The sequence below is a fragment of the Streptomyces sp. NPDC005303 genome (assembly GCF_040607335.1).
Classification (GTDB): Bacteria; Actinomycetota; Actinomycetes; order Streptomycetales; family Streptomycetaceae; genus Streptomyces.
In genome coordinates this window covers 1-115,343 of record NZ_JBEXGM010000025.1, presented here as the reverse complement: position 1 = coordinate 115,343, position 115,343 = coordinate 1, and the positions used below count along the sequence as shown (strand labels likewise).

Below are 115,343 nucleotides of genomic sequence, written 5' to 3'. Positions count from 1 at the left end.
CGGCACCGACCGCAGGACGCAGCGGGGGGATCTGGCCGGAGAAGGTGAGCTTGAGGACGTAGGCGCCCGCGCTGTACGGCGCCGAGGAGGGCAGCGTCACGGTCAGCCCGGAGAAGTCCTGGCTCGGTGCGGTCAGGTTGATGTAGGTGCCGGCCGTCGAGCCGAGCAGCTTCACCGAGGCGAGCGAGGAGAGGCTGATGCGGTCCGAGCTCAGGGTCTTGATCTTCAGTGAACTGCCGGGCCAGCCGAGGACGGTGGCGTACAGAACGGTGTTGTCCTTGCTGCGGGTGAAGCGGATGTCCTGGGCGGTACCGACGAGCGGGGCGGTGAACGAGCCGCCTCCCATCCGGGTGGGGCCCTCGCCGTACTGGGTCCAGGCCCGGGTCCCGTACACCGACTCCCCGAAGCGCTTCAGGTAGTCGCCGAGGCCCAGCAGGATGTCCTTCTGGGCCTGGGGAATGGTGCCGTCGGCCATCGGCGCGATGTTCAGCAGCATGTTGCCGTTCTTGCTGACCCGGTCGATCAGGGAGTGCAGCATCTGCTGGATGCTGTAGTAGCCGATCCCCTGGGTGTAGCACCAACTGGAGCTGGAGATGCTGTCGTCGGTCAGCCAGTACGGGGCGGTCAGGTCCGCGGGTCCGCCGCGCTCGTAGTCGAAGACCTCGCCGTGGCCGTTGAAGCCGTCCTTGTAGGTGGCGACGACCTCCTTGCCCCAGGAGTTGGCCTGGTTGTAGTAGTACGACAGGAAGTTCAGGCGCTGCGTCTCGTCGACGGCGTCGAGCTTGAAGTCCTGCCAGAGGATGTCCGGTTGGGCGCGGTCGACGACCTCCTTGAGCTTGTCGTACCAGAGCTGGTTCTCCGTGGTGGAACCCAGTTGTCCGTAGAGCTTCTTCAGGCTGGGGTCGCTCTGGGCGGGCACGTGGTCGTAGAAGCCGTTGAAGTGGAAGGCGTGGTGCATCGCCACGAGCAGCTTGAGGTTCTTGGCGCGGATCGCCGTGGTGAACAGCTTCAGCAGATCGAGCTTGGGGCCCTTGGCGACCGAGTTCCACTCGTTGGCCTGGGAGTCCCACATGGAGTACCCGTCGTGGTGCTCCGCGACGGGTCCGGCGAACTTCGCTCCGGCGTCGACGAAGAGCTGGGCCCACTCGTCGGGATCGAACTTCCCACCGGAGGACTTGAGTTTGGGCGCGAACTGGCTGAAGTTGCCCGCCTTGTCGTTCGCTCCGTTGATGAAGTTGTGGTACGGCCACACCGAGGGGTCGCCGTAGGTCGCGATGTGATGTGTGTTGGCGTTGCTCCCGCCGATGTACATGTTGCGCGGGTACCACTCGTTGTCGTAGGCGGGGACGCTGAAGACACCCCAGTGGAAGTAGATGCCGAACTTGGCGTCCCGGAACCACTCAGGGGCGGGCGGGTGTTGGTTCACCGAACTCCACGTGGGTGTGTAGGTGCCGGGAGCGGCTTGCGCACTGCCGGCGCCGAGCACTCCCCCCGCGACGGCTGCCGCGGCCACGCAGGTGGCACCGGCCAGGAACTGACGTCTGTTGATCGAACTGGGCATGGGGCATCCCTGTGACGGACGGAGACAGACGGAAAGGTGGGACCGGCGCGACGGCCACCACCCATCGCGTCGGTTGTTACGGAAGAAGGTCCGCCATGCGTCCTAGCCATGTCAACGGGTGTGCAGGGATGAAAGAAGCTCCTCACCTGCGGTTTTGCGCCGTAATGGTGCTTTTGAAAGCTTTTGTTCACCGGCAAACATAGAATGTCTTGAGGTTCTGGAGCGACGCCACCGACGGCCGCGACCCCGCCCCGGTGGAGCCCCACGCCGGCGAGGGGCCCAGCACGCCTCCCGGTATCATCGGCGCCACACTTGACGTGCCGTCCCGGCCATCCGCGCACTGGACGGCACGGCACCCTCACGGAAGGAGCTCACGTTGTCCCTGACAGACAGGGCCATCGGGCAGATCCGTGAGCTCATCCGCTCCGGCGCGCTGCCGCCGGGCGCGAAGCTGCCCCCGGAGCCGGAACTCGCCGCACAGCTCGGCCTCTCCCGCAATCTCGCTCGGGAGGCGGTCAAGGCGCTGGCCGTGGCCCGGATACTCGAGGTACGCCGAGGCGACGGCACGTATGTGACAAGCCTCCAGCCCAGCCTGCTGCTGGACGGACTGGGCGGGGCGGTGGAGCTCCTCCAGAGCGACACGGGTGCCCTGCTGGATCTGATGGAGGTCCGTCGGCTGCTCGAACCACTCGCCACCGGACTCGCCGCCACGAGGATCACCGACGACCAACTGGCGGAGGTCAAGGGCCACTTGGACGCGATGCGGGATGCGAGCGACGACGTCGAGCGGCTCAACGTCCACGACGCCGCCTTCCACCGCTCCGTCGTGGCAGCCACCGGCAACGAGAGCCTGCTCGCCCTGCTCGAGGGCATCTCGGGCCGCACCCTGCGCGCCCGGATCTGGCGGGGCAAGCTGGACGACCAGTCCTCCGGCCGGACCCTCGCCGAACACGAGGCGATCTACAACGCCCTCCTCACCCGCGACTCCGCAGTGAGTCAGGCCGCGGCTCTGCTGCACGTCAGCAACACCGAGCACTGGCTGCGGGAACACCTGCGATCGAACGCCGATCCGGCGTAGCGAACGGTCGGACGCTTCAGACCCTGGCCAGACGGCCCGGGAGACACTTCAGCTCTCGGGGCCGAACATGTAGGCGTTGGCGACGTCGATGAGGGCTGCTCCCTGATAGGCGGGGTAGCCCGCGGTGATGGCCTTCTTGTAGGCGTCGCCGTCGTCGCCGAGCAGCTCCCGGCCGGCGTTGACGTAGTCGGTGAGCTCGGCCCAGATGGCCGGGGTGGTCGGCTCGCCGTGGCCGGGCAGGATGGTGTCGTACTCGGTCTCGGCGGCGAAGCGGTCGATGTTTTCCTGCCAGCCTTCGAAGTCCTTGTCCAGGAACCACAGGTGGGTTCGGTTGTAGACGATGTCCTGGGCGACTAGTACGTCCTGCTCGGGCAGCTTGATCACGAGGGTGGTGTGGATCTCGCCGCCGGTGACCTTCTCGAACACGAACGGGATACCGTCGATGACCTCGGTGCCCGGGGTGATCTCCACGGTGGGAGTCATGTCGGCGAGCGGGATCGCAGTGCCGGTGGGCAGGTCGGTCTTGGGACCCACGGCGACGATCTCCGCGATGGTCTCCGGCAGCGCGTGCACGGGGACCCCGAAGCGGGCCGTGCCCTGGTAGTAGTCCGGATGCGCATGGCTGACGACGAGCCTGTCGAGAGGCTTGCCCAGGCTCTGGGCGTAGGCGACGACCTCGTCGGCGTAGGCCAGGACGAACTGCGCGTCGACGGCGATGATCCGCGACGGCGTCTCGATCAGCTGGGTGTTGACGTGCTGTGAGGGAGGTGAGGCGACAAGTACGGCAGAAGCCTGACCAGGCCGAGGCCGTCCTGGTCTTCTTCCAGGAGGACTTCGTCGGCCCCGGGACCGCGGAACTGACCGGTCTCGGCACCAGCACTGCCCCGATGCCCTTGTACCGCCCCGGCCCTTCGGAGGCCCTCGTACTCGCAGCTGCCGGCGAGCAACTGGCCGCGGAGTTCTCCCAGGCGGACCGCCATCCGCTGCCGGTGCACACCGCCCTTCTGCGCCGCCTGCTCGACGTCGTACTGCTGCGCCTCGCCCACCTGCACCAGCACGGCCAGGCCGCGGAGTCCGCCCCCGAGCCCTTCCTGCGCTTTCGTGACGCTGTCGAGCGAGGCTTCTCCCGCACCCACCGCATCGACGACCACGCCCGCGAACTCGGCTACTCCACCCGCACCCTCACCCGCGCCACCCAGGCCGCGGCCGGCCTCAGCGCCAAGGACTACCTCGACCAGCGCCTCACCCTGGAAGCCAAGCGCCTCCTCGCCCACAGCACCGAACCCGCCGCGGCCATCGCAGCCCACCTCGGCTTCGCCGGCGCCACCCACTTCGGCAAGTTCTTCCAACGCCGCACCGACCGCACCCCCCTGGCCTTCCGTGCCTCCCAACGTGCGTTGCCGCCCGTGCAGAGCTCGTGACAAGGTCTTGTCGAGGTGTCCTGGTCGTTCACGAACTGCCGCAGGTTCCGCGTACCGATCAGCGCAGCGTGGCGCTCAGCCGATACCGGCCGGACGGCAATCCGTAGGACGCCACGCCGTCCGAGTGACCGAGGAAGCGCACACCCTGCACACGGGCGAGCGGAGTTCTGCCCTCGCGGACGGCATCGCCCGACGCCGCCGGAAGACGCAGGGTCGCCTCGCTGTTGGCGGGCACGACGGCCTCGTACTCCAGGGTCCTGCCTCCGTCGCCCACCGTCCAGGCACTCTTGATCTCGCCGTACGGCGACCGGTGCGAGCCCGACACGTGGGTGATCCTGCCAGTGGGGTCGAGGTGCGGTTGCAGGACGAAGCGCTTGAAGCCGGGGCTGTCCGGGTCGCGCGCGATGCCGGCCATGTGGGTGTACATCCATTCCATGATCGCGCCGTACGCGTAGTGGTTGAAGGAGTTCATGCTGACCGGGCCGAAGCCCACGTCCTCGGAGTACGAGTTCCAGCGCTCCCAGACCGTGGTGGCGCCGTTGTTCACCGAGAACAGCCAGGACGGCAGCGCGTCCTGGTGCAACAGCCTGTACGCCAGGTCGGCGCGGCCCTCGTCGGTGAGGACGGGAGCAAGGACGTTGACGCCGAGGAAGCCGACGGACAGCGTGTTCTCGGCGTACCTGACCCGGCTGCTGTTCGGGTGTGCCGCTTTGTAGGCCGCGTCGTTGCCGATGTTGTCCGCCAAGTGCCCGACCAGGGCACGGCGTTGGGCGCCGGTGTCGTAGAAGCCGAGTTTCAGCACCCACAGCAGGGCCGTCTGGCTGTTGTCCTCCGTCTTCTCATCGGGGTCCGCTCCCGGTTCGATGGGAGAGGCGTCGCCGAGGCTGGACCGCACCGTGACCGTGCCGCCCTCGGTGCTGAGGTACTTCTCGATGAACGCCCTCTTGATGTCGCCGAAGAGCTGTTCGTACGTGGTGGCCTCCGCCGGGCGGCCGATGGCGCGGGCCATCTGTGCCATCAGGCGGGCGACATAGCCGTAGTAGACGTCGCTCATGAGCTGGGCGCTGGTCTTCTGCGGCGCGAGCCAGTCCCCGGTGAGGGAGCCCTGCCCGGCGTGGGTGTCGCCGGTCTGCGTCCTGATCCAGTCGAGATAGCGGGTCATCGCGGGCCAGTTGCGGTCGATGACGGTCGGGTCTGCGGTCATCTGCCACAGGGTCCAGGGCAGGATGACGCCGCAGTCGGCCCAACCGCTGCCGCCGCCGGGGAAGTTGTAGCGCCCGCCGGGAGCGACCCCGGTGAACTGCGCCTTGTCCATGCCGTAGACGGTCTGGGAGTCGACGACGGTGTCCTGGAAGTGGCTGAGAAAGGCGGTCGCGTCCCCGTTGTACAGGCCGGTGGTGGCGAAGACCTGCGTGTCGCCGGTCCAGCCCAGACGTTCGTCGCGCTGCGGGCAGTCGGTGGGCACCCACAGGTAGTTGCCGCGCTGGCCCCAACGGACGTTGCTGATCAGCTGGTTGATGGCGGGGTCGTTGGTGGTGACGGTACCGATGTCGTGGATCGCGGACGTGGCGACCTTTCCGGTCAGGGAGGTGATCGTGACGGTGTCGGTCGCCGTGACGGACACGTACCGGAAGCCGTAGAAGGTGAGGGAGTCCTGGTGGGTCTCCCCTTCGTGATCGCCTTTGAGGATGTACGTGCTGGTGGCCTTGGCGCTGCGCAGGTTGGCTCGGTAAAGCGAGCCCTCGGGGCCGTCGGCGCCGGGGCTGTCGTCGTTGAGCATCTCGCCGAACTTGAACTCGACCCGCGCTCCGGCCGGTCCGCGCAGGCTGTAGCGGGCCACGCCGACCATGTTCTGGCCGAGGTCGAAGACGGCGGTGTCACCGGCGCCGATGGTGACCTGGGCGGTGGCGGCCTTGCCCGGGTCGACGACCGACCGGCCGTGGTCCACGACGATACGGCCCTTGCCGTTCGGGCTGCTGTCCTGTCCGGTCACCCCGGTGGCGACGGTGATGGACCGCGGCCGGCGGTCCCAGCGATGCATGAAGCGCGCGGTCTCACCGGGGTAGGCGAGCAGGCGCACGTGCGGGTACCTGTCCTCGAAGGGGACTCGTTCCGTGTCCGACCAGGCCCGGTCGTCGAATCCGGGCGAGGTCCAGCCCGGCAGCTCCATGCGGGCGTCGTAGGTCTGCCCGTCGTAGATGTCGTCGGCCCGGTAGGGACCGGTGTCCGTGGCCTTCCAGCTCCCGTCCGGCTCGGTGACGACCGTCTGCGACGTCCCGTCGGCATACCGGATCAGCAGCTTGGCCTTGACCGCCAGGGCGTTGCCGTCCTTCGAGTAGTACGTACTGCCCTCGGAGGCACGGCCGTTGTACCAGCCGTTGCCCAGCACGAAGGCGAGGGTGACCGCCCGTTCCCGTGTCACGAGGTCCGTGACGTCGTAGGTCATGTAGTTGACGCGTACGTCGTAGTTCGTCCAGCCCGGAGGCAGCAGCTCGGTCGTGGTGCCGCCGTCCTGCGGAACGGTCACCCGCTCTCCGTTGACGTAGGCGTCGTAGACGCCTACGGCGGATACGTACAACCGTGCCCCGCGCACCTGGTGGCGGCTGTCTGCCCGGACGGTTTCCTGCGTTCGCAGCATGGGGGCGCCGGCCGAATTAGGGGCTTTCCCCTTCATTCCGATCCACTGCGCGCCGTCCCAGCCGGTCACGCCGTCGGTGCTCAGGAGGCCCGTCTCGAACGTGGCGGGGAACGAGACGCCGACCGGCCGACCCTCCGTGTCCCACACGGTGACGGTCCAGTGATATCGCGTCGAGGCGCTGAGCGGCTCGCCGGCGTAATGGACGGCCACCGAATCGGAAGACTGCACGCGCCCGCTGTTCCAGAGGTCCGCGCGGGCGGTGGACAGTTTGTCGGGAGAGCTCGCCACGAGGATCTGGTACGACCCCTGGCTCCGGCCGCGGCTCGCCGACCGCATGCGCCAGCCGAAGCGTGGCCTGCTCGCGTCCACGCCCAGGGGATCGGCACGGTGTTCGACGGTCAGTCCCCACACCGCGGCGCCCTCCGAACCCCCGGCCGCCTCTGCCGCCGCGCTCGTTCCACCTCCCATGACGCCGGCCCCTGCCGACATGGCGCCGGCCGTCGCGGCGAGCACGGCCCGACGAGGCACCACCGGGCCGTGTCCGTGCGAAGGCGTCCCCTCGCTGACGTCGTGGTCGGCGCCGTCCGCACTGCGCTCTTCATGGGTCACGCCTTCGTCCTTTCGGTGCTGCGGGATTCATGCAAGGGATCGCGGCTGGTGAACGTGTGTTTCCCCGAGCCGACGAGGTGGGGGGCGCGGTCACCCGCGGGCATCAGGACCCGCGCCGTGGTGTTCGGCGGGAGTTCCACGTCGAGCCGGAATCCGCCGTTCTTACGGATCCACCGCACGGACACCTCGCCGTACGGTGTGCGGTAGTCGCCTTCGGCATGGGTGAGTGCGCCGACGGGCCGGGGGTCGATCACCAGCTCGCGGTAGCCGGCCGTGCCGCGGGCCTGGCGGATGCCCACCAGGCCGCTGTGGAACCACTCCTCGATCTGCAGAAGGATCATGTGGTTCTTGGAGTTGCCCATGTCCCACTGTTCGGGAACGGTCGTCAGGCCGTGGGGATTGGCGGTGGTGGGTGCCATGAAGTAGCCGTAGCTCGGGCGGGTGTCCTCCTGGAGGACGTCCCACAGGACGTCGTCGCGGCCTCCTTCGTGCAGGGCCCTGACGATCGGGGCGAGACCGATGGTGCCGCCGCTGAGATGCGGCCCTCCCCCGAACGGCCGGTACGCGTGGACCAGTTCGACCAGCGCGTCGAGGACCTTCGCGCGTTCGCCCTCCGGTACCAGACCCTCGTCCAGCGCGAGCGCCTGAGCGGCCTGTGTCGCCCCGGCGGCCCCCTCGTTGCCCTCGGCGGTGTAGCGGCCCAGGCCCACGTTGTAGAAGGCGTCGTTGAAGGCGTCCTTGATGTTGGCCGCGAGATTGCGGTACTCGGACGCGTCGGCATCCCGCCCGATCAGCGCCGCCATCCGGGCCATGCGGTCGGCGACCTGGTGGTAGCCCCAGGTGCCGGTGATGCGGCCCGAGGTGTTCTCGCCGGCGATCCAGTCGGCCAGGGCCGCGTTCACGATGTGGGCGTCCGCCCCGGTGCCGGCCTTCCGGGCCCTGATGTAGTGGAGAAAGGCCTGCATCTGTGTGTAGTAGCGGCTCATCGTCGAGGTGTCGCCGTACGTCTCGTACAGCAGCCAGGGCACCAGGATGATGCCGTTGCCCCAGTTGATCTCGTCGCCGAACCGGCCGGTGTAACCCCAGTCGTACACCGGGGCCTTGAGCGCCACGTTGCCGATGCCGTCGCCGGCCCTGGACTGCCCCTCCACCAGGTGACGCTGCATGGTGCGCAGGTAGGCGGCATAACCGAATGTGCGGTGCAGGGATCCGAAGGGCTGGACGTAGTCGGCGGGGTAGGCGAGCTTTTCGCGGCCGGGGCAGTCCGTGAAGGTGGACATGGTGTTGCTCATGATCGAGTAACGGGCCATGCGGTGAACGCGGTTGATCCGGTCGTCGGAGGTCCGCACGGAGCCGGCGGACGGGACGTCGGCGTGGATCTGCAGGCCGGTCACCGTGTCCCGGGTCGGTGTCCAGCCCTCGGGCAGGCCGGTCACCTGCAGCCACTGCATGCCGAAGTAGTGGAACTGCGGGTGCCAGCGCTCGCCTCGCCTGTCGCCGTGCGTCGTGTAGGTGGCGAACACGTGGGTACCGCGGGCGGGGCCGCCGCCCATGATCGACGCCTGGTTGACGGTGCCGTCGGCGTTCAGCGACTCGGCGGGGTAGAGCGTGACCGTGGTGCCGGCCGGGAGCGGGCCGTCGAGGTCGAGCAGCGGCCATCCTGCGAAGTTCTGCCCGAAGTCGAAGACCCACATGCCGGGTTGTGGCTGTGTGACGCCGACCGGGCGGAGACGGTCGACGATCTTGAGTGGCTCGGCCGTCCGCCAGACCAGGTCGGTGGTCAGGTTGGGCGGCGGGGCGATCCCGGCGTCGGTCCAGCCCATGGCCGTACCGTCGCGGCGCCTCGCCGACTCGCCGAGGTCCGCGCCGGGGGCCGTCCAGGCCGGCTGTTCGCGCCGGGAGTCGTAGTCGGAGCCGGAGTACCAGTTGGCCGTGACGGTCGGGCCGAGGGCCGTCCGCCACGAGCGGTCGCTGACGACGGTCTCCACCGTGCCGTCGGCCTTCGTGAGTTCCAGGCGGGCGATCAGCCGTGGGGTGACTGCGGCGCCCGCGCTCGGGTCGGTGTCCGCCAGGGAGTTGCCGGAGCCCGTGACGGCGGCAGAGCTGTCGTGGTCGGAGGTGAGGGCGGGCTCGAACGTGATGCCGGTGCCCTCGGCGCCCGCGGTGCCGATCGCGGTGATGGTGCGGGACTCCAGGCGCTCGCCGCCGTCGCCGGTGTCGATGTTGACGGTGCCGCCGACGTGGTAGCCCGCCACACTGCTCACCTTGACGGTGGTGGCGCCCCGGGTGGCCGGAGCGACCAGGGTGCCGCTGCCCTTGAACTGACTCTGCCACCAGCTGTACGGGGCGGTGCGGCCGGCCGCGGGATTCGTGACCGAGCGGGTCACGAGCGCCGTGCCGTGACCCAGTTCGACGCCGAGGGTGTTGTCACCGGGATGGACGAGGCGAGTGACGTCGTACACCCGGTATTCGGCGGAGAGCTGGTAGTTGGAATTGCCCGGCGCGAGCACCTCGTCGGTGATGGGCCTGTCGTTGAGCCAGGCCACCTGCAGTCCGACGCCGGACAGGTACAGCCTCGCCCCGACCACCCTCCCCCGGCCCGCGTCCACCCGAAGGGCGCGGGCGAACACGGGCAGGGGCTGGTCGACGGCACGGCCCGGGTGTTCGATCCAGCGGGCCTCGCCCCAGTCGGAGCGCTTGAGGAGTCCCGTCTCCCAAGAGGCGGGCCTGCTCCACGGCGTCGCCTCACCGTCGGTGCTCCACGCCCGCACCTGCCAGACCACGCGGTCGCGCGAGGCCAGGGCGGGACCGTGCCATGCGATGTCGGTCTGCGCCGGGGAACGGACCTGGCCGCTGTCCCACAGCAGACGGCCTGCACCGAGGTCCGCGTCCGTGCGCGCCGCACGGATCCGGTAGGCGGCCTGGATCCATCCCGCGCCGGCCCCCCTCACCCGCCAGCTCAGCCGCGGGGCGGGATCGTCGACGCCTAGCGGGTTGTCCTCGCGACCGTCGACCGCGAGACCGGTCACCCTCGCTCCCTGGCTGTCGCCCTCCTGTTCGCTGTGGGCGGCCTGCGCGGGCAGCCCGGGTACGCCTGACACCGCCAGCCCGGCCGCGGGGACGGCCATGGCGCCCACCACCTGTCTACGGCTCAACGCTCCGCTCGGAACATCGGGCATGCCAAACCTCCGTTCATGCGATTTCGGTACCGGGATGCCGTGCCGGACCAGCGGCCGACGGCTGCGATGTCAGCTCCCGGCCTTGTAGTCGGCGTCCATCTCGGCGAGGAGCTTGTCGGGTGTGGACTGTCCGCTGAAGATCTCCTGGAGGCCGCTGAGCATGGTCTGCTGGACCTTGGGGTTGGGCCAGAGCTGGTCCATGAACGGCACGGTGCGGTTCGACTGGATGAACTGCGACAGCTCGGTGAGCGACGGGTCGACCGCGAAGCCCGTGTCCGGGAGGGAGGGCAGGCCGCCCTGCTTCTTGACGAACAGGGTCATGCCCTTTGGCGACATCACGAAGTTCACGAACTTCAGGGCCAGTTCGGGGTTCTTCGCCTTGGCGTTGACGCCGTAACCGGCGCCGGCGGCGGCCGGGATGAGGGTCTGGGAGGGCTGGTCGGTGGCGGGCAGGGCCTTGAGGGTGAAGGTGCCCTGCGGGTTCTTCTGCTTGAGGAGGGCGATGACCCAGTTGCCCTGGATGATGCCGAGGGTCTTGCCGTTGGCGGCGAGTTGCTGGCTGGCCTCGTAGTTGGTGCCCAGGGGGTTCTTCTGGAAGCAGCCGGTCTTCTCCATCGTCAGGTACTTGTCCAGGGCGGTCGCCCACGGCGACTTGGCGAAGGTGGCCTGTCCGGCCTGCATCTTCTTGTCGAAGCCGCGATCCGGGCCGTAGACGCTGGTGGCGACCAGCGAGTACAGCGCGAGCTGGGTCACCCAGTTGTCCTGGTTGCCCAGTGCGAAGGCGGGGGTCCCCTTGGCCTTGGCGGCCCGGCAGAAGTCCAGCAGCTTCGTCCAGGTGTCCGGAGGGGTGAGCCCCGCCTTGTCCATGGCCTGCTGGTTGTAGACCGCGCCGATGCCGTTCTGCCCGAAGATCGCGTTGTACGTCTTCCCGTCGTACTGGGCGACGCTCTTGATGGCGGGGGGCATCTTGGCTGCCCAGGGCTGGTCGGACAGGTCACGCAGATAGCTCGGCTTGGCCAGGACATAGGTGGCGGCGGGGTTTCCGTTGCCCGGCCAGACCGACATCACGTCGGGTGCGGTGCCGGAGGAGAGTTGGGTGCGGATCTGCTGCTGGTACTGGTCGGCGCCGCTGGTGGTGTAGCGGACCTTGACGCCCGGGTTGGCCTTCTCGAACGCCTTGACGACGTCCTCGACCGAGCCCTGGTCGACCGAGGCGAGCGTCAGGGTCTTCGAACCCCCGCCGCCGGAGCCGGCCTTGGTGCCACCGCTGCAAGCGGTCAGAAGGGCGGCAGCCGTGACCGCCGCGGCCAGCGCCATGGGTATGCGCGTGTTCATGATGACTCCTTCGAGGAGAAGGCCGGGCTCGGTGATCTGCGGGGCTGCGGGCGGGGGTGGGGGTCGGGTGTCATCCCTTCAGCCCTCCCGCGAAACCGCTGATGATGCTGCGTTGCAGCAGGAAGTAGACGAGCAGGACGGGCAGGATGCTGATCACCAGCGCGGCGAAGATGAGGTTCCAGTCGGTGACGTACTGACCGACGAAGCCGGCGATCGCGACCGGCATGGTCTGCTGGGCACTGCCGCTGAGGTACAGCAGCGGGGTGAAGAAGTCGTTCCACACGGCCACCGCGTTGAGCACCAGGGCCGTGACGGTGATCGGTTTGAGCATCGGCAGCACGATGTACCGGAAGCCCTGCAACGGCGTGCAGCCGTCGATCAGCGCCGCGTCCTCGAAGTCCCGGGGCAGGGCGCGCAGGAAGCCGACGTAGAGGAAGACGGTGAACGGCACCTGCAGACCGGAATAGAACAGGACCAGCCCCCAGGGACTGCCGAGCAGGCCCAGATCGCGCATGGTCTGGTACAGCGGCAGCGAGGCGAGCTGGAAGGGCAGGACCAGGCCGAGGAGGACGAGCAGATACGTCGCCCGGGACCAGCGGGCCGTGATGCGGGCCAGCGGATAGGCCGCCAGGGACGAGATGGCCAGCACGATGACGACACTGCACACCGTCACCAGCACGCTGTTGGCCAACGCCCCGCCGAGCGAGCCCTGCTGCCAGGCGTGGGTGAAGTTGTCCAGGGTCGGCGAGCGGGTCGGGCTGATGGGCGAAGAGGTGTCGGAAGCCGGGCGCACGGCGAGGTTGACCAGGACGTACACCGGGAAGCCGACGAACAGGGCGACGGCGATCATCGCCAGTTCCAGCGCGAGGGTGCGGGGGCGGTAACGGGTCATGACGCGGCCCTCTCGTTCCGGGACAGGAAGAAGTACTGACCGGTGGAGGCGACCGCCACGATGATCGTGAGGACCACGGCGAGGGCGATGCTGTAGCCGAACTCGCCCAGCGTGAAAGCGTCCTTGTAGATCAAGGTCGAGATGGTGTCGGTGGCGTGCCCCGGTCCACCGCCCGTCAGCGCGTACACCTGGTCGAAGAGTTTGATCCCGCCGATGATCGACAGCATCAGGTTGATGGTGAACGCCGGGGCCAGCAGTGGCCGGGTGACCGACCAGAAGCGGCGCACGGGACCGGCGCCGTCGATCGCCGCGGCCTCGTGGACCTCCTTGGGCACCGACTGCAGTCCGGCCAGGAAGATGACCATGGAGTAGCCCGCGTACTGCCACACGATCACCCCGACGATGGCCCACAGGGCGAGGTCGGGACTCCCCAGCCAGTCCTGCCGGAGGCCGTCCAGCCCGACGGCGCTCAGCAGGCTGTTGACGGCGCCGTCCGGGCCGAGCAGGTTGCGCCACAGATAGGCGGTCACGATCGGGGTGATCAGGGCCGGGGCGAAGAGGAGGACCCTGAGCAGGTTGCGGGACTTGATGGCCGTGTTGACGCCGAGGGCCAGGACCAGCCCCACGGCGTTCTGGATGACGGTGATCGACACGGCGATCAGCAGGGTGTGCCAGACGGCCTGCCTCGCATCGGCGTCGCGGAGCATGTCGGCGAAGTTGTCCAGGCCGACGAACGAGAAGTCGGGGCTCAGGCCGTCCCAGTCGGTGAACGCGTAGTACACCCCGCGCCCGCTCGGCACCAGAACCACGAAGGCGAACAGCAGCAGTGCCGGTGCCATGAACCACCACGGCGGGGTGGTGCGCCCCCGGCGAGCGCGGGCGACCGGGACCGGATCCCGGAGCCGGCGATGGTGGTCCTCCGGAAGCCGGTCGTTCGGAGCGAGAGTCACGGGCGGACCTACTTCCTTGAAACGATTCAATACATCAGCCGATGAGGGCGCGGCCGACACGGTCCGGTGAGACGTCTGCCGGCTTCTGCTTCTCTGGAGGTGTGGTGGCCCGAGTGGGCGAGGTCGTGGGTAACGTTTCCCAACGGGTGTTGCCAGACCCTAGAGAGCGTCCCGGGTGACGTCAAGATGCCGTGCACGATGCGCGAGTGTTACGGCGAATCAGCCCGTGAGACTTGACCTGGACGCCTACTGAACTGCACATTCGCCCCTAGACACTGTGTGCAACGTTTCCCACAGGATCGGAGGGATGTCGGATGGCGACGTCAGAACCGTCTCGCCGCGTCACCATCGTCGACGTCGCGCGTCACGCCCAGGTGTCCACGACCGCGGTGTCCAAGGTGCTGCGCAACGCCTACGGAGCCAGTCCCGAGATGCGGGCGAAGGTCCGTCGATCGATCGACGAACTGGGATACCGGCCCCTCGCGGCAGCGCGTGGCCTGCGCGGGCAGACGTACACCCTCGGCGTGATGCTGCCCGACATCCGCAACCCCTTCTTCCCCGAGATCCTCGACGGGATCACCAGCCGCCTCGAAGAAACCGACTACCAGGTGTTCCTGGGGCCGGGGTGCAACGGGGAGAAGGAGGAAGCCCGGGTCACCGAAGCCATGATCGACCGGGGGATGGACGGCCTCATCCTGGTCGCGCCCGTCTCACCGCGCTCCCACCTGGAGCATCTGGCCTCCGTCGTACCGGTGGTGATCGTCGGCCGTCACGGGCACTCCGCCGCGTACGACACCGTGAACGACGACGACATGGCAGGTGCGGCCCTGGTCGTCGGTCACCTCGCCGGCCTCGGGCACCGTCGCATCGCCCACGTCGAGCACCGCGAAACCGATCCGACGCGGCTCGAGGAGATGCCCAACGCGCAGCGCGCCGAAGGGTACCGGCGTGCCATGCGGTCCCACGGGCTCTCCGAGGAGATCGACGTCGTCTCGACCAGCTACACACCGCAGGGCGGTCTCCAAGGAGCCAAGGAACTGCTCACGCGCCCCCGCAGGCCCACAGCCGTGTTCGCCGGAGCGGACATCGTCGCCATGGGAATGCTGGAGGCGTTCACCGAGGCCGGGGTCTCCGTGCCCGGTGACATCTCGGTGGCCGGTTACGACAACACGACCTTCGCCGCGCTCGGCCCGATCTCACTGACCAGCGTCGACCAGGCCGGCCGCGAGATCGGTGACAACGCCGCCCGTCTCCTCCTCGAGCGGATCGCCGACCGCGACAAGCCGTCGGTCCAGGTCAAACTCTCGCCCACCCTGGTGCCGCGCCGGACCACCGCACCCTTCCGCGAAGAGCGGGACTCCACGGGAACAAGTGGAGAAGTCCAACCGAAGGGTTGAGCACGGTCCGCCGCGTACCGGGCGAGGTCACCCGGGCATGGCTCCGTCGCTGGAGGCCGGCACCTGGAGGGCAGCTGCGGGCGAGCCTCGTGCGGCTGCTCGCAGGAGACGTCCGGCCTCCGCATCCGCAAACGGTCGGCGCCTTGGGCCATGTCTCCCAGCAGACACTGTCCGCCGACGCCGCACGAGGTCCCCTCCCCCGGTCACTCGCCCAGCAGTCGGCGCAACCACCGGAGCCGGGCCGCGCGGGCCTCCGCGGAGAGGGCGGCCTGAGGCACCAGGTCGTCGAACCCGTGGAAGCCTCCCGGCCACACATGCAGCTCGGCGATGCCGCCCGCCTGCCAGATGCGGCTCGCGTAGGCGATGTCCTCGTCGCGGAAGGTCTCCGCCGAGCCCACGTCGATGAACGCCGGAGGCAGACCGGACAGATCGTCCGCGCGGGCAGGGGCGGCGTACGACGAGACGTCGGCGGTGCCGCGCGCCTCACCCAGCACGGCACTCCAGCCGGTCTCGTTGGAGGTGCGGTCCCACACGCCCAGGCCCGCCATCTGACGGGCGGACGGGGTGTCGTTGCGGTCGTCGAGCATCGGGCACATGAGTACCTGGCCGATCGCGCGCGGGCCCTTGCGATCGCGGGCGAGCAGCGCCAGCGCCGCGGTGAGCCCGCCGCCCGCGCTGCCGCCCGCCAGGATGATGCGGTCCGGGTCACCGCCCATCTCCTCGGCGTGCTCGGCCGTCCACAGAAGGCCCGCGTAACAGTCCTCCACCGGGGCCGGGTGCGGGTGCTCGGGGGCGAGCCGGTACTCGACGGACACCACGACCAGGCCCAGTTCCTCGGCCCAGTCGAGAGGGATCCCCAGCCGGTGGGTTCCCGTCACCATGCCGCCGCCGTGGATGTTGTAGAGGATCGGGCGTGGATCGGTCGCGCCGGTGGGCCGGCAGATCAGCAGCGGCACTTCCGGCGCGCCCGGCGGCCCTGGTACGGCCCGCTCCTCGACCTCGAAGAGACCGTCACGAGCCAGCTCCTCGTTCGTCGGAGGCGCGAACGAGCCGGTCTGTGGCTCCCGCCCGGCCGGGATCATGTCCGCGGTGATCGTCGGCGGCAGCCAGTCATTGATCGCTGCAAGGTGTGCGGCAAGTTCAGGGTCGAAGGGCGGGGGAATCATGGCCGTTGGTTCTCCTGTATCTGACGCGTGGGCATGGGATTCACCGGATGTGGTGCGGGGAGTCGCAACGGGGAGTTGTGATCCACGGAGCCCGGAACGTGCGGTCCTGCCACAGCGGGACCCTTGCCGGGCTCTGGCCGCGACTACGATCCGTCGCCCGATGTCGGCGGCACCTGGTCGCCGCGTCCTCACCTCCGGGTCAGGGTGTGCCTGCAGATCGAGAGAGGCCGGATGCCGTCGGCTCCCGGCCATGACCACTCACGCGGCTGCTTCTGCGGTCGTCTCGGATCCGGGCATGTCCGGTGTGCTCGCTCCGGGCCGGAGAGCCGTGGGCAGGCGGGGCACCCATGCCAGGCCGATGAACGCCGCGGCCAGCGTCAGGCCGAACAGCGTGCCGAACATCAGGCGGGCATGGCCCAGGGCGAAGGCGGGAGTGCCCAGCGCGGCCAGACCGGCCACGGCCCGGGTGAAGGCCATCGTGACCCCTTGGGCGGTGGCCCGTAGCAGGGTCGGGAAGAGCTCCTGCGACCAGACCTTGTAGACGGACTCACCGGCGAAGGAGTTGCCGAGACCCGATATGAGCATGACGGCGACCAGGGTGACCTTGCCCGGTCCCAGCAGCGCGGGCAGCGCCCAGGCCAGGGCGATCAGCGCCGACCCGGCCGCGAACCACAGGTGCCGGGCCGGCTTGTCGACCACCCGCATGAACAACAGGCCGGCGACGAAGCCGAGCGGCAGTCCGATCAGGGTCAGCCGGGAGTACTGCGCGACCTCTCCGTCGGCCAGAGCGGTCCACAGGAAGGTGCCGAACTGGCCGAGGGTGTTCGCGCCGAGGTTCCAGGTGGCGTAGTACAGGCCCGTCGCGAGCAGGGCGTACACCGTCGGCGTCCGGAAGAGATCGCGGACGCGGCTGAACTCGACGGTCTCGCTGCGGGCGGTCGTGTGCGTGTCGGCGGCCCGGCGCGCGGCTGTCCACTCGGCCGACTCGCCGAGGGTGAGGCGCAGCAGCAGTACGGCGACCGCCACGACCAGCAGATGGGCGAACAGGATCCGGCCCCCGAGCATGCCCTGAACTCCCATGAAGGAGCTCAGGCCCAGCACGGCCACGATGCCGGCGAGCCAGAGCATGCCGGAGAGGACCACCATGGTGCCCTTCTTTCCGGGCGGTGCCTCCTCGTTGACGAGGGCGAGCGAGACGGGCAGATCCGCGCCAATGGCCAGACCGGTGGCCACGACACCGGCGTAGAGCAGGGCGGGTCCCGCCGCCACGAGGAGCAGCAGGACGCCGGCCGCGTAGATCACGAGCGAGCTGGTGAAGATCATCCGGCGGCCGAAGCGGTCGCCCAGCCGGCCGCCGAACAGCGCACCGGCCGCGAATGCCAGGGTCTGCAGTCCCAGCAGGGAACCGATGGTCCCGGTACCGAGCTGGAGCGGAGAGGCGTAGTAACCGCCGATCGCCATGCCCGACGTCACCAGAGCCCCGGCGTCCAGATACGAGGCCATGCCGGCCAGGACCGCGGTCTTCCAGGGGCTTCGCGGTGTGTCCTTGATGCCGGACATTCGTCCTCCTCGTCGAGCATCGGCGCTGGGGGTGGGGAGGGTTGACGGGCCTGGCTGCGACGGACGTCCGACCGGCTGTGATCAGGGCGGCGACGACCTACTCGTTTCACTTACGCGTGCCAGTTGAGTGATCTGGCGGGTAAGCTAACCGCGGCCGTGGGCTTTGACAAGAGGTGCGACTGAGGGCAGTGGGGGCCGGGGTGTCCGAGGGCAGGCGGGTGACCAGCGCGGATGTGGCGCGGGAGGCCGGTGTCTCGCGAGCCACGGTGAGTTATGTCCTCAATGGTGTGACACATCAGAAGATTGCCGAGGCCACGCGGCAGCGGGTGTGGGACGCGGCCGGCCGGCTCGGTTACGCGCCCTCGGCCGCGGCGCGGGCCCTGCGCACGGGGCGCTCGGAGATCGTCCTCGGTCTGTTGCCCGACTGGCCCATCGAGCATGTCCTCGGGCGGCTCATCCAGCAGTTGACCAACGCCTTCGCCGAGCACGGACTGACCTTCGTGGTGCACTCGTCGGCTCATCCCGCTCGCCCCCTGCGGGACATCTGGAAGGCCATGACGCCGGCGGCGGTGCTGGCCCTGCAGGAGTTCGCCGAACCGGAGGCCGAGGCGATGCGGGCGGCCGGCATCGAAGTGGTCATGGGGATGCACGGGTCGCTGGGGGGTGAGCCCGGACCCTCTCTGGTGTCCGAACAGCCGATCGGCGCGCTGCAGGCTCGGCATCTCGCGGCACCCCACCGCCGGCTCGGCTACGCCTACCCCGACCTGCCGGGACTCGACGTCCTGGCCCAGCCCCGACTGGACGGTGTCCGCAAGGTCTGCGCCGAATGGGACCTCCCGGAGCCGGACGTCCGGACGGTACCCCTCGATGCGCCCGGCGCCGCCGAAGTGGTGAAGGCGTGGCTCGCCGCCGACCCTCCGGTGACGGGAATCTGTGCGTTCAACGACAATGTCGCCCTGGCCGTGCTGGCAGGCATGACCCACCTGGGACTGCGTGCTCCGCAGGACCTGGCCGTGATCGGCGTCGACGACATCCCTGGCGCTTCGCTGGCGCATCCACCGCTCACCACGGTCGTGCGCGACACCGACGCCATCGCACGGGGCCTCGCTCGCCGGGTCGTCGACACGCTCGGGGGAAAGGAGATCCCCACCGAGCCCCTCCGCGACGAGCTCCTGATCCGAGTCCGCGAATCCGCCTGAGCGATACGGGGGCCTTCGGGGATGGCTGGGGCTGACTCGATCCGCGCCGAAGCAACGTCAGTTCGCGCAACTGGGAGCTCTGCCCGTGGTGAGGTTTGCTGCCGGGTCCGCTCCGAAGAGGGCCGGTGGCCATGACTCCTGGCCGGAAGAAGCTGAGCACGGCGTCGCAGAGGAGGTGCCCGACCTGCGGCGCAACGGGGCTGCCTGTCGCCGGCCTGGGTGATACGAGCGCTTGCCTGTTCGGCGAACGGCCAGCACGTCGTCGCATGGCACGCCACCCTTCTGAGCCGTACCGCGACTGCACGAAGAACGTCTCGAGCATCCTGCCCTGGGCCGAAGCAGCGCGGTTACTCTGACGAGGAATCGCGCCGAATCGGATTTCCGACCGAACGGCCGTGGGCCCGAATCGTCCCGGCCGACGGCTGGAGCGCTTCGTCGGCCTCCTGCCACGACCGGTGCGGATCCGCACGGCAGGGCGGTGGCTCAGCCTGTCGGCCGTTCGGCACGCCTCGCCATTCTTCGTGGGCTGCCAACTCCGCGGACATCACCATAGGCCTCGCACCGGAGCCCGTAGCGCTTGATCCCCTCCATGACGCGGTGGCACACGACCGGAGGCTGCTCCTCCCGACAGCGCCGGCAGCCGGGGGGCCGGCCGACTCGTCAAGCGGTTGCTTCCACCTCCGTGCGCTGCTGACGGCGGCGACGCTGCAGGACCGGGTCCGGGACGGGCGCGGCCGCCACCAGTCGCCGGGTGTACTCGTGCTGCGGCTTGTCGCAGACGTCGGCGCTCGCTCCCTCCTCGACGATGCGTCCGTGCTGCAACACCAGCGTCCGTGCCGCGAACTGCTTGACGACGGCGAGGTCGTGGGTGATGAACAGGTACGCGCAGCCGAGGGTGGCCTGGAGCTCGGCCAGGAGATCCAGGGCGGCGGCCTGGGTGGTGACGTCGAGGGCGCTGGTCGGCTCGTCGCAGATGATGATCCTGGGCTCCCGGGCCACCGCTCTGGCTATGGCGATGCGCTGGCGCTGGCCTCCACTGAACTGGGCCGGGTAGCGGTCGCCCGCGTCCTCGGGCAGGCCGACGCGGCGCAGCAGACCGGCGATGTGCGTGCGGACCTCGCGAGGTGAGCGTGCAGAGCCGGCGAGCAGGGGCTCGGCCAGTGTCCGGCCCACGGGCAGCGCTGGGTTCAGCGATCCGTAGGGGTTCTGGAAGATCGCCTGGAGATCGGTGGACAGGGCTCGGCGGGCACGGCCGGTGAGACGGGTGATGTCCCGCCCGCCGAGCAGCACGCGCCCGGCGCTGACCGGGGTCAGTCCCAGCACGGCCCTGCCGATGGTGGTCTTCCCCGAGCCGGACTCGCCCACCAGCGCCACCGTCTCGGCCCGGCCGACCTCGAACGACACGTTCTCGATGACCGTGGTCGGGGGCTTGCGGAAGCCATGGGACGGGTAGCGAACCGCAAGCCCGTCGATCTGAAGTACGGGAGTTCCGGTCACGCGATCCTGCCCTCGGTCCGAGCGATGTTGGGGGTGCTTTCGATGAGTTTCCTGGTGTACGGGTGCTCGGGCCGGTAGAAGATGTCCTCGACCGAGCCCTCCTCCACGATCCGGCCCTTCTCCATCACGATCGCGCGATCACAGCTGTCGGCCACCACTCCGAGGTCGTGTGTGATCAGGACGATCGCCATGCCGCGTTCGTCGCGCAGAGTCCTGAGCAGGTCCAGGACGCCCGCCTGCACCGTGACGTCCAGGGCCGTGGTGGGCTCGTCGGCGATCAGCACCTTCGGAGACCCGGCCAGCGCCATGGCGATGGCGACCCGCTGGAGCATTCCGCCGGACAGCTCATGCGGGTGCCGACGTGCGACGTCGTCCGGATCGCGCAGGTGGACACTGGTCAGCAGTTCGCGGATCCGCTGCTGCACAGCCGCCTTCCCGCCCGACACCGTGCCGGTGCGGCGGATGACCTCGCCCAACTGGGAGCCGACGGTGAAGTAGGGGTCGAGCGCCACCATGGGTTCCTGTGACACCAGGGCGATCTCGCTGCCACGGATGCGCTGGAGTTCCCGCTCCGGCAGACCGGTGATCCGGGCCCCGGCCAGCCAGGCCGAGCCGCTGGTCACCGTGCCGCCCGGGGCGAGCAGCCCGAGCAGCGACAGGCCCGTCACGGTCTTACCGCTTCCGGATTCGCCCACGAGACCGAAGATCTCGCCGGCGTTCACCGTGAAGCTGATGGAGTCGACGACGGTGCGCGGGCCCTGCGCGGTGGCGAAGGCGATGGAGTAGTCGCGGACGGCGAGCACACCTTCGTCCGGCGGTGTGTCCGACACCTCGGCGGTGTGCCTGGCGATCGTCACGGGCACCGGCCGCCGCGACCGGCCGCCGCCCGTCCCCCGCTTCCGGTCCTGGTCGAGGTCGCGCAGTCCGTCGCCGAGCAGGCCGAAGGCGACGGACATCAGGCCGATGAGGCCGCCGGAGACGAACAGCAGGTACGGGGTCTGCTGCATGACCTGCGAGGCCTCTCCGACCATGCCGCCCCAGCTGGGAGCGGGCGGAGGCGTGGCCAGGCCGAGGAACCCGAGGCCGGTCTGCACCATGAGGGCGATGCCCGAGAAGAGGCACACCTGGACCAGCAGCAATCCCACCAGGCCGGGGAAGATATGCCGTGCCATGATCCGTGCGGAGCTGAGCCCGGAGACTTTGGCGGCGTCCACGAAGAGTTCCTCCCGCAGCGCGATGCACGAGCTGCGGATGACCCGTGCGAGGCCGGCGGAGGAGAGGACTCCGAGCGTGATCATGGCGGCGACGTTGCTCTGACTGAAGATCGCCAGGACGGCCAGCATGAGGATGACCACGGGGACGGAGAGCATGACGTCCATCAGGGCCACGATGACCCGGTCGGTCCAGCCACGCAGATAGCCGGCCAGGACGCCGAGGCACATCCCGAGGAACATGTAGACGATCACGGCGATCGCCACCCCCAGCAGGGCCGGCCTGCCGCCGTAGAGCAACCGGCTCAGCACGTCACGGCCGAGGTCGTCGGTGCCCAGCGGGTGGCCGGCCGACGGTCCGCCGCGCGCGTGGAGCAGGTCCTGGGCCAGTGGCGGGTGCGGTGCCAGGAGCGGGGCGAGGATCACGGCGACGGTGACCGTCAGGACCACGACGAGTGCCGCCGCGGTGAGAGGTCGGCGCCAGATCCCGGCGAAGGGTCCGGCCCACTTCCGTGACGGCCCGTTCAGGGGCGGATCTGCAGCGGTCATGCCACACGCACCTTCGGGTTCAGGAGGCTGTAGAGAACGTCGACGAGAAGGTTGATCGCGATCACCAGCACCGTGAACGTGATGGCGACGCCCTGCACGACCGGCAGATCGTGCTGGTTGGTCGCGTCCACGACCGTCGTGCCCAGCCCGGGCAGGGTGAAGACGTTCTCGACGAGAATCGTGCCGGGGATGTACGCGATCATGGTGAGGCCGATCGCGGTGGCCACCGGCAGCCCGCAACTGCGCAGCGCGTGCTTCCAGACGATGGACGCGGGCCGGAGGCCGGAGGCGCGCAGCGTTCTGATGTGGTCGAGCGCCAGCGTGGACAGCATCGCGTCGCGGGTGATCTTGGAGATCAGGGCGACACCGCCGATCGAGAGGGCGATCACGGGCAGTACGAGTCCGGCCGCCCACTGCCCCGGTGACTGGGCGAACGGGGTGTACCCGGTGGCCGGGAAGACGGCGAACTTGACCGCGAACAGGGATACGAGCATCAGCGCGAGCCAGAAGTTGGGCAGGGCGCTGCCCAGCAGGGACACCACGTCGATCAGGCGGCGGGCGAACCGGCCCCGCGTCGCGCTGTACACCCCGAGCAGGACGCCCACCAGGGTCGAGACCACGGTCGCCCCGATCACCAGCGTCAGTGTGACCGGCAGGCGTTGCCCGATCGTCCCCGTCACTGACTCGCCGCTGAACAGCGAGCTGCCGAAGTCACCGTGCAGGACGTCGCGCAGGTACAGCCAGTACTGCTCGGCGAACGGCTTGTCCAGGTGGAGCGCCGACCTCAGCGCCTCGTACTGCTCCTTCGTGGCGTTGACGCCCAGGACCGTTCGTGCCGGGTCACCCGGCACGAACGACTCCAGGAGGGAGGTGATCGCCGAGACCACCACCAGGAGCGGGAGGGACAGCGCCAGCCTGCGGAGAATGATGGGAAGCATCTGTCCTCGTCAGCGAGAGGTCCAAGTGACGTTCGAGGTCAACTGGGCGGTGCCCACCCCGAACTTCACTCCGCGCAGCTTGTTGTTGTACATCGCGATCGTGTCGGTCGCGGACACCGGCAGCGCGAGTGCCTTGCGCACGATCACATCGGTGAGCTCCTTGGCCGCCGCGCCACTGGACTGGGGGTCCGACTTGGCGAGCCGGGTGAACGCGGCATCCACGTCGTTGTCGCCCACGCCGAAGACGTTCATGATGCCCGTCTTGGTGAACCCCGACTGCTGCGCGTAGAAGTTCTCACCACCACCCTGGCCGGGCGAGAGCACGGTCGCCGCGTACTTCTTCGACAGCAGGTCGTTGATCCAGCCGCCGAAGTTGGCGGCGGCCTTCAGCTTCAGGGTCACGCCCACCTTGGCGAGCTGGTCCTGCACCGCCTGGAGCATCTTGGTCGTCAATGGGTCGAACGATCCGTAGTTCACCGGGATGGTGAGCTTCTCGTATCCCGCGGCCTTCAGCAGTTGTTCGGCCTTGGCGGGGTCGTACGCGTACGTCTTCTCGGCGTCGGGGCTGTAGCCGTCGTAGCCGGGCATCGCCGGCTGGGAGAGCGGCTTGCCGTAGTCGCCGTAGACGGCCTTGGTGATCGCGGCCCGGTCGATGGCCAGGTTCAGGGCCTGGCGGACACGCACATCGCGCAGTCCCTTGACGACGGTGCCCTCGCGATCCAGGAGATACAGGCCTGCCCACGTGGTGGGGGTCTGGATGGTGGTCAGCGACTTGTCGCCGGTGACGGTCGGCGCCACGTCCGGGGTGCCGTACATGAGGTCGATCTGCCCGGACTTCAGGGCCTGGGCCTGCGAGTTGACGTTGGGCATCACGCGGACGGTGATCTTCTTGAAGTGGATGGCGGCCTGGTCGTAGAAGTTCTTGTTCGGCAGGTAGACGTAGTGGTCGCCGGAGACCGACTGCTGGGGGCTGAGGACGTACGGCCCGGCGCCGAAGGTCGTGGAGGCCAGCTTCTTCGGGTCCTTCAGTCCCGCCGGGCTGATGATCGCGCCGCCCATGAACTCAGGGGAGAACAGCGCGCCCATGTCGGGGTTGGGCGTTGGGCTGCTGACCACCACGGTGGAACTGTCCGGAGCGGCGAAGGTCAGGGGACGGTAGTAGGCCCCGCCGGGTCCGCTGCCCTTCTGGAAGTAGGTGAGGGAGTCGATGACGTCCTTGGCGGTGACCGGCGTGCCGTCGGCGAACTTCGCCCCCTTGCGCAGGCTGAGCTGGAACTTGGTGTTCCCGCTGCCCACATAACCCCACTTGTCGGCCAGCCCGGCCCCAAGGGTGCCGTCGGCCTTGCGGCTCAGCAGTGACGCATAGGCCGGGTCCATGTAGTTCAGGAAGGGCCCGACGGCGACCTGCGCGGGGTCCAGGCTGTTGGGCGCCGAGTTCAGAGCGATCGTCAGGTTCGCGGAGCCGGAACCACCGCTGCCTCCGGTGTTGCCGGCGCCGGCGCTGCAGGCGGCGAGCGCGAGTGTGGTCACGACGCCGATCGAGGCTTGGAGGACGGTTCTTCTCTTCATCGAGATCTCCGTTGGTCAAGGAGGGCGGGAAGGGCGGGGAGGACGGGGAGGACGGGAAGGGGCGGGTGACTCGGTCGGCGGCGGATTCGGCGCGGTGCGGCCTGGTCGGCCGGTGCGCATGCGGGGAGTTCCGGCAGTTCCGCCGTGTCGGGGCGGCGGCTGACCGATTCATGGGCGGTACGAGCCGCCCCTGGACCACTCCGCCCCGAGTCGGGCGAAGGACGTTCGTGGCCTGCTAGTGGCTTACACGTTTAAGTGTGATGGCCGGTAAATTAACCGTGTCGGCCGCGTTGCGCAAGGGGTCCGCGAGAGGTCGTGCCGGCGGACCCGGTCAGGCGGACACCCGGACCTGCACCCTGAGCAGGTCCTGGACGGGATCAGCGGGGACCTGCTCGCCGTCGAGGGCGTCGACGATGCGGCGGGCCAGCCTTCGTGCGACGGTGTCGGTGTCACGTACGACCGTGGTCAACGGCGGTTGTGCCAGTGCCGCGCCCGGAATGTCGTCGACGCCGATCACGGACAGGTTCTGCGGGGCCCGCAGCCCGAGATACCGCAGGGCGAGCAGCACGGACAGGGCGACCTCGTCATTGAACGCGCAGATCCCCGTCACCGGCGGATCGGCGCCCAGCCATGCCCGCACCGCTTCCACGGCACCGTCCGGCTCCAAGGGGACAGCGCGCACATCCGGCTCCGGAATGCCGAGTTCGGCACACACCTTGCGCACGCCGTCCAGCCGCGACCGGGCCAGGTTGCCGAGCCTGCCCAGATCAGGGCAGGCGTAGCCGAGCCGGTGGTGAGAGGCGACCAGGTGCCTGGCCTGCGCCGCGCCGATCGGTTCCTCCGCCATCAGAGCAGGCCGGTGCGGGTGCCGTGCCGAGCCGTGCACCGCCGCGACGACCTGGACTCCCGCCGCCCGCATGGCGCCGGCCTCGGCCTCGGGGAACTCGCCCAGCGCCAGAACGGCCGCGGGTGTCACGGTCTTCCAGATCTCCCGCAGGGGCCGGGTGGAGTGCGCCGAGGAGTGGACGAGAAACGTCAGCCCGTGTTCGGCGAAGGCGTTGGTCAGCTGCTGGACGAGCCGCCCGAGGACATGTCCGATCGGCCAGTCCGGCAACAGCCCGAGCACGATGTTCGAGCGTCCCGTGCGCAATGAACGCGCCGCGGCGGAGGGGGCGTAGCCGAGCCGGTCCGCCGCGGCCCACACCCGCCCCCGCGTCACCTCGGGGATCTTCTGATGCGGGGTGGCGTTGAGGACGTAGCTCACCGTCGCCCGGGAGACCCCGGCCTCCCTCGCGACATCCGCACTGGTCACGCGTCTTCGGCCGGATCCGCCTGCCATGGGTCCCCCCTTCCGCAGACCTCTTGTCAAAGCCCGCGACTGCGGATAGCTTGCCCGCTCAGAATACCTACACGTTTAAGTGATGCGAACGAGCAACGTGGTTCCGGCTCAACGTGGCTCTGACTCAATGTGGTTCCGGCTCAACATGGCTCCGGCTCCGGGGGCGGGCCCGCCTGGTCAACGACCCCACCGCCGCGGTGCTGATCGCGGCGGTGCGCCGCAGTCGTACGCCGGCCTCTTAACTTCCCCCGCACCCGACCCGACCCGAAAGGCAGTCGCGTGATCCGCCATCACGACTTCCCCCACAACGGCCTGACGCTGCGCTCCACGCTGCACATCCCCGAGGGGCCCGCCCAAACCCGTTGGCCCACCGCGGTGTTCGTCCACGGCTTCACCTCCAACCGGCTCGAACTGCCCGACTTCGTCGCGATGTCCCGGCTGCTGGAGGCCAACGGCATCGCCTCGGTCCGCTTCGACCTCTCGGGCCACGGCGAGAGCGACGGCGACTTCTTCGACGTGACCATCAGCGGCGAGATCGCCGAGACCCGGGCGATCCTCGAAGCGACCCGCGCCCTCGACTTCGTCGCCCCCGAGCGCATCGGCCTGGTCGGTATGAGCATGGGAGGTGTGGTCGCCGGCATCGTCGCCGCCGAGACACCGGACATCCGCGCGCTGTGCCTGTGGTCCCCGGCCGCGGTCGCCCCGTTCGAGATCGGCAGGGGCTACCTGAAGGGGCGCAGTCTCGCGGCGGAGATCGAGGAGAAGGGCTACTTCGATGCCGATGGACACCGGATGAGTTCCGCGCTCGTCGACGACATCGCCGGACTCGACGTCTACGGACGGTCCGGCGCCTACACCGGCCCGGTCCACATCCTGCACGGCGACAAGGACGACATCGCTCCCCTCGAGTACGCGCGCCGCTATCTGGACCACTACGACGGCAATGCGGAGCTCCAGATCGTGGAAGGCGCGGACCACGGGTGGGGGTCCGTCCCGCACCGCTCCACCCTGCACCGGTCCACGCTGCGATTCCTGCGGAAGCACCTCCAGTCATGACCACGTCACCCTTCGAGCCGCCCCGGACGACGGACGCCGCCACAACGGACGCGAGCACGACGGACACGAGCACGAGGGTCACCGGCCTGTGCACCGCGGACGACTCCGGTCTCGTGGCCACCCCGCATCCCGCACCCCGCCTGTCCTGGTCGCTGACCAGCGACCGGCCGGGCGTCCTGCAGCACGCCTACGAGATCCAGGTGGCCGCCGACCGGTCCTTCAGCGACGCGACCTCCAGCGGGGAGATCGCGGCCGACGTGGTGACCGACCACCCCTGGCCTGCCGCACCGCTGCGCAGCCGGGCGGTACGGCACTGGCGCGTCCGTGTCCGCACCGACCTCGGGTGGACGCAATGGAGCGAACCGGCCCGTCTGGAAGCCGCGTTGCTCCACGACACGGACTGGACGGCCCGCCCCGTCCACGTCCCCAGTGACCGGGGCCGCACCTCCCCCGGCCCCGTGCCGTTGCTCCGCCGGGAGTTCGATCTCCCGGCGGAGCCGGCATCCGCGCGGCTCTACGTGACCGCGCTGGGCGTCCACCGCACCGCGGTCAACGGCCGCCTCGTCGCCGACGACCTGCTCGAACCGGGCTGGACCAGCTACCCCAACCGGCTCCTGTACGCCACGTACGACGTCACCGGCCTCCTCGCACCCGGCCGGAACGTGCTGTCCGCCACGGTCGGCGACGGCTGGTACCGGGGCCATCTCACCTGGCACAAGAACCGCGACGTCTACGGCGACACCTCCACCCTGCTGGCACAGCTCGAAGTCACCCTGGCCGACGGCGACACGGTCACCGTCGGCACCGACGAGCGGTGGCGGGGCGGTTACGGCGACCTGCGGGCGGCGGACCTGTACGACGGCTGCGAACGCGACCTGCGCCGGGAACCGCACGGCTGGCGGCTACCGGGCTTCGACGACCGCGGCTGGGAACGGGCCGCCGCACTCCCGCTGCCCACCGGACTGATCCAGCGGGCCCACCCGCCCGTGCGCGTGGTGCGGGTCATCCAACCCGAGCGGCACAGCCTGCCCGACGGCACGATCAGCGTCGACGCGGGCGAGAACATCACCGGCTGGCTCCGGCTCCGCGCAGACGGACCGGCCGGGAGCACCATCACCGTCCGGCATGCGGAAGTCCTCGACGGTGACGGACGCCTGCTGACCAGCATCCTGCGCGGCGCACGCGCCACCGACCAGTACACCCTGGCCGGCGGCACGACCGAACTGGAGCCGGAGTTCACCTTCCACGGCTTCCGCCACGCCGAGATCGACGCCTCCCCCGGCGTCACGATCAGGCAGGTCGAGGTGGCAGTCGTAGCCAGCGACCTGCGCCGCATCGGCGAGTTCCACTGCTCCGACGAACGCGTCGACGCCCTGTACGCCAACGTGGTCCGCTCCCAGCGCGGCAACTTCCTCGCCGTGCCCACGGACTGCCCGCAGCGCGACGAACGGCTCGGCTGGACCGGTGACATCATGGCCTTCGCCCCCACCGCGTGCGCCACCTTCGACAGCCGGGCCTTCCTCGAAAGCTGGCTCACCGACCTCGCCGTCGAACAGCGCCCCGACGGCGCGGTCCCGATGGTGATCCCCGACGTGGACCTGGGCGAACTCCCGCCGAGCGAGCTGCCGTTCGCCGGCACCGCCGCGGGCTGGGGCGACGCCGCGACCGTAGTGCCCACCGCGCTCTTCGACGCCTACGGCCGACTCAGCCTCCTCGGCCGCCATTACCCGGCGATGCGTGCCTGGGTCGACTTCACCGCCGGCCGGCTGGACGACGACGGGACCTGGAGCGGCAACGCGCAACTCGGCGACTGGCTCGACCCGGCCGCCCCACCGCAGGACCCGGCACGCGCCACCACCGACTCCGCCTACGGCGCCACCGCCTTCGTCGCCCACAGCGCCCGCCTGCTCGCCGACGCGGCCCGCGAACTCGGCCACGTCGGCGACGCCGAACGGTATGCGGCCCTGCACCGACGTACCGCCGAGGCCGCCTGGCGCAAGTGGGGCGACCATGCCCGCACCACCCAGACCGGCTGCGCGCTCGCCCTCGCATTCCGTATCGCCCCGCCCGCCGAGCGCGCCGCGGTGGGCGAGGCCCTTGCCGCGCTGGTGCGCGCGGCCGGCGGGCGCATCGCCACCGGCTTCCTCGGTACGCCCTTCGTCCTGCCCGCCCTCACCGGAACAGGCCACACGGCCGAGGCGTACCAACTCCTGCTCAACACCGAGTGTCCGGGCTGGCTCTACCAGGTCGCGCGGGGCGCCACCACCATGTGGGAGCGGTGGGACGCCATCCTCCCCGACGGAACCATCGACATCGAGAAGGCCGGCACGATGCTGTCCTTCAATCACTATGCCTACGGCGCCGTCGCCGCCTGGCTCTACCAGTCCGTCGCCGGACTACGACCCGCCGCCCCCGGCTACCGCACCATCGAGATCGCCCCGCGCCCCGGCGGCGGCCTCACCTCCGCCGCCGCGTCCATCGCCACTCCCTACGGCCCGGCATCCGTCGCCTGGTCGATCAGCGGCACGACTCTGGCGGTGGATGTCTCGCTGCCGCCCGGCACGACCGGACGGTTCAGTCCGCCGGAGGGCTGGCCCTGCGCCGGCGAAACCGGCCGACTCGGATCCGGGGATCACCGGTGGCTCCTCCACTACGAGTCGTAGTCCCGTGCGAGCAAGGAGCGCGCGACGGTCCATGCCTTGCCGGCTCTTGTTCCGGGTGCCAGGACTGGTCGCCCGACGGTAGCTGCGCGAGGTGCGGGAGGCGCAACCTCATCCCGGGCGTGGAACGTTCCAGGCGGAGTTGGAAGAAGAGCGCCGCACCCACGGCCACACCGACCATGCCGCGTGCCCGCAGGGCCCGGAGACCTGAGACGCATCCGACCACCCCGTCGGCACGGAAGTGTCCGACAGGAAGGCATGTCCGACGGAAGGTAGGTCAGCCCGTGCGCAGCAGCCCGCTCGCCGGCCGGACGGTCGCCGTCACCGGAGCGGCCCGCGGTCTGGGCGCGGCAATGGCCCGAGAGATCGCGCACCGCGGCGCCCGGGTCGCCCTGCTCGGCCACGAGAAGGGCGCCCTGGACACGGTGGTCGCGTCCCTGCCGGGCCCGGCGCTGGCCATCGAGGTAGACGTGACGGACCCGGAGGCGCTGGCGGCTGCGGCTGCCGCCGTGCGGGCCGGTCTCGGCACGCCCTCGGCCGTGGTGGCGAACGCGGGCATCGCGGAAGGGGGCCCGTTCCTCGCCTCGGATCCGGTTGCCTGGAGTCGCGTCATCGACGTCAATCTCACCGGCAGCGCCCACACGGCTTGGGCGTTCCTGCCGGACCTCCTCGACTCGGCGGGCTATTTCCTCCAGGTCGCCTCGCTGGCATCGCTTGGCGCCGCTCCGCTGATAATCGCCTACTGCGCATCCAAGGCGGGGGTCGAAGCCTTCGCGCACGCCCTGCGGGCGGAGGTGGCGCAGCGGGGCGTCGCCGTGGGCATCGGCTATCCCAACTGGACCGACACCGACATGATCCGCGACGCCGACCGGTATGCGGTGCTGCTCGAACTGCGGGCCCACATGCCCCCGCCGGCCCGGCGCGTACACCCGGTGGAAAACGGTCGCGGCGCGCCTGGTGACGGGGCTGGAGCGGCGTCGTACGACCGTGTACGCGCCGGCCTGGCTGCGGCTGGCCCAACCGGTGCGCGCGGCTCTGCCGTCCGTGGTGCTGCGGGCGTCACGCCGGGCGCTGCCCCGGCTGGAGGCCGCGGAGCCCATCGAATACACCGGTCCCCTCGGTGTCGGTGGCCTCGCCGACCGCACGGCCCGCGCGCCCGCAAGAAGTGAGCAGGTGAGCCATGCAGACCTTCCTGCCCTACCCCGACTTCCGGGAGACGGCCCTGCTGCTGGACCGGCGACGGCTGGGCAAACAGCGGGTCGAGGCCCTGCAGGTGCTGCGCGGCCTGACCGTTCCCGGCTACGGCTGGCGCAGACACCCGGCCGTACGGATGTGGACGGGGTACGAGGAGGCAGTCGTACGGTACGGCCTGGAGATCTGCCGGGTCTGGCGCGCACAGGGACACCAGGACAGCTGTGCCGCCTCGCTCATCGCCGGCCTGGCCGCACACCGGCGCGGCACCGCGGTGCGCGAGCAGGCGCAACTGGCCGCCGCCGGCGAACTGCCGCCCTGGCTCGGAGACGAGGCCTTCCACGAAAGCCACCGCTCGGCACTCGTCCGCAAGGAACCCGAGGTGTACGCCGCTCTGTTTCCCGACACACCGGCTGATCTGCCCTATGTGTGGCCAACGTCGGACCGTGAGCCGCAGCGGGCGCCCGTCGGCCCGTGACCCACGACGCCGGGATCCTTGGGGGCTCGGTCGGCGAGCGCGGTGCAGAAGGTCATGTACCGCACGTTCCTCCGGGACATCTACGCGAACAAGGACCTCTCCGAGAAGGCGATCCGCTCCAGCGGCCTGGACTGGACGCTGGCCTATCCGACCTTGCTGGCCAAGGGCCCCGCCAAGGGCACCTACCGCACCGGCGGCCGACTCCCCATGAAGGGCAACCCGAAGATCAGCCGCGCGGACGTCGCCGACTTCCTGCACAAGGCGGCCCACAGCACCGAGTGGACCAAGCGCGACGCCGTCATCACGGACTGACCAGACCACGTCACCCCACACCGACCGCGACTTCTTGCCGGTGCTTCTGGCGGCGTGCATCGTGGCGGACGGGCACGGCATGACCGGTATCCCAGTCATCGGCGCCGCCCTCGAAGGACTTGGTGACACCGGCGATCGGTCGCGACCGCCGAGGTGGCGGCCACGATGAATGCGTGGGGCATGTGCGGGGCTTCCGCGCCCTGGAGCCGCTCCGCAAGGCGAACGGCCGTCCGCCCACCCCATAGTGGGGCGGTTGGCACCGGGTGGACGATACATGCGACAGGTACGCGATCGAGGCGGCGCATACGAGGTCGTCGGGGAACGATGTGTTCAGGTTCCGGGCCGTAGCCAGGGCTGCTGGAAGGCGTGACGCGCCTGGCCTGGCTGCCGCGAGGTCTGCCCGTCGAGCTGGCCGGCGGGAAGAGTACGGCACCCATGCGGTGCGGCGTGACCGCTCAGCCGAGGCGTCGGGAGGCCCGCTGAAGCAAGGCCCTCAGCAGGGCCGTCTCCTCCGCACCGAGAACGGACACGATGCTCTCCTGTTCCTGTTCGACCGCCGCAGTCCAGCGGGCCAGCGCCTCGTTGCCCCGCTCGGACGCGAAGACCAGCACGCGCCGCCGATCCTGCTCGTCGACCCGGCGCAGGACGAGGTTCAGGGAGACCATGCGGTCGACGACCTTGGTCAGTGTGGGCGCGGACAGCAGCGCGAACTCGGCGATGTCGGTCATGGCACGACCTTCGCCGTCGCCCAGGAACGACAGCACCCGCCACTCCTCGAGCGTGCCGCCCTCGGCCTTCAGCGCCTCACCGAGCCGTAGGACCACGCTGCGCTCGACGAGGGTGAGCGCTCGCGCGAGGTCGAGATCGGCTACGGCCGCCGGGGTGGTCGTGGTCATCGCCCTGCCAGAGTCGTCGTGATGTACGGATGGAGTGATCCCACGATACAGTCCTTTCCTTATCGCCGTGAAATATTCTCGTAGCAAGCAATGGCTAGGGTGAGCGCCTATGATCGAGAAGGCGTCTGTCCGGCTCGGCGCCCCGGCGAACCGGGCCCGTGACGCACTGGATGTCGCCCTGGTGATACCGCTCCAGGGCCCGGCCGGCATCTTCGGCCCCTCCTGCGAGTGCTGCGCCCAGCTGGCGGCCGAGGAGGTCAACGCCGCATCGGGCGTGCTGGGCAGGGAGGTCCGCCTGGTACTCGTCGACGGCGGCGCGCCTCCCGAGCAGGTGGCCGCGGAGGTCGACGCACTGATCTCCGGAGGCGTCGTCGACGCGGTGGCCGGCTGGCACATCTCCGCCGTCCGCGAGGTCGTCGCCCCGCGCATCGACGGCCGGGTGCCCTACGTCTACACGGCGCTGTACGAGGGCGGTGAGCGCTCCCCCGGCGTGTTCCTCACCGGTGAGACCCCGAACCGTCAACTGCGGCCCGCACTGCGGTGGTTCGCGAGCGAACTGGACATCCGCCGTTGGACGATCGTGGGCGACGACTACGTCTGGCCCCGCTCGTCGGCCCGTGCCGCCCACCGCTATCTGCGCGAACTGGGCGGCGAGGTCTGTGACGAGATGTATGTGCCGCTGGGCACCCAGGACTTCGGGCCGGTCCTCGCGCGAGTCGCGGCAAGCGGCTGCGAGGCCGTGCTGATGCTGCTGATCGGGCAGGACGCCGTCCTCTTCAACCGCGCCTTCACCGCGGCCGGGCTGGACCGCGACCTCATCCGGTTCAGTTCCCTGATCGAGGAGAACGTCCTGCTGGCCACCGGCCCGGAGAACACCCGGGGCCTGATGACCTCGGCCGGATACTTCGAGGACCTGCCGACCGCGTCCGGGCTCGACTTCGCCGCCGCCTACTTCCGCCGGTTCGGCCCCGGAGCACCGGTGCTCAACAGCCTGGGCGAGTCCTGCTACGAGGGCGTGCGCATGCTCACCGAACTGCTGCGCCGCGCGGGCGACACGGATGTGCGGCGCATCCAGGCGAACGCTGAGGGTCTCGAGTACGAGAGCCCGCGAGGCACGGTCCAGATCCGTGACCGCCATCTCGAACAGCGGGTCTTCCTCGCTGCGGCCGACGGGCTGCGGTGGGACGTGCTGCAGCAACTTCCCTGACCCGCGGGGAGTTCTTTTTTACCTGCGCGCAACACCCGACCCTTGTCCAATTGCTTCGGCTAGAAATACTTTTTTCTCGAAGCTTTTGGAGGTTGATAGCCCATGGCCACGTATCAGTACCGCTGTGCGGGCTGCGGCCCCTTCGACGTGATCCGGCCGATCGGCCGGGCTCTCGCCGAGGAGCCGTGCGGGAACTGCGCGGGCCCGGCCCGCCGGGTCTTCACCGCCCCGCTGCTCGCCCGCACCTCCGCTCCCCTGACCCGTGCCCTGCACGCCCAGGAGGCCAGCGCCCATGAGCCGCGGGTCGTCACCGACGTACCCCCGGCCCGCCGTCGGCCGACCCCGCCGGCCGATCCCCGACAGGCAGCACTCCCCAAGCCCTGACCCCCACAAGCACCGCGAAGCACCGGATACGGAGGCAGTCCATGCCCGAAGTCGTCTTCAGTGTCGACCAGGCCCTGTCCATGCGTGACCAGAAGGTGCCCGGCCACAACCGCTGGCACCCCGACATCCCGCCCGCCGTCACCGTGCGGCCCGGCTCGGAGTTCCGTATCGAGTGCCGGGACTGGACCGACAACCAGATCGGGAACAACGACTCCGCGAACGACGTCCGTGACGTCGACCTCACCCACGCGCACATGCTCAGCGGCCCCATCGCCGTGGAAGGCGCCGAACCGGGCGACCTGCTCGTCGTGGACATCCTCGACCTGGGCCCCGTGCCGCAGGCGGAGGGCGACGGATCGGGTCAAGGTTGGGGCTACACCGGCGTCTTCGCCCGCGACAACGGCGGCGGATTCCTCACCGACCACTTCCCCGACTCCTACAAGGCCGTCTGGGACTTCCACGGCCAGCAGGCCACCTCACGCCACATTCCCGGCGTCCGCTACACCGGCATCACCCACCCCGGCCTCTTCGGCACCGCACCCTCGGCCGAACTGCTGGCCCGCTGGAACGCCCGTGAGCAGGCCCTCATCGACACCGACCCGCACCGGGTACCGGCCCTCGCCCTCCCACCCCTCGCCGACAACGCCCTGGCCGGTACGGCGAGCGGCGACGTCGGCACTCGGATCGCCGCCGAGGGCGCCCGTACCGTCCCGGCCCGGGAGAACGGCGGCAACCACGACATCAAGAACTTCACCCGCGGCTCCCGCGTCTTCTACCCCGTCCTCGTCCCCGGCGCCCTGCTCTCCGGCGGCGACCTGCACTTCAGCCAGGGCGACGGGGAGATCACCTTCTGCGGCGCCATCGAGATGGGCGGCTTCATCGACCTGCACGTCGACCTCATCAAGGGCGGCATGGAGAAGTACGGCGTCACCACCAACCCGATCTTCATGCCCGGCAACGTCGCCCCGCAATACACCGAGTTCATCTCGTTCGTCGGCATCTCCGTCGACCACGAGACCGACACCAACCACTACCTCGACGCGACGATGGCGTACCGGAACGCCTGCCTCAACGCCGTCGAGTACCTGAAGACCTTCGGTTACAGCGGCGAACAGGCCTACCTGCTGCTCGGCTCCGCCCCGATCGAGGGCCGTCTCAGCGGCGTCGTGGACATCCCCAACGCCTGCAGCACCCTCTACCTCCCCACGGCGATCTTCGACTTCGACATCCGGCCGACAGCCGAGGGGCCGAGGAAGGCCGACCGCGGCCAGTGCGCCGTCACCTCCTGAAAGCTCCGTACGTTCCGAAAGGCAGCCCCATGAGCGACCATCTCACCTTCCAGCTGGGCGACTTCACCACCCAGCACGGTGCCACCCTGCGCGGCGCGCACCTCGCCTACACCACGTACGGCGAACTCAACGCGGACAAGTCCAACGTGATCGTCTACCCCACCTGGTACTCCGGCCGCCACTGGGACAACGAATGGCTCATCGGCCCCGGCATGGCCCTCGACCCGGCCGAGTACTTCATCATCGTCCCGAACATGCTCGGCAACGGCCTGTCCACCTCGCCGAGCAACACACCACCGCCGTACGACCGCGCCCGCTTCCCGCACATCACCGTGTACGACCAGATCGAGGCCCAGCACAAGCTGGTCACCGAGGAATTCGGCATCGAAAAGATCCAGTTGGTGACCGGCTGGTCGATGGGTGCCGGACAGACCTTCCAGTGGGCCGTCAGCCACCCGGAGATGGTCGAGCGGATCGCCCCGTTCTGCGGCTCCCCGCGCACCAGTGCCCACAACAAGGTCTTCCTGGAGGGCGTCAAGGCCGCACTGACCGCCGACGCGGTCTTCGACCGCGGCTGGTACGAGGCGGACAAGTGGCCGACCACCGGACTGCGCGCGCTCGCCCGGGTGTACGCGGGGTGGGGCTTCTCGCAGGCGTTCTACTGGGAGAAGGAGTACGAGAAGCTCGGCTACACCTCCCTGGAGGACTTCCTGATCGGCTTCTGGGAAGGCTTCTTCCTCGACGGCCGCGACCCCAACAACCTGCTCGCCATGCTGTGGACCTGGCAGAACGGCGACGTCGGGCTCACCCCCGGCTTCGGCGGGGACACGGAAGCGGCGCTGGGCTCCATCAAGGCGACCACTCTCGACATGCCCGCCGAGAAGGACCTCTACTTCCCACCGGAGGACGAGGCCTGGGCCGTCAGCCACATACCGGGCGCCGAACTCCGCGTGATCCCCGGCATCTGGGGCCACTTCGCCGGCGGCGGCAGCAGCCCCGAGGACACCGCGTTCATCGACACGGGCATCAGGGAACTGCTCACCAAGCCCGGCGGGTTGGCCTAGCCATGAAGGCCAGACTGCCGCACGAGGTCAGCGCCTCGATCGTCGCCTTCGCCACGGTCCTCCTGCTCCTGAGCCCGCTCCACATGCCGACCTGGGCGATCTTCATCACCTGGGCCGGAACGTTCCTGCAGGGCGGCCCGAGCATCGCCAACGCCATCGCCATGATCACCGCCACCACGACGGGCGCTGGGTTCGCGGTGGCGGCCGTGCTCCTCAACCGGGAGACGGGCACGATGTTCGGCACCGGGGAGTTCGCCCGGACCCTGGCACTGGGTGTGGTGATCTTCTTCGTCAACGGCACCCTGCTGGCAACCGGCCGGCTGAAGCCGTTCGCTCTCATCCCGGGGATGTTCTTCGGCTTCGCGTCGACCTTCGCCACGTACTTCGGCGGCTTCGGCTACGACGCGGGGAATCTGGGCGCCGCGTTCATCAGCGCCGCCGCGATGTGCGCCCTCGGCCCGCTCTGCGCCGTCCTGGGACTGCGCCTGATGTTCGCGCCGCCTCCCGCCCCGGAGCCGGAGCAGCATCTGGCCGAGGAGGTGGCGCCATCGACCACTTAAACGGCGGCACCGCATCTTCCATGCGGCCGGTACAGAGGGATGGGAGGGGAACGATCGCTCGACTGAAGCCCACGAAGCCGCTCGCCGACAGGCGACCGCCCTTCCCGCCCCGACTCGGACCACCCTGGACAGCCCTTCCCCCAGGGCCTGTTGCGAAAGTGGATCTTGGTCGTGGATGATCACGCTTTGTAAGGCGTGGTGATCCGGCACAGACAGCCAGTGGGCTCTTTTTGGAGCCCTTGTCGCCGCAAGGCAGCAGGCCAGGGCCTTCCGCCGTCGAGGCGGAGGATCGATGCACGGCCGCAGACCAGTCGCGCAGATGCTGGCACGAGTGCTCTTCGTCAGGCCGTCGCCCACCCCGGCCCGGGGGGGGCGACGGTGATGCGGTGGGTTTCCGATGAGCTCAAGCACCGAGGAACATCCGGCACTTCCCCGACCGTTCGAAGACCGCTGCGACGACCTGGGCAGCTTCGTTCCCTTCGCCCGGAGGTAGGCCGGGCCGGCATCCGGCGTGAACCCCGCGTCCATGACGTCCGTTACCACTTCGTCGGGGGTCTTCTTCCCAGCGGAGGCGAGCCGGTTGTCCTGGACGAACGCCGGAACACCGTCGCACGGCATTGAGAACTGGACATTGAACGGGTATCCGTCCAAAGCCTTGAGGGCACCATAAGTGATGCCCTCGGCCCCTTTGGGCAGGCGTACACCGTAGTCGGACAGGGCCTGGTCGAGGCTGACGTCGGCGGCGTCCGACGGAGACTCGTAGGGGAACGGCCCGGTGTGCTCGGCGGAGTGCAGGCCCCCCGGATCACAGGCGGATAGCCCCCCAACCAGCAGCACACCCACGAACATCGCCATCATCTGGGTCAGGCGATGGAACATGACTTCTCCTGGTACTGCAACGATGTCTGCCGTGAGGGCTGGCCGGGTTCGTCGCTGGTGTGGTGATGGATGGGGGCCTTACCGATGTACACGCGTGGGCGAGTGAATTGGATGCGGTGCACGGGCGGTGCGGGCACCGTTTCAACCGGCCCGAGCCACAGGAGTCGGCGCTGGACGAGCTGATCCCAATCGTCGGCAGCCGATGGGCAGTTGCAGAATGCTTCGAGACAGCGAAGCAGGAACGCAGCCCTGGACGACTACCGGCTCCGCCGCCACCCCGGCCGACACCGACACCGAGCCGCATCCGTCACTACGAACGACGCGGACACAACCCCTGAAAGCTGCCCAGCACGCGGAACGGACACCGTTGCGGCACAGGACGCTCTCGTCGGTGACGGTGGTCGGACTCGTCCAGGACCGCGAGCGCTGCTGGATCAGGCGTGCAGGCCCGACAGCATCACGTCCAAGTAGCGGCGGCCGGACTCCAGACGCGTCCGCTGGTCCTCGGCATGGACCTCGGCCGCGAAGGCGATCCCGCACATGAGCGGCAGGAGGTCATCCCAGGTGATGACGGTGCGTACGGCGCCCGCCTCGCGTGTGCGCTCGAGCAACCGGCCGGCGGTGGAGTCCAGCATGCCGGTCAGTTCCTCGGTGCGGGGCAGGACGCGTTCCGGCGCCGCTCGCACGATGGTGAGCGAGGCGTCGGTCAACTGCGCCTCCAAGGTGACCTCGAGGAAGCCGGTCAAAGCGTTCCAGGGGTCTACCTCCGTCAGCGCCCGTTCCGCGTGAGCGATCAGCGCCTCCAGACCTGGGGCCGCCACCGTCTCCATCAGCGCCTCCGGCGTCGGGAAGTGCCGGTAGACGGTGGCCACGCCCACGTCGGCGAGGCGGGCGACATCGTTGAGCTGCAGCGGTGTGCCGTCGTCGACGAGTTGCCGGGCCACGTCGACGATGCGCTGCCGGTTGCGGGCAGCGTCCTTGCGCATCGGTGCACTGGTCATGCGTCACAGCATAAACGGATACCTAATCCACTTGTGCTACCTTGAAATGGATACTTCATCCGTTTAGATGTGGGCGCATCCCGTGCCGCAAGGAGGAATCACCATGCCGTTCACCGTCACCGACGTGCCTGAGCTGCCCGCCGGATTCACCGACACGTTCACCAGCCACACCATCAAAACCAACGAGCTGACCCTGCACGCCGTGGTCGGCGGCGACGGGCCGCCGCTGCTGCTCCTGCCCGGCTGGCCCCAGTTCTGGTACAGCTGGCGGCTGGTCATGCCCGCCCTGGCCGAGCAGTTCACCGTCATCGCCCCGGACCTGCGCGGCATGGGGGCCAGCGACAAGCCCGACACCGGTTACGACGCCGCCACCCTCGCCGACGACATGGCCGCGTTGATGACCGCCCTGGGTCACGACCGCTTCGCCGTCGTCGGCTACGACCTGGGCATGCTGGTCGGTTACGCCCTGGCCGCGAGCCACCGTGACCGCGTCACCCACCTGGTCGGCGCCGAGTCGATCCTCCCCGGCCTCTCCCCGTCCCCGCCCCTGCTGTCGGACCCGGCCACCAACGAGTTCCTGTGGCACTTCGTCTTCAACCGCCTCCAGGACATCAACGAACGCATGGTCGCCGGCCGTGAGGAGATCTACTTCGGCCACACCTTCACGTCCAAGACGGCCACGCCCGGCGCCATACCGCAGCACGCCATCGACGTCTACGTCGACCAGCTGCGCGACCCGGCCGCCCTGCGCGCCAGCTTCGAGTACTACCGGACCCTCGACACCTCCGCCGAGCACAACCTGCGCCGGCGCGACGAGGGACCACTGACCATCCCCGTCCTGGCCATTGGCGGGCAGCACAGCACCGGCACCATGCCGGAAGAGACCATGCGCATGGTTGCCACGGACGTCACGGGACTGGTCATCCCCGCAGCCGGCCACTTCCTGCCCGAAGAGGCGCCGCAGGAACTCAGCAAGGCGGTCCTGGACTTCCTGCGCTGAACCGGAGGTCTCGCCCCGCACACGCCGCGAGCGCTCTCAAGCCCCCGTTACCTTTTTCCCGAGCGCTTCGGTGTCGTCGGTATGGGCGGCCACGGTGGGTCTTCAGATTCGGCAGGGCAGCTTGACCGGCGAGTCCTCGACCAGGATCGAGAAGAAGTGCCGAGAAGCACGCGTCAAACGCCCTTCAGAACACGATCAAGTGCCGCCCGGCCCACAGGTCCCCAGTGCGGCTTGCCGCCAGGAAGACCCCGATCTCCGTTCTGTCCCATGAGCATCAGGAAAAGGCTCTTCACAGCGGCCAGTCCGCGAGCGCGCCGGATCGTCGCCTCGTCTGCATGCGCGTACATGTCGAAGAACCGTGAGACCGACCCCGCGGGGAGGAGCACCCACGCGGCGGCGAGGTCCCACGCCGGATCGCCGGCGAACAGCTCGCCGAAGTCGACGATGCCCGAAAGTGTTCCATCCGAGACGACGACGTTCGCAGGATGGAGGTCGCCGTGCACCCACACCCGCGGCCCCTTCCACTCGTCGGCGTCAACCGCGTCGTCCCAGACGGCCCGCACGTCTGCAGCGATGCGGTCGTCGGGAGCAACAGCCTGGAGGAAGTTCTCGAAGCCGCTCGTGCAGTTCCTGGGATGGGCACCGCGGTCCGTAGCAATCGGCGCCTCGGCGGGCGCCTCCACATGAAGCGCCCGGAGGAACGCCGCCAGGGTGTCGGCCGCATGGTCGTCACGCCTGATCGAGGCGTGATCCAGCGGTTCGCCGGGAACCCACGTCATCACGGTCCAGAGCTTGGGAAAGCGCTCGGACGGTTCTCCGAACCGTACCGGGATCGGCACCGGAAGCGGCAGACGCGGGGCCAGCACCGGGAGCCACCGCCGTTCCTTCAGCTGGAGCTGCGGGGTGGGGTCCATACGCTGCATGCGCACGGCCAACTCGTCTCCCAGACGCCACATTTGGTTGCCCCAACCGCCCGTCACCTCGCGGATGGCCAGCCCTGCGAGGTCTGGATGTTGCTCCTGCAGCAGGTCGCGGACCAGGTCCGCAGTGATCTCGATCTCGGTGTCGGTCATGCGAAGTCACAGTACCGAGGCAGCAGACGGAGCGGGCTCTCACCTTCCGGAACGGTGGTCGTGAGGCCTGCCGAAGCTGCGATCGCACGCCATCAGCGACCCGACGAGGACGACCTGGCCGGCTGGGGCTCCCTCCGACCAGACGCAACCGCCCAGCATCGCGCACCGCGACCACCTGAGCGTGCGCACACCGCGCGCCCGACCCGCATCATCCGCCGCCCCTGAGCCGCGAGAGAAACCGGGTCAAGACCTGGCCTGCCCACCTCGCCATGCGCACCGCATCCACTGCGGTCCTCGACCCCGGCGGTACGACCGTGCCGGTCGTGGGACCCGATCAGTCCCGACCTCCTGCCGACCAGGGGAAGCCGGGTTCGCAACCACGCACCACAGCGGAGAGGGCTATGTGCACCATCCCGACGCGCGGCTGACCGTTCATGGTCGTCGGCTCGATTAGCAGGGTCCGGGCCCAGTGTTACGTACATCTGTTCCTAACGTAGTGTACGTTTGTTCCTATGGATGGCGTGGAACCGAAACCCCCCGAGAGGACGGTCGGCGGTGAGCGGAAGCACCCGGCTGGCGACACCGCGGCGGGCGAGGGGCGGCGGGCGCGTCGGCATGATCCGGAGCGCAGGACGCGCATTCTCGACGCGGCCCTCGATGTGCTGGTGACGGACGGGGCAGCCGGCATCACACACCGGAAGGTCGCCGCACGCGCGGATGTGCCGCTGGGGTCGGTCACCTATCACTTCGCGAGCCTGGCCGATCTGCAGGCGCAGGCGTTCGCCTGGTACGTGGAACAGCAGACCGCGCAGTTCGAGGACCTGTTCGACGAGGTGAGGTCGCGGCAGGACCTGGTCGAGGTCCTGGTGGATCTGGTGCAGGGGGGACCATCCCGGCGCCGTAGCGCGGTTCTCGGCTTCGAGCTGCACCTGGCGGCTCTGCGCGATCCCGCTCTGCGGACGCTGACACAGCAGTGGACCAGGGACAGCCGGGCCGTGCTGTCCCGCTTCACCGGGCCGGAGGCGGCCGGCCGTCTGGACGCCCTGCTGGAAGGGCTGATCATGCACGTGCTCCTCGCGATCGAGCCGGAGCCGCGGGAGGTGACGCGGGCGGCGATCGAGCAGGCCCTGGGCCCGCTCACCACATGGAGAGGATGAACGCGGCAGCGGCTGTTGACCGGACCGGTAGGGCCGCCTGCCACGGCCGACCGCCACCCGGGACCGACCCCGTGGCGCGACCCTCGCACGGTCGCCGTCGGCTGCCTCGCACCGGCTTTCACTACGGCGCGGAAGGGGCGGGGAGCAACTGGCTCAGCCTCACCGTCATCGGCCGTCACCACACCACGGCTACGGTCGCGACGATGACCCACGCGACGTTCTTCACGGCGGTCACGCTGCCGCCGACTCGGAGCGGCCACTGCTGTGGGGAGCAGGCGCGGGTTCCACGCCGGCAAGGCCCGACTCGCACACCGGCCTCCCGCACACCGGAGCCCGCTGCCACGCCCGGAACCTGAGCACAACCAAGGAGACATCCCATGCCGAGCAGTCCGCCCCTGATGGCGGTCAGTGACGTCGAACTGGCCGAACTCCGCGCCCGGTTGGAGCGCACCCGATGGGCCGAGCCCTGGCCGGTAGACGGCTGGGAGGCCGGTACCGACACGAGGGAACTCCGGCGCCTCGTGGCGTACTGGGCCGACGGCTACGACTGGCGAACTCACGAGGCCGCCATCAACGCCCTCCCCTCACACCTCGCCGACCTCGACGGAACACCCGTCCACTACCTGCGCTTCGACGGCGAACACCCGGACGCGCTGCCCATCGTCCTCACCCACGGCTGGCCCAGCTCCTTCCTCGAACTGACCACCCTCGCCGACCGGTTGGCCACCCCGTCCCGGTACGGAGGAACAGCCGCGGACGCTTTCACCGTGATCGTGCCCTCACTGCCCGGCTTCGCGTTCTCACCCCAACGGCCCGAGCTCACCGACGCGGAGCAGACCCACCACCTCTGGCACCGGCTGATGCACGACGAACTCGGCTTCGAGCGGTACGCGGCGCACGGCGGAGACCTGGGCGCCGGCATCACCTCGCGGCTCGCCGAGGCCCACCCCGAGGCGCTCGTCGGCATCCACCTGCTGGCTGTAGCCGCCCCGGCCGCCTACGACCCCACCACCCTCACCCCGCAGGAACAGGCGCATCTCGCCTCCGTGGCGGCCTGGCAGGCCCAGGAGGGCGCCTATCTGCAGCAGCAGAGCACCCGCCCCCTCACCCTGAGTCAGGGCCTGGCCGACTCCCCCGCCGGTCTGCTCGCCTGGCTCGTCGAGAAGTACCGTGCATGGAGCGACTGCGGCGGTGACCTGTCCTCGCGCTTCAGCGACGACTTCCTCCTCACCCAGGTTTCCCTCTACTGGTTCACCGGCACCATCTCCACCTCCTTCCGCCCCTACTACGAGTACGCCCACGGCCTGACCCGACCTGTGGAGCGGGTGAACGTTCCCACGGCCGTAGCCCTGTTCCCGGCCGACCTGAGCCGGCCGCCACGCAGCTGGGCCGAGCGCACCTACGACATCACGCGTTACACGCACATGCCCCGCGGTGGACACTTCGCCGCTCACGAAGAACCCGCCCTGCTGGCGCACGACATCACCGAGTTCTTCCGCGCCTGCCGCTCCCCTCTGCCCTCAGCCCCTCGATCCGACGCCTGAACCCGACAGCAAGCAACGCCGGCGCGGAGCGCCGGTCGCGCTGGGCGGCTGTTCAGTGGCGATCGCCCCATGAGCCCGTCCAAGGGTTGGCCTCGGCCCGATCCACGGACGGCACCCTTGTCGGGCCAGGAGACCGATGCCGGACCGCCAGGTCACCGGGCGGGTAGCTGGAACGGACACGATGACGCAGCGCGCTCGCGTCGACCGACGAGCCCTTCACCCTGCCCCAGCGTGAAGCTCGCCGCCATGGCCGCGACCTCGGGGTTCGATCCCTCGTCGGCCCTGCGCACGGTCGAGCGTCTGGAGGCCGCCGGCCACATGGACCGCAAGACCAATCCCGACCATCGCCGTGGACCCCTTCGAGGAAGTCCGGCTCGTCGATGGCCTCATTCCCCACGGGGCGGCCAGTCACCCGAGGGCACCACCGTCTGGCCCGGGCCACCCCCTCACACCGACCATCGAGTCCGTGGGAACCGGAGGCGCTCGAACATCGTTCAGAGCACCGGCGTTCACCTGTTCGGCGGAGGCCATGGACTCGGACGCCTCGTGGCCGGTGCCGGACGGGGGACGCCGCCATCGGTCGGGTGCTGTCCGGCACGAGCGGATCTCATGACGTCTCGCAGCCACCAGCCCCTTCGTCTCACTCGCGGCGGCGTCCGAAAACGCCCATGATCGAAGACGATGTCGTGGCCGGGCAGCTGGTGATCATCGAAGGGCCCTCGTGAATGCCGGACCCCGAACGCGTTCCCGTGGGGCCCGAACGCTGCGAGGCAGGTACTGGGAAGCGCTCGGAAAAATCTCTCTTGCACTCTGCAAGGTCGGGTACCCAGGAGCAGCAGACAGGGCGCCGCCAGGTTGCGGCGGACGTCGTGCGCGGTCAACGGTTCAGGAAGGCGGGTTCCCCTGATGACTCGGTCCACTGTCGACGTCTCCGGGCTGGATGTGGCCCGGTTGGAAGCGGCGCTGCGCGAGACGGTGGACGCCGAGGTCAGGTTCGACGCCGGCAGCAGAGGCGCGTATGCGACCGATGGTTCGAACTACCGCCAGGTGCCGATCGGCGTCGTGGTGCCCCGTTCGGTGGAGGCCGGCGCGCAGGCCGTTCAGGTGTGCGCCCGCTTCGGCGTCCCGCTGCTGTCGCGAGGCGGTGGCACCAGCCTGGCGGGCCAGTCGACGAACACCGCCGTGGTGATCGACTGGAGCAAGTACTGCCACAGGCTGGTCTCCGTCGATCCCGACGCACGGACCTGCGTGGTCGAACCAGGCATCGTCCTGGACGTCCTCAACCGACGTCTGTCCGACCACCGGCTCCAGTTCGGGCCGAAGCCCTCGACGCACAGCCACTGCGCCCTGGGCGGCATGATCGGCAACAACTCGTGCGGCTCCTCCGCTCAGGCGTACGGCAAGACCGTCGACAACGTGCGCCGCCTGGAGGTGCTCACCTACGACGGCACCCGGATGTGGGTCGGCCCGACGTCTCAGGCCGAGCGCGCCCGGATCGCCGCGGAGGGCGGCCGTCGCGCCGAGGTGTACGACGGCCTGGACCGCATCGTCACCGAGTACCTCGCCGACATCCGCCGCGGCTACCCGAAGATCCCGCGCCGGGTCTCCGGCTACAACCTCGACTCGCTGCTGCCGGAGAGCGGCTTCGACGTGGCCAGGGCGCTCGTCGGAAGCGAAGGCACCCTGGTGACCGTGCTGCACGCCGAGCTCGACCTGGTGCCGGTGCCCGCCTACCAGTCGCTCCTGGTCCTCGGCTACGACGACATCTGCGCGGCAGCCGACGACGTCGCCCACCTGCTGGAGCACTGCAACCCCGGGCAGTTGGAAGCCCTGGACGGGCGCATGGCCCAGCTGATGCGTGAGGAGGGCGCCTACCTGGAGTCCCTCGACGCCCTGCCCGATGGCGACAGCTGGCTGATGCTGCAGTTCGGCGGCGACAGCCAGGAGGAGGTCGACGAGCAGGCGCACGCGCTGCTGCGGGCCGTCGGCCGAACCGAGAAGGACGCCACCGTCGCCTTCTCCGACGACCCCGAGCGCGAACAGAGGATGCTCAGGGCACGCGAGGCCGGGCTCGGCGTCACCGCGCGCCCGCCGGACGACCGGGAGACCTGGGAAGGCTGGGAGGACTCGGCCGTCCCGCCCGAACGGCTCGGTGACTATCTGCGGGACCTGAAGAAGCTGTTCGAGGAGTTCGACTACGACCACCCGTCGCTGTACGGGCATTTCGGGCAGGGCTGCGTCCACACCCGCATCCCGTTCGGGCTCAGGACCGCCGAGGGCGTGGCCGACTTCCGCCGCTTCCTGGAGCGCGCGGCCGAACTCGTCGCCTCCTACGGCGGCTCCCTGTCGGGTGAGCACGGCGACGGACAGTCCCGCGGCGAACTGCTCACCCGCATGTTCGGCGAACGGCTCGTGACCGCGTTCGGCGAGCTGAAGGCCCTGTTCGACCCCGACAACCGGATGAACCCGGGCAAGATCGTCCACCCCAACCCCGTCGACGGCCAGCTGCGCCTCGGTCCCGCCTGGCGCCCCAGCACCCCGGCGACGCACTTCGACTTCCCCGACGACGATCATTCCTTCAACCGTGCGGTGATGCGCTGCGTGGGCATCGGCAACTGTCGCGGCCACTCCGGCGGCGTCATGTGCCCCTCCTACCGGGCCACCATGGAGGAGGAACACTCCACCCGCGGCCGGGCCCGGCTGCTGTTCGAGATGCTCGACGGGCACGCCGATTCCGCCGTCAAGGACGGCTGGCGCTCCACCGAGGTGCATGACGCGCTGGATCTGTGCCTGGCCTGTAAGGGCTGCAAGTCCGACTGCCCGACCGGCGTCGACATGGCCACTCTCAAGGCGGAGTTCCTCTCCCACCACTACGAGGGCCGGCTGCGCCCCGCCGCCCACTACTCCATGGGCTGGCTCCCGGTATGGGCACGCCTGTCACGCCTGGCTCCCGGGCTGCTCAACAGCGCCCTGCACGCGCCCGGTCTGGCGCGGGCGGGCAAGCGTCTGGCGGGCGTGGCCGAGGCCCGCTCGGCACCCGTGTTCGCCGAGCAGTCCTTCCTGCAGTGGTGGCAGGCCCGCGGCCTCGACGAACCCGACCCGGCCGACCCGCACACCGTCGTACTGTGGCCGGACACCTTCAGCACCTACTTCCATCCCTCGATCGCCGTCTCGGCCGTACGGGTCCTTCAGGACGCCGGCTTCCGCGTCGCCGTACCCGCCGAACCGGTGTGCTGCGGCCTGACCTGGATCTCCACCGGTCAGCTGCCGCTGGCACGGAAGGTGCTGCGCCGCACCCTCGACGTACTGCGTCCCTACCTGGAGGCGGGCACCCCGATCATCGGCCTCGAACCGTCCTGCACGGCCGTCTTCCGCTCGGACGCCCCCGAACTGATGCCCGCCGACCAGGACGTGCAGCGAATGGCCGGACAGGTCCGCACCTTCGCCGAACACCTCGTCCACCACGCACCCGAAGGCTGGCAGCCGCCGCGGCTCGCCCGGCAGGCGACCGTGCAGACCCACTGCCACCAGCACGCCGTCATGAAGTTCGACGCCGACCGGGAACTGATGCGCCGCGCCCACCTCGACGCCGAGATCCTCGACGAGGGCTGCTGCGGTCTGGCCGGCAACTTCGGCTTCGAACGCGGCCACCACGAGGTCTCCATGGCCGTCGCCGAGCATGGCGTCCTGCCCGCCGTCCGCGGCGCGGCCCCCGACAGCCTCGTCCTCGCCGACGGCTTCAGCTGCCGGACCCAGATCGAGCAGGGCGGCACCGGGCGGCGGGCCCTGCATCTGGCCGAGGTACTGGCCCTCGGCCTGGACGGCAACCTGCCCGCCGAACACCCCGAACGTCTGGCCCAACGCCCGGACCAGCCCTCCCGCACGGCCCGGTGGGCGACCACCACGGCCGCCGCCGTCACCGTGACCGCAGCCGCCGCCGCAGTCGGCCGAACGGTCGTACGCGCGCTTCGCCGCGCCTAGTCACCGATCACCAGCACACCCGGAAAGGTCTTCGAACATGTCGAAGAAGGTCTCCGACCACATCCTCGAGCGTCTGCGTGAGTGGGGAGTCGAGCATGTCTTCGCCTACCCCGGCGACGGCATCAACGGTCTGCTCGCGGCCTGGGGCCGCGCAGACGACAACCCCCGCTTCATCCAGGCCCGCCACGAGGAGATGGCAGCCTTCGAAGCGGTCGGCTACGCCAAGTTCTCCGGCAAGGTCGGCGTGTGCGCCGCCACCTCCGGGCCCGGCGCCATCCACCTCCTCAACGGGCTGTACGACGCCAAGCTCGACCATGTCCCCGTCGTCGCGATCGTCGGGCAGACCAACCGCAGCGCGATGGGCGGCTCCTATCAGCAGGAGATCGACCTGGTGAGCCTGTACAAGGACGTGGCCTCCGACTTCTGCGAGATGGTCACCGTCCCGGAGCAGCTGCCCAACGTGCTGGACAGGGCGATGCGCACCGCCATGGCCCGCCGGTCGGTCACGGCCGTGATCATCCCCGCCGACGTGCAGGAACTGGACTACTCGCCGCCCGAGCACGCCTTCAAGATGGTCCCCTCCAGCCTCGGCATGCCGCAGTACGCGCCGGTGCCGAGCGACGAGGACCTCACCCGGGCCGCCGAGGTGCTCAACGCGGGCGAAAAGGTCGCGATCCTGGTCGGACAGGGCGCCCGCGGCGCGCGTCAGGAGGTCATGGCGCTCGCCGACCGGCTCGGCGCCGGGGTGGCGAAGGCGCTGCTGGGCAAGGACGCCCTCGACGACGATCTGCCGTACGTCACCGGTTCCATCGGGCTGTTGGGGACCCGGCCGTCGTACGAGCTGATGACGGGCTGCGACACCCTCCTGGTCGTCGGCTCGTCCTTCCCCTACACCCAGTTCCTGCCCGAGTTCGGCCAGGCGCGGGCGGTGCAGATCGACATCGACCCGCACATGGTCGGCATGCGCTACCCGTTCGAGGTCAACCTGGTCGGCGACGCCCGCCAGACGCTGACCCGGCTGCTGCCGCTGCTCGACGCGGCCAAGGACAACGGGTGGCGCAAGAAGATCGAGAAGAACACCACCCGCTGGTGGGAGGTCATGGAGCGACGCGCCGCGGTCGACGCCGACCCGGTCAACCCCGAGTACGTCATCCACGCGCTCAACGACCTGCTGCCGGAGAACGTGATCCTTTCCTCCGACTCCGGCTCGGCCGCCAACTGGTACGCCCGGCACCTGAAGCTGCGCGGCTCCATGCGCGGCTCGCTGTCAGGCACGCTCGCCACCATGGGGCCCGGCGTGCCCTACGCCATCGGCGCGAAGTTCGCGCACGGCGACCGTCCGGCCATCGCGCTCGTCGGGGACGGGGCGATGCAGATGAACGGCATGGCCGAGCTGATCACCATCGCCAAGTACTACCGGGAGTGGGAGGATCCCAGGCTGATCGTGGCCGTCCTCAACAACCGGGACCTCAACCAGGTCACCTGGGAGATGCGCGCGATGGAGGGCGCCCCCCAGTTCGAGGCCTCGCAGTCGCTGCCCGACTTCCCCTACGCCGACTTCGCCCGCATGGCCGGTCTGGAGGGGCTGCGCGTCGAGAAGCCGCAGGACGTCCGGGGCGCCTGGGAGACGGCCCTGGCCGCCGACAGGCCCTGTGTGCTCGACTTCGTGACCGATCCGGCCGTCCCGCCGATCCCCCCGCACGCGACCCTCGACCAGATCGAGGCCGCCGCGACGTCGATCCTCAAGGGAGACAGCGACCGTGGGGGCATGGTCCGTCAGGGCTTCAAGGCCAAGGTGCAGGAGTTCCTGCCCGGTCACCGCCACCGCGAGAACAAGCCTGTTGAACGGCACTGAATAGTTCAGTTGCGCACGAAACAGTTCAGTGGGCAGTTCACGCGGTGAACTGTTCAGTGCCGTACCTACTGACTGGTGGGTACAGCGCTCGGCCGAACTCCTCCGCATAGCCACCGACCCCGTCGGCTTCAAAGATGAACAGGGGTGTCAAGTCCCGTCGCATCCTGGGTAATTGGGCCGGACGGTCACTGCAGGCCGAGTGGCCCGGCCAGTTCGGCGAGTGCGGGCACGAGCTTGTCGGGTGACGGCAGGACCTGCAGCGGTAGGTGATCCGCGCCCGCATCGAGGTGCTGTTTCACCCCGCCGCGATGGCATCGGCGGTGCCGTGGGCCACGACTGCGTCCACGAGGCGGTCACTGCCGGGCTTGGCGAGGTCTTCGTCGCTGAACCCCCTCCATTTCCAGTTGGCGAGGGCGTTCTTCAGGCTGAGGTCCATCTCGACCGTCTGGCGACCGACCGCGCGCGCCTCCTCAGCGTCGCCGACCAACACCACCTTGTGCTCCGGTGCGAGGAACGCTTCGGGCCCGATGGTGGGCCCGGGCTGTCGCACACGGCAAAGGCGGGCAGGAGGCGTCCGTTCGGTAGAGGCCGACCCCCACCCTAGAGATGCCCTGCTTTCCTGCGGTTCGGTGAAGGTCACGCTGAGCAGTGAGAGTGCCGCGGGCGCGAGCAGGGCGGCGAAGAGGCCTTGGGCCACGCGTGCCGCGACGAGGCTCTCGGAGCTGCCGGCTGCCGGCTGCCGGCTGCCGTCGCTGAAGCCGAGGTCTTGCTGCGTCTCGGGCAGCGCGATGTTCGCGACGGTCGCGTCGAGCATGACCCTCGTCGCAGGGCGGCGTCTGCGGCGATCGCCGCTGTCACCTCACGGCCCTTGGCCTCCGGGCCGCCCCCGGAGGAGAGCCCCGGGGCGGCCCGGAGGCCGAGGACGGTGAGGTGTTCCGGCAGAGGATCCGTGTGGCTGTGGACCGTGGACCACGCCCGCGCCCCGCGCGTCTCGCGCCGCCGGGCTCCTGCCCGACGCGCCTGGCGGGTGATCCGGCGGAGGCGGTGCCCGGCGACCCGGCGGACGCGTCCCCGGCGATCCAGTGAACGTACCGCCGGCGATCTAGCGGGTGGACCCGGTGTGCTCCCGCACAGTCGCCGCCTCGCTCGCCGTCGTCCTGGCCCCCGGGTCGGCGCTCTGCTTCGCGAAGCCGCGCCGGCTCGGCAGGACCAGCGGGCTGGAGCAGTACGAAACGGTCCTCTCCGCACTGGGGACCTCCCGGGCCGCGTACAAGATCGGCAACACCGCGACGGCGCTCGGAGAGATCCTCGCTGTGTTCGGCGTACGGGAGATACCCGTGGAGACTGCAACCGCCGTTCGATGCTTCATCGATCGGATGGTGGGAGACGACCTGTTGCCGAGGGATGAACCGTGGCGGATGCTCGAAATCCTGGTCACAAGGACGGCGTCGACTCCCTCTGGATCAGCCCAGGTTCATCTCTTTCTGCGGCATGTACCCGGCGTGTTCCAGCATGTCCGGGTCAGACCTGTACGCTCCTCGTCCGGGCCGGGGCGTGCTCAGTCGCCCCGCTGAGCAGGCGGCTTTCCGCCTCGCGCTCGCCCGTGCGCCGGTACTCGGGCGCCGACCTGCTCGGCGATGAGCCGCCGGTAGTTCGGGCACTGGATGACGTCCTCGTACTCGCAGTTCAGGTCACCTTCGATGAGCTCCAGTGAGGCCCGGGCGGCGGCGATCCTCGATCGGAGCTGGTCGGCCTCGGCACGCAGGATCTCGTGCCGGGTAGTGCGCTCGGTGGTGGCGGACAGGCTCCTGATGGTGTCCAGGCCCAGGCCGGCCGCCTTGCCTATGAGGATCGTCGCCACGCGGGTGAGGTCGTCCGGGCCGTAGCGGCGGCGTCCGCCTGCGTCCCGTACGGGGTGCAGCAGGCCCATCGACTCCCAATGCCGCAGGACGTGCGGGGCGAGACCGAACCGTGCCGCGAGGGCGCCGATGCTCATCGTGCTCGCGCTGTTGTCTCCGCTTGACTTCATGGGTCTCCGGTTGACTTCATGTCGACATTAATTCCTAGCCTGGCGCCCATGTCCAAGAACCAGGAAACGCAGGAAACGGTGGAAAAGCACCGCCGCGCCGAGGCCATGCAGGCACTCCTCGACGCGATGGACCAGATGCCGAGCGCCGGCCTGCTGCGGGCACACTCCTACGAACTGCTGTCTCTTGTCCCGGGCTTGTCTGTCGTGGACATCGGCTGCGGTGCCGGGCGGGCCGTCGCCGAGCTGGCCGAGCGTGGCGTCCATGCGGTGGGCGTGGATCCCGATCCGTGGATGCTGGCCGAGGCCCGGAAACGGTGGCCGGCGGCCGAGTTCCGGGAGGCGGGGGCGGAGGATCTGCCGTTCGCCGACGGCAGTGTGCGCGGCTACCGTGCTGACAAGGTCTTCCACGCCCTTCAGGAGCCGTGGCGCGCGGTGGCGGAAGCGCGGCGCGTCCTCTGCCCGGGCGGCAGGATCGTCCTGGTCGGGCAGGACTGGGACGCCATCATGGTCGACTCTGATGACGCGGCGCTGACCCGCACGATCGTGCACGCCCGCGCCGACCTCCTGAGCGCGCCCCGCGCCGGCCGCCAGTACCGCAACCTGCTCCTGGACGGCGGCTTCAACGACGTCACCGTCGAGGTGCACACCAGCGTGTTCACCGATCCCGCGATGCTGGCGTTGCCCACCATGCTTGTCGAGTGGGCCTGCACGAGCGGAGCCGTCGGCCGTGACCAGGCCGATGAGTGGCTCGCCGAACAGCGCCGACGCGCCGAGGCCGACCGCTTCCTCATCGCCCTTCCGTTCTTCGTGGCTGCCGCCTCCGCCTAGAGAGCGCGGACCGCCGCTGTCACCTCACCGCCTTTGGCCTCCGGGCCGCCCCGCAGGAGAGCCTCGGGGCGGCCCGGAGGCCAAGGACCGTGAGGTGTTCCGGCAGAGAATCCGCGTGGCCGTGGACCGTGGATCACGCCCGCGCCCCGCGCGTCTCGCGCCACCGGGCTCCTGCCCGACGCGCCTGGCGGGCGCGTCCCCGGCGATCCGGTGGACGCTCCGCCGGCGATCTAGCGGATGGGCCCGGTGTGCTCCCGCACGGTCGCCGCCTCGTTCGCCGCTGCCCCGGCCCCCGGCGCGTCGCTCTTGCTCGCGAACCCGCGCCGGCCCGGCAGGACCGCGAGGACGATCAGTGTTCCGGCGGCCATGATGATCCCGCCGATGAGGCTGGTCTGGGCGACTCCGTGGGCGAAGGCCTGGTGGACGGCGTCCACGGCGGCCTGAGCCTGCTGGGGCCCGGCGGAGGGATCCTGCGCGACCCGCTGGGCGACGGCCAGGCCGGCGCCGACCGAGTCCTTGGCGGTCTCCATCGCCTGTGCCGGGAGCCGGTTGCCCACCAGGTCGGTCAGCTCGTCCCGGTAGGCCGTGCCCAGCAGCGAGCCCAGCACCGCGATGCCCAGCGCCCCGCCCAGCTCGAGCGCGGTGTCGTTGACACCGCCGCCGACGCCCAGCTCGGACTCGGGGAAGGAGCCCATGATCGTGTCGGTCGCCGGGGAGATGGCCAGTCCGAGCGCGAGGCCCAGCATCATCAGCGGCACCAGGAAGTCCCCGTACGTCGACCCCTTGTCGGTCTGGGTGAGCAGGAACATGCCCGCCGTGCCGATGGCCAGGCCGGTCACGACCATTACCTTCACCCCCAGCTTCGGGGTGAGAATCCCGGTCAGCGCGGACCCGAGGAACACCGCTCCGCCCAGCGGCAGCAGCCGCAGGCCCGTGCCCAGGGCGTCGTAGCCGAGGACGAACTGCAGGAACTGCGTCGAGTAGTAGAGCACGGCGAACATGCCGAAGAAGAAGAACATCACCGCGAGCATCGAGCCGGTGAAGGGCCGCAGCGCGAACTTCCGGACGTCCAGCATCGGGTGCGGGTGCCGCAGTTCCCAGGCGACGAAGGCGAGCAGACCGACGCCGGCGACCACGGCGGCGGTGACGGGGCCGGCGCCCCAGCCGGAGTGCGGGCCCTCGATGGCGGCGTAGATCAGGGAGCCGACCGTGACGATCGACAGCAGACCACCGACGTAGTCGATCCGGCCCATGCCCTCCGCCTTTGACGGCGGTACCAGGGCGAGCGCGCCGACCACGGCGAGGAGGGCGATCGGCACGTTGATCAGGAAGGTCGAGCCCCAGGCGTGGTCCTCGAGCAGCCAGCCGGAGACCAGCGGGCCGACGGCTACCGCCACCCCGGAGGTCGCGGCCCAGGCGGTGATGGCCTTGGCCCGCTCGCTCCGGGGGAAGGTCGCGACCACCAGGGACAGCGTGGCCGGCATCACGACCGCGGCACCGACACCCATGATCGCGCGGGCCACGATGACCAGCGAGGTCTCGTCGACCAGGCTCCCCATCACCGAGCCGCCGGCGAATATCAGCAGACCGGTGACCAGCGCGCCGCGCCGGCTGTACTTGTCGCCGATCGCGCCCAGCACCAGCATCAGCGCCGCGTACGGAACGGTGTAGCTGTCGACGACCCACTGCAGATCACTGCTGCTCAGGCCCAGGTCGGTGGTCATGTCGGGGGCGGCGACGATCAGCGACGTGTTCGCCATCACCGTGATCAGCAGGCTCAGGCACAGCACGAGCAGCGCCCACCAGCGCCGCGCGTACGGCCCGGTCATTTTCTCCACGGGGGTGTCGGCAAGGAAGGGCATCAGTAGCTCCTGAGGGGGACGGGGCGGGGCGGACGAGCGGAATCACTTGGTTGCCCCATCGCGTGGGGTCATGTTTTGCTCCGGAGCGCTCAGTGGCTCGGGGCGACCGCCAGTTCGCGCAGGCGAGTGTTGTTCTGCAGCGCCCACCGCATGGTCCGCGGCGGGCGCCCGAGCAGGGTTTCCAGTTGGTCGGAGAGGACGTCGTACCGCCCGCCGGCGATCAGCCTGGTCTGGATCCTCAGGTGCGCCGCCACGTGCCGGGCCACAGCCGGATCGCCCAGGGACTCCTGCAGGAGGGCCTCGTCAAGGAAGGCCTCGTTCCAGGCCTCCACTTCCTCAGGGATGTAGACGACCTGGCGTCCCAGCACGGCTGCGTAGTCCTCAGCGAACCCGTACATGTCCTTCAGCTCCGGACCGGTGAGCTCGTAGGACTTCGAGATGTGCGGTGCGGGGTCGACCAGCACCTTCACGCACACCTCTGCCAGGTCGTGAACGGCGATGGGCGCGAGCCGCTGGTCGCCGAAGGGCAGGCGCAGTTCACCGTTGCTCAGCGGGCCCAGTTGCATCCAGGTCAGATGGGGGTTCTCGGCGAACAGGGTCGCACGCACGTTGACGGTCGGGAGGCCGGACCAGTCCAGCACCTGCTCGCAGACCCAGTGCGCCCGCTGCTGCGGTGACCAGTCTGTGACCAGTCCGCCGAGCCAGGAACGCCGCTCCTCCTCCGGTGTGGTCATCTTCTCGAGCGTCATGTACGACTGCTCGTAGTTGGACAGGTGCACGAAGGCCTCGATGTCGCCCTGGGCTCGCGCCGCCGCGGCCATCACGGTGAGGGCATCGGCGTAGTTCGGCTGTGGGGTCATGCTGAAGTAGATGCGCCGGACACCCTTCAGCGCGGCGGCCACGTCCGCGAGTTTGAGCAGGTCGCCGACGAAGACCTCGGCCCCGGCCTCGCGCAGCGACTGCGCGCGTTCGTCGTCCCGTCGCACGAACGCGCGCACCGGGTGGCCCTGTTCGAGCAGCATGTCGATCATCACCCTGCTCACGCCACCGACTTGGCCGCCGGCGCCGGTGATCAGAATGGGATTGCGCTCCGACATTGTTCTGTCCTCCATTTGGTGGGGGTGGGTCGGCCGTTCAGGAAGCCGAGGATGTGAAGTCGTCGAGGCGGGCGAGGAAGTCGAGGAAGGTGGCGTTGACCTCGGCGCGACGCTCCTGCTGCCTGCTTGCTGGGCATGACTGAGAGCCGTCTGGCAACTGATCGGTTTCCGGACGGGAAAATAGATCGGTTTCCTCGCCGATGAAGGTGAGGCGAGTGGGTGACGGGCTGAGACCTCAGGACTTCAAGATCATCGCGTGGCCGCTTCGGGGCTTGCCTCGGCAATCTCCTGGAGGGCCGCGTCGGTGTCCGCGATGGCCAGCATCCTGTTGATGTCGGCGCCGGCCAGTGCGCCGGCCGCTGCGGAGGCCCCGACCTGGGCGACCAGATCAGTGGCGTTGCCGGCCACCCACACACCCGGCACCTCGGTGATGCCGGCCAGGCCGGAGGCGAAACCGCGGCCCTTGCCCGGCAGCTCCTGCATCGGCAGGCCCAGACCTTCCAGGCCCTGGCTGCGGGCCTGCATCGGCGCGGCGACCGCGACGACGCGGCGGGCCACGACCTGGCCGTCGGCCAGGCGCAACCCGGCGAGGGCACCGTCCTCGTCGTCGACGACCTCGGTGACCGGGGTGTCGATGACGCGGATGCCGCGGGCGGCGAAGCGGGCGCGGCTGTCCTCGTCCAGGTCGGTGCCGTGGGTGAAGTAGGTCAGGTCCTCGGTCAGCTGACGGAACAGATACGCGTGGCCGATGGAGGCGGGGCCGGTGGCGAGGATGCCGATGGGCTCATCGCGCACCTCCCAGCCGTGGCAGTACGGGCAGTGCACCACACTGTGTCCCCAGTGCTCGGCGAGCCCGGGCACCTGTGGCAGCACATCCCTAAGGCCGGTGGCCACCAGGATGCGGCGGGCGGTGATGTGGCGGCCGTCGGCCAGGGTGACGGTGAACCGAAGGTCTCCGTCCGCCGACGGGGCGGCGGACTCGGCCGAGACCACCGCGCCGTGGACGACGCGTCCGCCGTACTGGCGCACCTGCTCCCGGCCCCGCCGAAGGATCTCGGACGGCGGGGTGCCGTCCAGGGCGATGAGGCCGTGCACGGCCTCCGCAGGAGCGTTGCGCGGGGAGCCGCTGTCGATCACGACGACCGAGCGGCGGGAGCGGGCGAGGATCAGTGCACCGTTCAGTCCCGCGGCGCCTCCGCCGATCACCACCGCGTCGACGGTCCCCTCGGCCAGTGCGTCGCTCGCGTACGGAGGAGTCGTCACAGCCGTGCCCTCCTGCCTTTCCTTGTCAGTCATGGTTCGGTCAACCCTTCGAGTTCTGGGTGGTTGGAGGGGGGGCAGCCGTTCAGGAAGCCGAGGATGTGGTCGGCGACCGCCTTGGGCTGTTGTGGAGAGTCCGGCCCCGGTTTGCTTGGGACGTTCGTGATGTACAGATCCAGCACGGCGATCAAAACTCGCCGTCGTCAGGATCGGACCGGGCCTTGAACGTTGTGGACTGAACAGTCAGAAACCTAGAGGTTCTGTACTGAGTTGTCAAGTACGACAGGCCGGCCCTCGCCCACCAAGATGATGACCGGAACGCGAGTTTGGGCCTTTTGGTGATCACGGGCTTGACCAGCAGCAATGCACCAATCAGAGCGGGGCCGCGAAGGGCCGCGTTCACGTACATCACCCACCGCCACGACGCCCATTCGGTGAGCATGCCGCCGGGCAGCAGCCCGAACCGCTCGATGGTTTCGGGCCCGTAGATGCCGGCGAAGTCCTCGCCGAGGCGAACAGCAGAAGATCGCAGTGCCACGCTCTGTCCGGCTGGTGCTGTAGCACCGTGGCCAAGTACCCGACCAAATACCGCGGCGGTGCCGACGGTGTCCAAGCAGGTCGGGGTAGACAGAAGTCCGTTGTGGCGCTGGGGCGCCCAGGCCGAGACTGACGGCGGCGAGGCGCCCCGGGGTCACGATCGAGAAGAACGAGGAGATCCGCCGGCTGCGGGCGGAGAACCGTCGGTTGCGTGAGGACGTGGCGATCCTGAAGGCGGCCACAACCTTCTTCGTCGGGGAGCTCGACCCCCGCAACGGCTGATGGTCGCCTTCATCGACGAGCAGCGTTCACCTGCCGGTTCTCACCGACCGGGCTGAAGGTTGCACGCTGGTCACCGGGCGGAGATCCGCCCCATCCCGCCATCCGCAACAACGCCATGTCCAAGTCCGCCCCGCGCCGCCCATCCCGGTGGTCTCGCCGCGAGGGTCGAGTGATCCGCTACTCGGCCCACGCCGCGATCCGTTCCACGATCGCCTCGGGGGCCTCCATGTGCAGGAAGTGACCGACGTCGGGGACGACCTCCAGCGCGTGCGGGGCGGCGAACCGATGTCGGTCGTCGACCTGCGGGGGGGGGGGAGGAAGCAGCCGTCGTCCGCACCGTAGAGCTGCAGCAGGGGCATCGCGATCGGCCGAAGAGTGGAGTGCCGAACAGGTTCTGCGGCACAGATGAATCATGACATCCGCTACAGACAGCCCTGGTCGGCCGGGCTCAGCGCAGCGTGTCCGCCCAGTTCGCCGGCACGCGTCCCGCCGGTCCCGGTGTGGGCTGGTCGGTAGGGTGACTCGCCGGGGGCGCCAGGTCCGGGCCGGACTCGTACAGTTCGGACGTCTCGAAGTTCCAGAACCAGGCCTCGCCGGGCTCGTAACTGCGGATCACCGGATGGCCGGTGTCCCGGAAGTGGGCGGTGGCGTGCTTGGCGGGTGAGTCGTCGCAGCAGCCGATGTGGCCGCACTGGGCGCAGCGCCGCAGATGGAACCACCAGCCGCCGTCGGCGTCGCACTCGACGCATCCGGCACCGCTGGGCGGGACGCTGGGGTCGATGCCGGTGTCCTTGGTCATGACGGCTCCTGGGCCGGGGCGGAGCCCGCGGCCGGGTCGGGGTCTGTGGCGGTGAGGGGGAGCAGCACCTGGAAGCGGGTGTCGCCGGGTACGGACTCGACTTTCAGGTCACCGTGGTGCTTGTTGACGACGATCCGCCAGGAGATGTCGAGCCCGAGCCCCGTGCCCTCGCCCACCGGCTTGGTGGTGAAGAACGGGTCGAAGATCCGGCCGCGGATCTCGGCCGGCACTCCCGGGCCCGTGTCGCGGAACTCCACCAGCAGCCGGTCGTGCACCACAGCGGTGCGCACGGTCAACGTCCCTTCGCCGCCTGTGCTGTTGATGGCGGAGACGGCGTTGTCGATCAGGTTGGTCCACACCTGGTTCAGTTCGGCCGGGTAGGCCGGAATCCTCGGCACCGAACGGTCGTAGTCCTTCACGACCTTGACCTGTGGACCGATCTTGCCCGACAGCATCAGCAGCGTGCTGTCGAGGAGTTCGTGCACATCGGCGACCTGGTAGGGCGCGCGGTCCAGCTGCGAGTACTGCTTGGCGGCGTCGACGAGGTGCGAGATACGGGTGGTGGAGTCCTCGATCTCGGACATCAACAGCTCGGCCTCGACCGTGTAGTTGAGGCACTCGAAGGCACTCTGCAAAATTTCCTCGTCGACGGCCGCCGCGATCTGCTCCAGCCAGTCGACGTCGACACCGCCCTGCACGAAGGTCGGCGCGATCTGCCAGCCGTTCTGGACACCGTGGTCGTCCAGCCAGTCGGCGAGTTCGTCCTCCCGGTCGGACGCTTCGAGCGGGCTCAGTGCCGGCGCCTTGGAGACCCGCTCGGCCGTACGCTCCTGGAGGTCGACCAGGGCCTTCAGGGCGTCGCGGTGGTAGGGGCCCGAGGCGATGGCGCTGAGCTTGTTGCGCATGTGCGCGACCCGGTCCCTGAGCGACGAGGTGGCCCGTGCGGCGGCCGCGGCCGGGTTGTTGAGCTCGTGGGTGAGACCGGCCGACAACGAGCCCAGCGCCAGCAGCCGTTCGCGCTGCCCGACGACCCGCTGAAAGGTCTGCGAACCGAGGGCGAGCCCCTCCAGGAGATGGACCGCCATCGGAAACCACTCGTGGACGAGGTTCGCGAACGATTCGGCGGGCAGGACGAAGAACCGCGTCGGCTCCGACACCCGCACCGAGTTCATGTACCGCTGCGGTTTTCCGTCCCAGAGGTACGCCATCACGGCCCCCGCGTACACCCCTGGCTGGGACGTGCGGCTCACCTCGATGTCGTCGTCGCCCACCCGGCGCGACATGACGAGCGTGCCCTCGATCATCACGTAGAGGCAGGTGGCCGGGTCGCCTTCGGTGAACACCGGTCCGGGGTCGAACAGTTCGACCCGTCCCGCGCTGCACAGCCTGTCGAGCTGCTCGGCGCTGAGCTTCTCGAAGAGGAACAGCGAGCTGATCTCCGCCGTGCTGCACGGCATCGGCCGCCCGCTCATGACTGCTCCAGATAACGGTGTACGAGCATCACGGCCATGGCTCCCTCTCCGACGGCGGACGCGACGCGCTTGGCGGACTCCGCGCGCGCGTCCCCGGCGACGAACACACCGGGGATGTTGGTCTCCAGGTGGTAGGGCGGCCGGTCCAGTTCCCAGTTGGCCGGTGGTCGCCCGTCGGGGGTCAGGTCGGGCCCGGCGAGGATGAACCCGCGCTCGTCCCGGGACACCGTGCCCTCCAGCCAGTCGGTCAGCGGGGCCGCGCCGATGAACACGAACAGCCACTGAGCGTCGACCCGTTCGGTCTGCCCGCTCGTCGTGTCGCGCAGCGTCAGCTGTTCCAGCTGGTTCTCGCCGTGCGCGGCCTCGACGACCGTGTGGGCCCGCACCGAGATGTTCGGCGACTCGGCGATCTGCTGGATCAGGTAGTGCGACATGGAGGCGGTGAGGTCCGCTCCGCGTACCAGCAGGGTGACCGACTTGGCGCCCCTGGACAGGTACATCGCCGCCTGCCCGGCCGAGTTGGCGCCGCCGACGATGTACACGTCGTGGCCCTGGCAGGCGGCGGCCTCGGTGAGCGCGGACCCGTAGAACACCCCGCGGCCCGACAACTCGTCGGCACCCGGCGCCTCCAACTGCCGGTACGACACACCGGTCGCCAGGATCACGCTGTGCGCCGCGATCTGCGACCCGTCCCCGAACCGTACGAGCCGTGCCGCCCCGCTGCTCTCCAGACCGGTCACCTCACGCGCGGAGAGGATCTCGGCGCCGAACTTCGTGGCCTGGCGCCGCGCCCGGTCGGTGAGCTGACCGCCGGACACCCCGTCCGGAAAGCCCAGATAGTTCTCGATCCGCGAACTCTGCCCGGCCTGCCCGCCGGTCGCCGACCGCTCCACGAGCACCGTCCGCAGGCCCTCCGAGGCCCCGTACACGGCCGCGCCCAGCCCGGCCGGCCCGCCGCCGATGACGACCAGGTCGTAGAAGTCGGCCGTGGGTGTCGTCGCCAGCCCCACCTGCGCCGCCAGTTCGGGCACCTCCGGCTCGACGAGCGCCGTACCGTCCGCCGTGATCACCACCGGCAGCCGCTGCCCGTCCTCGCCCGCCGCGGCCAGCAACCGCTGCCCCTCGGGCTCCTCGGTGGAGTACCAGCGGTAGGGCACCTGGTTACGGGCCAGGAACTCCCGTACGTCCGACGAGCGCGCCGACCACCGGTGACCGACCACCTTGGTGCTCGGCACCGGCCGGAAGTCACTGCACCGCCACGCCTCCAGAAGATCGTCGAGCACCGGATAGAGCTTCTCCTCCGGCGGATCCCACGGCTTGAGGAGATAGTGGTCGAGGTCGACGACGTTGATCGCGTCGATCGCCGCGTTCGTGTCCGCGTACGCCGTCAGGAGCACGCGGCGGGCGCCCGGGTATACGTCCATGGCCTGTTCGAGGAACTCGATGCCGTTCATCTGCGGCATGCGGTAGTCGGCCAGGATCACCGCGACCAGATCACCGCGCAGCTTCAGCTCCCGCAGCGCCTCCAGCGCGGACTCGCCGGACTCGGCGCGCACGATCCGGTACGACTCGCTGTAGCGCCGTCGCAGGTCACGGGCGACGGCCCGGGACACCCCGGGGTCGTCGTCCACGGTCATGATGACGGTCCGCGCAGCGTCCGCGGTCTGTGCCATACGAACTCCCACCCCGAGTGATCGGATCACCGGCCGGCGCCGGCCCGGTGCCGCGCCGCCTTTCAGCCATCGTATGTTCGTCGCCCTGCTTCGCTTCGGTCAGCTGCGTCGCGAGCCGAGCACGCAGAACTCGTTGCCCTCCGGGTCCACCAGTGCGGTCCAGGACTGCTCTCCCTGGCCGATGTCCGCGTGCCGCGCCCCGAGGGCCGGCAGCCGGTCGACCTCGGCCTGCCGGTCGGCCCCGCGCCGCCCCTCCCGGTGGTCTCGCCGTGCGGGTCGAGTGATCCGCTACTGGGCCCATGCCGCGATCCGTTCGGCGATCGCCTCGGGGGCCTCGATGTGCAGGAAGTGACCGACGTCGGGGACGACCTCCAGCGCGTGCGGGGCGGCGAACCGATGTCGGTCGTCGACCTGCGGGGGGAGGAAGCAGCCGTCGTCGGCACCGTAGAGCTGCAGCAGGGGCACCGTGATCGGCTGAGACAGGCGGCGCGAGGCCGCAAGCATGCCGGGTCGCAGCATCTCCCGGTAGTACTTGATGGGAGCGGGCATGCTCGCCCGCAGGTGCTCGTGCAGCTCCGCCTGCAGAGCTGGATCGAGCGAGAGGCTGGGCGACCACTGACGCCAGAGGCGGTCGATGAAGGCGAGATCGCGGGCGGAGGCTATCCAGCCGCTTCCCGGCAGTTGAAAGAGCCCCATGTACCAGATCCGGCGCAGCTGAGCGAGGCGCGGCCGGCTCAGGAGCGTGAGGGGGTGGGGTACTGCGAGCGTGACCGCGCGTTCGAACCGCTCCGGCGCGGTGACGACAGCATCGTAGGTGAGCAGGGCGCCCCAGTCATGGCCGACCAACTCCACGGCTCGCCCCGGAGACCAGCGGTCGATCAGCGCGAGCACGTCGCTGGTGAGCGATGCGAAGTCGAACGGCCCCGCGGTCGGGGACGGCGCGTAACCGCGAAGCCAGGGTGCGACGACGTGACGTCCGCGGCGGCCGAGCTCGGCCAGGAAGGGCTTCGCCGTCGGCGGATGGTCCGGGAAGCCGTGCAGGACGAGCGTCGGTCGACCATCGGGATCACCACCCTGCAGCGCGTGAAAGGTGCCGTGTGGCAGGTCGAAGGTGACGTGTTCGAACTTCATGCCGGCTTCGGTGTCTCTGGTTCTGGACATGTGCGTCTCCTCAGGCGCCGGGTGTACTGCGGGGTCAGCCGGCCAGTCGATTGAGCTTGCGGATTTGCTTGTCGAAGGCGCGCGAGGGCACGATCCGGCGCAGGAGGCTGACGCGTCTGGCCATCGGGCCGGCGGGGTACCGGAGCTTGGGCTTTGAATCGGTGGCGGCCGCGACGATCACCTTCGCAACAACGTCCGGGTGGTCGGCGGTGCGCAGGGCCGTGGACAGCACGTCTCGGGCGATCTCCCGCTGTGCGGCGTAGACCGGCAGGGGCGAGTCGGGTGCCAGGCTGCTCGCCTCGAAACTCGTGCTTGTGTAGGCCGGCTCGATCAGCAGCATCCGCACGCCGTGCTCGCGAAGCTCATGGTCGACGGACTCGGAGTAGCCCTCGACCGCATGCTTGGTGGCGGCGTAGACGGCCATGAAGGGCCCCGGGACCCGACCTTGCATCGAGGCGACGTTGAGCACGCGGCCACTGCGCTGGGCGCGCATGTGGGGCAGCACTGCGTTGGTCATCCGCATCAGACCGAAGACGTTGATGTCGAAGACGTCCTTGGCCTGGTTGATCGAGATCTCCTCGCCGGCGCCGACCGCGCCCACGCCTGCGTTGTTGACCAGGACGTCGATCCGGCCGAACCGCTCGATCACCTCCTCGACCAGGGAGCGGACCGATTCGTCGCTGGCCACCTCGAGATCGAGGAACGTCACCCCGGCGAGCGGTTCGGCGTTCGCCGCGTTGCGGCTCGTGCCGACCACCCCGAAGCCGGCGCCCACGAGGGCGAGCGCTGCCGCCCGCCCGATCCCGGAGGAGGCGCCCGTCACGAGGGCCACTGGGGAAGCTGTCTGCATGGTGGTTCCTTCGGTATTGGACATGACTTCGCCGTGCGCTGTGCGGGGTCGCCTGTGCTCAGGTCGACACGGTCCGCATCGGTCCGGCAAGCCCGGACCAAGCCTGTCCGGTGAGCCGAGGACGGTTGTGTACTGAACGGTTCGAAACCTAGACGATTCTGTACTGGGTTGTCAAGAACGGCGGGTGGGCCGTACCTTCTGTGTATGGCGAGACCACGAAGCTTTGACCGCGACCACGTCCTCCATGCCGCCGAGCGGCAGTTCCGCGCCTCGGGCTACAACGGCACGAGCGTCGACGACATCAGCGCCGCCACCGGCCTGGGCCGCGGCAGCCTCTATGCCGCGTTCGACGGCAAGCACGGCGTGCTGCTGGAGTCGATGGCCGTTTACTTCGCCCGGCTGGGGCAGGGTCCGCGGAAGATGCTCGCCGGACCGGACGAGGGCGCCCTGGAACGACTGCACGCGTACTTGCTCCGCGCCGTCCACGGGGTGCCACTCGCCGCCGACGTACCCCCCGCGTCTGACCGGGCGGGGGCGGCCTGCTTCGCCGCCAAGATGGCCCTGGAGATCGGCGCCTCTGACCCCGAGGTGAAACGCCTGGCCCACGACTGCTTCTCCGTAGTCCGGACGGCGGTCGCCGAGTGTGTGCGAGCGGCGCAGCGCAACGGCGACATCGACCCCGACGCGGACCCCGACGACCTCGCGTACCTTCTGCTGACCATCATCCGCGGGAGCGATGTCGTAGGCGCGTACGGCCACAGCCCCGACCGCCTGACCTCGATCGCGGAGACCGCGTTCGCCTTGCTGCCCCGCCCGCGCCAAAGCTGAGAAGCGCACGGCCGGCCTCATCGCACAGGCATCCGATGCGGCCGGCCCACCTCGACGCCGCGGAGACACGGCCCGCAGGTTCACCCGCCGCCAGAGGGTCGTCCGGGCGGCTGGCCGAAGAACCGCGCCCCAGGGGGAACCGTGCGTTCCAGGACACGGATGGTGTTGACAACGGGGGCGATGGCCACCCAGGGGGCATCGCAGACTTCGCCCTCGGAGCGGTGATTGCCGCCGTCGTCGCGTCCGGTCTCGTGCACGGTGCTCGTGATCAGGTGCCGTCCTGTGCGTCCCGCGCTGTCCGGCGGTGGGCCGGGGCAGCAGCCGCTGCGCAGTCCGGCCGCCTCGGCAGGACGCATCCTGGTCAGGTAGGCGATGACGATGACGCACGCCGTGCCCAACTGGCGCGTGAGGAAGTTTGCTTCGGTGTAGTAGTCCCACGGCCTCTCTCCAGGGGATGCCGCCGAGCGTGCCGGCGACCGGGACACTGAGCGGGCACGGTATTTCCGGAATGAGCTCCGGCCAGGCTGTTGATCGACAGACTCCCCGCGAGTCTGTTCAGTGGGCCAGTTTCAGCCCGGCCACGCAGCCGATGATGCCGACGAGCAGAGCGACCTTCACGAGGTTGACGGGCTCACCGTCGAATGTCATGGCGTACGTCGCGGTCAGTACCGCACCGATGCCGACCCATACGGCGTAGCCGGTGCCGACCGGCACCGAATGCAGTGCATAGGCCAGACCGATCATGCTCAGCACCAGCCCGATCGCGAAGACGGTCGTAGGGACTGGTCGGCTGAAGCCTTCTGACTTGCCCAGGGCTGTGGCCCACACGGCTTCCAGCACGCCCGAGATCACCAGAACGATCCAAGCCATGTCCTTCTCCCCGCGCCGTCTTTTCATCGCTGGGTACGGCGCACCTCGTCCAGGAGCCTTTCGGGCTCTGTGGCCCAGGCTGTCATGCGCGACACCTGTTAGCAAGTTGGATCTGCATAGAAGCAGTGCGTACAGGTCCTTTGATGCAAACAGGTCGGCTCATAGTTCGTCTTTTTGAAACTTTCTCTTGCCTCCAGGGTGCCTCGATGTCATCGTGAGTGCATCCGAAGTTGCCGTGGCCGTGGTCATGCGGCAACGAGCCGCAGGTGTTCGAAGGGAACCGAAGATGACCAGGTCTCGCACCGTCGTCGTCACTGGTGGGGCGTCCGGGATCGGCGACACCGTCGTCCGGCGTTTCGCGGCGCAAGGGGACGAGGTCTTCGTGCTCGACCGCAAGCCCGGCAGTGCCACGGCTCAGTACGTCGAGACCGACCTCAATGACTGTTCCTCGATCGATGCCGCCGTCGAAGCGCTTCGGAAACCGGTGGATGTGCTGTGCAACGTCGCAGGTGTATCGGGTACCTCGCCGGTCCCGCTGGTCCTGGGCGTCAACTTCTTCGGGCTCCGGCACCTCACGGACCGGCTTGTACCCAAGATGACTGCCGGGGGTGCCGTGGTCAGCGTGGCTTCCACTGCCGGCTGGTACTGGCGTAACCACCTTGAGCAGGTCACGCGACTCGTGCAGGCGCCGACCTTCGAGGCCGGTGTGCAGGCTGGCGTGGAGGCCCTGACGAATGGCAAGGACGCCTACACCCGCAGCAAAGAGGCCCTCATCGTGTGGACGTCCTACGCGGCCCAGCGATACCGCGGTCATGTGCGTCTCAACACGGTGAGCCCGGGCCCGGTGGAGACCCCGCTCCTGCCGGAGTTCTACGACTCGATGGGTCACGAGGAGCTCGATCCCCTGACCGAGCTGGCGGGCGGCCGCAACGGGCGCCCGGAGGAGATCGCCTCGGTGATCGGCTTCCTCGCCGGTCCGGAGTCCAGCTGGATCAACGGTACGGACGTCGTCGTCGACGCGGGTGCCGAGATGGCCTTCGAGCTGGGTCAGACCGTGACGGTCTGAGCGGCGGCACTTTTCCGTAAGCAGGCGAAGACAGCCGATTGTCGGGAGAGGAACCATGACATCTCATGGGGTCAGCGCATTGGAACGCTTGTCCCGATCCGTTCTCGCGCTCGGTGAAACTCTCGACGGCAGCGGCTGGGCACAGCCCAGTGCATGCCCGGGCTGGAGCAACCACGATGTGCTGGTGCACCTCGTGTGCACTCTGCGGGAGATCACCGAGCCGGCGTCGCTGCCTGTTGCGTTCCCAGGCAGTATCGAGCGCAGCAACGACGTGGCGGTCGCTGCTTTCCGAAGCGAACAACCTGGTCACACGCTCGAAAACTATGCCCGGCTGCTCGGGCCGACCCTGGACGCTCTCGCCGAGATGCAGAAAGAGCCGGCTGCGTCCGAAGTGGTCGACTTCGACGACGCGGGACTTTACCCGGCTCACCTGATCGCTGACTCGCTTGCCTTTGATCACTACTGCCATCTCCGCCACGATCTCGCCGCTCCACGAGGGACCGTTGAGGCCCTGGATGTCACGGCGGACGAGACGGTGATGTCGGCCAGCCTGGCATGGCTGTTCGCCGGGTTGCCGCAGATGTCCCCGCCCCGGCTGGCCACGTCCTTGACGCGCTCCGTGGTTCTGTCGCTGAGCGGGCCCGGGGGCGGGAGCTGGACCCTGGTGCCCGCAGACGCCGGGCAACGGGTCTCTGCCGAACAAGGAGTCTCCTCGGCGGCGGAAGCTCACATCACATCATCCGCCGATTCCTTTCACCTGTGGGGAACGCACCGGCAGTCCTGGCGGGAGGCGGATCTCGACATCGAAGGCGACAAAAGGCTGGCGACCGACGTGTTGGACGCCCTGCACGTCTTCTGACACGTCTTCTGAGCTCGCCCCAACGGATTCGGTCTCGCGCGCATCTCATGGGCGCTTCACCGATTCCTGATCCCTGCATTCCCGGCAAGACGGGAGCGCGCGCACGACGGCAGCAGCGCCGAGAGGTACACGAAAGAGAGTGAGGCACGGCTCATGAGCACTCAGACAGCCGGAGCGAACATGGCCGCGACGGAACAGGACTCCCCTCGCGAGCAGACGGTGTCGGCCGACGAGCGACAGGTCACGATCACCCGGCGCCGTGTGGTGGCGGAAGGCATCGTGGAACTGTCCCTGACCGCCGCCCGCTCTGCCGACGGCCCTCTCCCGGACTGGGAGCCGGGCGCCCACATCGACATAGTCCTTCCGTCCGGCACTGTCCGGCAGTACTCGCTGTGCGGGCACCCCGAGCGGCCTCTGGAGTACCGGATTGCCGTGCTTCGCGAGCCCGAAGGCCGCGGAGGGTCGGCGGAAGTGCACGACCGACTGCTCGAAGGCATGACGGTCACCATTCGCGGACCCCGAAACCACTTCCGACTGGCGCCGGCCGAGCGGTACCTCTTCCTCGCGGGAGGAATCGGGGTCACCCCGATCATGGCAATGGCTCAGGAGGCAGCCGCGACGGGTACACCCTGGAAGCTGATCTATGGAGGCCGTACCAGCTCGTCGATGGCGTACACCAACGAGCTGATCGAACTGGCCGCGCTCTCCCATGGAGAAGTGGTGCTGGTGGCCCAGGACGAGCACGGGCACCCGGACTTCGCCGCCGCGTTCACCGACGCGCCCCAGGGGACCGCGGTGTACGCGTGCGGCCCCGAGCCGATGCTGCAGGCTACCGAGACCCTCAGCCAAGTGTTGCTGCCGCCGGGCGCACTGCACTTGGAGCGCTTCGGAGCCAAGCCGCAAGACCCGGACAGCACCGAGTCGGCCTCCAACACGGAGTTCGAAGTCGAGCTCGCGCGCTCGGGACGCACCCTGGCCGTGCCGGCCGACCGGCGCCTGATCGACGTCGTACGCGAAGTCGTCCCCCAGGTCCCCTTCTCCTGCGAGGAGGGCTACTGCGGCTCCTGTGAGACCGGCGTCCTGGACGGCACCCCCGATCACCGAGACCAGGTACTCACCCCCGAAGAACGAGACAGCAACGAGACGATGATGATCTGCGTCGGCCGCTGCCTGTCCCGAAAGCTCACCCTCGACCTCTGACCCCTGGAACAGGCCGCACCCATGGATGACAAGACTCAGACCCTCAACCCGGCCCTGCCGGAGTTCTGGCTGCAGAAAGACATCGAAGCCGCGTTCGCCGAGATGCGCCGCGAAAAGGCCGTGCACTGGCACGACGAGCCGCCGTCCGACTGGTTCCCCGAGGGGGGCCGCGGATTCTGGTCGGTCGTGCGCTATGAGGACGTCGTCCAGGTCAGCCGCGACCAGGAGACCTTCACCTCCGACCACGGCACCGAAATCGTCGACATGACACCGGAGATGGTCCACATCTTCGGCGGCATGCTCAACATGAGCGGTGCCGCGCACACCCACCACCGGGCCATAGTCAACCGGGTCCTGACCCCGCGGACGGTCGAAGCCCTCAGCGACACCATCCGCCTGCACGCCCGCCGATGTATCGACCGGGTCGCGGCACAGGACGGGTGCGACTTCATGCAGGACATGGTCGGCGACTTCCCGGCGCAGATCATCTGCGAGCTGCTCGGCGTCCCGGTGGACGACCGCGCCCGTCTCGTCGCCCTCACAGGAACCGCGCTGTCCGCCTACGGCACCGCCGAGGCCTACAACGCAATGCTGGAGATCATCGCCTACGCCGAGAGCCTGGTGGCGCTGACCCGCGAGCAGGTCTCCGACTCCGCGTCCTTCCTGCGCAAGCTGCTGACCGCCCAGGTCGACGGCCGGCACATGAGCGATCACGAGATCGCCGTCTTCTTCGCCCTGCTGGTGACCGCAGGCATCGAGACCACTGCGACCAGCATCGGGCAGGGCATGTACGCGCTGTCCCTCCACCCCGACCAGCGGCGCCGTTGGCAGAGCGACTTCCAGCAGCTGGCGCCGCGCGCTGTCGAGGAGATCGTCCGCTGGGTCACGCCGGTGCGCTACTTCCGCCGCACCGCCACCCGCGACACGGTGCTCGCCGGCCAGCCAATCGCCAAGGGCGACAAAGTCGTGATGTGGTACACGTCCGCCAACCGAGACGAGAGTGTCATCGAGCGGGCAGGGGAACTCGACTTCGCCCGCGCCGAAGACCGACACGTGGCCTTCGGGGGCGGCGGACCGCACTTCTGTCTGGGGGCGGTGCTCGCCCGCAAGGAGATGACCATCTTCTTCGAGGAGCTCTTCGCCCGGCTGCCCGACATCGAGGTCAGTGGTGAGCCCGAGCGGCTGCACTCCAACTTCGTCAACGGGCTGGCCCGCCTCCCGGTGAGGTACACCCCGGCATGACGACTCCCTTCACCCGCACCGTACTGGCCGTACCCGCCTCTTCCGAGCGGTTCCTCGACAAGGCCCGGCAGGCGACGGCCTCCGCGCTGATGGTCGATCTCGAAGACGGGGTCGCCGAGGCCGGCAAGGCAACTGCCCGGGACTTGTTCGTCCGAGCGGCGGAGGGGCTGGCCGCCGCGCCGCGTCGACTGTGGTTGCGCGTCAACGCCGTCACCTCACCTCACCTGGATGCCGACCTCACCGCGATCAAGGACGTAGCGGAACACATCGACGCCCTGGTCCTGCCCAAGGCCACCCCGGCTACCGTGGGCGTCCTGGCCGGCCGATGCGAGCTGCCTCTTGTAGCACTGATCGAGACCGCTGAAGGCGTCGAGCATGCCTGGGCCACTGCGGCTCACCCGGCGGTGCGCGCCCTGATGTTCGGCGAGCTGGACTACCGGAGCGAACTCGCCCGCAGCGGGGGCCTGCACGCGCACGACACCTCCTGGGCACAGGCCCGCATCGTGAACACCGCGGCCGGCGCCGCCATCCCCTCGATCGCCGGCCCCACGGCTGCCGTAGGCGACCCCCAGCAGCTCCACACGGACTGCACGCGGCAGGCGGCGCTGGGCTTCACCGGCAAGCTGTGCATCCACCCCGCCCAACTCGACGCCGTGACCACCGCGTTCGGTCCCACGCCGGACATGGCTGCCTGGGCACGTCGGGTCGTCGACGCAGTGCAGCAGGCCCCCACCACCGGCGCGATCACCGTGGACGGTGCGATGGTCGACAGGCCCGTCATCGACCGCGCTCAGCACATCCTCGCGGAGACAGACCGATGAGCACTTCACCCTTCCCCGACGGCCCGTACGGCGACGACTTCACCATTGGTGAACCGCTACCGCCCGCCCCGGCCATCACCATCGACGACGGCCTCGCGGCCCAGTACCAGGCGATCAGTGGAGACCCTGCGCGATTGGCCCTCAGCCTTCCGTTGTCTCATGCCATCACCGGCCGGGCAGCTCGAGTCGTGAACTCTGCCCTCGCCCTTCAAGTCGCCATCGGCCAGTCCACGGTCGCCACCAAGATCGTCATCGCCAACCTGTTCTACCGCGATGTGACTCTCCACCGGCAGATCCCGACAGGGACGACACTGACCTCGACCGTCACTCCGGTCGCCCGCGCCTTCACCCGCGACAACGGCAAGGGCCGAAGGGCGAAGGTGCTGCTGTCGATCGAGACACGTGACCAGCACGGCGAACTGGTTGCCTCACTGGAACGCCTGGCCCTGCTGCCCGTCCGGAATCAGAACCGCCTGATCGAGGCCGGAGATATCGGCAGCGCCGATTCCAGCCGCAGCCTGACGGAACTGCTGCCGGCTGTACCCAAGGAGTGGGACCTCACCCCCCTTTCTACGGCCTCACTACCCGCGGTCGGTTGGCAGGTTGAAGATCCGCTGCGCGATTCCATCAGCGGTGCCCTGGACCTGGTACGGCTGACTCAGAACCAGGCCGCCGCCCACCGTGACCCCGCCCGAGGTCAGCAGGGACGCCGCCTGGTCTACGGCGGACACGTCGTCGCACTCGCCCAGGCGTCGCTGTCCCGGCTGGTGCCCGGCCTGGCCGCCGTCGTGGGGTGGCACTCATGCGATCACCTTGCCCCGTCTTTCGAGGACGACCTGCTCTCCTTCCACGTCACCTGCGACGAACTGCTGCCGGTCGAGGGTGGCGCACTGATCGCCTTCCGCATCCGCGGACACGCCCGCAGGCCGGGAAGCGAACCGGTCGAGGTCCTCGACTTCCGCCCCGTGGCACTGGCTGCCGGAACGATCGGAGAAGACCATGGCTGACGGCCTCGAACTCCTGGACGGCATTCGCGTCGTCTCGCTGGAGCAGTACATCGCCGCGCCCTACTGCACGCAGATGCTCGCCGACGCCGGCGCCGAGATCATCAAGGTGGAGCGTCCCACCACCGGTGACCCGCGCCGCTGGTACGACCCCAAGGTCGGGCCTGACGACGACTACATCAGCGGGGGGTTCGCCTCCTACAACCGCGGCAAGAAGTCGGTCGAACTGAACCTCTCCGCCGACGACGACCGCCGGGTCTTCGAGGAACTCCTCTCGACAGCAGACGTTCTGGTCAGCAACCTGCGGCCCGGGTCTCTGGAGCGTCAGGGCCTGGCCCCCAAGGACTTGCGTGAACGCTTCCCGCGCCTGGTGATCTGCGAGATCTCCGGATTCGGAACCAACGGCGGCCCCTACGCGAAGTGGCCCGCGTTCGACTCCGTCATCCAGGGCATGAGCGGCCTGTCCAGCCTCATCGGTGAGCAGGACGGCCCGCCCGGCCTGGCACCCATGGGCAGCATGGACCTGATGGCGGGCATCTACGCCACCATCGGGATCCTCACCGCGCTCGTGGGCAGGGCCGCCACCGGCCAGGGCTCCCACGTGGACGCCGCCATGTACGACATCGGCGCGGCCTTCCTGGAACGCCCGCTGACCCTGCACGAGTACACCGGCGAGATCCCCACCCGGGGCATCGACCGGTTCAGTCCCGTCGGCGCCTTCCGCGCCGGCGACGGAGGCTGGGTGTCCATCGTGATCCCGACCGAGGAGATGTGGCGCCGTTGTTGCGCCGCGCTGGGCCGCCCCGAACTGGAGAGCGACCCGGAGCTGGACACCACCCTCAAGCGCGCCGAGCACATGGCGGACCGGATCGTGCCGCTCCTGGAGGAGTGGGCCAAGGACAAGGATCGGCACGAGGCGGTCGCCGCGCTGCGTGAGACAGGGCAGCCGGCCGGCCTCGTGCAGACCATCGCCGACGTCCGGGCCTGCGAACAGCTGGCCCACCGCGGCCTGTTCGCGCCGATCGACGACGAGCGGGCCCGGCGTACCGACGGCACCGCACTCAGCCTGCCGCGCCTGCCCCTGCTGTTCGACGGCCGGGGCGCGCGACCCGGCCCCGTTCCCCGGCTCGGCGCCGACAACGACGAGTTCCGTACGCCCCCTTCCACCGAGGTGCCCCAGTGATCCCCTCCGCCCCCACCGAGCTGTTCATCGACGGCGCCTTCCGTCCTGCCGCGGACGGCGGCACGTTCCCCGTGGAGGACCCCGCCACCGAGCAGATCCTCACGAGCGTGGCGGACGCCACAGTCGAGGACGGCAAGGACGCAGCCGCGGCCGCTGCCGCCGCGCTGCCCGAGTGGAGCCGACGCGCGCCGCGGGAGCGAGCCGAGATCCTGCGCCGCGCCTTCGAACTCATCATCGCGGCGAAGAAAGAACTCGCCGCTCTGATCACCGCCGAGAACGGCAAGGCGTGCACGGACGCCCAGGCCGAGGTCGCCTACGCGGCCGAGTTCTTCCGCTGGTACAGCGAGGAAGCCGTACGCATTCCGGGCCACCTCGGGATGGCGCCTTCCGGCGAGCGGCGGATCATCGAGATCTCCCAGCCGGTCGGGGTGTCCCTGCTGCTGACCCCGTGGAACCTGCCCGCCGCGATGATCACGCGGAAGGTCGCGCCGGCGCTGGCCGCCGGCTGCACGGTCGTCGTCAAACCGTCCCGACAGACACCACTGACCGCGCTGTACCTGGCCAGCCTGCTCACCGAGGTGGGCGTCCCCGCCGGAGTGGTCAACGTGGTACCCACGGCCCGCGACGTCGCCCTCACCGCCGAGCTCGTCGCCCGCGGGCCGGTACGCGCCCTGTCCTTCACCGGCTCCACCCGGGTGGGCAGTGCCCTCCTCGGACAGGCCGCCGAGCGGGTGCTGAAGACGTCGATGGAACTGGGTGGCAACGCCCCGTTCATCGTCTTCTCCGACGCCGACCTGGACGCGGCCGTCTCCGGCGCCCTGGTGGCCAAGATGCGGCACAACGCCGAAGCGTGCACCGCCGCCAATCGGTTCTACGTCCACGCCTCCGTGCACGACGAGTTCGTCTCCCGGCTGGCCAAGGGCCTGGCCGAACTCGAGGTGGGCCCTGGCCATGTGCCGTCGGTGCAGGTCGGCCCGATGGCCTCGGCTTCCGCGCGTGACTCCCTCACCGAGGCGGTCCAGTCGGCCGTCGACTCCGGCGGCAGGGTGGTGCTGGGCGGCAGCCCGCTCAAGGAGAGGGGTTACTACTTCCCGCCCACCCTGATCGACGACGTCCCGCCCACCGCCCCCGTACTCGACCACGAGCTGTTCGGGCCCGTCGCGCCGGTGGTCTCCTTCGACTCCGACGACGCCGTGATCGAGATGGCCAACGGCACTGAAATGGGCCTGGGCTCCTACGTCTTCACGCAGGACCTGCGGCGCGGTCTGAGCGTGGCCGAACAACTGGAGTCCGGCATGGTCGGCCTGAACACCGGCGTGTTCTCCGACCCCGCGGCGCCGTTCGGCGGCGTCAAGCAGAGCGGCATCGGCCGCGAAGGCGGACGACACGGCATCCACGAGTTCCTCGAGACCAAGTACATCGCCACGCAGTGGTGACGTCCGCACCGGCGCAGTAGAGAAACGAGCATCCAATGTCCGCACAACTGGCCCCCGCAGTGCGCGGCCTGCTGTCGCCCAGCGTGCTCAGCTGGCTCGACAAGCCGACACTTGGCCCTTTCATCGACGGCAGTTGGCGCACGGCCCGCTCCGACACCCTCATTGATGTGATCGACCCGGGCACAGGCCTTCCTGTCACCGCCTACGCCGCGTCGTCGGCAGAGGACGTCAGCGACGCCGTGGCTGCCGCCCGCAGGGCCTTCGACGACGGTCGCTGGAGCGAGCAGGACCCGGAGGCCCGCGAACAGACGCTGCGCCACCTCGCCGACCTGCTGGAAAAGGACGCCGAGGTCGTAGCCCAGCTGGAGGCCCTCGACACCGGCAAGCCCCTCGCCGAGGCCCGCCTAGACATCGACGAGGCGATCGCTGTCCTGCGTTACTACGCAGGGTGGGCCACGAAGGTCGAGGGCACGGTCATCCCAGCGCCGCGCCGTTTCTTCGCCACCAGCACCCGGGAAGCGATCGGCGTGTGTGCGGCCATCACGCCGTGGAACTACCCGTTGCCGATCCTGATGTACAAGCTGGCACCCGCCCTCGCGTTCGGAAACACCTTCGTGGCCAAGCCGTCGGAGCAGACGGTGCTGTCGACGGCGTACTTCGCGCAGCTGTGCGCAACGGCGGGCATCCCGGACGGCGTGGTCAACCTCGTTCCCGGGGCCGGGGCGACCGGTGCGGCGCTGACGGCTACCCAGGGGATCGACAAGATCGCGTTCACCGGATCCACCCGCACCGGCCAGGCCGTGATGCGCGCCGCCGCCGACACGCTCACCAGGGTCAGCCTCGAACTCGGTGGCAAGAGTCCCCAGTTGGTCTTCAGCGACGCGGATCTGGACGCCGCCATCGATGGCGTGATGGGAGGCATCTGGACGAACGCCGGACAGGTGTGCGTCGCCGGCAGCCGACTGATCATCGACCGTCGCGTCCATGATGAGTTCGTCGCCGAACTCGTCAGCCGCACCCGACGACTGAACCTCGGTCACGGCCTGGCCCCCGCCACCAATCTGGGTCCACTCGTCTCCGCCGCGCAGCGCGACCATGTCGTCTCGCTCGTCGACCAAGCGGTCGCGGCGGGCGCCAATGTCGAAATCACCGCTGAACTACCCGACGACAGGGGGTTCTTCGTCGCCCCGACGGTCGTCACCGGCGCCCGGCCCGGGCAGAGCATCGAACAGGAAGAGGTCTTCGGCCCGGTCCTGACCGTCCTGCCCTTCGATGACGAGGACCATGCCATCCAGCTGGCCAACGGCACCGACTACGGACTCGCTTCGGCAGTGTGGAGCGGGAGCGCGGCCCGCGTGCACCGTGTTTCCCGACGTCTGCGCGCCGGCACGGTGTGGGCCAACACCTACGGCGTCTTTCACCCCACGCTGCCATTCGGCGGCGTCAAAGCGTCGGGATTCGGCCGCGAGTTGGGTTCCGCAGCCGTCGACCACTACACCGAACTCAAGACCACGGTGATCGACCTGTAGACCGATCCTGGGCCGGTCGCTTCCCGTGAATCGGTCGGCCCCGCAATCGAGGAACTGACGCAATGTCCTCCAGCGCCACCCTGCACACCTCCTCCCACTGGCATCCCTTCCAGGACATGTCCGCCGCTCGGGACCAGCTGGTCCTGACCGACGCGGACGGGGTCTGGATGACCAGCTCCGACGGACGCCGCTTCCTGGACGCAACCGCCGGCCTGTGGTTCTGCCACGCCGGCTACGGACGCCGGGAGATAGCCGACGCGGCTCACGCCCAACTCCTGCGTCTGCACGCGTACTCCACCTTCGGCGATTACGCCAATGAGCCGGCCGACGAACTGGCCGACCGCTTGTCCGATCTGGCCCCGGGAGGCCCTTGGAAGGTGCTCTTCACCAGCGGCGGATCCGATGGTGTCGAGACGGCCGTAAAGTACGCCCGTCGCTACTGGCAGGCTCTCGGTCGGCCCGAGCGCACCATGGTCCTCAGCCGTCGGGACTCCTACCACGGCATGCACACCGCGGCCACACAGATCAGCGGCATTCCTGCGAACCGGAGCGGCTACGGCCCTCTGCTCCCGGACAGCCGTCTGATCGCCCGCGACGACGCGCAGGCGCTCCAGGCCGCGATCGACGAACTCGGCGCCGAACGGATCGCCGCCTTCGTGTGCGAGCCGATCGTTGGTGCCGGAGGAGTGCACTTCCCGCCCTCCGGATATCTGGAGACCGTTGCCGACATCTGCCGTCGCAACGACATCCTGTTCGTGGTTGACGAGGTGACGACCGGGATGGGACGTGCCGGCGCCTGGTTCGCGAGCGAGAACTACGGTCTGGAACCCGACCTCCTGCTGGCCGCGAAGGGACTGACCAGCGGCTACCTGCCGCTCGGCGCGGTCCTGGTCCACCAGCGGGTTGCAGCGCCCTTCTGGGAGGGCGGAGAGGTGTTCCGGCACGGGTACACCTACAGCGGACACGCCGCGGCGGCCGCCGCGGCCCTGGCCAACCTCGACTACCTCAACGAGCACGGCCTGCTCCGTGACGCCGACCGTATAGCCGCTCGCTTGCCCGAACTCTTCGACGGTCTTGGTGGGGACGGAGTGGTGCAGAGCGTGCGCACCGGCCCCGCAGCCATGGCCTGCGTTCAGCTCAACGCCTGGCTTCTACGCAAGGACCCTCTCCTCCTTCAGCGAGCAGTGCGGGCCGTCCGTGACGCCGGCGTCCTCACCCGCCCGTTCGCCTGCGGCGGCCTGCAGATCTCGCCGGCACTCTGCGCGACCGACACAGAACTCGAACAAATGGCAGAGGGAGTCCGCAAGGGACTCGCCAGCCTGCTGTGACCACCTCTGCCTCTGTCAAGAAAGGCCCCATCATGGGCACCCCTCTGCCTCCCCAGCCCCGTGTCCGTCTCGACCAAGTCGTCGGACAGGTCGACTTCACTCAGGTTCCGCGCTTCGCCGGCCCCACCACCTTCGCGTCTTTGCCCCGCCCGCATGAGACAGGCGACCTCGACGTGGCCGTTGTCGGTGTCCCGTTCGACGCCGGCGTCAGCTACCGGCCTGGTGCCCGCTTCGGCCCTCAGCACATCCGCATCGCCTCCCGTTTGCTACGCCCCTACAACCCTGAGGCGGACGCCTGGCCCTTCCTCGGGCAACAGGTCGTGGACCTCGGTGACATATCCGCCCACCCGTACGACATCTCTGCCGCTATCACCTCGATCGAGCAGGGCGCCCGCAGCGTCCTGGAACGAGCGAGCAAACTTCTCGTGCTCGGTGGCGACCACACCATCGCCCTGCCCGTGCTGCGTGCCCTGCATGCCCAGCACGGTCCGATCTCCGTACTCCACTTCGACGCGCACCTCGACACCTGGGACACCTACTTCAACAGTCCCTATCTGCACGGAACGCCTTTCCGCCGGGCCAGCGAGGAAGGGCTGCTGGACCTCGAAGGGTGCATGCACGTCGGCATCCGGGGTGGTCTCTACGGACCTGGCGACATGGACAACGACCGCGCGCTCGGCTTCGCACCCGTACGGTGCGAGGAGATCGAGGACATCGGTGTACGCGGCACCATCGAGCGCATGCACGCCCGGCTCGGCGACCGCCCGGTCTACGTCTCGGTCGACATCGACGTCCTCGACCCGGCATTCGCGCCCGGTACGGGAACGCCGGAGTCCGGCGGTCTCACGTCGCGGGAACTGCTCATGCTGCTGCGTGCCACCAGCGGCCTGAACGTGGTCGGCGCGGACATCGTGGAAGTCGCACCCGCCTATGACCACGCGGAGATCACCGGTGTGGCCGCGGCCCACGTCGGTTACGAACTGCTGTCCGCCTGGGCTCCGAAGATCGACCCGTCGCAGGCTCCGAGCAGCACCCGCGGGGCATGACGGTACCGCAGCCCGACATACAGGTGAGAGTTCATTCGGCGCGCTCATTACGCCAGATATTTTCATGCAATGAACTCTTGACAAGCATTTAGTGCCGATGGGACCGTCATGACTAGTGAAGGTGTCATCCGCGGTAGACCCCGCCGAAGCGATTGATCGCTTGATGAGCCGAACGTCGAGAGGTTGCCGCCACCCGGCATTCCCCGTCGGCACATCTGCTGTACGGCTTGCTCCCCAAGCCAGGCCGCAGGGCTGAAGCCCGCTCCGCAAGAACTGACCGAGCCGCCTACAGCACACAGAAACTTCCGCGCACCTTCCCAGGAGCCGTCATGACCGTAATTACCGGAGGCCCGGCCGTTCCTCAGGAGCGCCGCATCCTCACTGCGATCCCCGGCCCCAGGTCGCAGGAACTGATGACGCGCAAGAAGAGCGTCGTGGCAGACGCCATCTCCACAGCCCTCCCGGTATTCGCTGCGCGTGCGGGTGGTGGGATCGTCGAGGACGTCGACGGCAACCGGCTGATCGACCTCGGCTCCGGTCTCGGGGTGACGGTGGTCGGCAACGCCGCAGAGGAGGTGGTGCGCCGTCTCTCGGCCCAGGCCTCACAGTTCACCCACACCGCCTTCAGCGTCACTCCGTACGAGGCGTACGTGGAGGTCGCCGAGGCCCTGGCCGAGCTGACCCCGGGTGACCACGCCAAGAAGAGCGCGTTGTTCAACAGCGGTGCCGAGGCCGTCGAGAACGCCGTCAAGATCGCACGGGTGTACACCAAGCGGCAGGCGGTGGTCGTGTTCGACCACGGCTACCACGGGCGTACAAACCTCACCATGGCGCTGACGGCGAAGAACATGCCGTTCAAGCACGGTTTTGGGCCGTTCGCGCCTGAGGTGTACCGGGTGCCGCTGGCGTACGGCTACCGCTGGCCGTCAGGCCCGGAGAAGGCCGGCCCGGAGGCCGCCGCGCAGGCCATCGACCAGATCACCAAGCAGGTCGGGGCGGAAAACGTCGCCGCGATCATCATCGAGCCGATTCTCGGCGAAGGCGGAGTCATCGAGCCCGCGGAGGGCTTCCTGCCCGCGATCAGGGAGTTCGCCAGGGTCAACGGCATCGTCTTCGTCGCCGACGAGATCCAGTCCGGCTTCTGCCGCACCGGCGAGTGGTTCGCGTGCGAGGACGAGGGCATCGTCCCGGATCTCATCACCACCGCCAAGGGCATCGCCGGCGGTCTGCCGCTCGCCGCCGTCACCGGCCGGGCCGAGATCATGGACGCCGCGCACGCGGGCGGGCTCGGTGGCACCTACGGAGGCAACCCGGTCGCCTGTGCCGGTGCGCTCGGTGCGATCGCGACGATGAAGGAGCTGGACCTCAACGCCAGGGCCAAGAACATCGAGACGATCATGAAGGCTCGCCTCTCAGCCATGGCGGAGAGGTTCGACGTGATCGGCGACATTCGCGGACGCGGCGCCATGATCGCCATCGAACTCGTCAAGGACCGTACGACCAAGGAGCCGAATCCGGAGGCGGCGGCAGCTCTGGCGACCGCTTGCCACCAGCAGGGTGCCCTGGTCCTGGTGACCGGCACCTACGGCAACGTCATCCGCTTCCTCCCCCCGCTCGTCATCGGCGAGGACCTCCTCAACGAGGGCCTCGACATCCTCCACGAGGCTCTGGAAGCCCGTCAGTAAAGACCCCCCTCAGGCAACTCGCGGATCCCCGACACCCCCCGCTGGAGGTACATGATGTGTAGAGCAGGCAGCACTTCGTCCCTTAGGGGGACGCCATGACGACCGAGCAGCTGAAGCCGCCGGAGGCGGTCTCGGGCGGACTCAAGAAGGAGTTCACCCTCCGCAGCGCCTTCACGATCGCCTTTGTCTTCATCTCCCCGATCGTGGCGCTCTACGGAGTCTTCGCCCTGGTCCTGACCTCCGCCGGGCCTGCCGGCTGGTGGGCCTTCCTGATCGTTCTGGTCGGGCAGCTTCTTGTGGCCGGCGTCTTCGCGCAACTCGCCTCGAAGTGGCCGTTCGAGGGCAGTGTGTACCAGTGGTCACGCCGCCTGGCCGGGGAGCACTACGGCTGGTTCGCCGGCTGGGCGTACATGTGGTCGCTGATGGTCGCCGTCGCCGGTGGTGCCTACTACGTGGCCACCTTCCTGCCGATCATTCTCGGTACGCAGCCCTTCGGAAGCACGACGAAGGTCCTGGTTGCGATTGCTGTAACCATGGTGGTGACCGCCCTCAACGCGGCAGGGCCGAAGGCCGTCAAGACCTTCGCCGTACTCAGCCTGACGGCTGAGGTGGTCGGCAGCATTGTGCTCGGAAGCATCCTGCTGATCGGGCACCGCAACCAGCCGTTGAGCGTCGTCTTCGACACTGCTGGAACGGGCGGCGGAGACTGGCTCTGGACGGGCCTGTTCGCGGCGGTGGGCTTCGTCGGCTGGGCGTTCGTGGGCTTCGAGAGCGCCGGCGCCATCGCGGAGGAAGTGGTCGACGCCGAGCGGAACGTCCCGAAGGCCATGGTGGCGTCGCTGCTGGCGATCGGTGCCGTCGTACTCTTCTCGGGGCTCGCTCTCATTCTGGCCATACCGGACATGCAGGCCGTCGTCTCGGGCGCAATGCTCGACCCCACCGCCGAGACGGCTCAGGCCGCGCTGGGCAATAGCGTCACCAAGCCCCTGTTCATCCTGATCGTGATCGGGTTCCTCGCGAGCATGATGGCCGCGCAGACCAGCGCGTCTCGCATCATCTGGTCCTTCGCACGCGACGACGTGCTGCCTGCTTCGGGCCGCCTCTCCCAGCTCACCGGGCGCCACCAGTACCCCCTGGCCGCGGTTGTCACGGCCGGTACGCTGTCCATGATCGTGCTCTGCGCGGGCTTCTCGGCGAAGTTCTACAACACCCTCGTGAGCTTCTCGACCGGCGGCTTCTTCGTCGCCTTCGCGATGCCCGTCGTGGCGGTCCTCGTCTACCGAGTGCGCGGACGTTGGACACCGGGGCGCGTCACTCTGGGGCGATGGGGCTACCCCATCACGGTCGTGGCGGCGCTCTGGCTGCTCTTCGAGCTGGTCAACATCGTCTGGCCCAGGTCGCCACAACTGCCCTGGTACGAGAACTACGCAGTGCTCCTGGCCATGGCTTTCGTGGCCCTCCTCGGATTCGTCCTGTGGTTCAACGTCCGGACCAAGGTGGCGCGCCTCGCCGACCCAGCGTCGGCGGCCCCGCCGGTGCCTGCTGCGGACAGCGCATGAGGACCTGGCGATTACCGCCGGGTGAGCACGATCTGGGAGTGTCGCCCGTCACGGGTGGCACTCCCAGATCGGTTTTCCCTCGGAGCCAAGTTCACAGAGCCGTCCACGTGTACGGCAGCTTGTGTATGTCGATGTAACTGAACGTCTCAGTCGACGTAATGCCTGCGATCTGGCGCAGCGCCGTCCCCGTCAGGTGGTACAGATCGGCCCGACTCGCACAGCTGACCTCCAGCAGCAGGTCGTACGGTCCGGTAGTGGCCGCCACCACTTCCACCTCGTCGATTTGTCGCAGTGCGTGTACGACATCGGGAATCGGCCCCTGCACCCGGAGGCCCACCCCTGCCTGGACGCGCCGACCATACAGAAGCTGATTGGTGATGGTCACGATCCTGACCACACCTCGTTCGAGGAGACGCATCACTCGGCGGCGTGCGCTTGCGTAGGGCACACCGGACTGTTCCGCCAGTTCCTTGAAGGTTGCCCGGCCGTCCCGCTGGAGAACAGCGATCAGAGCTCGATCGGAGTCGTCGAACTCCTCCCTCGTCCCCGCGCTGGTCGCGATGCTGGGGCGCCCACCACCCACGAGCAGCTGCTGAGAGCCCTCCGGCGCGTACTTCTCCACCGAGAGGTACTGCATGGCCATGCAGGTGAGCACGCCGGGGATGACGCGCACCGACTCGTCGAGCACCCGAAGCAATTCCTGGTCATCCCGGCACACGAGTTCGACAATGATGTCGAACATGCCGGTGGTCTGCACTACAAGGTCGGCCTCGGGAATCTCCGCCAGTGCTCGGGCCACGGGCAGCACCGGCCCCCGCACGGTGATGCCCACCAGAGCGAAGCTGTCCAGGCCCACCGTGGCCGGAGAGACGCTACCGATCACCTGGATGACATCGTCGGCGATCAGACGCTTCAGCCGTTCGCGTACGGCGTCCCCCGATAGGTCGACGCGAGCGCCGAGCTCGGCATAGCCCGCCCTCCCGTCCGCGACGAGGAGCTTTACGAGCTGCTGATCTACAGCATCGACGAGCCCGCCAGGAACCTCGTTCCCCTTCGAGGACCTGCTTGCGGACCGACCTGGAGTCTCCAACGGTCACTCTCCCCCTCAGTTGCTCTGTAGTTTCATATCGTACCTTGAAGGCGCGGAAAGTTTGCATTAGGGGAGTCACGACAAGAGAAATTCCCATTGCTGGGCTACTGTCTCCCTGCTGCTGTCAGGCAGAACGACCCTCCGTACCTGAGAGGCGCATCGTGCCCACTCCGCCCTTCACCATGTTCGGTCCTCAGATCACTTTCCTGGGCGTAGACGCATGTGACCTGGAAGACCCTGCCACCTATGTCGACGCCGACGTCGTCATCCTGGGAGCTCCCTCGACGGCGGCACCAGCTATCGCTCCGGTGCTCGCTTCGGGCCCTCGGCCGTCCGCCAGGCGTGCTATCTCCCCCAAGACGGCTCGAGTACGACGCCGGCGACGTGCCCGTCTACAGCGGCGACACGGCCCGGTCGGTCAAGCAGATCGAAGAAGCCGTGTTCAAGATCGCCTCCTCAGGGGCCGTCCCCATCGTGCTGGGCGGCGATCACAGCATCGCCTGGCCCGACCACACCGGCGTGGCCAGGCACTTCGGCTTCGGCAAGGTGTCGATGATCCACTTCGACGCCCACGCGGACACGGCAGACATCCAGTTCGGCTCGCTCGTCGCCCACGGCACGCCGATGCGCCGGCTGATCGAGTCCGGGGCTCTTCGGGGCGATCGCTTCCTGCAGGTCGGGCTCCGCGTCCTTCTGGCCAGGCCACTGCGGGCGGCAAGCTCGTCGTAGGTCCATCCCCGCACCGCACGCAGCCGGGCCAGTTCCAGACGCAGAGCCTCGAAGTCCGGGTCGGGCGGGAAGATCGTCACCCACCCATCGGAAGGTGCAGACCCTCGCCATCGCCAGCGCAGCCGCAGAAAACATCGCCCCCTATGGTCTCTACGGTCTAGGAACCACGGCTCACAGTGACTCCGCTAACCCGCTGTTGATCGCAGGTGCGATCCATCTAGGGCTCCAGCTCGTCACTGGAGGCGACTACCGCGCTAAAGCTGAAAGGTTCGCCGAACTCGCGCAGCAAAGGATCAGGGACCTCCCACGCTCGTGGGCTTTCGATCCGCCGGACGTGTCACTAGCGCAAAGCGAAATGACGCCTCCCACTCTCTTCAGAGCCCTCGTTCGGCGAGGCCTGTTACGCGACGGCCTGGCCTGGTAAGCGTCTGCGCACTGAATTGATCGGTGCGCAGATCAGCGGTCATCGATGCGCGGAGAAGCGTTCAGTCCCCAGGTCACGCCCTCGGCGACTGAACTCCTTCCCATCGTCCGACAAAGCCCGGCACGCAGGACGGCACGTGAACCACTCGCCGGTCGTGGCAGGGTGACACCGCCGTGCTCACCACGCGGCCACTGACTCCCCGAGGCGGACGGCACCCTCAGCCGGGACAGCACCACCCTCGTCCCGGCCACCGTCCGCTGCGGGGACGCCACCTACGGTTCGTGGGCCACTGCCCGAGGAACTCGACCGGCGCCGTGATCGGCGACGCCACCGCACCGCACGGTACGTCGACGTCAACCGCGGATACGGCGCCAAGCAGGCCGTCGGCGTGAGCCCGGTGCTCGCCGAAGAGCTCGTGACCTGGTTCGAGGAGCCCGTCTCCTCCGACCCCCTGGCCACCTTCGCCGCGATCCCTGTCTGCTCCGCTGGGGTTCAGCCCTGCTTGCCTCGTCCGGTGAGCATGTCGCGGAACCGGTCGACCATGCCGGCTCCCGGGGCGAGAATCTTGTTGAGCGGCGGAGTGTCCGGGGCAGCGGGGTGCGGGCGGGTCGGAGCGGTCTTCTTGGCCGCACGGACCTTCTCCCCCAAGTCATCGAGTGCCTCTGCCGAGCATGCCTCCGCGAGCAGCGGGAAGAGACGGTCTTCTTCGTCCCTCACATGTGCGGTGACCGATGTCCTCAACTGGACGATGAGCATGTCGAACCGTGCGTCATCGGGCTGACAGCCCTCCAGCTCCTTCAGCAGTCGCTCGATCTCGCCATGGTCGGCGATCTCCTCGTCGGCGAGATCGTCACCCCCGTCGACGTACCGGCGGACCGCGGGGTACAGGTGTTGCTCCTCGGCCACCGAGTGCCGGACCAGCTCCATCGTCAGCTGGTCGGCCAGTGCACGGCGCGTGGCGGCGTCCGCTGCCTGGTTTGCGATCTGCTCGAAGAGCTCGTCGACCTCGCGGTGATCGACGATCAGTTCCTGGATGACGTTTCCTCCATGACCCATAAGAGGCACTCCTTTCGGCACACGGCACTCGGTGGTACTCGACAGCCGGAACTACTCGGCACGGACACGTGGACCAGCGTCCACAGGTCATACGTCCCACTCAGGCGGCAGGGCTTCACGCCCCCGGGATGCCAGCACCCGGACGGCCGAGCGACTCGGGCCCGCGCTCCGGCTCCGGGCAAGGAACCGAGAGATCTCCCCCAGGGCAGGGCTCTCCCGGCACGCACGCACGCATGGCGTGGTGGGCGGTAGGCGGTAGACGGCTGTCAGTTGACGAGGACCACGACTGCGACCCCGTCGGCGCACTCGGCGCTATCACCCCGATCACTCCCCCACGAGTGGCCCGACGAGCGGGATCCAGAAGTAGTTGCTGAAGGCGCCCGACAAGGTCCCGGGCAGGGCCAGGTCCTGCCATCCGCCCAGGTGAACAGGCGGGGGCCGAGGTTCGCCTTCACCGCCGTGTTGCGCAGGTAACAAGGGCCCAGCATCACCAACAACGGAACGGTTCCGCCACCGTTGCCCGCGCAGGTTGGGCCATCAGGAGCTGTGTACGGGACGGGCCGACTCCGCTCGCTTCCTGATCTCATTGACCGTGCCGTCGGGACCGCTCCCGGCAGCCGCCGTGACCCGGAGCTGTCACGGCAGCACCTGGCCCGGCGGCTTCCTGAAGAGGGGCGCCGGCGTCTCATCGCCGACTTCGCGGTCGTCGGTTACGGGAACTGCGTGACTTTGGAGGGCACCGTGTCGGTGCCGGACGTGGGCGCGCCGGTGTCGTTGACGACGTGGGCGTACTGGCCCTTGCCGCCCAGGGAGATCACCAGCAGATCGTGCATCTTGACACCGGATCTGACGGGCACCTGGAAGCCGTGTCGCTGCACGATGGAGGGGTCCGAGGTGTAGTTGCAGTAGCTGCCGAGCCCCCATGCCTCGTGCTGTGTCACGGTGTCGGCGACCTTGTAGGCCGCGTAGCCGACGATGCCGTCATGGGAGATGGCGGCGGCGTTCGGGGCGTCGTAGGCCTTCTCGTTCTGGAAGAAAATCGTGCGGCCGCGTTCGCCGCTCCACAGCACGTCGTACTTGTTGAAGTGCTCCACGAACAGCCCCGTGGCCAGGACGTCGTCGCCGTTGACCCTCAGGCCGTAGTCGGCGCGGTTGGTGTCCCAGCCGACACCGTCGCCGTGGTCGGCGCGCCAGAGCCAGGTGTGGTCGATGACGACGTCGTCGCTGTTGACGACGACGGAGTTGGTCGCGAGCCCCGGGCCCGCCCCGCCGATCCGGACGAAGACGTCCTGCATGGTGGTCGGGTCGGCCGAGTGGTCGGCGGAGGCGCCGGGCTCGCCGATCCGCAGCAGCGTGTCGGAGTTGGTGCGACCGGCGTCGATGAGGAAACCGGCGAGCCGTACGCCGTCGACGTCGGCCACGTGCATGGCGTCGACGCCGTTGTCCGGCACGAGCGTGGCCAGGCCCAGTCCGAGCACCACCGTGTCGGGCCGCCTCACGTCGATGGTCTGGTCGAGGTGGTAGACCCCGGGGGTGAACAGCAGGTTGAGTCCCTGGGCCAGCGCCTGGTTGATGGTGGCGGCGGTGGCGCCCGGCTTGACGACGTAGAACTGGTCCAGCGGGAGCGAGGTGCCGGCGTTCGCCGACCAGGACACCCCGCGCGCGTTGGTGCGCTTGGCGGGCACGAACACCTTGTACGTGCTGCCGTCGAGGTAGAGGAAGGGCTTCTCGCGGGAGATCGGCGTCGTGTCCAGGGTGGTGTACGGGCCCGAGTCGAAGTTGGTCGCCGGCGCGCCCTGCACTCCGGTGAACGTCATGTTCCACACGCCGTTGGTCCAGCCACCGACGGAACTGTCGCGGGTGTACCACTGCTGCTGGGAGTACGGCCCGACGGTGCCGTCGATTTTGGAGTCGGCGATGTAGCCGCCGGAGGCCCAACCGTAGCCGTTGGGGGCGAGGTTGAGGCCGCCCTGGATGTGCATGCGGCGGAAGGGCGCGGCCTGTGCCACCGCCCAGCGGTCGGTGTCGTTGGACGGCCTGATGGCGAGGTTCTCCGCCGAACGCCAGAAGTTCTGGGTGGCGTTGCCGTTGAACCAGCCCGCGTCGACGGTGACGTCACCGTTGATCTGGGTGTCGTCGGGGTTCAGCCCGAGGCCTGAGATCGAGGTGTAGAAACCGAGTTGGGCGTTGATGCCGTTGTAGGTGCCCGGCTTGAGCAGGAACTGGTAGCGCCCCGCGCCGAACTGCGCCGACTCCTGCTGGGCGAAGACCTGATCGAACCTCTGCTGGAGGTTGGGGGTGGACGGGTCCACGACGATCACGTTCGGGCCGAGGTCGCCGCCTCCCTGGACCGGGCCGCTGCCGCTGCCCGTGGTGCCGAAGACTTGGAACTCCCAGAGGGAGTAGCCCCATTGGGTGGCACGGTGGATGCCGAGGAGACGTACGTACCGGCCTTGTCCGGAGACGTCGAGGGTGTCGGTTCCGCCGTCTCCACCGGTGACCGAGCGCAGGTCGGTCCACGTATTGCCGTCGCTCGAGGACTGGATCTTGTAGTCCTTGCCGTAGGCGGTCTCCCAGTCGATGACGACTTGGCTGATGGAGGCGGTGGCTCCGAGATCGACCTGCAGCCACTGGTCGTCGGTGAACGCGGAGGACCACCGGGTGGCTGTGTTGCCGTCCACGGCTGCGCTCGCGGGCGTGCCGGAGTTCTCGTTGGTGGAGGACGTCGCCGTCCTGCCCTGGGACAGGTTCACGTCGGCGGCCGCGGCCGCCGGGAGTTGGGTGATGGGCAGGGTGATCAGTGCTGCCATGGCGGCAAGCGCGACACCCAGGGATCTGAGTCTCATGAAGCTTCCTGCGGGTGCGTCGGGGGAAGTGCGGGGAGCGCCGACGGCAGGAGCCTGGGGACATGGTGCATTCGCTGCGGCGGCGCTTAGTTCACGTCTTGATTTAACTGATGAGTCGCCAGCTTCGGCAAGCCTTCGGAAGTTGAAATCTTTCCGGGTCCACTCCCGTCGGATCCCTTGACATCTTGATGACATGCCCTCAACACTCCTCGGCGAGAGAGCGCTCTCACGTCTGCTGTTGCTCCATCCCCCCGCACGCCGTACCGGCTTGAGGAGACTCACATGCAGAGGATCGTCAGCGCCCCCACGAGCAGTCCCCCAGCCGGCACCGCGCACTCACGCACGGTGCTCGGCCTGGTCGTCGCCCTGCTCGTGGCCTTCTTCAACGTCCTGGCCCCTACGCCCGCGCACGCCGCGGACCAGCTGCTTTCCCAGGGCAGACCGGCCACCGCCTCATCGACCGAGAACGCGGGCACACCCGCGAGCGCGGCCGTGGACGGCAACACCGGCACCCGCTGGTCCTCCGCCTTCTCCGACCCGCAGTGGCTACGGGTCGACCTCGGATCCGTCCAGCAGCTCAGCCGAGTCAGCCTCAACTGGGAGGCCGCCTACGCGACCGCCTTCCAGATCCAGACCTCCACCGACGCCAACACCTGGACGACCGTCCACTCGACCACCACCGCCACCGGCGGCACCCAGAACATCAGCATCTCCGGCAGCGGCCGCTACGTCCGCCTCTACGGCACCGCGCGGGGCACCCCGTACGGCTACTCCCTGTGGGAGTTCCAGGTCTACGGCCCCGGCGGCACCACTCCGCCGGACGACTTCTGGGGCAGCACCACCGACATACCTCCGGCGAGCAACGCCGTCGAGGTGAAGATCCTCAACCGCACCAACGGCAAGTACCCGGACAGCCAGGTGTACTGGAGCTTCAACGGCCAGACGCACTCCATCGCCGAGCAGCCCTACCTCGACATGCCCGCCAACTCCGCGGGCCGCATGTACTTCCACCTCGGCTCACCCAACAGCCCCTACTACGACTTCATCGAGTTCACCGTCGGCAACAGCGTCTTCAACGGCAACACCACCCGGGTCGACGCCTTCGGCCTGAAGCTGGCCATGCGCCTGCACACCAAGGACGGCTACGACGTCGAGGTCGGCGAGAACCGGCAGACCTTCGCCGAGGACCGCGCCACCACGTTCCAGCGCTTCACCGACGCCGTACCGGGCGAGTTCAAGGTGCTGGCGCAGACCCAGGCCCCGTACCGGATCATCGCGCCCGGCAGCGATCCGAGCTTCCGCGCGGGCGGCGCCAACGCCAACTACTTCACCGCGTACGCCCAGTCCGTGGGCGTGAACGGGGCCACCTCCGACATCTTCGGCTGTGCCGCCTCACTGGCGGGCAACCCCGACATGTGCGCCGCCCTCAACCGCCACGTCGCCACGCTGCCGGCCTCCCAGCAGTCCGACCCGGCGCAGTTCTACAAGGCCGCACCGGCGAACCACTACGCCAAGTTCTGGCACGACAACGCCATCAACCACCTCGCCTACGGATTCCCCTACGACGACGTGGCGGGTCAGTCCTCTTTCATCTCCCACGCCGACCCGCAGTGGCTCCTGGTAGCCGTCGGCTGGTAGAGGGGGGGTCGGGGCGACTGGAAAGCACTCCCCTGCCTCGACGGGACTCAGCGTCATCAACGGCCATCCGCGAGGGGCCTGTCGGCCTCTCGTCGGCCATTTTTATTCCAGGTTTATCTTGCCCGTCCGTGCGCATTCGAGTGAGGAAGGTATTGCTGAACGAGGAGGAAACGTGGGCATCATCGCCTGGATTCTGATCGGCCTGCTGGCCGGCGCCATCGCCAAGCTTCTGCTGCCCGGCAAGGACCCGGGCGGAATCATCATCACCATGCTGATCGGCATTGTCGGCGGCCTGCTCGGGGGCTGGCTCGGCAAGGTGATCTTCGGTGTCGATTCGATCGACGGTTTCTTCGACCTCTCGACCTGGGTGGCCGCCATCGTCGGCTCCCTCATCCTGCTCGTGCTGTACCGAGTGGTCACCGGCAACCGGCGGTCCCACCGCCACGCCTGATGTGCCGCCCTCGGCCGGCCCCGCCGTTCAAGGCGAGGCCGGCCGAGGCACGTTCCGCCGTCCTTACCGGGGCTGGTGGCTGTGGGGGCCTGCGGGAGGGCGCTACCGGCGTTTCGGCCTGTACTCGTGCAGGAGACAAAGGCGTTCGCTGCGCAGACAGTCCGGCGCCGACATGGTCGCGGCGCCGCGCGGCAGGGGACGCCCGCGGCCGAGGACGTCTGGAGGCGCCTGGAGTCGGCGGGCGAGGTCACGCGCCGGCCGGCTCCGCTCGCGCCGTCTCGGGCGCCAGATAGTCCTCGGTGATCTCCTTCGGACCGAACGGCCACACCTTCTCGAAGCGGGCCCACAGCACATACGCCACGCAGCCGAGGGCCAGCCATGCCAGCGACCACTCGATGGGGTGGCGGCCCGGCGAGTTCTTGTCCGCGTATCCGTAGATCACGCACCAGCCGGCGAACGCGATGATGCTCGGCACCGGGTAGAGCCACATCCGGTAGGGCCGCTTCAGTGTCGCCTGTCGCCTGCGCAGCACGCTCAACGCCACGATCTGGGCCAGCGCCTGGACGATGACCATCACTGTCGTCAGGAGCTGGATCAGAGTCGCCAGGTCGGTGTGGCGGCCGATCAGGAACCCGATCGCCGTGATCACGCCCATCGTCGCAAGGCCGAGGGTCGGGAAGCGGTGCTTGGGGTGGAGCTTGGCGTAGGGGCGGAAGAAGACCCGGTCGCGGGCGGCGTCGTAGGGCACGCGCGAGCCGCCGAGCAGGCCGGTGAAAACCGACGCGAAGGCCGTGATCAGGATGAGGACGGTGACCGTGTCGGCAGCGCCCTTGCCCCAGGTCTCCTCCAGCACCGCCGAGGCCACCGAGGTGGAGGCGATGTCCTTGGCATCCGTCATACGGTGCCAGTCGATCACGCCCAACGTGCCGATCTGCAGCAGCAGATAGATCGCCATGATGCCCAGGATGGAGAAGATGATCGAGCGGGGCAGGTTGCGGCCCGGGTCCTTGATCTCGGCGCCCATGTAGGCGGTGGTGTTGTAGCCGAGGTAGTCGTAGATGCCGATGGTCAGGCCGCCCGCGAAGCCGATCCAGAAGGTGTTGCTGCCCAGGTCGAAGGCGTGCGCCGGGTAGGTGAAGGCGAGGTGGGCGCTGAAGTCGGTCGCCGCGGCCAGGATGACCAGCAGCACCGATGTGATCATGACCGCCCACATCACGGCGGTGATGCGCGCGATGTGCTCGATGCCGCGCCACAGCAGGATCACGACCAGGGCGATGACACCGAGGCCCACCAGGTCACCGGAGGTCTTTCCCAGGTCGGGGGCTAGGTAGCCCAGGTACTGGACGAAGCCGACCACTCCGGTCGACATGATCAGCGGGATGAAGAGCATCGCCGTCCACACGAACAGGAACGGCATCAGCCGGCCGGTGCGGTACTGGAAGGCCTGGCGCAGATAGACGTAACTGCCGCCGGAGCCGGGCATCGCCGCACCGAGTTCCGCCCACACCAGCCCGTCGGCCAGCGCGAGGATCGCGCCCGCGACGAATCCGACGACCGCCTGCGGGCCGCCGAACGCGGCGACCATCAGCGGGATCGTGACGAACGGCCCGATGCCGCACATCTGGCTCATGTTGATGGTCGTGGCCTGGAACAGGCCGACGCGACGGACGAAACCACCGCTGGGCGGCGGGCTACCGGACATGCAGGCTCCTGGGGTGGTGAGTCGCTGAGGGGGTGAGGGGCGGCGTGCGGGCCGGTATCCGGTGTCTTGGCCGATAAAGTTAAGGAGCCTTACTTGATGCGTCAAGAGGGGGGCTCCCTGTGCGTGAGAATGGTGCGATGGCCGCCGGTGACGTCGTAGAGCAGCAAGAGCAGCCCTGGAACCGGCAGCGGCTGCGCAGCACCAACGAGCGGTTGCTGCTGGAGCGGTTGCGTGCGGACGGCCCCGCGTCCCGGGCGCAGCTCGCCCGGGAGAGCGGCCTGTCCAAACCGACCGTCTCCAGCGCCCTGGCCGCACTGGAATCGGCCGGACTGGTCCGCGAGGCAGGCACTCATGTACCCGAGCGCGGTCGTACGGCGGTGCTGTACGCGCCCGATCCGGCCGCCGGTCATGTCCTCGGCATCGACGTCGGCCGCAGCTGGCTTCGGGTCGCCGTGGCCGACCTGGACGGCACCGTCGTCGCCCGCTCCGACGTGCGCAACCAGGCTCGCAGCTCGGGTGCGATGGCCGACCTGGTGGTGTCGACGGCCCGGCAGGTCGTCGCCGGTTCGGGCGCGGCCCCGGACGAGGTGGTGCACGCGGTGGTGGGCACGCCCGGTGTGTACGACGAGGAGCACCGCCGGGTGCGGTACGCGATGCACCTGCCGGGCTGGGGGCGGGCCGGTCTCTTCGACCGGATGCGCGAGGAGTTGGGCGTCCCGTTGGAGGTGCACAACGACGCCAATCTCGCCGCGCTCGGTGAGTACACGTACGGCGTGGGGGCGGGAAGCCGGCTGTTCGCGTACATCCTCATCGGCACCGGTCTGGGCATGGGCGTGGTGAGCGAGGGGCGCCTGTTCACGGGGGCGCACGGTCTCGCCGGGGAGATCGGTTTCCTGCCCTGGCCCGGACAGCAGAAGCGGCAGCGGCTGGAGGACGCGGTGTCGGGGGTGGCGGTCGTGGAGGCGGCACGCCGGTTCGGCATGCGGGGACAGCTCACCGCGAAGGCCGTGTTCGACGCGGCCCGGCAAGGAGACGACGCCGCTGTCCAGGCGGTCCGGCTGGAGGGCGAGCGCATCGCCCACACGGTGGCCGCCGCGGCGGCCGTCCTCGACCCTGACCTCGTGGTCCTCGGCGGCGGAGTAGGCCACAGCGTGGACCTTCTCCTGAAACCGGTGCGCGACAACCTCAGGACTCTGACTCCCCTGCGCCCGAAGCTCGCCCCCAGTCGGCTGGGCGAGGACGCGGTCCTCCTCGGCGCGGTGGCGACAGCGCTCGGAACAGCGCGGGAGGTGGTGTTCGAGCGACGGTCAGCGATGTCCTGAGCGGCCCAACCCCGGTGCAGGCCCGCTTCAGCGGTCACCGCGTCCAGCACACCTGACCGAAGAACCGGTCCCAGGCGAACGTGGGCACGGTGCGCTGCGCCGGACATCCGAGGTCAGGAGCTCTGCCCCTTGGACGTCATCTCGCCGATCCGGGGCTTGTGCGCTGGTTGGCATGGAAGCGGGCCTTCTTCTGGCGATTCCCGCAGGTGTTCATGTCGCACCATTTACGGGTGCGGCTTTGACTGGTGTCGAAGAAGGCAGCTTTGCAGGTCGGTGACGCGCACAACGCCAGCTTTCCGTCGCGTTCGCCCGCGATGATGCTGATCGCGTCGGCGGCGATCACGCTGAGGGCGTCCTCCACACAGGAAGCCGAGCTGAGCCGCCATCGCCGCTCACCCTCGGGCGTCAGGACAGCCGCGGCCCGACCTCGAGTGCTGCAGTCGTTGATGACGTGGACGGCGGATGCGGGGAGAGCGCCCAGGAGCGCGGCCGCTGTCGCCGCGGCGTGAATCGACTCCCTCAGTTCCCGGGCGAGGTCGAGCTGGGCAGTGGTGCAGGAGTCCACGGCGAGGCCGTTCACCGCCAGCCAGTCGACGAGTCGCTGGGGCGTGGGAATGCGCTCCACAGGGTCGCCATGACGCTCCGACAGAGTCCCCGTGAAGGTGGTCGCCAGCACGTTGCCGAGGCGGAAGTCAGGGAAGCGAACACGCATGGAACCACCTTAGCCGGTTGCGGCGTAGGGCGGAGAGCTGTTAGAACCGTCTAAGACGGTTCACATCAGGTGGTAGTCGGTTCCGCGACGGCCAGGAGGTCTCATGCCCCGTCCGACCAGCGACGTGCACGCGTTTGAAGCCCATGCGACTGACGCCGATCTCGACGATCTGCGCGCGCGTCTGGCCGCGGCGCGGCTACCGGAGGCCGAGACGGTCCAGCGCGCCGCGCCCGACCCACGGCGATGGGAACAGGGCGTTCCTCTCGCCGACCTCGTCGATGTCGTGCACTACTGGCGCACCGGGTACGACTGGCGGTCGTTCGAAGCCCGCCTCAACGGGATAGGCCAGTTCCGAACAACCGTTGATGGCCTGGGAATCCACTTCCTGCACCGCCGTTCCGCGCGCGCGGACGCCACCCCGCTGGTCCTGACGCACGGCTGGCCGGGCAGCATCGCCGAGTTCATCGATGTGGTGGACGAGCTGGCGGATCCGAACGATGCGGACGCGCCCGCGTTCCACGTCGTGGTCCCGTCCCTCCCAGGCTTTGGTTACAGCGACAAGCCGACGGTCACCGGGTGGGGAACCGAAAAGATCGCGGCCGCATGGGTGGAACTGATGGGACGGCTCGGCTACAGCAGGTTCGTAGCCCACGGCGGCGACTGGGGAGGCAATATCACCACGGTCCTCGGCGGCAGGTTCCCAGCGCACGTTCTCGGCATTCACACGTTGTTCGCGGAGGCGCCGCCAGGACTGACGACGGACGGGCTGACTGCGGTCGAGCGGAAGTGGACCGAGGAAACCCGCGATTTCTGGCGCCACCGCGCGGCGTACGCCAAGCAGCAGGCGACCCGGCCGCAGACCATCGGCTACTCGCTCGTCGACTCACCGGTCGGGCTCCTTGCCTGGATCCTCGACAAGTTCGCCGAGTGGTCGGACACCGAGGACAGCCCGTTCGAGACACTTTCCATCGACAGAATTCTTGACGACGTCACCCTGTATTGGCTGACGCGGACCGGCGCATCGGCGGCCCGCATCTACTACGAAAGCCACAATTCACTGGACCCCGACCTTCGGGTCGACGTCCCGTCGGCAATCAGCATGTATCTCCGCGACATCGAGAAGTGCCCGCTCCCCTGGGCACAGGAGCGGTACCGCCGGATCGTTCGCTGGAGGTCGCCCGAAAGCGGAGGACATTTCCCGTCGCTGGAGGTTCCCGAGTATTTCGTGAAGGATCTCCAAGAGGGCTTCGCGGCAGTGCTGGCCGCCGGTCGGTGAAGGCGGCCGGACATCGGCACTCGATCACCGCAGAGGACTGCCGAACCGACGGGAGTTGCGCCCGCGGACGCCGGTTCCCCGAGGCCTCGACGCGACGCCTCGGACGACGGTTCGCACCACGTACTCGGGCCCTCCGGCGCAACCCCACCACATCACCAGGCCATTGCCCCGTGACGGTCACGGAAGACTCCGGTCGGGCCGTCCGCCCCGATGGTGGCGAGCTCGACGATCGCGTCGGTGCCCTCGCTCACGGTCTGCGGGCCGCTGTGGCCGTTGAAGTCGGTCGCGGTGTAGCCGGGATCGGCAGCGTTCACCTTCACGTCCGGCCACGACTTCGCGTACTGCGTGGTCAGCATGGTCACGGCGGCCTTGGACGCGGTGTAGAGCGGCGCGACGGCCCGGCCCTCCGCGCGACCCGGGTCGTGGGTGGCCGCGAACGACCCCATGCCGCTGGACACGTTGACGATGACCGGGTTCGCGGACCTGCGCAGCAGGGGCAGGAACGCGTGCGTCACCCGGACGATCCCCACGACGTTGACCTCGAACACCGCGCTCGCGTCAGCGGCCGTGAGCTGGTCGGCCGGGCCGTGCGGCCCGAGGACGCCCGCGTTGTTGATCAGTACGTCGACAGCGCCCTCGTGGGCCCCGATGTCGGCGGCGGCCGCGGCCACCGACGCGTCGTCGGTCACGTCGATCTGGACGAAACGGGCACCGAGTGCGTCGGCGGCCGCCTGGCCGCGGGCGCTGTCGCGAGCGCCGACGAGGACGGTGTGGCCGGCCTCGATCAGTCGGCGGGCGGTCTCGTACCCGAGGGACCTGTTGGCTCCTGTGATGAATGTCGTGGTCATGCCTTCACTCTCGGCCGGTGCCGAGAGGAGAGCCAGTGCCCCCTGCGACGGTAGGACTGCCAGTACCAGGCACAACGGCTCTCCGGCGGACACAATGGTCCGGTGGACGAGACCCTGGGCACGGCATTGCGCCGCTGGCGCGACCGGCTTTCCCCCCTCGACGTCGGACGGCCGGCGCGGCCGGGACGCCGTGCGTCGGGATTGCGACGCGAGGAACTGGCCGACCTCGCGGGCCTGTCGGTCGACTATGTGGTGCGGCTGGAGCAGGGGCGCGCCACGAGCCCTTCGGCGCAGGTCGTCGCGAGCCTGGCCAGGGCACTGCAACTGCAGCCGACGGAGCGCGATTACGCCTACCGGCTGGCCGGCCTCCTGCCGCCCCAGGACGGGACGATCTCCACGCACGTGCCGGCGGGCGTCCAACGGATGCTGGCTCGCCTCGGGGAGTTCCCCGTGGGTGTGTTCAGTGCCGACTGGACCCTGCTGTCCTGGACTCCCGCCTGGGCGGTGCTGATGGGCGACCCCAGCGCGCGGACACACGCCGAGCGGAATCTGGTGCGGGCGGTCTTCGCCACAGGTCCCTCAGGGCTCGCGGCCTGGCCCGTGATCCAGGACGGCGACGCCCTGAACCCCGCCCTCGTCGCCGATCTGCGCACGGCCCTCATCGACTACCCCCACGACAGTTCACTCATCGACCTTGTCGCCGAAATGCGCGCCACCAGCGCGGAGTTCGCCCGGCTGTGGGACGAGGGTGCGGTCGGTCCGCACGTCTCAGCCCGCAAGACGGTCATGCACCCCCAGGTCGGCGAGGTGACGTGCGACTGCGACGTGCTCACCGTCCCGGGAGGCGACGTCCGCCTCGTCGTCTACACGGTGGCCGCGGGTTCGGCCGATGCGGAGAAGCTGGAGTTCCTGCGGGTCACGAACGGCGTCCGCGCCGACGGCCCCGCGCCTCCGGGACCCGGCCTGTTCTCCACGCCGTGACCGGTCGGGCGTCCGGACGCCCAACGGCCGCGGTCCTCGCGTGCGCGCAGGGAATGCCCGCACCGCCGGCCCGGGTGACGTCGTCGACTCCTCGGCGGCCGGACTGCGATTCCAGATCGACGTGCTGCTCGCATCAGCCACCGGACTGGCGGGCCCGTCCTGCGTACACGGCCGGTCCGACCTCATGTTCCGGGCTGTCGCCGACCGGGCGCTCCCACGCGCAAGCCGTCCATGATGATGTCGAGGAGGCGGGCGGCCTGGCCGTGCCAGTCCCCGCTGGGGTCGATCTCCCAGATCCCCGCGATGGCAAGGAGGAAGTCGTCGACGGTCACTCCCGGGCGGATGGTGCCGGCCTCGTGGTTGGCGTCGAGCAGAAGCTTGATCGCATCGACCACCAGGGAGTACCCCGGCCGTTCCGGAGCACCTGTCGCCCGGGTGGCCTGCCGCAGCGCCTCGGCGAGACCTGCCTTGGCCGTGGCGAAGACGGCAAGACGGTCCATCCACTCACGCAGGGCCCGGTCGGGCTCCCCGGCCCGCAGCAACTCGGCCGCACCCTCGGTGAGCCGCTCCACCTCACGGCGGTGCACCTCCAGCACGAGCGCCTCACGACTGGGGAAGTTGCGGTAGAACGTCCCTTGCCCGACGCCGGCCTTCTTCGCGATCACGCTCAACGGGACGGCCGCCGAACGCGACAACTCGACCAGCGCCACTTCCAGGATCCGCCCTCGGTTGCGCTGCGCGTCCGACCGTTGAGGCACCTCGCTCCTCGGCTCCACTCACCCTCCTCGGGACCCACGCCGACAGGCACTCCCCGATCGGACAGCGGCCTATACGGCGCCCCCCGATACTGGACTGGTGTCCGCTTAGAGGCTCACCTTAGCGGGCGACGACGTACGCGGAGCGAGGTCGGTGCGCCGCCGGCCGGCATACCGCGTCACCGGCCGGCACCCCGCGTCACCCCGAAGAAATGCGGAACTCGAATTCGGGACGGTCCCACGGCACGGCGGGCGGATTCGCGAGCACGGTCCCGGTCCGCACCGCACCGACGCGGTGGTAGAAGTCCTCGGCGGGAACATGCGACACGACCTTGAGACGGTCGATCCCGGCGGCACGGGCCTCGGACTGCATGTGCGCGACGAGTAGCCGTCCGATACCCCGTCCCTGCACGTCGTCGGCGACGAACAGCAGGTCGAGCTCAGGTGGGGCGAGGACGAGCGAGTAGAACCCGAGGACCCGGCCGCCGTACTCGTCGGCGCCGACGGCCACGAAGGCGCGGTGGGCCTCGAGGTAATCGGCACCGACCCGGTAGCCCGCGACGGCCGCTGCGTACTTTCCCGCGTAGGCGCTCGATCCACGCACGATCCGCGTGAGCCGTTTGGCGTCCCGCGCGACTGCCCTCCGAATCGTGACCGGCCGGCTGATCGGGGAAGGGCGTGACCTCATCGGAAGAGTATTTCGCACCGGGGAGTGCCGTCGTGCGGCGGGTCGGCTGTCTGAGCAAGAGCACCGTCGGCATGGGGCCTCGCGGAATGCCATAGCCACTCCGGCCACTCCGGCCACTCCGGCCACTCCCGTACTCGTCTGCAACAGATCAGCAATTCTTGTGCCGTTGGGCAGATGCCTGGTAGGACTGTGGCGCGCCGTCACCGTCACATGTTCGATTCTGCGGGGGTTCATGTGGTCGCCACGGCCTTCACGTCTTCGCCGCGGCGAAGCCCTGGGGCCCCGCGCCCGACCCGGCGGCGGCTCCCCGTCGTTGCCAGGCGGGCCACGCAGCACGGGCTGGTGCTGACCGCCGTCGCGGTGACCGTGCTGCTGTGTGCGACGGCGCTGGCCGCGCTCGCGGCGCTGGCGGGGAGTTCGGTGCAGGCCGGGGCCGTGCGGCGGCTGGCTGCCGATCTCGACGCGCAGGTGAATGTCAGCGCGTCCTTCCGGGCCGAAGGTATGGCCGCCGCCGATCGGGATGTGCGGTCCGCCGCCGAGCGGGTGTTCGCCGGGGTGCCGCAGCGGACCTATGTGGGGCTGCTGGGCACGTCGCCGGTCTCCGTGGCGGCAATCGACGGGGCGGGCCCGCCGCGCGGCCCCGGGGGTAGCGGGTTGCACCCGGTCGCGGTGCAGGACGCGGGCAGGTTCGGGCAGTTGGTCGCCGGACGGTGGCCCGCCGACACCGCCCATGCCCCGGCCGGCGCGTTCACCTCGCTTCCCGATGTCCGGGTCGCCACCGGGTCCACCGCCCCGGTCGACGTGGCGGTGCCTGAAACGCTGGCCAGGCGCCTGGTCGTCCGACCTGGTTCCAGCCTTCAGGTGCAGGACGCCTTCGGGCGCGCCATGACCCTGCGGATCACCGGCGTCTTCCGAGCGAGGAGTGCCGTCGGGTTCTGGCCCGCGATGGCCGGCGACCTGGCCCAGGGGCAGACCGCCGACCAGCGCCTCCTGGTGGTGTCGGCGTCGGCTCTCAACGGCAGCGCCGCCCTGAACGGGCACCTGACCGCCCACTGGAGCGTGCAGCCCGACTTCTCCCGTATCGACGCGGGCAGCCTCCCCGGGCTGCACGAGCGGCTGCGCGCTTTCTCCGGCAGCCAGAGCCGCATCTCGGTGTTCCGCGGGGGGCAGCCGTCGCTCGACGACCTGGCAGTGAGCTCCGGTCTGCCGGGCGCGATCGACGACCTGACGGTGCCGGTGGTGGCGGCCCGCTCCTCGCTGTACCTGCCGACTGTGATGCTGGCGGCCCTCGCCCTGGCCACCCTGGTGCTGGCCGCTCGTCAGTTGACGGTGCGTCGGCAGGGTGGGCTGGCCCTCCAACGGGCCAGAGGCGCCGGCACCCTGCGGTTACTTCGCGGCGCGGCCGCCGAATGGGCGCTCACCGGCGTCCCGGCCGCCGTCGCCGCGCCCTTTCTGGCTGGGCTGCTGCACCCCGGCAGCCGGGGTACCGGCGCGTGGGCGGCGGTGGGTCTGACCCTGCTGGTGCACGCCGCGGCGGTGCTGCTGCCCGTGCTGCCGTCGGCGCGGTCACGGCCGGTCCGCGGCGCACGGGCCGCCGCCGCGCAGCGGCTGGGCGCCGACCTGGCCCTGCTGGCCGTCGCGGCCCTGGGGTATCTGGAACTGCGGCGGCACCATTCGCTGATCGCCGGCCTGGGCACCGGCAGCGCGTCCGCGGACCCGGTGCTGGTCCTGGTGCCGGCCCTGGTGGCCGGCGCCGCCGCCCTCCTGCTGCTACGACTGCTGCCGCTGACCTCTCGCCTGCTGGACGCGTTCGCCCGTCGCGGCCGGGGCCTCGTCCTCGCGTTGGCCGGCTGGCAGTTGAGCCGACGGACCGCGCGCAACGCGGGACCGGTGGTGCTGATGTGCCTGGCGATGTCGGTGAGCGCGTTCGCCACCACCGCGCTGGCCTGCCTGGACGGCCTGGCGTCCGAGGAGGCCGCGTTCACCGTCGGCGCGGACGTGCGGATCTCCCCGGTCGCGGCGGACAGCTACCCCTCCGCCGTACTGGGCGCCGCCTATCGCGCGCTGCCGGCGGTGACCGCCGTGACACCGGTGACGCAGTCGACAGTGACCCTGCCCGGCGGAGCCGACGCAGACCTGGTCGGCACGATCGGCGGGCCCGCTCCCCACACCCCGTCACCTGTCGTCTTCGGAATACGGCTCCCAGGGCGTCCGACCGCGCTCCTGCTGGACGAGCGGCTGAGCAGCGACGGCAGCCGGGCGGCGCCGAGCCTCGAACTGACCGTGCAGGACGCGTCCGGCCTCGTCAGCACGGTGACGACCCGCCTGCCCGCCGCCGACGGAGCCCGGCACACCGTCGTGGTCCCACTCGACGTGGCGCTGAGTGGCGGCCACCCACGGGAGTATCCGCTGACGGTGACCGCCGTCGGCGTCCTGCCGCAGCCGAAGGAGCATCCCGCGCGCCTGCACCTGGAACTGACCCGGGTGGGCGCGCGCGGCCCGGCGGACACCTGGGCCACCCGGCTGCCCGCCGGGCAGGTCTGGGCCGACGGCACGGACCACGCCGACGACTCCACCGCGGGGGCGTGCGAAGGAAAGCTGACCGGCGCCTACGAGCCCGGCACCCCCGGGGTGTGCTCGGTCGTACCCGGTGGCTCCGAGGTCCTCCGCACCACCATCAGCACCGGCATCCCGGCCTCCCAGGCCACCGAGGACGCCTTCGGCGGCCTGTCCGAAAGCGACTACGACACCCGGCCCGCCGCCCGGGTGCGACTCGTGGCGGAACCGACCGGCCGGGCGGCACCGCTGCCGGTGCGCGCCGACGCCTCGACGCTCGACGAGGCGCGCCTGGACGTGGGCAGCACCACCACGCTGGACCTGGCCGGCGCCCGGGTCGCCGCCACGGTGGTGGGCCGGGTCTACTCACCGCCCGGACTGGGCCGCGGACAGGGGCATCTGATCGCCGACCAGCGCCAACTCGCCACCGCGATGACGCGAGCCGGTGCCGACCCCGAGGATCCCGCGTTCTGGTTGCTCAGCAGCACGAACAGCGCGCGTACCGCCGCCGCCGCCGAGGCGGAGCCCGCCCTGGGCCGCGTCACCACGACGGCACGCACCGCCGCGTCCCTGCGGGACGACCCGTTCCGCAGCGGGCTGCGCCGGGTGCTGGAGCTGGTCCGGTACCTGGCCCCCGGCTTCGCCGTCATCGCCTTCACCGTGCACGCCGTGGTCTCCACCCGGCAGCGCCGCAAGGAGTTCGCCCTGCTGCGGGCGACCGGCGTCCGGGCCGCGAGCCTGTCGGCGCTGCTGGGCGCCGAGCAACTGAGTCTGGCGCTGTTCGCGGTGGTCCCGGGCGCGCTCATGGGCCTGGCCCTGGCGTCGGCGGTGCTGCCACTGGTCACCGTGGACGACAGCGGACAGGCCCCCTATCCACCGCTGCCGCTGGTCATACCGTGGGGCATCGTGGCGCTGACCGCGCTGGCGACCGCTGTGGCCATCAGCGCGGTGGTGCTGGCCCTGGCCCGGCTGCTGGCCCGGGTGGATCTGGTCCGTGTGCTACGGGCGGGGGAAGACCGTTGAGCCGGGCGGCCGGACACGACCGGAAAGAGCGCACGGTGACGCGACCCGCGGGGCCGGGCGCGGCGGTGACGAGGCGCCTGATACGCAAGGAGACCCGCGGCGACCTGCCGCTGCTGGCCTGCCTGGCGGTGGTGGTCCTGGCACTGACGGCGCTCTGCGCCTGGGCCCCCGCCTTCGCGGGCGGCCAGGAGGACCGGGCGCTACGGCAGCGTGTCGACGCCGCGCAGGCCCAGGCCCCCCTGATCGGCCTCAGCACCACACCTGAGGTCTTCGACACCGTGCCGCCCGCCGTGGACACGGCCGCCCTGCTCGACGCCGGACGCACCCTCACCGAGCAGCTCAGCGGCCCCGCCGCGCATCAGGTGACCATCACCGGCGGCAGCTACGACTACGGCCCGGCGTCCCTGCTCTCACCGCGGCCGCCGGGGCCGTCGAACACCAGCACCCAGCTGACGGTCGGCTACCTGCCGTCCGCGCGGGGCCACCTGCACTACGTCAGCGGCCACGCGCCGGCCGACCACACGCCGCTGGGCAGCGCGCCCCAGATCGGGTTGTCGCAGGCCACCGCGCGGGCGCTCGGTGTCCGGGCCGGCAGCCGGCTGACCCTTGAGTTCGCCAAGACGCTCGGGCTGCAGGAGGCCCCGCCGCGGGCACAACTGCTGGTGAGCGGGGTCTTTCGCGCCACGGCCGGGGCGGACGACTTCTGGACCGGCCGGGAGACGCTGGACCAGCCGTCGCGCTACCCGGCCGAGCACTCCGCCGGCACGGTGCTCGCCGTCCGCGGCCTCGTCGGCCTCGACGCCGCCGACCTGCTGGCCGGCGCCGGAGTGGGCGGCCCTCGGCTGACCTGGCAACTGCGCGCCGACCTGTCCGGGGCGACGCTCGACCGGGCCCACGCTCTGACCGGGCCACTGTCCCACTACAGCGCGGACCTCAGCGACGCCCTGTGCCAGGGAGTCGACCCGATCACCAGCGACATCAGCTGCCACATCGGCGGCCAGGCCACCGGACCCCTGCTGGTGACCGACTCCCTGACTCCGCTGCTCGCCGCCTTCACCTCCCAGGACCGACAGGCCAGGGAACTGGCGACGTTCGCCGTGTACGCGCTGGCCGCGGTCGCGCTGGCCACCGTCAGCGTCGCGGTACGGCTGCTGTTGCGCCGAAGGCAGGCACACCTGCGGTTGCAGCGCGCACGGGGCGCGTCCACCGCGCGGCTGGTACTGCTGCGCTGCGCCGTGGCCTGGCCGGTGATCCTGGTCGCCGCACTGCTCGGCTGGGCGGCCGGAGAGTCCCTCGCTCCCCCGGGCACCTCCGGATCGCCGCAACCGATGACCGCCGCCTACGCCACCGCGGTGGTGGCGCTGACCGTGCCGCTGCTGACCTGGCTCGCGGTCCGTGAGCCGCGCAGACCCCGCAGACTACGACGCTCACGCCGGAACGTTCTCGGCGGCCGACGCGTGGTCCTTGAGCTGACAGTGCTGGTCATGACGGCGGCGGGCGTGGTCGCGCTGCGCACCCAGGGGCCCGACGGGATTCTGGGCGCGGTGCCGGTGCTGGTGGCGCTGACCGTCGTACTCGTCCTGCTGCGGCTCTACCCGCTGGTGCTGCGGCCGGTGCTGCGGCAGACCCGGCGCGGCCGCGGAGCGGTGGCCTTCATCGGGGCGGCCCGGGCCGCGCAGGACGCCCCGGCGACCGGGCTGGCGCTGTTCGTCCTGGTCCTGACCCTGGGAACCGCCGTGTTCGGCGGCCTCGTGCAACGGACGATCGACGACGGGGTGACCACCGGCGCGGCCTGGACCACCGGAGCCGACGCGAGCGCGAACGTGGCCGGGACCGTCGCCCCCGCTCCGGGGGCCGGGACCACCGGAACACGGACCGCCCTCCAGCACCTGTACTCCCTGCAGTTGGTAGGACAGACCGACGGCGCGGTGATCTCCCCGGTCGCCGTGATCACCGTGGATCCCCGGCAACTGGTCGCCATAGCCCCGACGTCGCCGCTGGCCGGCACTCTGCTGTCCGGGCTGGCCACCCCGACGGAGACCCGAGCCGACGCGAACGACCCGCTGCCGTCCCTCCTCTCCCCCGGCCTGCGGGCCGACGAGCGCACCGGCGGCTTCACCACCACGATCGTGGCCCACGAACAGCCCCCGAAGGATTTGGTCTTCAAGCCGGTAGGCACCCTCCCCGCCGCGGAACTGCGCGACCCCCTCCTCGGACCGGTCACGGCGCAGATCGCTGCCGGGACACCGATGCTGATCACCACCGCCAGAGCCGAGCAGCTGATCCCTCGGCAATCCTCGGGAAGCACCGTCCTGCTCCTCAAGGGCGACCGCCCCGCCACCGCACAACCGGCGGCACTGCGGTCGGCGGCGGCCAGGGCGCTCGGGCCGACGGCCCGGATCCGCGTCCGCTCCGAGACGCTGAGCGCTCTGCGCACGGACGGTCTGACGCGGGGACTCGGCACGATCTACACCACCAGCTCCCTCCTGGCCGCCCTGTCGGGCCTGCTCGCGCTCGTCCTGGAACTGACCCTCACCTCCCACGAACGCGGCCGCACCACCTCGTTCCTGCGCACACTCGGACTCGACGGCAGGGAAGCCGGGGCGCTGCACTTCCTGCAACTGCTGCCGCTGGCGGTCGCCTCGGCCGTGGGCGGCACGCTGCTCGGGCTGCTCGAACCGCGGCTCATGGCGGGGACACTGGATCTGCGGCAGTTCACCGGCGGCCCGGCCCAACCCGCGCTGCACACCGACTACGCACTGACCATCGCCCTCGTCGCCGGGGTGACCGCGCTGATCCTGGCAGCCGCGGTCACCGAGACCGTCCTTGCCCGCCGACGCGGGCTGGGAGGCGTACTGCGCCTCGCGTGAAGGCTCGGCACCCGGTCACCGCCCGGACAACCACCGGGCGACCGCTCCCGACTCGCTCTCGGCGCTCTCAGTGCTTCGGGCCACCGCTCGCCGCGTCCTGCGCGTCGGCCCTCGCCCGGCGCGCGGCCTCGTCGGGCCACACACCGACGTGGTCGCTCTCCAGCACCAGCCGCACCCGCTTGCGCAGATGCAGGCGCTCGGTGAACTCACTCGGCAATTGCAGCCGGCCGCTGGCGTCCAGGACCGCGTACTCCTCGGCGGTGAGCACCTGGGCGCCGTCCTCGTCGGTGGCGATCCGGCGCAGCACCTCGGTCGAGGTGCGGCCGTTGCGGATCCGTACGGTGCGCTGCACCTGTTCGGACACCAGCGCGTCGTGGGTGACCACGACCACGGTGACACCCAGCTCCTCGTTGGCCCGGCGCAGCGCCGCGAAGACCTCGTCACTGGTGGCGGTGTCGAGTTCGCCGGTGGGTTCGTCGGCGAACAGCACCTTTGGCTCGTTCGCGTTGGCGACGGCGATGGCGACCCGCTGCTGCTCGCCGCCGGAGAGGGTGTCGGGGGTGCGGTCCCGGCAGTGGCCGACGGACAGCAGGTCGAGCAGTTCCTCTGCCCGGGCCCGGCGCCGGGAGCGCTTGATGCCGGTGTACGTCATCGGAAGCATCACGTTCTCGGCCGCCGAGAGGTAGGGCAGCAGGTTGCGGGAGTTCTGCTGCCAGACGAAGCCCACGGTGCCGCGCCGGAAGCTGAGCCGCTCACGACGCTTCATCGCCAGCAGGTCGTGTCCGGCGACCTCGGCGGCACCCGCGGTGGGCATGTCCTGGCCGGAGAGTATGCCCAGCAGGGTGGACTTGCCGGAGCCGGAGGCACCGATCACCGCGACCATCTCGCCCTGCGCCACGGTCAGGTCCAGGCCCTGCAGGGCCTGTACTTCGACGCCCTCCGTCTGGTAGATCCGCACCAGGTTCTCGCAGACGACCATCCCCGCCTCGCGTCGCGGGACGGCGGCCGCGGTCCGCCGGCGCAGCTCGTCCAAGTCCGGTCCGCCGGTGGGCTGTTCGTGAGCTGGCACACGGTCCCCCGAGGAGGTTGGGTCTGCGGACAACGCGGTGGGCGTCGCCAGGATAACCCGCCCTGCCAAGCGGTGCGGCTCGCTACCGGGTCGGCAGCGGCACCCACCACACCAACGCGGTGCCGCCCTCCGGCGACTTGCCCAACTCCAGCTCACCACCGAGCTGTTCGGCCCGTTCCGCCATGTTGCGCAGCCCACTGCGGCGGCCGTCTGACGGGATGCCGACGCCGTCGTCGATGACGGTGAGGCGGACCTGGTGGGAGGCCGCCTAGAGGACGATGTCGGCGCGGTCGGCGTAGGCGCGGCGGGCGATGTGGTGAGGGCCTCGGAGGGGACGGCCACGACATGGTCGGCGATTTCCCGCGGCACGTGGGTGTCGACCAGATCCTCCATCCGGACACTCGGCGCGAAGCCGGGCAAGGGCGCTGCCTCGCCCGCGACCCGCACCGCGCGTGCCCGTAGTCCGGACGCGCCCTCGATCTCGCGCGAACGCAGGCCGAAGATCGTGGGCGATCTGTTCGGCGCCTGACACCGTTCCGCCAGCTCCAGCTCCAGCTCCCGGCCCGCCGAGAGCACCGAGAGCACCGAGAGCACCGACTTCAGCAGGCTGTGCACCCGGTCCCGGGTGCCACGGGCCGCGTCCAGGCGCGCCTGGAGCTCCTCCAGCAGCTCGTCGAGCCTCAGCTGCGGCAGCCGTACGCGGGCCTCATGGGGCTCCTGGGGGCTGCGCACCTGCGTCTGCAGGAGACCGACACCGCCGGAGGTGTCACGATGGGTGGAGGAGGTGCGGGGCCATGCGTCGCGACGTGCCGACAAGGAAGCGGTTCTGGCGTTGGCGGAGCAATCCGCTGCGACGGCACGACGATGTCATCGAGGCCTGGGTCTTGCTGGCCGTATGGGCGGTCGTCGCGGTGGGCGGCGCCATCGCCGGCCTGGTGACGGCGCACGCGGTCGACGAGGTGCTCGCCCGGCAGCGCGCCGAGCGCCATCCGGTGCACGCCGTGCTCGTGGCCGACCTGCCGGGTCGCACGTCGTCCGTCCGGTCGTCGGGTGACAAGGCCACGGCGAAGGTCCGCTGGACGGCCCCTGACGGCTCGCCCCGCACCGGGCACACCGTGGTCGACACAGGTCTGAGGGCCGGAGACGACCTCGTGCTGTGGCTGGACAGCCGGAACACGCCTACCACCGCGCCTCCCAGCACCGCCGAGGCCGCTGTCGAGGCCGGCGTCCTAGGCGCGGGTGCCGGGCTCGCTCTCACCGGCACCGTCTGCGCCGCCGGAGCTTTCGTGCGGTGGCGGCTCGACAAGCGGCGCATCGACAGCTGGGGCCGGGAGTGGGATCTGGCGGAGCCGACGTGGGGACACAGGACCAACTGACCTCCCCTCACGGCAGGAGGCACCGAAGGTCCAGAATCCCGTCACCGAGATCGTGCTCGGAGTGCACGCCCGCGAACCCGCCGAGGGCGCCTGGGAGGATCACGAGGTGCAGGTGCTGGAGGACGTACGGCTGTTCACCCCGGCGCAGGCCCTGGCCCGGTCGTCCGCGAACGCAGCGCTCGTCGTGGTGGACCGAAGCTCCCGTGCGGAGCCGGGAACGGTCTCGGCGGCGCTCATACGCGCTCCCCGGTGCCCGCGAGGCGGCACCGGGGCCCTGCCTGCTCGGCGCTCATGCGCCGCCCCGCAGTTCGTCCCGCTCCACCTTCAGGCGTTCCAGGCCCAGTCGGCTACCTCGGGCAGGTCGCTGCCGTGTTCGCGGATCCAGGCCTGGTGGCGGGTCCGGGCGTCGGCCATCGGCCGGCGTACGGCGGCGGCGCGGACGGCGAGGCCGGGGACCCGGTCGATGACGTCCTTGACGAGGCGGTAGCGGTCGAGGTCGTTGCGGACGACCATGTCGAAGGGTGTGGTCGTGGGTGCCGGACTCCATGTAGCCGCGCACATGCAGGTTCTTGTGGCCGGTACGGCGGTGGGCGAGGCGGTGGATGAGCCACGGGTTACAACTTGTTCGAGTGCCAGGAGGCGGCCAGCGGCCCGGTCTCCGCCTCGCCGTCCCCGATCACGTAGGCCACGAGCAGGTCCGGGTTGTCGAGGGCGGCACCGTAGGCGTGCGACAGCGAATATCCCTTCCCGCCTGCGTGGGATCGAGCCGGGGGTCTCCGGGGCGACGTGGCTGGGCACCCCGCCAGGGAAGGAGAACTGCCGGAACAGCCGCTGCATCCCCTCCCCGTCGCGCGGCACGTCCGGGCAGGTCACGCTGTAGCTGCCCTCCAGCCAGGAGTTGGCGAGCACGGACGGCCCGCCGTGGCCGGGGCCCCATACGCACAGGGCGTCCAGGTCGCGCGCCTTGATCACACGGCTGAGGTGGGTGTGCACGAGGTTCAGCCCCGGCGAGGTGCCCCAGTGGCCGAGCAACCGCGGCTTGATGTGCTCCGGCCGCACGGGCTCGGTCAGCAGCGGGTTCGCCATCAGGTGGATCTCCCCGGCGCCCAGGTAGTTGGCAGCCAGGTAGTTGGCGGCCCACCAGTGGGCGTCCAGGGTGCGCGGTTCGTCGTCGGAAAGTACGGTGGCGTCCAGGTGTTCGACCTCGGACATGGGATGGCTCCCTGGGTAGTCATCGGACGGTGGAGGCGGCATGGCCGGGAAGGACGCGGCGAAGCTGCCGCGCAAGACGTACGAGCGGGAACTGCTGCGGCTGCAGACCGAGTTGGTGAGGCTCCAGGAGTGGGTGCGGGCGGAAGGGGCCCGGTTGGTCGTGGTCTTCGAGGGACGGGACGCGGCCGGCAAGGGCGGCACCATCAAGCGGGTCGCCGAGCACCTCAACCCCCGCGTCGCCCGCATCGCGGCGCTGCCGAAGCCGACCGAGCGTGAGCGCACCCAGTGGTACTTCCAGCGCTACGTCGAGCATCTGCCGGCGGCCGGCGAGATCGTGCTGTTCGACCGGTCCTGGTACAACCGGGCCGGTGTCGAGCATGGGATGGGCTTCTGCACGAAGGAGGAGTACCAGCTGTTCCTGCGCCAGTGCCCGATCTTCGAGCGGATGCTCGTCGAGGCGGGGATCGTGCTGCGCAAGTACTGGTTCTCGGTGAGCGACACCGAGCAGCAGGAGCGGTTCCGCAAGCGTCTGGAGGATCCGCTGCGCCGCTGGAAGCTGTCGCCGATGGACCTTGAGTCGATCACCCACTGGGAGGCGTACTCGCGGGCCAAGGACGAGATGCTGGTGCACACCGACATCTCGGAGGCGCCGTGGTTCGTCGTGGAGAGCGACGACAAGCGCCGGGCGCGGCTGAACATGATCGCCCACCTGCTGTCCTCCGTGCCCTACCGCGAGGTGCCGCCGCCGGTCCTGGAGCTCCCTGAACGGCCGACGTCGACCGGCTACGAGCGGCCGCCGCGCGATCTGCAGACCTACGTCCCCGACCACGCGGCGAGCCTCTGAGCAGCCGGTCACCTCGCTTACGCCTGCCCGGGCAGGATCGCGACCGGGCAGGCGGAGCGGTGCAGCCCCCAGTGGGCCACCCGGCCGAGCTGGAGCCCGAAGTGCCGCGCGCGCGGCCTGGCGCCCACGACCAGCAGGTCGGCGTGGTATGAGGCGGCCACCAGCACCTCCCCCGCGGGACCCTCGACCGTACGGCGCCGCAGCCCGGCGTCGCCCGACACGTCCCGAAGGGCCGCGCCCAGGGCCTGTACGGCCTGTCGCTCGTGCAGCCGGGCGGGCTCCCCGGACTGCAGCAATGCTCGCCTCTGCGGACGGACTGCGGTTCGTGGTGCCCAAGCGCACCATCAACGCCGGTCCGTCGCCGAAGTACTGCCACTTCAAACGCGGCATCACGTGGCTCAACGCCGTGAATGACCAGGTCGCGGGCATCGGGCAGATGGTGGTGCCGGGCACCCCGCGACTCCTCTGCACATCCTCGACACCCTGCTGAAACCTGTGCGCCGGGGTGAAACCGGAGGTGGTCGCCACCGACAACGCCTCGTACTCCGACAGCGTGTTCGGCCTGTTCTCCATGCTCGGCTACAACTTCCCCGCGCTTCCGTGACCTGGCCGACCAGCGGTTCTGGCGCGCGGAGATGCCCGGCGTCGCGACCGGCGGTTACGGGCCGCTGGAAGCCCTCGCCCGCAACCGCGTGAACCTAACCAAGGTGACCACGCACCGGCCGGACATGCTGCGGGGTGCCGACTCCCTGGTGAACGGGCACTGCGGCGCGTTCACGCTGAGTAGCGACGCGGCGGGGACGGTCGTCCTGGCGGCGTTCCCGGCAGAGTCCGGGACCACCTTGGGACCTGCGCCCCATGCGGTCGGGCGGCCGGGCGCCGAAGACTCGTGAGGGAGAACGCAACCGCTCGCGTCGTCGAAGGGAGAAACTCATGAACGGGAACCGCTCCACAGAGCCGACCGGGAAGAAGTCAGTGTCGCGCGCGCTCAGGATCGCCGCGGAGCACATACCGGGCGCCAGAACCCGCCTCACCGCGCTCAGCTGCGATCCCCCGGGGTGCGCTCCGCACAAGCACTGACCCCGACAGCCGAAGGCCGCCTCGTGAACTGCACGAGGCGGCCTTCGCCGTGCGCGGCGCTACTGGTCTCCGACCGGCGTACGTGCCCTGCGGAACTCGGCGCGGGCCAGCAGGGAGAAGACGGCCGTGGCGCACAGGGCGACGACGGCGATGGCCCATTCGAGGGCGCCGCTGTGCTGGTCGGGATCGACCCCGAAGACCTCCTCGATCCAGTCGGGCCAGAACAGGGTGAGGAGGCACAGCAGGCCGCTCACGACGGCCAGGACGGCCTCGATCCGGCCGCGCAGGCGCACGTTCCGCATCATCGTCGTCACCTTCGCCTTCGGTTGGCCGCGTCACACCGCGGACAGGTCGATCTCGAACATTCCGCGGCCGTGGGTGACACAGACCAGGGTCTCGTCCATCCAGAACAGGTCGTCGACCGAGCAGTTGGTCGGGCCCTCGTTGGTCGGCGACCAGGTCGCCCCCTTGTCCTCGCTGGCGAAGAGACCGACCTCGGTGCCGCAGTAGAGGAGAACGTCGCGCCGTGGATGCACGGTCACCGCGCGGATGGGGGCGTCGGGCAGCGTGCCGGAGAGGTCGGCCCACCGCGCGCCGCCGTCGTGGGTCACCCACAGGTTGTCCGGTTCGAAGCCGCCGAAGGAGACGTAGGCGGTGTCCACGTCGGTCGGGTGGGCGGTGATGCAGGCGCAATAGCGCTTCGGCCGCAGTGGGTTCGGCCCACCCACCCCGACGCGCCGCCAGGCCGGAGCGGCCGTGGTGCCGTCGGTGGAGCGGAAGACCTGGCCGTCGTCGTGGCCCACCCAGACCACATCGGAGTCGGCAGGCGAGATCGCCAGGGCGCTGATCGGGGCGCTGCCCTCGGCGTCGGGGCCGGTCCTGGGTTTGATCGAGTGCCAGGCGGGCCCCGAGGTGGGGGTGTTGGGCGCCTTGGCGTTGTCGGTCCGCCACAGGTCCAGGCCGCCGGCGAGCAGCCGCTCGGGCTCGCCCGGGTCCAGCACGAACGGCGCGATGAAGAGCGCCGTGCCGTCCTTGGCGTCGGGGATCCGGAACGGCTCCGGCTTCCAGTCCCACTTGCGCTTCTGCTCGTTGAAGAACATTCCGCTGATGTAGCGGTGCGGGTCGTCCTCGGTGGCGCCGCCGTCGGTGTTGCGGTGGATGTTCAGGTTGACGTACTCGCCGTAGAAGACGCCTGGGTCGGCGGGTTCGCATGCGCACCAGCCGCCGTCCCCGCCGGAGAACTCCTGCCACCCCTCGGTGCCGGCCTCCGGGTCGAGGACGAGGGAGCCGTTGTCCTGGGCGCCGCCGATGATCCTTCCAGTGACGGGGTTCCCGGCGCCGCCGAAGAACTGGGTGACGCCGTAGTTGTTGACCAGTTCGGTCCAGCCCCGCACGAACGGCGCCTTCGGCTCGGTCCCCACCTTGGCCAGGTCCGCCATGAACACCCCGCCGTCGGTGCCGAAGAACACGGTCCTGTGCTGCACCCCGTCGTAGGCGGGATGCGACACGATGACGTGCTGGTCCGAGTGCGCCGACTCCGGCGCGACCTCCCAGGTGCTGATCTCGGCCAGGTGGTCGCCGCCGTCCGTGCTGCGCCACAGGTTGATGCCGCCCACCACGAGCAGGTCCTCGTCCGTGGGGTCCCCGGCCCAGACGGCGTTGCCGTACCAGCCCTGGCCGCCCAGGTAGTTGGCCCGCTCGCCGTCCGGGCCTTGGCCGCTCCGGGGCTGGTAGGTTCGCCCGCCGTCGTCGGAGCGCCAGATGCCGCCGAGGCCGTCCAGTTCCACCGAGGCGTACACGACCGCCGGGTCCTTCGCCGCGTACGCCACCGACACCCGGCCCCGCCAGGTGCTGTGGGCCGCCTCCTGCCAGGTTTTGCCGCCGTCTTCGCTGAACCAGGCCTTGGCGCCGCGCAGCGCTCCGGCGACCGCCCGGCCGCTGTCCGCGGGGTCGAAGACGACCGTGCCGACGGGGACGCCGAGGACCCGTGTCCAGTCGGCGTGCGCCGGGTCCGAGCTGCGGAAGAGGCCGGTGGAGGTGGCCGCGAGGACGACCTCGCCGGACGCGGACACCGCGATCCCGGACACGGCGCGGAAGTCGTTCGTCTGCGTGGCCGGCAGGGGTTTCCAGGTGGCGCCGTCGGTGGTGCGGAAGACTCCGTTGCCGCGCAGAGCGTCGATGTTGAGGAGCTCCCCGGTGCCGGCGTACAGGGTGTCCGGGTCGGAGGGGTCCATCGCGAGGGCCCCGCAGGCTAGGTTGGCGAGGAAGTCGTCCACGGGCCTCCAGGCCTTGCCTGCGTCCCCCGTGTGCCAGACCCCGCCACCCGCGCTCGCGGCCCACATCCGCTCCGGGTGGTCCGGGTGGATCACGATGCCGAGGGTGCGGCCTCCGATGTTCCCGGGGCCGAGCCACTTCCAGCGGGCGAGCGCCAGCCCCGCCGTGGGCGTCACGCCGTGCTCGCCGGGCGCGGGATGGGGGCCGGTCGGCACACCGGCCGTCTCCGGCTGCGCGGCGGCGTGGAGACGGGCCCGGGCCTGTTCGCGGGCCGTGCCCCAGGGGTGAGCGGGGACCCGCTCGTCGTCACCCCGTTCCTGTTGAAGCCTGAACAGCCCGCGCGCGTTGGGCATGTCGGGGAAGTCCAGCCGGCGCAGCGCTTTGCGTATCGCCCCGGTGGACAGGCCCTCGAGGGTCTCGTTGGTGGTTCCCCGCGTCTCGCGGAGCAACTTCACCTGCTCGACGCTGATGTTCTTGGCCCGGGCGACTTCTTCGTCGGAGATGCCCATGATGCGCCTCTGCGTGTGCGATGAGAAGTGTGGAGGGGACCCACTGACCATCGTCTCCCGGTGCCGGATGAGCGGCAACACCAGGACACCGTCATCGACACGCCACAGCTCTACGTCGCGAAGCCCTGCTGCCCCGGCCGCGCTGCCGAGAGCCGTGCGGCGGCCGCGAGATGAGAGGAGTCCCAGGCGACGGCGACTCGCCCGGCCAGTGCGTAGTGGTCGGGCGCGACCCGGTCCTCACCGACGAGTTGGTACAGGTCGTCGAGGGCGTGGGCGTGGGGGCGGCGGCCGCGTAGGCCGCGCCCGCCGTACCGGCGAGTTGTTCCCGGATGGGCAGCATGTGCTCGATCAGCACGGCCGCGGTCTCGGTGTCGCCGTGCAGGACCGCGAGTTGGCAGCGATAGTCCAGCTCCAGGCCGTAGCGGTGGTCCGTCACCCGTCACCCGTCACCGGTCGCAGCGGGCAGGCCACGGCTCTCGACTCGTCCAGCCGTCCCAGGCGGGCCTGGACGAGGGCGTGCGCCACAGCGACGGGGGCGCCGACGGGCGCCCCTCGCGGCGAACCAGGTCGTCCCGGTCGGCCTGTACGGCCAGTTCGACCGCTCGCTGCCGGGTGCGGCGGGCGGCATCCGTGGACCCCGCCCGTACCTGGGCGCCCAGTAGCCGTACCAGGAGCGGGCCTTCGCCATGCCCGTGCCTGTCGTCCGCGTCGGCGGCCGGCGCAGCCGCTCCATCCCCGAGACCCGACGGCCCTCCCGAACCTCCAGCAGCGCCACCAGGTCGCCGGGCAGACGAGGAATCTGCCGCGGTCCGCCTCGGCGGAGTGCACGCCTTGGCCGGCCTCGCCGACGACGCCCCCACCTCCGGCCTGCGCCAGACTTACCTGCCCCACAGCGCCGAGGCCGACCTGCCGACGGACGATGCGGAGGCCCGGCACGGCTACCTGGCCCTGCGGGAAGTACGGCACACGGTCATCCGCCTTATCCGCGACCACCTCCGCCTGGAAGCCGAACACCCGCACTCCTGGCAGGGCCACGATTCGACCTCACAGCGGTCACATTCGACGGTGGCGACCTCTCGGCGGTGAACCTCTCCGGTGGCACGATCGACTTCCGCCGAACGCAGTTCTCCGGCAGCAGGGTCGACTTCAGCGGCACACTCAACTACGAGGGGGCGAGGTTCCGCAGCGGCGAGGTCAGCTTCAGCGGGGCGGAGTTCTCCGGCGGCGAGGTCAACTTCAGCCGAGCGCAGTTCTCCGGCAGCAGGGTCGACTTCCGCAACGCAGGCGGTGTGGCGCCGATTGGCCTTGTTCCGCCGGGCGGGTCGCATCTGCCGTCCGGGGTGAGCCTGCCGTCTGCGTGGTATCCGTCAAGGGCTTGACGCGACCCACGAGGGTCGCTTCTAGCGTGAGCGGAGCAAGGGGAAACGATCCGGGGGGCAGGGAGCGGCGGTCACACTTGGCTCGCGAGGAAGTCCGCAGTGACTCCCAAACTCATCGACATTGATCATGCGGTGGGCCCCAGAGTGACTCCTGAAGTCGCGTACAAACGCCTCCCGTTCTCGCGTACGCAGCCAGGCGAGGCATCGCCACCCGCTACGAGAAGACAGCGACTGTCTACTTGGCTGGACTGCACGTCGCGGGCATCTTCCTCTGGTCCGCCAGGTGATCCAAACAAAGCGGCCTAGGCGACACTGTTTGCGCGTTGGGCTTCGTAGTCGGCGAGGCGACGGCCCCGACGGTTCCGTTCCTCCTCGAACTGGCCGGAGCCCCGCATGTGCCCTGCAAGGCCGAGTTGTTGGACCTGCTGGGAAGCATCTGCCGGACCGAGCAATGGCACTCCGCCGCTGCGGCAGCAAGGGACAGCAAGTACTACACGAGCTACAGGAAGCAACCGGGCTGGGAGGCAGCTGCAAGGGCAGCAGTAACCGCAGGCCGGCCAGTCATCGAAGGTCTCGCCGCATCCGTGCGGCCGGAGGAGTCGGCTCCTGCGCGCAAGCTTCAGCGAGTCATGGACGAGGTGCCACCGTTTCCAAAGCTCTGAGGGGTGATTGCGGGACAGCCTTTAAAGGGTGCTGCACAAGGCCGTGTTCGGGCAGGTCAGAGCCTGTGATCGCGGTCTTCTGGTCATGATGCGAGGGCGAGGTTGTGCATGTGGGCGACGGCCTGGACGGCGTGGTGGAGGCCGTCGCCGCGTTGCCGGCAGTCGCGGAGGATCTTGTAGTTCTTCATCCGGCCGATCAAATGCTCCACCCGTGCACGCACCTTGCGGTGGGCGGCTTTGTCTTCTTCCTCGCCCGCCAGCAGGGCTCGATGGGGGCGTTTGCGGTGCGGGGTGACCATCCCGCAGTTGAGGTAGGCGCCGTCAACGGGCACGGTCACGCCCTGACAGTGCTCGGCCAGCCCGGAAGCCCGCCAGGCATGCGCGTCCGCGGTGGTGCCCGGCACCGGCCGGGCCGCCGCGATCACCAGACGTGTGTCAGCATCCACGATGACCTGCACGTTCGCCGAGAACCGGTAATTGCGTGACGAGGAGCCCACATGCCGGTCGCGGACCGGTACCAGGGTGCCGTCCACGATCCACAACCGGTCGGCCGCCTCAGCCGGACGGGAGACCGGCTCCAGCGCCAGCAGCGGGCCAAGCCGCTGGACGACCCGGCACACGGTCGAGGACGAGACGCGGAACAGCGGACCCAGCTGCCGCATCGTCAGGTTCGTGCGGTAGTACACCGCGACCACCAGCACCCGCTCAGCCAACGGCAACGACCACGGCCGGCCCCGCAGCGTGCCGTTACCGCCCCTCTCCCGCACCACCTTCAACAGACCCGAGAACT

At 69.5% G+C, this 115,343-nt stretch carries 90 protein-coding genes, 9 pseudogenes and 1 riboswitch (1 of these 100 running past the window's edge); of the genes and pseudogenes, 50 read left to right on the top strand and 49 right to left on the bottom strand.

Going from position 1 to position 115,343, the window contains the following annotated elements; all coding sequences use genetic code 11:
* Positions 1-1,561, bottom strand: the 5' portion of a protein-coding gene (locus tag ABZT93_RS29325; RefSeq protein ID WP_356110379.1) for an alpha-L-fucosidase. Its footprint begins 671 nt before the window's first position; 1,561 of the gene's 2,232 nt are visible here — the first part of the coding sequence; its start codon is at positions 1,559-1,561; its stop codon lies beyond the left edge, outside the window.
* Between the two features lie 376 nt (positions 1,562-1,937).
* On the opposite strand from ABZT93_RS29325, the gene ABZT93_RS29320 reads away from it, so the two are divergent.
* Positions 1,938-2,639, top strand: a complete 702-nt coding sequence (locus tag ABZT93_RS29320; RefSeq protein ID WP_356110376.1) for a FadR/GntR family transcriptional regulator — start codon at positions 1,938-1,940, stop codon at positions 2,637-2,639.
* 48 nt (positions 2,640-2,687) lie between these two features.
* Here the strand turns inward: ABZT93_RS29320 and ABZT93_RS29315 are convergent, their stop codons facing one another.
* Positions 2,688-3,293: an MBL fold metallo-hydrolase gene (locus tag ABZT93_RS29315; protein ID WP_356110395.1), complete on the bottom strand. Its 606-nt coding sequence runs from the start codon at positions 3,291-3,293 to the stop codon at positions 2,688-2,690.
* Here ABZT93_RS29315 and ABZT93_RS29310 point away from each other — a divergent pair.
* Both ABZT93_RS29310 and ABZT93_RS29305 read left to right on the top strand, forming a co-directional pair.
* Positions 3,258-3,401, top strand: coding sequence for a hypothetical protein (locus ABZT93_RS29310; RefSeq protein WP_356110373.1), 144 nt, complete (start codon positions 3,258-3,260; stop codon positions 3,399-3,401). The genes ABZT93_RS29315 and ABZT93_RS29310 overlap by 36 nt on opposite strands.
* A 5-nt stretch (positions 3,402-3,406) precedes the next feature.
* Positions 3,407-4,060 (top strand): AraC family transcriptional regulator, encoded by a 654-nt coding sequence (locus ABZT93_RS29305; protein WP_356110370.1) that lies wholly within the window; start codon positions 3,407-3,409, stop codon positions 4,058-4,060.
* Positions 4,061-4,118: 58 nt separating this feature from the next.
* Here ABZT93_RS29305 and ABZT93_RS29300 read toward each other — a convergent pair whose 3' ends face one another.
* The 5 genes from ABZT93_RS29300 to ABZT93_RS29280 all read right to left on the bottom strand — a co-directional run bounded on the left by ABZT93_RS29300 (position 4,119) and on the right by ABZT93_RS29280 (position 13,663).
* A complete protein-coding gene (locus ABZT93_RS29300) occupies positions 4,119-7,187 on the bottom strand; it encodes a family 78 glycoside hydrolase catalytic domain (RefSeq protein ID WP_356110392.1) in 3,069 nt (1,022 codons plus the stop codon).
* A gap of 116 nt (positions 7,188-7,303) precedes the next feature.
* Entirely contained in the window at positions 7,304-10,462 is a 3,159-nt protein-coding gene (locus ABZT93_RS29295) for a family 78 glycoside hydrolase catalytic domain (protein WP_356110367.1), read from the bottom strand.
* 93 nt (positions 10,463-10,555) lie between these two features.
* Positions 10,556-11,821, bottom strand: a complete 1,266-nt coding sequence (locus ABZT93_RS29290; RefSeq protein ID WP_356110364.1) for an extracellular solute-binding protein — start codon at positions 11,819-11,821, stop codon at positions 10,556-10,558.
* Between the two features lie 70 nt (positions 11,822-11,891).
* The gene (locus ABZT93_RS29285; RefSeq protein ID WP_356110361.1) at positions 11,892-12,713 is read right to left on the bottom strand and encodes a carbohydrate ABC transporter permease; all 822 of its coding nucleotides are present in this window, start codon (positions 12,711-12,713) and stop codon (positions 11,892-11,894) included.
* Positions 12,710-13,663, bottom strand: a complete 954-nt coding sequence (locus tag ABZT93_RS29280; protein ID WP_356110359.1) for a sugar ABC transporter permease — start codon at positions 13,661-13,663, stop codon at positions 12,710-12,712. The genes ABZT93_RS29285 and ABZT93_RS29280 overlap by 4 nt, the downstream gene beginning before the upstream one ends.
* Positions 13,664-13,977: 314 nt before the next feature.
* Between ABZT93_RS29280 and ABZT93_RS29275 the strand changes: the two genes are divergently transcribed.
* Positions 13,978-15,060, top strand: a complete 1,083-nt coding sequence (locus ABZT93_RS29275) for a LacI family DNA-binding transcriptional regulator (RefSeq protein ID WP_356110356.1) — start codon at positions 13,978-13,980, stop codon at positions 15,058-15,060.
* Positions 15,061-15,263: 203 nt separating this feature from the next.
* On the opposite strand, the gene ABZT93_RS29270 is transcribed toward ABZT93_RS29275, so the two are convergent.
* Together ABZT93_RS29270 and ABZT93_RS29265 are read right to left on the bottom strand one after the other, a co-directional pair.
* On the bottom strand, positions 15,264-16,226 hold the full coding sequence (locus ABZT93_RS29270; protein ID WP_356110353.1) for an alpha/beta hydrolase: 963 nt from the start codon (positions 16,224-16,226) through the stop codon (positions 15,264-15,266).
* Positions 16,227-16,484: 258 nt separating this feature from the next.
* Positions 16,485-17,786: an MFS transporter gene (locus ABZT93_RS29265; protein ID WP_356110350.1), complete on the bottom strand. Its 1,302-nt coding sequence runs from the start codon at positions 17,784-17,786 to the stop codon at positions 16,485-16,487.
* 287 nt (positions 17,787-18,073) lie between these two features.
* Here ABZT93_RS29265 and ABZT93_RS29260 point away from each other — a divergent pair, with 287 nt between their 5' ends.
* Entirely contained in the window at positions 18,074-18,985 is a 912-nt protein-coding gene (locus ABZT93_RS29260) for a LacI family DNA-binding transcriptional regulator (protein ID WP_356110348.1), read from the top strand.
* A 660-nt stretch (positions 18,986-19,645) separates the two neighbouring features.
* On the opposite strand, the gene ABZT93_RS29255 is transcribed toward ABZT93_RS29260, so the two are convergent.
* The 5 genes from ABZT93_RS29255 to ABZT93_RS29235 all read right to left on the bottom strand — a co-directional run bounded on the left by ABZT93_RS29255 (position 19,646) and on the right by ABZT93_RS29235 (position 26,088).
* On the bottom strand, positions 19,646-20,482 hold the full coding sequence (locus ABZT93_RS29255) for an ATP-binding cassette domain-containing protein (RefSeq protein ID WP_356110346.1): 837 nt from the start codon (positions 20,480-20,482) through the stop codon (positions 19,646-19,648).
* On the bottom strand, positions 20,479-22,242 hold the full coding sequence (locus ABZT93_RS29250) for a dipeptide/oligopeptide/nickel ABC transporter permease/ATP-binding protein (protein WP_356110343.1): 1,764 nt from the start codon (positions 22,240-22,242) through the stop codon (positions 20,479-20,481). Before ABZT93_RS29250 ends, ABZT93_RS29255 begins: the two co-directional genes overlap by 4 nt.
* Positions 22,239-23,180: an ABC transporter permease gene (locus ABZT93_RS29245; RefSeq protein WP_356110340.1), complete on the bottom strand. Its 942-nt coding sequence runs from the start codon at positions 23,178-23,180 to the stop codon at positions 22,239-22,241. Before ABZT93_RS29245 ends, ABZT93_RS29250 begins: the two co-directional genes overlap by 4 nt.
* A 9-nt stretch (positions 23,181-23,189) precedes the next feature.
* Positions 23,190-24,749 (bottom strand): ABC transporter substrate-binding protein, encoded by a 1,560-nt coding sequence (locus tag ABZT93_RS29240; RefSeq protein WP_356110338.1) that lies wholly within the window; start codon positions 24,747-24,749, stop codon positions 23,190-23,192.
* Positions 24,750-25,080: 331 nt separating this feature from the next.
* On the bottom strand, positions 25,081-26,088 hold the full coding sequence (locus ABZT93_RS29235) for a LacI family DNA-binding transcriptional regulator (RefSeq protein ID WP_356110335.1): 1,008 nt from the start codon (positions 26,086-26,088) through the stop codon (positions 25,081-25,083).
* A gap of 279 nt (positions 26,089-26,367) precedes the next feature.
* Here ABZT93_RS29235 and ABZT93_RS29230 point away from each other — a divergent pair, with 279 nt between their 5' ends.
* The 5 genes and pseudogenes from ABZT93_RS29230 to ABZT93_RS29210 form a co-directional block, all read left to right on the top strand.
* Positions 26,368-27,144: an alpha/beta hydrolase gene (locus tag ABZT93_RS29230; protein ID WP_356110333.1), complete on the top strand. Its 777-nt coding sequence runs from the start codon at positions 26,368-26,370 to the stop codon at positions 27,142-27,144.
* Entirely contained in the window at positions 27,141-29,807 is a 2,667-nt protein-coding gene (locus ABZT93_RS29225) for a family 78 glycoside hydrolase catalytic domain (RefSeq protein ID WP_356110330.1), read from the top strand. The genes ABZT93_RS29230 and ABZT93_RS29225 overlap by 4 nt, the downstream gene beginning before the upstream one ends.
* A 281-nt stretch (positions 29,808-30,088) precedes the next feature.
* Positions 30,089-30,953: pseudogene (locus tag ABZT93_RS29220) on the top strand (SDR family oxidoreductase); the annotation flags it as partial.
* A 31-nt stretch (positions 30,954-30,984) separates the two neighbouring features.
* Positions 30,985-31,473 (top strand): MSMEG_6728 family protein, encoded by a 489-nt coding sequence (locus tag ABZT93_RS29215; RefSeq protein WP_356110328.1) that lies wholly within the window; start codon positions 30,985-30,987, stop codon positions 31,471-31,473.
* 27 nt (positions 31,474-31,500) lie between these two features.
* Positions 31,501-31,785: pseudogene (locus ABZT93_RS29210) on the top strand (NAD(P)H-binding protein); the annotation flags it as partial.
* Between the two features lie 455 nt (positions 31,786-32,240).
* Here ABZT93_RS29210 and ABZT93_RS29205 read toward each other — a convergent pair.
* Complete coding sequence (locus ABZT93_RS29205; protein WP_356110326.1) at positions 32,241-32,681, bottom strand: MarR family transcriptional regulator; 441 nt, start codon at positions 32,679-32,681, stop codon at positions 32,241-32,243.
* A 109-nt stretch (positions 32,682-32,790) separates the two neighbouring features.
* Here ABZT93_RS29205 and ABZT93_RS29200 point away from each other — a divergent pair, with 109 nt between their 5' ends.
* The 6 genes and pseudogenes from ABZT93_RS29200 to ABZT93_RS29175 all read left to right on the top strand — a co-directional run.
* Positions 32,791-33,888, top strand: a complete 1,098-nt coding sequence (locus ABZT93_RS29200; RefSeq protein ID WP_356110323.1) for a substrate-binding domain-containing protein — start codon at positions 32,791-32,793, stop codon at positions 33,886-33,888.
* A gap of 102 nt (positions 33,889-33,990) precedes the next feature.
* Positions 33,991-34,272: a zinc ribbon domain-containing protein gene (locus ABZT93_RS29195; protein WP_356110320.1), complete on the top strand. Its 282-nt coding sequence runs from the start codon at positions 33,991-33,993 to the stop codon at positions 34,270-34,272.
* 41 nt (positions 34,273-34,313) lie between these two features.
* Positions 34,314-35,561: a formamidase gene (gene fmdA / locus ABZT93_RS29190; protein WP_356110317.1), complete on the top strand. Its 1,248-nt coding sequence runs from the start codon at positions 34,314-34,316 to the stop codon at positions 35,559-35,561.
* A gap of 29 nt (positions 35,562-35,590) precedes the next feature.
* Complete coding sequence (locus ABZT93_RS29185) at positions 35,591-36,625, top strand: alpha/beta fold hydrolase (protein WP_356110315.1); 1,035 nt, start codon at positions 35,591-35,593, stop codon at positions 36,623-36,625.
* A gap of 2 nt (positions 36,626-36,627) precedes the next feature.
* On the top strand, positions 36,628-37,185 hold the full coding sequence (locus ABZT93_RS29180) for a DUF1097 domain-containing protein (RefSeq protein WP_356110313.1): 558 nt from the start codon (positions 36,628-36,630) through the stop codon (positions 37,183-37,185).
* 1,043 nt (positions 37,186-38,228) lie between these two features.
* Positions 38,229-38,358: pseudogene (locus ABZT93_RS29175) on the top strand (IS701 family transposase); the annotation flags it as partial.
* Between the two features lie 140 nt (positions 38,359-38,498).
* Here the strand turns inward: ABZT93_RS29175 and ABZT93_RS29170 are convergent.
* Positions 38,499-39,065, bottom strand: a complete 567-nt coding sequence (locus ABZT93_RS29170; RefSeq protein ID WP_356110311.1) for a TetR/AcrR family transcriptional regulator — start codon at positions 39,063-39,065, stop codon at positions 38,499-38,501.
* A 103-nt stretch (positions 39,066-39,168) separates the two neighbouring features.
* Here ABZT93_RS29170 and ABZT93_RS29165 point away from each other — a divergent pair, with 103 nt between their 5' ends.
* Entirely contained in the window at positions 39,169-40,065 is an 897-nt protein-coding gene (locus ABZT93_RS29165; protein ID WP_356110308.1) for an alpha/beta hydrolase, read from the top strand.
* 173 nt (positions 40,066-40,238) lie between these two features.
* On the opposite strand, the gene ABZT93_RS29160 is transcribed toward ABZT93_RS29165, so the two are convergent.
* Complete coding sequence (locus tag ABZT93_RS29160) at positions 40,239-41,138, bottom strand: aminoglycoside phosphotransferase family protein (RefSeq protein ID WP_356110305.1); 900 nt, start codon at positions 41,136-41,138, stop codon at positions 40,239-40,241.
* A gap of 521 nt (positions 41,139-41,659) precedes the next feature.
* On the opposite strand from ABZT93_RS29160, the gene ABZT93_RS29155 reads away from it, so the two are divergent.
* The 4 genes from ABZT93_RS29155 to ABZT93_RS29140 all read left to right on the top strand — a co-directional run bounded on the left by ABZT93_RS29155 (position 41,660) and on the right by ABZT93_RS29140 (position 49,675).
* Positions 41,660-42,295 (top strand): TetR family transcriptional regulator, encoded by a 636-nt coding sequence (locus tag ABZT93_RS29155; protein WP_356110303.1) that lies wholly within the window; start codon positions 41,660-41,662, stop codon positions 42,293-42,295.
* Positions 42,296-42,672: 377 nt separating this feature from the next.
* Positions 42,673-43,839 carry an epoxide hydrolase family protein gene (locus tag ABZT93_RS29150; RefSeq protein ID WP_356110299.1) on the top strand — a complete coding sequence of 389 codons (1,167 nt, stop codon included), beginning with the start codon at positions 42,673-42,675 and terminating at the stop codon, positions 43,837-43,839.
* Positions 43,840-44,745: 906 nt separating this feature from the next.
* Positions 44,746-47,820 (top strand): FAD-linked oxidase C-terminal domain-containing protein, encoded by a 3,075-nt coding sequence (locus ABZT93_RS29145; RefSeq protein ID WP_356110297.1) that lies wholly within the window; start codon positions 44,746-44,748, stop codon positions 47,818-47,820.
* 37 nt (positions 47,821-47,857) lie between these two features.
* Positions 47,858-49,675: a thiamine pyrophosphate-requiring protein gene (locus ABZT93_RS29140; RefSeq protein ID WP_356110294.1), complete on the top strand. Its 1,818-nt coding sequence runs from the start codon at positions 47,858-47,860 to the stop codon at positions 49,673-49,675.
* A 616-nt stretch (positions 49,676-50,291) separates the two neighbouring features.
* Here ABZT93_RS29140 and ABZT93_RS29135 read toward each other — a convergent pair.
* The 3 genes and pseudogenes from ABZT93_RS29135 to ABZT93_RS29125 all read right to left on the bottom strand — a co-directional run.
* A pseudogene (locus ABZT93_RS29135) lies at positions 50,292-50,492 on the bottom strand (MFS transporter); the annotation flags it as partial.
* A 285-nt stretch (positions 50,493-50,777) separates the two neighbouring features.
* Positions 50,778-51,044, bottom strand: a complete 267-nt coding sequence (locus ABZT93_RS29130) for a hypothetical protein (protein ID WP_356110291.1) — start codon at positions 51,042-51,044, stop codon at positions 50,778-50,780.
* A 189-nt stretch (positions 51,045-51,233) separates the two neighbouring features.
* Positions 51,234-51,704 (bottom strand): MerR family transcriptional regulator, encoded by a 471-nt coding sequence (locus tag ABZT93_RS29125; RefSeq protein ID WP_356110288.1) that lies wholly within the window; start codon positions 51,702-51,704, stop codon positions 51,234-51,236.
* A gap of 48 nt (positions 51,705-51,752) precedes the next feature.
* On the opposite strand from ABZT93_RS29125, the gene ABZT93_RS29120 reads away from it, so the two are divergent.
* Positions 51,753-52,532, top strand: a complete 780-nt coding sequence (locus tag ABZT93_RS29120; protein WP_356110285.1) for a methyltransferase domain-containing protein — start codon at positions 51,753-51,755, stop codon at positions 52,530-52,532.
* A gap of 230 nt (positions 52,533-52,762) precedes the next feature.
* On the opposite strand, the gene ABZT93_RS29115 is transcribed toward ABZT93_RS29120, so the two are convergent.
* The 10 genes and pseudogenes from ABZT93_RS29115 to ABZT93_RS29070 all read right to left on the bottom strand — a co-directional run bounded on the left by ABZT93_RS29115 (position 52,763) and on the right by ABZT93_RS29070 (position 63,525).
* Positions 52,763-54,394 (bottom strand): MFS transporter, encoded by a 1,632-nt coding sequence (locus tag ABZT93_RS29115; RefSeq protein WP_356110282.1) that lies wholly within the window; start codon positions 54,392-54,394, stop codon positions 52,763-52,765.
* 89 nt (positions 54,395-54,483) lie between these two features.
* On the bottom strand, positions 54,484-55,491 hold the full coding sequence (locus ABZT93_RS29110) for an NAD(P)H-binding protein (protein ID WP_356110279.1): 1,008 nt from the start codon (positions 55,489-55,491) through the stop codon (positions 54,484-54,486).
* 249 nt (positions 55,492-55,740) lie between these two features.
* A complete protein-coding gene (locus ABZT93_RS29105) occupies positions 55,741-56,787 on the bottom strand; it encodes an NAD(P)/FAD-dependent oxidoreductase (protein ID WP_356110276.1) in 1,047 nt (348 codons plus the stop codon).
* Between the two features lie 151 nt (positions 56,788-56,938).
* Positions 56,939-57,364, bottom strand: a complete 426-nt coding sequence (locus tag ABZT93_RS29100; RefSeq protein ID WP_356110273.1) for a hypothetical protein — start codon at positions 57,362-57,364, stop codon at positions 56,939-56,941.
* Between the two features lie 654 nt (positions 57,365-58,018).
* Positions 58,019-58,369 (bottom strand): UBP-type zinc finger domain-containing protein, encoded by a 351-nt coding sequence (locus tag ABZT93_RS29095; protein WP_356110271.1) that lies wholly within the window; start codon positions 58,367-58,369, stop codon positions 58,019-58,021.
* Entirely contained in the window at positions 58,366-59,841 is a 1,476-nt protein-coding gene (locus ABZT93_RS29090; RefSeq protein ID WP_356110268.1) for an ATP-binding protein, read from the bottom strand. The genes ABZT93_RS29095 and ABZT93_RS29090 overlap by 4 nt, the downstream gene beginning before the upstream one ends.
* Complete coding sequence (locus ABZT93_RS29085) at positions 59,838-61,514, bottom strand: FAD-dependent oxidoreductase (RefSeq protein WP_356110266.1); 1,677 nt, start codon at positions 61,512-61,514, stop codon at positions 59,838-59,840. The genes ABZT93_RS29090 and ABZT93_RS29085 overlap by 4 nt, the downstream gene beginning before the upstream one ends.
* Before the next feature lie 99 nt (positions 61,515-61,613).
* Positions 61,614-61,751 (bottom strand): annotated as a pseudogene (locus ABZT93_RS29080) (VOC family protein); the annotation flags it as partial.
* 51 nt (positions 61,752-61,802) lie between these two features.
* Complete coding sequence (locus tag ABZT93_RS29075; RefSeq protein WP_356110263.1) at positions 61,803-62,675, bottom strand: alpha/beta hydrolase; 873 nt, start codon at positions 62,673-62,675, stop codon at positions 61,803-61,805.
* Between the two features lie 34 nt (positions 62,676-62,709).
* The gene (locus ABZT93_RS29070; RefSeq protein WP_356110260.1) at positions 62,710-63,525 is read right to left on the bottom strand and encodes an oxidoreductase; all 816 of its coding nucleotides are present in this window, start codon (positions 63,523-63,525) and stop codon (positions 62,710-62,712) included.
* A 204-nt stretch (positions 63,526-63,729) separates the two neighbouring features.
* Here ABZT93_RS29070 and ABZT93_RS29065 point away from each other — a divergent pair, with 204 nt between their 5' ends.
* Positions 63,730-64,353: a TetR/AcrR family transcriptional regulator gene (locus ABZT93_RS29065; protein WP_356110257.1), complete on the top strand. Its 624-nt coding sequence runs from the start codon at positions 63,730-63,732 to the stop codon at positions 64,351-64,353.
* A 555-nt stretch (positions 64,354-64,908) separates the two neighbouring features.
* Here the strand turns inward: ABZT93_RS29065 and ABZT93_RS29060 are convergent.
* Positions 64,909-65,223, bottom strand: a complete 315-nt coding sequence (locus tag ABZT93_RS29060) for a multidrug efflux SMR transporter (RefSeq protein ID WP_356110254.1) — start codon at positions 65,221-65,223, stop codon at positions 64,909-64,911.
* Between the two features lie 9 nt (positions 65,224-65,232).
* A riboswitch (guanidine-III (ykkC-III) riboswitch) is annotated at positions 65,233-65,294 on the bottom strand.
* Positions 65,295-65,509: 215 nt separating this feature from the next.
* Here ABZT93_RS29060 and ABZT93_RS29055 point away from each other — a divergent pair.
* The 13 genes from ABZT93_RS29055 (at position 65,510) to ABZT93_RS28995 (ending at position 81,181) form a co-directional block, all read left to right on the top strand.
* Complete coding sequence (locus ABZT93_RS29055; RefSeq protein ID WP_356110252.1) at positions 65,510-66,289, top strand: coniferyl-alcohol dehydrogenase; 780 nt, start codon at positions 65,510-65,512, stop codon at positions 66,287-66,289.
* A 79-nt stretch (positions 66,290-66,368) separates the two neighbouring features.
* Positions 66,369-67,148 (top strand): maleylpyruvate isomerase family mycothiol-dependent enzyme, encoded by a 780-nt coding sequence (locus tag ABZT93_RS29050; RefSeq protein ID WP_356110249.1) that lies wholly within the window; start codon positions 66,369-66,371, stop codon positions 67,146-67,148.
* A gap of 153 nt (positions 67,149-67,301) precedes the next feature.
* On the top strand, positions 67,302-68,348 hold the full coding sequence (locus tag ABZT93_RS29045) for a PDR/VanB family oxidoreductase (RefSeq protein ID WP_356110246.1): 1,047 nt from the start codon (positions 67,302-67,304) through the stop codon (positions 68,346-68,348).
* 21 nt (positions 68,349-68,369) lie between these two features.
* On the top strand, positions 68,370-69,590 hold the full coding sequence (locus tag ABZT93_RS29040) for a cytochrome P450 (RefSeq protein ID WP_356110243.1): 1,221 nt from the start codon (positions 68,370-68,372) through the stop codon (positions 69,588-69,590).
* Positions 69,587-70,411: a CoA ester lyase gene (locus tag ABZT93_RS29035; RefSeq protein WP_356110240.1), complete on the top strand. Its 825-nt coding sequence runs from the start codon at positions 69,587-69,589 to the stop codon at positions 70,409-70,411. Before ABZT93_RS29040 ends, ABZT93_RS29035 begins: the two co-directional genes overlap by 4 nt.
* Positions 70,408-71,418, top strand: a complete 1,011-nt coding sequence (locus ABZT93_RS29030) for a hypothetical protein (RefSeq protein ID WP_356110238.1) — start codon at positions 70,408-70,410, stop codon at positions 71,416-71,418. The genes ABZT93_RS29035 and ABZT93_RS29030 overlap by 4 nt, the downstream gene beginning before the upstream one ends.
* Positions 71,411-72,598: a CoA transferase gene (locus ABZT93_RS29025; protein ID WP_356110235.1), complete on the top strand. Its 1,188-nt coding sequence runs from the start codon at positions 71,411-71,413 to the stop codon at positions 72,596-72,598. The genes ABZT93_RS29030 and ABZT93_RS29025 overlap by 8 nt, the downstream gene beginning before the upstream one ends.
* A complete protein-coding gene (locus tag ABZT93_RS29020) occupies positions 72,595-74,034 on the top strand; it encodes an NAD-dependent succinate-semialdehyde dehydrogenase (RefSeq protein WP_356110233.1) in 1,440 nt (479 codons plus the stop codon). Before ABZT93_RS29025 ends, ABZT93_RS29020 begins: the two co-directional genes overlap by 4 nt.
* A gap of 35 nt (positions 74,035-74,069) precedes the next feature.
* On the top strand, positions 74,070-75,563 hold the full coding sequence (locus ABZT93_RS29015; protein ID WP_356110231.1) for an aldehyde dehydrogenase family protein: 1,494 nt from the start codon (positions 74,070-74,072) through the stop codon (positions 75,561-75,563).
* 62 nt (positions 75,564-75,625) lie between these two features.
* Positions 75,626-76,891 carry an aminotransferase class III-fold pyridoxal phosphate-dependent enzyme gene (locus tag ABZT93_RS29010; protein WP_356110228.1) on the top strand — a complete coding sequence of 422 codons (1,266 nt, stop codon included), beginning with the start codon at positions 75,626-75,628 and terminating at the stop codon, positions 76,889-76,891.
* 32 nt (positions 76,892-76,923) lie between these two features.
* Entirely contained in the window at positions 76,924-77,937 is a 1,014-nt protein-coding gene (gene speB, locus ABZT93_RS29005) for an agmatinase (protein WP_356110226.1), read from the top strand.
* A 329-nt stretch (positions 77,938-78,266) separates the two neighbouring features.
* Complete coding sequence (gabT, locus tag ABZT93_RS29000; protein WP_356110223.1) at positions 78,267-79,622, top strand: 4-aminobutyrate--2-oxoglutarate transaminase; 1,356 nt, start codon at positions 78,267-78,269, stop codon at positions 79,620-79,622.
* A gap of 95 nt (positions 79,623-79,717) precedes the next feature.
* Entirely contained in the window at positions 79,718-81,181 is a 1,464-nt protein-coding gene (locus ABZT93_RS28995; RefSeq protein WP_356110220.1) for an amino acid permease, read from the top strand.
* Positions 81,182-81,272: 91 nt separating this feature from the next.
* On the opposite strand, the gene ABZT93_RS28990 is transcribed toward ABZT93_RS28995, so the two are convergent.
* Entirely contained in the window at positions 81,273-82,271 is a 999-nt protein-coding gene (locus tag ABZT93_RS28990) for an Lrp/AsnC family transcriptional regulator (protein WP_356110217.1), read from the bottom strand.
* A 246-nt stretch (positions 82,272-82,517) separates the two neighbouring features.
* Between ABZT93_RS28990 and ABZT93_RS28985 the strand changes: the two genes are divergently transcribed.
* On the top strand, positions 82,518-83,000 hold the full coding sequence (locus ABZT93_RS28985) for an arginase family protein (RefSeq protein ID WP_356110215.1): 483 nt from the start codon (positions 82,518-82,520) through the stop codon (positions 82,998-83,000).
* Here the strand turns inward: ABZT93_RS28985 and ABZT93_RS28980 are convergent.
* From ABZT93_RS28980 to ABZT93_RS28970, 3 genes and pseudogenes are all read right to left on the bottom strand, one after another.
* Positions 82,958-83,080 (bottom strand): annotated as a pseudogene (locus ABZT93_RS28980) (XRE family transcriptional regulator); the annotation flags it as partial. The gene ABZT93_RS28985 and the pseudogene ABZT93_RS28980 sit on opposite strands and share 43 nt — an antisense overlap.
* Positions 83,081-83,916: 836 nt before the next feature.
* Complete coding sequence (locus ABZT93_RS28975; RefSeq protein WP_356110213.1) at positions 83,917-84,480, bottom strand: hemerythrin domain-containing protein; 564 nt, start codon at positions 84,478-84,480, stop codon at positions 83,917-83,919.
* A 710-nt stretch (positions 84,481-85,190) separates the two neighbouring features.
* Positions 85,191-87,326: a discoidin domain-containing protein gene (locus tag ABZT93_RS28970; protein ID WP_356110210.1), complete on the bottom strand. Its 2,136-nt coding sequence runs from the start codon at positions 87,324-87,326 to the stop codon at positions 85,191-85,193.
* A 282-nt stretch (positions 87,327-87,608) separates the two neighbouring features.
* Between ABZT93_RS28970 and ABZT93_RS28965 the strand changes: the two genes are divergently transcribed.
* Together ABZT93_RS28965 and ABZT93_RS28960 are read left to right on the top strand one after the other, a co-directional pair.
* Positions 87,609-88,964, top strand: a complete 1,356-nt coding sequence (locus tag ABZT93_RS28965; RefSeq protein ID WP_356110207.1) for a beta-1,3-glucanase family protein — start codon at positions 87,609-87,611, stop codon at positions 88,962-88,964.
* A 172-nt stretch (positions 88,965-89,136) separates the two neighbouring features.
* Positions 89,137-89,415 carry a GlsB/YeaQ/YmgE family stress response membrane protein gene (locus ABZT93_RS28960; protein WP_356110205.1) on the top strand — a complete coding sequence of 93 codons (279 nt, stop codon included), beginning with the start codon at positions 89,137-89,139 and terminating at the stop codon, positions 89,413-89,415.
* 247 nt (positions 89,416-89,662) lie between these two features.
* Here the strand turns inward: ABZT93_RS28960 and ABZT93_RS28955 are convergent, their stop codons facing one another.
* The gene (locus tag ABZT93_RS28955; protein ID WP_356110203.1) at positions 89,663-91,117 is read right to left on the bottom strand and encodes an APC family permease; all 1,455 of its coding nucleotides are present in this window, start codon (positions 91,115-91,117) and stop codon (positions 89,663-89,665) included.
* A gap of 137 nt (positions 91,118-91,254) precedes the next feature.
* Here ABZT93_RS28955 and ABZT93_RS28950 point away from each other — a divergent pair, with 137 nt between their 5' ends.
* The gene (locus ABZT93_RS28950) at positions 91,255-92,439 is read left to right on the top strand and encodes an ROK family transcriptional regulator (RefSeq protein ID WP_356110389.1); all 1,185 of its coding nucleotides are present in this window, start codon (positions 91,255-91,257) and stop codon (positions 92,437-92,439) included.
* A 136-nt stretch (positions 92,440-92,575) separates the two neighbouring features.
* On the opposite strand, the gene ABZT93_RS28945 is transcribed toward ABZT93_RS28950, so the two are convergent.
* The gene (locus ABZT93_RS28945) at positions 92,576-93,151 is read right to left on the bottom strand and encodes a CGNR zinc finger domain-containing protein (protein WP_356110200.1); all 576 of its coding nucleotides are present in this window, start codon (positions 93,149-93,151) and stop codon (positions 92,576-92,578) included.
* A gap of 103 nt (positions 93,152-93,254) precedes the next feature.
* Here ABZT93_RS28945 and ABZT93_RS28940 point away from each other — a divergent pair, with 103 nt between their 5' ends.
* Complete coding sequence (locus ABZT93_RS28940; protein WP_356110197.1) at positions 93,255-94,427, top strand: epoxide hydrolase family protein; 1,173 nt, start codon at positions 93,255-93,257, stop codon at positions 94,425-94,427.
* A 152-nt stretch (positions 94,428-94,579) separates the two neighbouring features.
* On the opposite strand, the gene ABZT93_RS28935 is transcribed toward ABZT93_RS28940, so the two are convergent.
* Entirely contained in the window at positions 94,580-95,275 is a 696-nt protein-coding gene (locus ABZT93_RS28935; RefSeq protein WP_356110195.1) for an SDR family NAD(P)-dependent oxidoreductase, read from the bottom strand.
* Positions 95,276-95,377: 102 nt separating this feature from the next.
* On the opposite strand from ABZT93_RS28935, the gene ABZT93_RS28930 reads away from it, so the two are divergent.
* Positions 95,378-96,256: a helix-turn-helix transcriptional regulator gene (locus ABZT93_RS28930; protein ID WP_356110193.1), complete on the top strand. Its 879-nt coding sequence runs from the start codon at positions 95,378-95,380 to the stop codon at positions 96,254-96,256.
* A gap of 182 nt (positions 96,257-96,438) precedes the next feature.
* Here ABZT93_RS28930 and ABZT93_RS28925 read toward each other — a convergent pair whose 3' ends face one another.
* Both ABZT93_RS28925 and ABZT93_RS28920 read right to left on the bottom strand, forming a co-directional pair.
* Complete coding sequence (locus ABZT93_RS28925; protein WP_356110191.1) at positions 96,439-97,032, bottom strand: TetR/AcrR family transcriptional regulator; 594 nt, start codon at positions 97,030-97,032, stop codon at positions 96,439-96,441.
* Between the two features lie 178 nt (positions 97,033-97,210).
* The gene (locus tag ABZT93_RS28920) at positions 97,211-97,699 is read right to left on the bottom strand and encodes a GNAT family N-acetyltransferase (RefSeq protein ID WP_356110188.1); all 489 of its coding nucleotides are present in this window, start codon (positions 97,697-97,699) and stop codon (positions 97,211-97,213) included.
* Between the two features lie 342 nt (positions 97,700-98,041).
* Between ABZT93_RS28920 and ABZT93_RS28915 the strand changes: the two genes are divergently transcribed.
* The gene (locus ABZT93_RS28915; RefSeq protein WP_356110186.1) at positions 98,042-101,278 is read left to right on the top strand and encodes an ABC transporter permease; all 3,237 of its coding nucleotides are present in this window, start codon (positions 98,042-98,044) and stop codon (positions 101,276-101,278) included.
* 35 nt (positions 101,279-101,313) lie between these two features.
* The gene (locus ABZT93_RS28910) at positions 101,314-104,148 is read left to right on the top strand and encodes a hypothetical protein (protein WP_356110184.1); all 2,835 of its coding nucleotides are present in this window, start codon (positions 101,314-101,316) and stop codon (positions 104,146-104,148) included.
* A 67-nt stretch (positions 104,149-104,215) separates the two neighbouring features.
* Here the strand turns inward: ABZT93_RS28910 and ABZT93_RS28905 are convergent, their stop codons facing one another.
* Positions 104,216-105,127 carry an ABC transporter ATP-binding protein gene (locus ABZT93_RS28905; RefSeq protein WP_356110384.1) on the bottom strand — a complete coding sequence of 304 codons (912 nt, stop codon included), beginning with the start codon at positions 105,125-105,127 and terminating at the stop codon, positions 104,216-104,218.
* A 172-nt stretch (positions 105,128-105,299) separates the two neighbouring features.
* Positions 105,300-105,437, bottom strand: a complete 138-nt coding sequence (locus tag ABZT93_RS28900; protein WP_356110381.1) for a hypothetical protein — start codon at positions 105,435-105,437, stop codon at positions 105,300-105,302.
* A 153-nt stretch (positions 105,438-105,590) separates the two neighbouring features.
* Here ABZT93_RS28900 and ABZT93_RS28895 point away from each other — a divergent pair, with 153 nt between their 5' ends.
* Complete coding sequence (locus ABZT93_RS28895) at positions 105,591-105,746, top strand: hypothetical protein (RefSeq protein WP_356110182.1); 156 nt, start codon at positions 105,591-105,593, stop codon at positions 105,744-105,746.
* Between the two features lie 265 nt (positions 105,747-106,011).
* Entirely contained in the window at positions 106,012-106,593 is a 582-nt protein-coding gene (locus tag ABZT93_RS28890; RefSeq protein WP_356110180.1) for a hypothetical protein, read from the top strand.
* A 99-nt stretch (positions 106,594-106,692) separates the two neighbouring features.
* On the opposite strand, the gene ABZT93_RS28885 is transcribed toward ABZT93_RS28890, so the two are convergent.
* The 3 genes and pseudogenes from ABZT93_RS28885 to ABZT93_RS28875 form a co-directional block, all read right to left on the bottom strand.
* Entirely contained in the window at positions 106,693-106,830 is a 138-nt protein-coding gene (locus ABZT93_RS28885; protein ID WP_356110178.1) for a hypothetical protein, read from the bottom strand.
* 87 nt (positions 106,831-106,917) lie between these two features.
* A complete protein-coding gene (locus tag ABZT93_RS28880) occupies positions 106,918-107,154 on the bottom strand; it encodes a hypothetical protein (RefSeq protein ID WP_356110175.1) in 237 nt (78 codons plus the stop codon).
* Between the two features lie 53 nt (positions 107,155-107,207).
* Positions 107,208-107,805: pseudogene (locus ABZT93_RS28875) on the bottom strand (hypothetical protein).
* Between the two features lie 40 nt (positions 107,806-107,845).
* Between ABZT93_RS28875 and ppk2 the strand changes: the two are divergent.
* Positions 107,846-108,649, top strand: coding sequence for a polyphosphate kinase 2 (gene ppk2, locus ABZT93_RS28870; RefSeq protein ID WP_356110174.1), 804 nt, complete (start codon positions 107,846-107,848; stop codon positions 108,647-108,649).
* A 17-nt stretch (positions 108,650-108,666) separates the two neighbouring features.
* Here the strand turns inward: ppk2 and ABZT93_RS28865 are convergent.
* Positions 108,667-108,942: pseudogene (locus ABZT93_RS28865) on the bottom strand (universal stress protein); the annotation flags it as partial.
* A 2-nt stretch (positions 108,943-108,944) separates the two neighbouring features.
* Between ABZT93_RS28865 and ABZT93_RS28860 the strand changes: the two are divergent.
* Positions 108,945-109,410, top strand: a pseudogene (locus tag ABZT93_RS28860) (Tn3 family transposase); the annotation flags it as partial.
* A 378-nt stretch (positions 109,411-109,788) separates the two neighbouring features.
* On the opposite strand, the gene ABZT93_RS28855 reads toward ABZT93_RS28860, so the two are convergent.
* Positions 109,789-110,034, bottom strand: a complete 246-nt coding sequence (locus ABZT93_RS28855; RefSeq protein WP_351992622.1) for an ABC transporter permease — start codon at positions 110,032-110,034, stop codon at positions 109,789-109,791.
* A 30-nt stretch (positions 110,035-110,064) separates the two neighbouring features.
* Entirely contained in the window at positions 110,065-112,512 is a 2,448-nt protein-coding gene (locus ABZT93_RS28850; protein ID WP_356110171.1) for a hypothetical protein, read from the bottom strand.
* 170 nt (positions 112,513-112,682) lie between these two features.
* Here ABZT93_RS28850 and ABZT93_RS28845 point away from each other — a divergent pair, with 170 nt between their 5' ends.
* On the top strand, positions 112,683-112,808 hold the full coding sequence (locus ABZT93_RS28845; protein WP_356110168.1) for a hypothetical protein: 126 nt from the start codon (positions 112,683-112,685) through the stop codon (positions 112,806-112,808).
* 535 nt (positions 112,809-113,343) lie between these two features.
* Positions 113,344-113,598 (top strand): hypothetical protein, encoded by a 255-nt coding sequence (locus ABZT93_RS28840; protein ID WP_356110165.1) that lies wholly within the window; start codon positions 113,344-113,346, stop codon positions 113,596-113,598.
* A gap of 1,038 nt (positions 113,599-114,636) precedes the next feature.
* On the opposite strand, the gene ABZT93_RS28835 is transcribed toward ABZT93_RS28840, so the two are convergent.
* Positions 114,637-115,343 (bottom strand): transposase family protein (locus ABZT93_RS28835; RefSeq protein ID WP_356110162.1); only part of this gene is annotated, 707 nt, incomplete at its 5' end.

What these genes read in the sequence shown, in the direction of transcription:
- ABZT93_RS29310 (WP_356110373.1), top strand. Translation starts at nt 3,258, where the DNA reads ATGGCTGACGACGAGCCTGTCGAGAGGCTTGCCCAGGCTCTGGGCGTA.
- ABZT93_RS29300 (WP_356110392.1), bottom strand. Translation starts at nt 7,187, where the DNA reads ATGTCGGCAGGGGCCGGCGTCATGGGAGGTGGAACGAGCGCGGCGGCA.
- ABZT93_RS29290 (WP_356110364.1), bottom strand. Translation starts at nt 11,821, where the DNA reads ATGAACACGCGCATACCCATGGCGCTGGCCGCGGCGGTCACGGCTGCC.
- ABZT93_RS29285 (WP_356110361.1), bottom strand. Translation starts at nt 12,713, where the DNA reads ATGACCCGTTACCGCCCCCGCACCCTCGCGCTGGAACTGGCGATGATC.
- ABZT93_RS29275 (WP_356110356.1), top strand. Translation starts at nt 13,978, where the DNA reads ATGGCGACGTCAGAACCGTCTCGCCGCGTCACCATCGTCGACGTCGCG.
- ABZT93_RS29270 (WP_356110353.1), bottom strand. Translation starts at nt 16,226, where the DNA reads ATGATTCCCCCGCCCTTCGACCCTGAACTTGCCGCACACCTTGCAGCG.
- ABZT93_RS29265 (WP_356110350.1), bottom strand. Translation starts at nt 17,786, where the DNA reads ATGTCCGGCATCAAGGACACACCGCGAAGCCCCTGGAAGACCGCGGTC.
- ABZT93_RS29250 (WP_356110343.1), bottom strand. Translation starts at nt 22,242, where the DNA reads ATGACCGCTGCAGATCCGCCCCTGAACGGGCCGTCACGGAAGTGGGCC.
- ABZT93_RS29245 (WP_356110340.1), bottom strand. Translation starts at nt 23,180, where the DNA reads ATGCTTCCCATCATTCTCCGCAGGCTGGCGCTGTCCCTCCCGCTCCTG.
- ABZT93_RS29240 (WP_356110338.1), bottom strand. Translation starts at nt 24,749, where the DNA reads ATGAAGAGAAGAACCGTCCTCCAAGCCTCGATCGGCGTCGTGACCACA.
- ABZT93_RS29235 (WP_356110335.1), bottom strand. Translation starts at nt 26,088, where the DNA reads ATGGCAGGCGGATCCGGCCGAAGACGCGTGACCAGTGCGGATGTCGCG.
- ABZT93_RS29225 (WP_356110330.1), top strand. Translation starts at nt 27,141, where the DNA reads ATGACCACGTCACCCTTCGAGCCGCCCCGGACGACGGACGCCGCCACA.
- ABZT93_RS29215 (WP_356110328.1), top strand. Translation starts at nt 30,985, where the DNA reads ATGCAGACCTTCCTGCCCTACCCCGACTTCCGGGAGACGGCCCTGCTG.
- ABZT93_RS29205 (WP_356110326.1), bottom strand. Translation starts at nt 32,681, where the DNA reads ATGACCACGACCACCCCGGCGGCCGTAGCCGATCTCGACCTCGCGCGA.
- ABZT93_RS29200 (WP_356110323.1), top strand. Translation starts at nt 32,791, where the DNA reads ATGATCGAGAAGGCGTCTGTCCGGCTCGGCGCCCCGGCGAACCGGGCC.
- ABZT93_RS29195 (WP_356110320.1), top strand. Translation starts at nt 33,991, where the DNA reads ATGGCCACGTATCAGTACCGCTGTGCGGGCTGCGGCCCCTTCGACGTG.
- fmdA (WP_356110317.1), top strand. Translation starts at nt 34,314, where the DNA reads ATGCCCGAAGTCGTCTTCAGTGTCGACCAGGCCCTGTCCATGCGTGAC.
- ABZT93_RS29185 (WP_356110315.1), top strand. Translation starts at nt 35,591, where the DNA reads ATGAGCGACCATCTCACCTTCCAGCTGGGCGACTTCACCACCCAGCAC.
- ABZT93_RS29180 (WP_356110313.1), top strand. Translation starts at nt 36,628, where the DNA reads ATGAAGGCCAGACTGCCGCACGAGGTCAGCGCCTCGATCGTCGCCTTC.
- ABZT93_RS29170 (WP_356110311.1), bottom strand. Translation starts at nt 39,065, where the DNA reads ATGACCAGTGCACCGATGCGCAAGGACGCTGCCCGCAACCGGCAGCGC.
- ABZT93_RS29165 (WP_356110308.1), top strand. Translation starts at nt 39,169, where the DNA reads ATGCCGTTCACCGTCACCGACGTGCCTGAGCTGCCCGCCGGATTCACC.
- ABZT93_RS29160 (WP_356110305.1), bottom strand. Translation starts at nt 41,138, where the DNA reads ATGACCGACACCGAGATCGAGATCACTGCGGACCTGGTCCGCGACCTG.
- ABZT93_RS29150 (WP_356110299.1), top strand. Translation starts at nt 42,673, where the DNA reads ATGCCGAGCAGTCCGCCCCTGATGGCGGTCAGTGACGTCGAACTGGCC.
- ABZT93_RS29145 (WP_356110297.1), top strand. Translation starts at nt 44,746, where the DNA reads ATGACTCGGTCCACTGTCGACGTCTCCGGGCTGGATGTGGCCCGGTTG.
- ABZT93_RS29140 (WP_356110294.1), top strand. Translation starts at nt 47,858, where the DNA reads ATGTCGAAGAAGGTCTCCGACCACATCCTCGAGCGTCTGCGTGAGTGG.
- ABZT93_RS29130 (WP_356110291.1), bottom strand. Translation starts at nt 51,044, where the DNA reads ATGAAGCATCGAACGGCGGTTGCAGTCTCCACGGGTATCTCCCGTACG.
- ABZT93_RS29125 (WP_356110288.1), bottom strand. Translation starts at nt 51,704, where the DNA reads ATGAAGTCAAGCGGAGACAACAGCGCGAGCACGATGAGCATCGGCGCC.
- ABZT93_RS29120 (WP_356110285.1), top strand. Translation starts at nt 51,753, where the DNA reads ATGTCCAAGAACCAGGAAACGCAGGAAACGGTGGAAAAGCACCGCCGC.
- ABZT93_RS29115 (WP_356110282.1), bottom strand. Translation starts at nt 54,394, where the DNA reads ATGCCCTTCCTTGCCGACACCCCCGTGGAGAAAATGACCGGGCCGTAC.
- ABZT93_RS29110 (WP_356110279.1), bottom strand. Translation starts at nt 55,491, where the DNA reads ATGTCGGAGCGCAATCCCATTCTGATCACCGGCGCCGGCGGCCAAGTC.
- ABZT93_RS29105 (WP_356110276.1), bottom strand. Translation starts at nt 56,787, where the DNA reads ATGACTGACAAGGAAAGGCAGGAGGGCACGGCTGTGACGACTCCTCCG.
- ABZT93_RS29095 (WP_356110271.1), bottom strand. Translation starts at nt 58,369, where the DNA reads ATGACCAAGGACACCGGCATCGACCCCAGCGTCCCGCCCAGCGGTGCC.
- ABZT93_RS29090 (WP_356110268.1), bottom strand. Translation starts at nt 59,841, where the DNA reads ATGAGCGGGCGGCCGATGCCGTGCAGCACGGCGGAGATCAGCTCGCTG.
- ABZT93_RS29085 (WP_356110266.1), bottom strand. Translation starts at nt 61,514, where the DNA reads ATGGCACAGACCGCGGACGCTGCGCGGACCGTCATCATGACCGTGGAC.
- ABZT93_RS29075 (WP_356110263.1), bottom strand. Translation starts at nt 62,675, where the DNA reads ATGTCCAGAACCAGAGACACCGAAGCCGGCATGAAGTTCGAACACGTC.
- ABZT93_RS29070 (WP_356110260.1), bottom strand. Translation starts at nt 63,525, where the DNA reads ATGCAGACAGCTTCCCCAGTGGCCCTCGTGACGGGCGCCTCCTCCGGG.
- ABZT93_RS29065 (WP_356110257.1), top strand. Translation starts at nt 63,730, where the DNA reads ATGGCGAGACCACGAAGCTTTGACCGCGACCACGTCCTCCATGCCGCC.
- ABZT93_RS29060 (WP_356110254.1), bottom strand. Translation starts at nt 65,223, where the DNA reads ATGGCTTGGATCGTTCTGGTGATCTCGGGCGTGCTGGAAGCCGTGTGG.
- ABZT93_RS29055 (WP_356110252.1), top strand. Translation starts at nt 65,510, where the DNA reads ATGACCAGGTCTCGCACCGTCGTCGTCACTGGTGGGGCGTCCGGGATC.
- ABZT93_RS29045 (WP_356110246.1), top strand. Translation starts at nt 67,302, where the DNA reads ATGAGCACTCAGACAGCCGGAGCGAACATGGCCGCGACGGAACAGGAC.
- ABZT93_RS29040 (WP_356110243.1), top strand. Translation starts at nt 68,370, where the DNA reads ATGGATGACAAGACTCAGACCCTCAACCCGGCCCTGCCGGAGTTCTGG.
- ABZT93_RS29035 (WP_356110240.1), top strand. Translation starts at nt 69,587, where the DNA reads ATGACGACTCCCTTCACCCGCACCGTACTGGCCGTACCCGCCTCTTCC.
- ABZT93_RS29030 (WP_356110238.1), top strand. Translation starts at nt 70,408, where the DNA reads ATGAGCACTTCACCCTTCCCCGACGGCCCGTACGGCGACGACTTCACC.
- ABZT93_RS29025 (WP_356110235.1), top strand. Translation starts at nt 71,411, where the DNA reads ATGGCTGACGGCCTCGAACTCCTGGACGGCATTCGCGTCGTCTCGCTG.
- ABZT93_RS29015 (WP_356110231.1), top strand. Translation starts at nt 74,070, where the DNA reads ATGTCCGCACAACTGGCCCCCGCAGTGCGCGGCCTGCTGTCGCCCAGC.
- ABZT93_RS29010 (WP_356110228.1), top strand. Translation starts at nt 75,626, where the DNA reads ATGTCCTCCAGCGCCACCCTGCACACCTCCTCCCACTGGCATCCCTTC.
- speB (WP_356110226.1), top strand. Translation starts at nt 76,924, where the DNA reads ATGGGCACCCCTCTGCCTCCCCAGCCCCGTGTCCGTCTCGACCAAGTC.
- gabT (WP_356110223.1), top strand. Translation starts at nt 78,267, where the DNA reads ATGACCGTAATTACCGGAGGCCCGGCCGTTCCTCAGGAGCGCCGCATC.
- ABZT93_RS28995 (WP_356110220.1), top strand. Translation starts at nt 79,718, where the DNA reads ATGACGACCGAGCAGCTGAAGCCGCCGGAGGCGGTCTCGGGCGGACTC.
- ABZT93_RS28985 (WP_356110215.1), top strand. Translation starts at nt 82,518, where the DNA reads ATGTCGACGCCGACGTCGTCATCCTGGGAGCTCCCTCGACGGCGGCAC.
- ABZT93_RS28975 (WP_356110213.1), bottom strand. Translation starts at nt 84,480, where the DNA reads ATGGGTCATGGAGGAAACGTCATCCAGGAACTGATCGTCGATCACCGC.
- ABZT93_RS28970 (WP_356110210.1), bottom strand. Translation starts at nt 87,326, where the DNA reads ATGAGACTCAGATCCCTGGGTGTCGCGCTTGCCGCCATGGCAGCACTG.
- ABZT93_RS28965 (WP_356110207.1), top strand. Translation starts at nt 87,609, where the DNA reads ATGCAGAGGATCGTCAGCGCCCCCACGAGCAGTCCCCCAGCCGGCACC.
- ABZT93_RS28955 (WP_356110203.1), bottom strand. Translation starts at nt 91,117, where the DNA reads ATGTCCGGTAGCCCGCCGCCCAGCGGTGGTTTCGTCCGTCGCGTCGGC.
- ABZT93_RS28950 (WP_356110389.1), top strand. Translation starts at nt 91,255, where the DNA reads ATGGCCGCCGGTGACGTCGTAGAGCAGCAAGAGCAGCCCTGGAACCGG.
- ABZT93_RS28945 (WP_356110200.1), bottom strand. Translation starts at nt 93,151, where the DNA reads ATGCGTGTTCGCTTCCCTGACTTCCGCCTCGGCAACGTGCTGGCGACC.
- ABZT93_RS28940 (WP_356110197.1), top strand. Translation starts at nt 93,255, where the DNA reads ATGCCCCGTCCGACCAGCGACGTGCACGCGTTTGAAGCCCATGCGACT.
- ABZT93_RS28935 (WP_356110195.1), bottom strand. Translation starts at nt 95,275, where the DNA reads ATGACCACGACATTCATCACAGGAGCCAACAGGTCCCTCGGGTACGAG.
- ABZT93_RS28920 (WP_356110188.1), bottom strand. Translation starts at nt 97,699, where the DNA reads ATGAGGTCACGCCCTTCCCCGATCAGCCGGCCGGTCACGATTCGGAGG.
- ABZT93_RS28905 (WP_356110384.1), bottom strand. Translation starts at nt 105,127, where the DNA reads ATGGTCGTCTGCGAGAACCTGGTGCGGATCTACCAGACGGAGGGCGTC.
- ABZT93_RS28890 (WP_356110180.1), top strand. Translation starts at nt 106,012, where the DNA reads ATGCGTCGCGACGTGCCGACAAGGAAGCGGTTCTGGCGTTGGCGGAGC.
- ABZT93_RS28885 (WP_356110178.1), bottom strand. Translation starts at nt 106,830, where the DNA reads ATGAGCGCCGCCGAGACCGTTCCCGGCTCCGCACGGGAGCTTCGGTCC.
- ABZT93_RS28880 (WP_356110175.1), bottom strand. Translation starts at nt 107,154, where the DNA reads ATGTGCGCGGCTACATGGAGTCCGGCACCCACGACCACACCCTTCGAC.
- ppk2 (WP_356110174.1), top strand. Translation starts at nt 107,846, where the DNA reads ATGGCCGGGAAGGACGCGGCGAAGCTGCCGCGCAAGACGTACGAGCGG.
- ABZT93_RS28855 (WP_351992622.1), bottom strand. Translation starts at nt 110,034, where the DNA reads ATGATGCGGAACGTGCGCCTGCGCGGCCGGATCGAGGCCGTCCTGGCC.
- ABZT93_RS28850 (WP_356110171.1), bottom strand. Translation starts at nt 112,512, where the DNA reads ATGGGCATCTCCGACGAAGAAGTCGCCCGGGCCAAGAACATCAGCGTC.
- ABZT93_RS28845 (WP_356110168.1), top strand. Translation starts at nt 112,683, where the DNA reads ATGAGAGGAGTCCCAGGCGACGGCGACTCGCCCGGCCAGTGCGTAGTG.